General features: G+C 57.6%; 114 protein-coding genes, 6 tRNA genes and 3 rRNA genes (2 of these 123 running past the window's edge). 86 read left to right on the top strand and 37 right to left on the bottom strand.

Translation table 11 applies throughout. The annotated features are described in order from the left end of the window. The 6 genes from ACA043_RS26745 to ACA043_RS26720 form a co-directional block, all read right to left on the bottom strand. A protein-coding gene (locus ACA043_RS26745; RefSeq protein ID WP_497658204.1) for a symmetrical bis(5'-nucleosyl)-tetraphosphatase crosses the window boundary here: on the bottom strand, positions 1-427 show its beginning. It extends 455 nt beyond the left edge of the window; 427 of the gene's 882 nt are visible here — the first part of the coding sequence; its start codon is at positions 425-427; its stop codon lies off the left edge, out of view. Continuing rightward, positions 427-807 carry a Co2+/Mg2+ efflux facilitator ApaG/CorD gene (gene apaG, locus ACA043_RS26740; RefSeq protein WP_489879399.1) on the bottom strand — a complete coding sequence of 127 codons (381 nt, stop codon included), beginning with the start codon at positions 805-807 and terminating at the stop codon, positions 427-429. The genes ACA043_RS26745 and apaG overlap by 1 nt, the downstream gene beginning before the upstream one ends. A 113-nt stretch (positions 808-920) precedes the next feature. Beyond that, positions 921-1,739, bottom strand: coding sequence for a 16S rRNA (adenine(1518)-N(6)/adenine(1519)-N(6))-dimethyltransferase RsmA (gene rsmA / locus ACA043_RS26735; RefSeq protein WP_187680832.1), 819 nt, complete (start codon positions 1,737-1,739; stop codon positions 921-923). Further along, positions 1,736-2,725: a 4-hydroxythreonine-4-phosphate dehydrogenase PdxA gene (gene pdxA / locus ACA043_RS26730; RefSeq protein ID WP_497658203.1), complete on the bottom strand. Its 990-nt coding sequence runs from the start codon at positions 2,723-2,725 to the stop codon at positions 1,736-1,738. The genes rsmA and pdxA overlap by 4 nt, the downstream gene beginning before the upstream one ends. After that, entirely contained in the window at positions 2,722-4,038 is a 1,317-nt protein-coding gene (gene surA / locus ACA043_RS26725) for a peptidylprolyl isomerase SurA (RefSeq protein ID WP_410458020.1), read from the bottom strand. Before surA ends, pdxA begins: the two co-directional genes overlap by 4 nt. Further along, entirely contained in the window at positions 4,019-6,859 is a 2,841-nt protein-coding gene (locus tag ACA043_RS26720) for an LPS-assembly protein LptD (RefSeq protein ID WP_497658202.1), read from the bottom strand. Before ACA043_RS26720 ends, surA begins: the two co-directional genes overlap by 20 nt. A gap of 131 nt (positions 6,860-6,990) precedes the next feature. Here ACA043_RS26720 and ACA043_RS26715 point away from each other — a divergent pair, with 131 nt between their 5' ends. From ACA043_RS26715 to ACA043_RS26705, 3 genes are read left to right on the top strand one after another with little or no spacing between them, the layout of a single operon-like run. Next, on the top strand, positions 6,991-8,010 hold the full coding sequence (locus ACA043_RS26715) for an aminoglycoside phosphotransferase family protein (protein WP_497658201.1): 1,020 nt from the start codon (positions 6,991-6,993) through the stop codon (positions 8,008-8,010). Continuing rightward, a complete protein-coding gene (murU, locus tag ACA043_RS26710) occupies positions 8,007-8,678 on the top strand; it encodes an N-acetylmuramate alpha-1-phosphate uridylyltransferase MurU (RefSeq protein WP_401270095.1) in 672 nt (223 codons plus the stop codon). Before ACA043_RS26715 ends, murU begins: the two co-directional genes overlap by 4 nt. Position 8,679: 1 nt before the next feature. Beyond that, the gene (locus ACA043_RS26705) at positions 8,680-9,447 is read left to right on the top strand and encodes a TerB family tellurite resistance protein (protein ID WP_187680826.1); all 768 of its coding nucleotides are present in this window, start codon (positions 8,680-8,682) and stop codon (positions 9,445-9,447) included. A 66-nt stretch (positions 9,448-9,513) separates the two neighbouring features. Here the strand turns inward: ACA043_RS26705 and ACA043_RS26700 are convergent, their stop codons facing one another. Then, positions 9,514-10,503: an alpha/beta hydrolase family protein gene (locus ACA043_RS26700; RefSeq protein WP_497658200.1), complete on the bottom strand. Its 990-nt coding sequence runs from the start codon at positions 10,501-10,503 to the stop codon at positions 9,514-9,516. A gap of 73 nt (positions 10,504-10,576) precedes the next feature. On the opposite strand from ACA043_RS26700, the gene ACA043_RS26695 reads away from it, so the two are divergent. From ACA043_RS26695 to trpE, 10 genes are all read left to right on the top strand, one after another. Then, positions 10,577-12,973: a PAS domain-containing sensor histidine kinase gene (locus tag ACA043_RS26695; protein WP_497658199.1), complete on the top strand. Its 2,397-nt coding sequence runs from the start codon at positions 10,577-10,579 to the stop codon at positions 12,971-12,973. Between the two features lie 18 nt (positions 12,974-12,991). Next, positions 12,992-13,621 (top strand): response regulator, encoded by a 630-nt coding sequence (locus tag ACA043_RS26690; RefSeq protein WP_008085218.1) that lies wholly within the window; start codon positions 12,992-12,994, stop codon positions 13,619-13,621. 325 nt (positions 13,622-13,946) lie between these two features. Beyond that, positions 13,947-15,071: an ABC transporter ATP-binding protein gene (locus tag ACA043_RS26685; protein ID WP_187681115.1), complete on the top strand. Its 1,125-nt coding sequence runs from the start codon at positions 13,947-13,949 to the stop codon at positions 15,069-15,071. A 49-nt stretch (positions 15,072-15,120) separates the two neighbouring features. Beyond that, positions 15,121-16,164 carry an ABC transporter substrate-binding protein gene (locus tag ACA043_RS26680; RefSeq protein WP_027610727.1) on the top strand — a complete coding sequence of 348 codons (1,044 nt, stop codon included), beginning with the start codon at positions 15,121-15,123 and terminating at the stop codon, positions 16,162-16,164. A 277-nt stretch (positions 16,165-16,441) separates the two neighbouring features. After that, positions 16,442-17,689, top strand: coding sequence for an ABC transporter permease (locus ACA043_RS26675; protein WP_187681116.1), 1,248 nt, complete (start codon positions 16,442-16,444; stop codon positions 17,687-17,689). 12 nt (positions 17,690-17,701) lie between these two features. Further along, positions 17,702-18,526 (top strand): ABC transporter permease, encoded by an 825-nt coding sequence (locus tag ACA043_RS26670; protein ID WP_497658198.1) that lies wholly within the window; start codon positions 17,702-17,704, stop codon positions 18,524-18,526. 287 nt (positions 18,527-18,813) lie between these two features. Then, entirely contained in the window at positions 18,814-19,962 is a 1,149-nt protein-coding gene (locus tag ACA043_RS26665) for an iron-containing alcohol dehydrogenase (RefSeq protein ID WP_401270077.1), read from the top strand. A gap of 80 nt (positions 19,963-20,042) precedes the next feature. Continuing rightward, the gene (rpe, locus tag ACA043_RS26660; protein WP_003228808.1) at positions 20,043-20,717 is read left to right on the top strand and encodes a ribulose-phosphate 3-epimerase; all 675 of its coding nucleotides are present in this window, start codon (positions 20,043-20,045) and stop codon (positions 20,715-20,717) included. Continuing rightward, positions 20,714-21,532, top strand: coding sequence for a phosphoglycolate phosphatase (locus ACA043_RS26655; protein ID WP_497245467.1), 819 nt, complete (start codon positions 20,714-20,716; stop codon positions 21,530-21,532). The genes rpe and ACA043_RS26655 overlap by 4 nt, the downstream gene beginning before the upstream one ends. A gap of 71 nt (positions 21,533-21,603) precedes the next feature. Then, positions 21,604-23,085: an anthranilate synthase component I gene (gene trpE, locus ACA043_RS26650; RefSeq protein ID WP_401270068.1), complete on the top strand. Its 1,482-nt coding sequence runs from the start codon at positions 21,604-21,606 to the stop codon at positions 23,083-23,085. Positions 23,086-23,311: 226 nt separating this feature from the next. Here the strand turns inward: trpE and estP are convergent, their stop codons facing one another. Further along, positions 23,312-25,219 (bottom strand): esterase EstP, encoded by a 1,908-nt coding sequence (gene estP / locus ACA043_RS26645; RefSeq protein WP_497658197.1) that lies wholly within the window; start codon positions 25,217-25,219, stop codon positions 23,312-23,314. A gap of 408 nt (positions 25,220-25,627) precedes the next feature. Here estP and ACA043_RS26640 point away from each other — a divergent pair, with 408 nt between their 5' ends. The 4 genes from ACA043_RS26640 (at position 25,628) to ACA043_RS26625 (ending at position 28,912) form a co-directional block, all read left to right on the top strand. After that, on the top strand, positions 25,628-26,221 hold the full coding sequence (locus ACA043_RS26640; protein WP_187681121.1) for an aminodeoxychorismate/anthranilate synthase component II: 594 nt from the start codon (positions 25,628-25,630) through the stop codon (positions 26,219-26,221). A gap of 9 nt (positions 26,222-26,230) precedes the next feature. Then, positions 26,231-27,280: an anthranilate phosphoribosyltransferase gene (gene trpD / locus ACA043_RS26635; RefSeq protein WP_187681122.1), complete on the top strand. Its 1,050-nt coding sequence runs from the start codon at positions 26,231-26,233 to the stop codon at positions 27,278-27,280. Beyond that, complete coding sequence (gene trpC, locus ACA043_RS26630; protein WP_497658196.1) at positions 27,277-28,113, top strand: indole-3-glycerol phosphate synthase TrpC; 837 nt, start codon at positions 27,277-27,279, stop codon at positions 28,111-28,113. Before trpD ends, trpC begins: the two co-directional genes overlap by 4 nt. Positions 28,114-28,210: 97 nt before the next feature. After that, on the top strand, positions 28,211-28,912 hold the full coding sequence (locus tag ACA043_RS26625) for a lipoate--protein ligase family protein (protein ID WP_497658195.1): 702 nt from the start codon (positions 28,211-28,213) through the stop codon (positions 28,910-28,912). A 10-nt stretch (positions 28,913-28,922) separates the two neighbouring features. Here ACA043_RS26625 and crp read toward each other — a convergent pair whose 3' ends face one another. Further along, positions 28,923-29,567: a cAMP-activated global transcriptional regulator CRP gene (gene crp, locus ACA043_RS26620; RefSeq protein ID WP_123532372.1), complete on the bottom strand. Its 645-nt coding sequence runs from the start codon at positions 29,565-29,567 to the stop codon at positions 28,923-28,925. Positions 29,568-29,803: 236 nt separating this feature from the next. Between crp and ACA043_RS26615 the strand changes: the two genes are divergently transcribed. Both ACA043_RS26615 and speD read left to right on the top strand, forming a co-directional pair. Continuing rightward, entirely contained in the window at positions 29,804-30,226 is a 423-nt protein-coding gene (locus tag ACA043_RS26615; RefSeq protein WP_008061600.1) for an OsmC family protein, read from the top strand. Between the two features lie 238 nt (positions 30,227-30,464). Next, positions 30,465-31,259: an adenosylmethionine decarboxylase gene (speD, locus tag ACA043_RS26610; protein WP_497658194.1), complete on the top strand. Its 795-nt coding sequence runs from the start codon at positions 30,465-30,467 to the stop codon at positions 31,257-31,259. 118 nt (positions 31,260-31,377) lie between these two features. Here speD and coq7 read toward each other — a convergent pair whose 3' ends face one another. The 6 genes from coq7 to hemJ form a co-directional block, all read right to left on the bottom strand. Beyond that, positions 31,378-32,025: a 2-polyprenyl-3-methyl-6-methoxy-1,4-benzoquinone monooxygenase gene (gene coq7 / locus ACA043_RS26605; protein ID WP_497658193.1), complete on the bottom strand. Its 648-nt coding sequence runs from the start codon at positions 32,023-32,025 to the stop codon at positions 31,378-31,380. Between the two features lie 105 nt (positions 32,026-32,130). Beyond that, entirely contained in the window at positions 32,131-32,469 is a 339-nt protein-coding gene (locus ACA043_RS26600) for a histidine triad nucleotide-binding protein (RefSeq protein ID WP_053124353.1), read from the bottom strand. 80 nt (positions 32,470-32,549) lie between these two features. Next, positions 32,550-33,338, bottom strand: coding sequence for an SDR family NAD(P)-dependent oxidoreductase (locus ACA043_RS26595; protein ID WP_034155108.1), 789 nt, complete (start codon positions 33,336-33,338; stop codon positions 32,550-32,552). 61 nt (positions 33,339-33,399) lie between these two features. Next, positions 33,400-34,356 carry a DUF805 domain-containing protein gene (locus ACA043_RS26590; RefSeq protein ID WP_497659681.1) on the bottom strand — a complete coding sequence of 319 codons (957 nt, stop codon included), beginning with the start codon at positions 34,354-34,356 and terminating at the stop codon, positions 33,400-33,402. Positions 34,357-34,432: 76 nt separating this feature from the next. After that, positions 34,433-35,401, bottom strand: a complete 969-nt coding sequence (locus tag ACA043_RS26585; RefSeq protein ID WP_489879408.1) for an NAD(P)H-dependent flavin oxidoreductase — start codon at positions 35,399-35,401, stop codon at positions 34,433-34,435. Between the two features lie 33 nt (positions 35,402-35,434). Further along, positions 35,435-35,863 carry a protoporphyrinogen oxidase HemJ gene (hemJ, locus tag ACA043_RS26580; protein WP_187681128.1) on the bottom strand — a complete coding sequence of 143 codons (429 nt, stop codon included), beginning with the start codon at positions 35,861-35,863 and terminating at the stop codon, positions 35,435-35,437. Positions 35,864-35,998: 135 nt separating this feature from the next. Here hemJ and argC point away from each other — a divergent pair, with 135 nt between their 5' ends. Both argC and erpA read left to right on the top strand, forming a co-directional pair. Continuing rightward, entirely contained in the window at positions 35,999-37,036 is a 1,038-nt protein-coding gene (argC, locus tag ACA043_RS26575; RefSeq protein WP_401270052.1) for an N-acetyl-gamma-glutamyl-phosphate reductase, read from the top strand. Between the two features lie 168 nt (positions 37,037-37,204). After that, on the top strand, positions 37,205-37,555 hold the full coding sequence (erpA, locus tag ACA043_RS26570; protein WP_003228776.1) for an iron-sulfur cluster insertion protein ErpA: 351 nt from the start codon (positions 37,205-37,207) through the stop codon (positions 37,553-37,555). A 74-nt stretch (positions 37,556-37,629) separates the two neighbouring features. On the opposite strand, the gene ACA043_RS26565 is transcribed toward erpA, so the two are convergent. Both ACA043_RS26565 and ACA043_RS26560 read right to left on the bottom strand, forming a co-directional pair. Further along, complete coding sequence (locus tag ACA043_RS26565; RefSeq protein WP_497658192.1) at positions 37,630-38,721, bottom strand: anhydro-N-acetylmuramic acid kinase; 1,092 nt, start codon at positions 38,719-38,721, stop codon at positions 37,630-37,632. Between the two features lie 3 nt (positions 38,722-38,724). Beyond that, positions 38,725-40,149, bottom strand: a complete 1,425-nt coding sequence (locus tag ACA043_RS26560; protein WP_187681131.1) for a peptidoglycan DD-metalloendopeptidase family protein — start codon at positions 40,147-40,149, stop codon at positions 38,725-38,727. Positions 40,150-40,361: 212 nt separating this feature from the next. On the opposite strand from ACA043_RS26560, the gene tyrS reads away from it, so the two are divergent. The 56 genes from tyrS to bfr all read left to right on the top strand — a co-directional run bounded on the left by tyrS (position 40,362) and on the right by bfr (position 84,034). Further along, a complete protein-coding gene (gene tyrS, locus ACA043_RS26555; protein WP_187681133.1) occupies positions 40,362-41,561 on the top strand; it encodes a tyrosine--tRNA ligase in 1,200 nt (399 codons plus the stop codon). 553 nt (positions 41,562-42,114) lie between these two features. Further along, positions 42,115-43,651 (top strand): 16S ribosomal RNA (locus ACA043_RS26550). An 82-nt stretch (positions 43,652-43,733) separates the two neighbouring features. Continuing rightward, positions 43,734-43,810, top strand: a tRNA-Ile gene (locus ACA043_RS26545). A gap of 31 nt (positions 43,811-43,841) precedes the next feature. After that, positions 43,842-43,917, top strand: a tRNA-Ala gene (locus ACA043_RS26540). 250 nt (positions 43,918-44,167) lie between these two features. Next, positions 44,168-47,061: ribosomal RNA gene (locus ACA043_RS26535) — 23S ribosomal RNA — on the top strand. Between the two features lie 151 nt (positions 47,062-47,212). Then, positions 47,213-47,328, top strand: a 5S ribosomal RNA gene (gene rrf, locus ACA043_RS26530). Together the 16S, 23S and 5S rRNA genes with 2 tRNA genes alongside form the textbook arrangement of a ribosomal RNA operon. A 132-nt stretch (positions 47,329-47,460) precedes the next feature. Then, positions 47,461-48,414: a bifunctional biotin--[acetyl-CoA-carboxylase] ligase/biotin operon repressor BirA gene (gene birA / locus ACA043_RS26525; RefSeq protein WP_489881506.1), complete on the top strand. Its 954-nt coding sequence runs from the start codon at positions 47,461-47,463 to the stop codon at positions 48,412-48,414. After that, the gene (locus tag ACA043_RS26520) at positions 48,404-49,153 is read left to right on the top strand and encodes a pantothenate kinase (RefSeq protein ID WP_187679956.1); all 750 of its coding nucleotides are present in this window, start codon (positions 48,404-48,406) and stop codon (positions 49,151-49,153) included. The genes birA and ACA043_RS26520 overlap by 11 nt, the downstream gene beginning before the upstream one ends. A 7-nt stretch (positions 49,154-49,160) precedes the next feature. Further along, positions 49,161-49,598, top strand: coding sequence for a hypothetical protein (locus tag ACA043_RS26515; RefSeq protein WP_401272203.1), 438 nt, complete (start codon positions 49,161-49,163; stop codon positions 49,596-49,598). Between the two features lie 144 nt (positions 49,599-49,742). After that, positions 49,743-49,827, top strand: a tRNA-Tyr gene (locus ACA043_RS26510). Between the two features lie 25 nt (positions 49,828-49,852). Beyond that, a tRNA-Gly gene (locus tag ACA043_RS26505) sits at positions 49,853-49,926 on the top strand. Positions 49,927-49,952: 26 nt separating this feature from the next. Then, a tRNA-Thr gene (locus ACA043_RS26500) sits at positions 49,953-50,028 on the top strand. An 85-nt stretch (positions 50,029-50,113) separates the two neighbouring features. After that, complete coding sequence (gene tuf, locus ACA043_RS26495; RefSeq protein WP_497615453.1) at positions 50,114-51,307, top strand: elongation factor Tu; 1,194 nt, start codon at positions 50,114-50,116, stop codon at positions 51,305-51,307. Positions 51,308-51,360: 53 nt separating this feature from the next. After that, positions 51,361-51,436, top strand: a tRNA-Trp gene (locus ACA043_RS26490). A 45-nt stretch (positions 51,437-51,481) separates the two neighbouring features. After that, positions 51,482-51,850 (top strand): preprotein translocase subunit SecE, encoded by a 369-nt coding sequence (gene secE / locus ACA043_RS26485; RefSeq protein ID WP_401272204.1) that lies wholly within the window; start codon positions 51,482-51,484, stop codon positions 51,848-51,850. Positions 51,851-51,859: 9 nt separating this feature from the next. Continuing rightward, positions 51,860-52,393 carry a transcription termination/antitermination protein NusG gene (nusG, locus tag ACA043_RS26480; protein WP_007916492.1) on the top strand — a complete coding sequence of 178 codons (534 nt, stop codon included), beginning with the start codon at positions 51,860-51,862 and terminating at the stop codon, positions 52,391-52,393. 117 nt (positions 52,394-52,510) lie between these two features. Further along, positions 52,511-52,942, top strand: coding sequence for a 50S ribosomal protein L11 (gene rplK / locus ACA043_RS26475; protein ID WP_003228756.1), 432 nt, complete (start codon positions 52,511-52,513; stop codon positions 52,940-52,942). After that, positions 52,942-53,637 carry a 50S ribosomal protein L1 gene (gene rplA / locus ACA043_RS26470; protein WP_016984191.1) on the top strand — a complete coding sequence of 232 codons (696 nt, stop codon included), beginning with the start codon at positions 52,942-52,944 and terminating at the stop codon, positions 53,635-53,637. Before rplK ends, rplA begins: the two co-directional genes overlap by 1 nt. 198 nt (positions 53,638-53,835) lie before the next feature. Continuing rightward, a complete protein-coding gene (gene rplJ, locus ACA043_RS26465) occupies positions 53,836-54,336 on the top strand; it encodes a 50S ribosomal protein L10 (protein WP_489881490.1) in 501 nt (166 codons plus the stop codon). A 74-nt stretch (positions 54,337-54,410) separates the two neighbouring features. Then, positions 54,411-54,776 (top strand): 50S ribosomal protein L7/L12, encoded by a 366-nt coding sequence (gene rplL / locus ACA043_RS26460; protein WP_489881489.1) that lies wholly within the window; start codon positions 54,411-54,413, stop codon positions 54,774-54,776. A gap of 221 nt (positions 54,777-54,997) precedes the next feature. Then, positions 54,998-59,071: a DNA-directed RNA polymerase subunit beta gene (rpoB, locus tag ACA043_RS26455; protein WP_064392269.1), complete on the top strand. Its 4,074-nt coding sequence runs from the start codon at positions 54,998-55,000 to the stop codon at positions 59,069-59,071. A 64-nt stretch (positions 59,072-59,135) separates the two neighbouring features. Beyond that, the gene (gene rpoC, locus ACA043_RS26450; protein WP_016984189.1) at positions 59,136-63,335 is read left to right on the top strand and encodes a DNA-directed RNA polymerase subunit beta'; all 4,200 of its coding nucleotides are present in this window, start codon (positions 59,136-59,138) and stop codon (positions 63,333-63,335) included. Positions 63,336-63,551: 216 nt separating this feature from the next. Continuing rightward, positions 63,552-63,923 (top strand): 30S ribosomal protein S12, encoded by a 372-nt coding sequence (gene rpsL, locus ACA043_RS26445; RefSeq protein WP_003186084.1) that lies wholly within the window; start codon positions 63,552-63,554, stop codon positions 63,921-63,923. 107 nt (positions 63,924-64,030) lie between these two features. Then, positions 64,031-64,504 carry a 30S ribosomal protein S7 gene (gene rpsG, locus ACA043_RS26440; RefSeq protein WP_007916467.1) on the top strand — a complete coding sequence of 158 codons (474 nt, stop codon included), beginning with the start codon at positions 64,031-64,033 and terminating at the stop codon, positions 64,502-64,504. 30 nt (positions 64,505-64,534) lie between these two features. Continuing rightward, positions 64,535-66,640: an elongation factor G gene (fusA, locus tag ACA043_RS26435; protein ID WP_187679960.1), complete on the top strand. Its 2,106-nt coding sequence runs from the start codon at positions 64,535-64,537 to the stop codon at positions 66,638-66,640. 31 nt (positions 66,641-66,671) lie between these two features. After that, positions 66,672-67,865 carry an elongation factor Tu gene (tuf, locus tag ACA043_RS26430; RefSeq protein ID WP_003176426.1) on the top strand — a complete coding sequence of 398 codons (1,194 nt, stop codon included), beginning with the start codon at positions 66,672-66,674 and terminating at the stop codon, positions 67,863-67,865. Between the two features lie 157 nt (positions 67,866-68,022). Next, the gene (rpsJ, locus tag ACA043_RS26425; RefSeq protein ID WP_003186070.1) at positions 68,023-68,334 is read left to right on the top strand and encodes a 30S ribosomal protein S10; all 312 of its coding nucleotides are present in this window, start codon (positions 68,023-68,025) and stop codon (positions 68,332-68,334) included. Positions 68,335-68,414: 80 nt separating this feature from the next. Continuing rightward, the gene (rplC, locus tag ACA043_RS26420) at positions 68,415-69,050 is read left to right on the top strand and encodes a 50S ribosomal protein L3 (protein ID WP_007253310.1); all 636 of its coding nucleotides are present in this window, start codon (positions 68,415-68,417) and stop codon (positions 69,048-69,050) included. A 12-nt stretch (positions 69,051-69,062) separates the two neighbouring features. Further along, on the top strand, positions 69,063-69,665 hold the full coding sequence (rplD, locus tag ACA043_RS26415; RefSeq protein WP_150602056.1) for a 50S ribosomal protein L4: 603 nt from the start codon (positions 69,063-69,065) through the stop codon (positions 69,663-69,665). Continuing rightward, positions 69,662-69,961 (top strand): 50S ribosomal protein L23, encoded by a 300-nt coding sequence (rplW, locus tag ACA043_RS26410; protein ID WP_002555488.1) that lies wholly within the window; start codon positions 69,662-69,664, stop codon positions 69,959-69,961. The genes rplD and rplW overlap by 4 nt, the downstream gene beginning before the upstream one ends. A gap of 14 nt (positions 69,962-69,975) precedes the next feature. After that, positions 69,976-70,800 carry a 50S ribosomal protein L2 gene (gene rplB, locus ACA043_RS26405; protein WP_042561342.1) on the top strand — a complete coding sequence of 275 codons (825 nt, stop codon included), beginning with the start codon at positions 69,976-69,978 and terminating at the stop codon, positions 70,798-70,800. A 16-nt stretch (positions 70,801-70,816) separates the two neighbouring features. After that, on the top strand, positions 70,817-71,092 hold the full coding sequence (rpsS, locus tag ACA043_RS26400) for a 30S ribosomal protein S19 (RefSeq protein WP_003228731.1): 276 nt from the start codon (positions 70,817-70,819) through the stop codon (positions 71,090-71,092). Between the two features lie 11 nt (positions 71,093-71,103). After that, positions 71,104-71,436, top strand: a complete 333-nt coding sequence (gene rplV / locus ACA043_RS26395) for a 50S ribosomal protein L22 (RefSeq protein WP_003103908.1) — start codon at positions 71,104-71,106, stop codon at positions 71,434-71,436. Positions 71,437-71,449: 13 nt separating this feature from the next. After that, positions 71,450-72,136 carry a 30S ribosomal protein S3 gene (gene rpsC / locus ACA043_RS26390; protein WP_003176422.1) on the top strand — a complete coding sequence of 229 codons (687 nt, stop codon included), beginning with the start codon at positions 71,450-71,452 and terminating at the stop codon, positions 72,134-72,136. Positions 72,137-72,148: 12 nt separating this feature from the next. Continuing rightward, on the top strand, positions 72,149-72,562 hold the full coding sequence (gene rplP / locus ACA043_RS26385; RefSeq protein ID WP_003232424.1) for a 50S ribosomal protein L16: 414 nt from the start codon (positions 72,149-72,151) through the stop codon (positions 72,560-72,562). Beyond that, a complete protein-coding gene (gene rpmC, locus ACA043_RS26380) occupies positions 72,562-72,753 on the top strand; it encodes a 50S ribosomal protein L29 (protein ID WP_002555481.1) in 192 nt (63 codons plus the stop codon). Before rplP ends, rpmC begins: the two co-directional genes overlap by 1 nt. A gap of 2 nt (positions 72,754-72,755) precedes the next feature. Continuing rightward, on the top strand, positions 72,756-73,022 hold the full coding sequence (gene rpsQ, locus ACA043_RS26375; RefSeq protein ID WP_003194644.1) for a 30S ribosomal protein S17: 267 nt from the start codon (positions 72,756-72,758) through the stop codon (positions 73,020-73,022). Positions 73,023-73,045: 23 nt separating this feature from the next. After that, positions 73,046-73,414 carry a 50S ribosomal protein L14 gene (gene rplN / locus ACA043_RS26370; protein ID WP_002555479.1) on the top strand — a complete coding sequence of 123 codons (369 nt, stop codon included), beginning with the start codon at positions 73,046-73,048 and terminating at the stop codon, positions 73,412-73,414. An 11-nt stretch (positions 73,415-73,425) separates the two neighbouring features. Continuing rightward, positions 73,426-73,740: a 50S ribosomal protein L24 gene (gene rplX / locus ACA043_RS26365; protein WP_003186046.1), complete on the top strand. Its 315-nt coding sequence runs from the start codon at positions 73,426-73,428 to the stop codon at positions 73,738-73,740. Positions 73,741-73,760: 20 nt separating this feature from the next. After that, positions 73,761-74,300 (top strand): 50S ribosomal protein L5, encoded by a 540-nt coding sequence (rplE, locus tag ACA043_RS26360; RefSeq protein WP_003210069.1) that lies wholly within the window; start codon positions 73,761-73,763, stop codon positions 74,298-74,300. A 13-nt stretch (positions 74,301-74,313) separates the two neighbouring features. Then, complete coding sequence (gene rpsN / locus ACA043_RS26355) at positions 74,314-74,619, top strand: 30S ribosomal protein S14 (RefSeq protein WP_003228726.1); 306 nt, start codon at positions 74,314-74,316, stop codon at positions 74,617-74,619. 209 nt (positions 74,620-74,828) lie between these two features. Further along, positions 74,829-75,221 (top strand): 30S ribosomal protein S8, encoded by a 393-nt coding sequence (gene rpsH, locus ACA043_RS26350; RefSeq protein ID WP_007966178.1) that lies wholly within the window; start codon positions 74,829-74,831, stop codon positions 75,219-75,221. A gap of 12 nt (positions 75,222-75,233) precedes the next feature. Beyond that, positions 75,234-75,767 carry a 50S ribosomal protein L6 gene (rplF, locus tag ACA043_RS26345; protein ID WP_003228722.1) on the top strand — a complete coding sequence of 178 codons (534 nt, stop codon included), beginning with the start codon at positions 75,234-75,236 and terminating at the stop codon, positions 75,765-75,767. Between the two features lie 10 nt (positions 75,768-75,777). Then, positions 75,778-76,128, top strand: coding sequence for a 50S ribosomal protein L18 (gene rplR, locus ACA043_RS26340; protein ID WP_003186037.1), 351 nt, complete (start codon positions 75,778-75,780; stop codon positions 76,126-76,128). Positions 76,129-76,131: 3 nt separating this feature from the next. Beyond that, positions 76,132-76,632 carry a 30S ribosomal protein S5 gene (gene rpsE, locus ACA043_RS26335; protein ID WP_003176409.1) on the top strand — a complete coding sequence of 167 codons (501 nt, stop codon included), beginning with the start codon at positions 76,132-76,134 and terminating at the stop codon, positions 76,630-76,632. Between the two features lie 2 nt (positions 76,633-76,634). Beyond that, complete coding sequence (rpmD, locus tag ACA043_RS26330) at positions 76,635-76,811, top strand: 50S ribosomal protein L30 (RefSeq protein ID WP_003176408.1); 177 nt, start codon at positions 76,635-76,637, stop codon at positions 76,809-76,811. 3 nt (positions 76,812-76,814) lie between these two features. Further along, positions 76,815-77,252, top strand: coding sequence for a 50S ribosomal protein L15 (rplO, locus tag ACA043_RS26325; RefSeq protein WP_003228720.1), 438 nt, complete (start codon positions 76,815-76,817; stop codon positions 77,250-77,252). Further along, entirely contained in the window at positions 77,253-78,581 is a 1,329-nt protein-coding gene (secY, locus tag ACA043_RS26320) for a preprotein translocase subunit SecY (RefSeq protein WP_150595170.1), read from the top strand. 27 nt (positions 78,582-78,608) lie between these two features. Beyond that, entirely contained in the window at positions 78,609-78,725 is a 117-nt protein-coding gene (gene rpmJ, locus ACA043_RS26315) for a 50S ribosomal protein L36 (protein ID WP_002555468.1), read from the top strand. Between the two features lie 130 nt (positions 78,726-78,855). Further along, complete coding sequence (rpsM, locus tag ACA043_RS26310) at positions 78,856-79,212, top strand: 30S ribosomal protein S13 (RefSeq protein WP_003186020.1); 357 nt, start codon at positions 78,856-78,858, stop codon at positions 79,210-79,212. A 30-nt stretch (positions 79,213-79,242) separates the two neighbouring features. After that, positions 79,243-79,632: a 30S ribosomal protein S11 gene (rpsK, locus tag ACA043_RS26305; protein WP_002555466.1), complete on the top strand. Its 390-nt coding sequence runs from the start codon at positions 79,243-79,245 to the stop codon at positions 79,630-79,632. Between the two features lie 18 nt (positions 79,633-79,650). Then, positions 79,651-80,271 (top strand): 30S ribosomal protein S4, encoded by a 621-nt coding sequence (gene rpsD / locus ACA043_RS26300; RefSeq protein ID WP_003176404.1) that lies wholly within the window; start codon positions 79,651-79,653, stop codon positions 80,269-80,271. Between the two features lie 22 nt (positions 80,272-80,293). Next, on the top strand, positions 80,294-81,295 hold the full coding sequence (locus ACA043_RS26295; protein WP_003186012.1) for a DNA-directed RNA polymerase subunit alpha: 1,002 nt from the start codon (positions 80,294-80,296) through the stop codon (positions 81,293-81,295). Between the two features lie 42 nt (positions 81,296-81,337). After that, positions 81,338-81,724, top strand: coding sequence for a 50S ribosomal protein L17 (gene rplQ / locus ACA043_RS26290; RefSeq protein ID WP_003176402.1), 387 nt, complete (start codon positions 81,338-81,340; stop codon positions 81,722-81,724). A gap of 240 nt (positions 81,725-81,964) precedes the next feature. Next, positions 81,965-83,419 carry a catalase gene (locus ACA043_RS26285; protein WP_497658191.1) on the top strand — a complete coding sequence of 485 codons (1,455 nt, stop codon included), beginning with the start codon at positions 81,965-81,967 and terminating at the stop codon, positions 83,417-83,419. A gap of 150 nt (positions 83,420-83,569) precedes the next feature. Beyond that, complete coding sequence (bfr, locus tag ACA043_RS26280) at positions 83,570-84,034, top strand: bacterioferritin (protein ID WP_401270205.1); 465 nt, start codon at positions 83,570-83,572, stop codon at positions 84,032-84,034. Positions 84,035-84,098: 64 nt separating this feature from the next. Here the strand turns inward: bfr and uvrA are convergent, their stop codons facing one another. After that, positions 84,099-86,933, bottom strand: a complete 2,835-nt coding sequence (gene uvrA, locus ACA043_RS26275; RefSeq protein WP_489879882.1) for an excinuclease ABC subunit UvrA — start codon at positions 86,931-86,933, stop codon at positions 84,099-84,101. Positions 86,934-87,124: 191 nt separating this feature from the next. On the opposite strand from uvrA, the gene ACA043_RS26270 reads away from it, so the two are divergent. Continuing rightward, on the top strand, positions 87,125-88,522 hold the full coding sequence (locus ACA043_RS26270; RefSeq protein WP_187679966.1) for an MFS transporter: 1,398 nt from the start codon (positions 87,125-87,127) through the stop codon (positions 88,520-88,522). A gap of 9 nt (positions 88,523-88,531) precedes the next feature. Continuing rightward, the gene (locus ACA043_RS26265) at positions 88,532-89,056 is read left to right on the top strand and encodes a single-stranded DNA-binding protein (protein WP_008081898.1); all 525 of its coding nucleotides are present in this window, start codon (positions 88,532-88,534) and stop codon (positions 89,054-89,056) included. A 91-nt stretch (positions 89,057-89,147) separates the two neighbouring features. Here ACA043_RS26265 and ACA043_RS26260 read toward each other — a convergent pair whose 3' ends face one another. From ACA043_RS26260 to ACA043_RS26230, 7 genes are all read right to left on the bottom strand, one after another. After that, a complete protein-coding gene (locus tag ACA043_RS26260; protein ID WP_497658190.1) occupies positions 89,148-90,305 on the bottom strand; it encodes a glutathionylspermidine synthase family protein in 1,158 nt (385 codons plus the stop codon). Positions 90,306-90,307: 2 nt separating this feature from the next. Further along, the gene (locus ACA043_RS26255; protein ID WP_187679991.1) at positions 90,308-91,003 is read right to left on the bottom strand and encodes a DUF1190 domain-containing protein; all 696 of its coding nucleotides are present in this window, start codon (positions 91,001-91,003) and stop codon (positions 90,308-90,310) included. Positions 91,004-91,020: 17 nt separating this feature from the next. Continuing rightward, the gene (locus ACA043_RS26250) at positions 91,021-91,446 is read right to left on the bottom strand and encodes a DUF350 domain-containing protein (RefSeq protein ID WP_401270215.1); all 426 of its coding nucleotides are present in this window, start codon (positions 91,444-91,446) and stop codon (positions 91,021-91,023) included. Positions 91,447-91,461: 15 nt separating this feature from the next. Then, positions 91,462-92,112, bottom strand: a complete 651-nt coding sequence (locus ACA043_RS26245) for a DUF2491 family protein (RefSeq protein WP_497658189.1) — start codon at positions 92,110-92,112, stop codon at positions 91,462-91,464. A gap of 204 nt (positions 92,113-92,316) precedes the next feature. Next, the gene (locus ACA043_RS26240) at positions 92,317-93,015 is read right to left on the bottom strand and encodes a PspA/IM30 family protein (protein ID WP_401270218.1); all 699 of its coding nucleotides are present in this window, start codon (positions 93,013-93,015) and stop codon (positions 92,317-92,319) included. Between the two features lie 17 nt (positions 93,016-93,032). Further along, positions 93,033-93,701 carry a YjfI family protein gene (locus tag ACA043_RS26235; protein WP_187678756.1) on the bottom strand — a complete coding sequence of 223 codons (669 nt, stop codon included), beginning with the start codon at positions 93,699-93,701 and terminating at the stop codon, positions 93,033-93,035. 152 nt (positions 93,702-93,853) lie between these two features. Continuing rightward, positions 93,854-94,402, bottom strand: a complete 549-nt coding sequence (locus tag ACA043_RS26230; RefSeq protein ID WP_497658188.1) for a cysteine hydrolase family protein — start codon at positions 94,400-94,402, stop codon at positions 93,854-93,856. Positions 94,403-94,503: 101 nt separating this feature from the next. On the opposite strand from ACA043_RS26230, the gene ACA043_RS26225 reads away from it, so the two are divergent. The 3 genes from ACA043_RS26225 (at position 94,504) to ACA043_RS26215 (ending at position 97,556) form a co-directional block, all read left to right on the top strand. Continuing rightward, positions 94,504-95,484, top strand: a complete 981-nt coding sequence (locus ACA043_RS26225; protein WP_489879885.1) for a GlxA family transcriptional regulator — start codon at positions 94,504-94,506, stop codon at positions 95,482-95,484. Positions 95,485-95,698: 214 nt separating this feature from the next. Further along, a complete protein-coding gene (locus ACA043_RS26220; RefSeq protein ID WP_489879886.1) occupies positions 95,699-96,808 on the top strand; it encodes a DUF3182 family protein in 1,110 nt (369 codons plus the stop codon). Next, positions 96,798-97,556, top strand: coding sequence for an alpha/beta hydrolase family protein (locus ACA043_RS26215; protein WP_187678760.1), 759 nt, complete (start codon positions 96,798-96,800; stop codon positions 97,554-97,556). Before ACA043_RS26220 ends, ACA043_RS26215 begins: the two co-directional genes overlap by 11 nt. 111 nt (positions 97,557-97,667) lie before the next feature. Here the strand turns inward: ACA043_RS26215 and ACA043_RS26210 are convergent, their stop codons facing one another. From ACA043_RS26210 to ACA043_RS26195, 4 genes are all read right to left on the bottom strand, one after another. After that, positions 97,668-98,654: a lysylphosphatidylglycerol synthase domain-containing protein gene (locus tag ACA043_RS26210; protein WP_497658187.1), complete on the bottom strand. Its 987-nt coding sequence runs from the start codon at positions 98,652-98,654 to the stop codon at positions 97,668-97,670. Next, positions 98,651-99,925 carry a cardiolipin synthase ClsB gene (clsB, locus tag ACA043_RS26205; protein ID WP_497658186.1) on the bottom strand — a complete coding sequence of 425 codons (1,275 nt, stop codon included), beginning with the start codon at positions 99,923-99,925 and terminating at the stop codon, positions 98,651-98,653. The genes ACA043_RS26210 and clsB overlap by 4 nt, the downstream gene beginning before the upstream one ends. Beyond that, positions 99,922-100,719: an endonuclease/exonuclease/phosphatase family protein gene (locus tag ACA043_RS26200; RefSeq protein ID WP_497658185.1), complete on the bottom strand. Its 798-nt coding sequence runs from the start codon at positions 100,717-100,719 to the stop codon at positions 99,922-99,924. Before ACA043_RS26200 ends, clsB begins: the two co-directional genes overlap by 4 nt. A 255-nt stretch (positions 100,720-100,974) precedes the next feature. Then, entirely contained in the window at positions 100,975-102,177 is a 1,203-nt protein-coding gene (locus ACA043_RS26195; protein WP_497658184.1) for an MFS transporter, read from the bottom strand. 341 nt (positions 102,178-102,518) lie between these two features. Between ACA043_RS26195 and ACA043_RS26190 the strand changes: the two genes are divergently transcribed. The 3 genes from ACA043_RS26190 (at position 102,519) to pgnE (ending at position 106,613) form a co-directional block, all read left to right on the top strand. Continuing rightward, positions 102,519-104,624 (top strand): mechanosensitive ion channel family protein, encoded by a 2,106-nt coding sequence (locus ACA043_RS26190; protein WP_497658183.1) that lies wholly within the window; start codon positions 102,519-102,521, stop codon positions 104,622-104,624. Between the two features lie 182 nt (positions 104,625-104,806). Next, positions 104,807-105,691 (top strand): sugar nucleotide-binding protein, encoded by an 885-nt coding sequence (locus ACA043_RS26185; RefSeq protein ID WP_100847084.1) that lies wholly within the window; start codon positions 104,807-104,809, stop codon positions 105,689-105,691. After that, the gene (gene pgnE, locus ACA043_RS26180) at positions 105,684-106,613 is read left to right on the top strand and encodes a UDP-N-acetylglucosamine epimerase PgnE (protein WP_187678767.1); all 930 of its coding nucleotides are present in this window, start codon (positions 105,684-105,686) and stop codon (positions 106,611-106,613) included. The genes ACA043_RS26185 and pgnE overlap by 8 nt, the downstream gene beginning before the upstream one ends. 179 nt (positions 106,614-106,792) lie before the next feature. Here the strand turns inward: pgnE and ACA043_RS26175 are convergent, their stop codons facing one another. The 5 genes from ACA043_RS26175 to ACA043_RS26155 all read right to left on the bottom strand — a co-directional run bounded on the left by ACA043_RS26175 (position 106,793) and on the right by ACA043_RS26155 (position 110,876). Further along, positions 106,793-107,491, bottom strand: coding sequence for an OmpW/AlkL family protein (locus ACA043_RS26175; protein WP_497658182.1), 699 nt, complete (start codon positions 107,489-107,491; stop codon positions 106,793-106,795). 158 nt (positions 107,492-107,649) lie between these two features. Next, positions 107,650-108,168 carry a DUF3299 domain-containing protein gene (locus tag ACA043_RS26170; RefSeq protein WP_187678769.1) on the bottom strand — a complete coding sequence of 173 codons (519 nt, stop codon included), beginning with the start codon at positions 108,166-108,168 and terminating at the stop codon, positions 107,650-107,652. Between the two features lie 11 nt (positions 108,169-108,179). Continuing rightward, a complete protein-coding gene (locus ACA043_RS26165; protein ID WP_497658181.1) occupies positions 108,180-109,445 on the bottom strand; it encodes an ABC transporter permease in 1,266 nt (421 codons plus the stop codon). Position 109,446: 1 nt separating this feature from the next. Further along, the gene (locus ACA043_RS26160) at positions 109,447-110,157 is read right to left on the bottom strand and encodes an ABC transporter ATP-binding protein (RefSeq protein ID WP_497658180.1); all 711 of its coding nucleotides are present in this window, start codon (positions 110,155-110,157) and stop codon (positions 109,447-109,449) included. Positions 110,158-110,282: 125 nt separating this feature from the next. Continuing rightward, a complete protein-coding gene (locus ACA043_RS26155; RefSeq protein ID WP_497615443.1) occupies positions 110,283-110,876 on the bottom strand; it encodes a DUF2796 domain-containing protein in 594 nt (197 codons plus the stop codon). A gap of 135 nt (positions 110,877-111,011) precedes the next feature. Between ACA043_RS26155 and ACA043_RS26150 the strand changes: the two genes are divergently transcribed. Next, entirely contained in the window at positions 111,012-111,368 is a 357-nt protein-coding gene (locus ACA043_RS26150) for a hypothetical protein (protein ID WP_497658179.1), read from the top strand. A 4-nt stretch (positions 111,369-111,372) separates the two neighbouring features. On the opposite strand, the gene trxA is transcribed toward ACA043_RS26150, so the two are convergent. The 3 genes in view from trxA to ACA043_RS26135 are tightly spaced (at most 31 nt apart) and all read right to left on the bottom strand, a layout consistent with a single transcriptional unit that may run on beyond the window. Beyond that, entirely contained in the window at positions 111,373-112,245 is an 873-nt protein-coding gene (trxA, locus tag ACA043_RS26145; protein WP_489879894.1) for a thioredoxin, read from the bottom strand. Between the two features lie 31 nt (positions 112,246-112,276). Continuing rightward, positions 112,277-112,951: a class I SAM-dependent methyltransferase gene (locus ACA043_RS26140; protein ID WP_187678775.1), complete on the bottom strand. Its 675-nt coding sequence runs from the start codon at positions 112,949-112,951 to the stop codon at positions 112,277-112,279. Further along, positions 112,948-113,260, bottom strand: the 3' portion of a protein-coding gene (locus tag ACA043_RS26135) for a hypothetical protein (protein WP_497615441.1). 152 nt of this gene lie beyond the right edge of the window; only the last 313 of its 465 coding nucleotides appear in the window; the start codon falls outside the window, past its right edge; the stop codon is at positions 112,948-112,950. The genes ACA043_RS26140 and ACA043_RS26135 overlap by 4 nt, the downstream gene beginning before the upstream one ends.

Here is a 113,260-nt window from a genome sequence, read left to right as displayed (position 1 = left end):
AAGCAGTTTCAACTTCAGCGGCGCATTTCAAGGCGCGGCGCAGTGACCATTGCGGCGGGATGCCGGCGTGAACCATGGCGACATCGCGCATCTCGTCGTAGTGCATCAGCTTCTGCTGGCGCAGCCACTCCATCAGTACGGGGCCGTCAGGGGCTTCGATGATTTCGCGCAGGGTGTCGGACTTCTTCAAACGCTCGATATGTTTACTGGCCGCCAGCAGATGCAGATCATGGTTGCCGAGCACGCAGATCAGCGACTCACGCATGCCATAGAGCAAACGCAGGGTTTCCAGAGACTGCGGGCCGCGGTTGACCAGGTCGCCTACCAGCCAGAGCTTATCGAGCTTCGGATCGAAAGCGACTTGCTTGAGCAGGCACTTGAGCGGCTCGAGGCAACCTTGCAGGTCACCGACGGCATACGTCGCCATCAGTGCAAGGCTCCGGGGACGGCGAGGCGGAAGGGTTTGATGATGGCATCGAAATGCTTGCCGTCGTCGGCGACCATTTCGTAGGTGCCCTGCATGGTGCCGACCTTGGTGGTCATCACCGTGCCGCTGCTGTAGGTGTGCTCACCGCCAGATTTGATCAGCGGCTGCTGACCCACGACACCGGCGCCGCGCACTTCTTCGACATGCCCATCACCATCGGTGATCACCCAGTGCCGCGACATCAGCCGGGCAGGGAGCTCGCCATGGTTTTGCACGGTGATGGTGTAGGCGAACGCGAAGCGGTTGTGCTCGGGTTGCGATTGGTCTGCCAGATAGTGGGTAACGACGCGGACATCGACGTGGTAACGGGAATCGGACATGCAAAGGGCCTTAAACGAAGCGGAACGCGGGGCGTAGCTGATGGGGAATCAGTCTAGGCAAGTATCGGGCAGTAAACCAGAGTGGCGTCCTGCCCGATAGCGTTCATCGCCGGTCAGTCGGCGGCGGGAGTTTCCGGGACTTGTTCGCTGAGCTTGTCGGCCAGGCGCACGAAGGCAGCCAGATCCAGTTGCTCCGGGCGCAGACTGCCATCGACGCCGGCAGCTTCGATCTCGGCGTTGCTCATCAATTGCTTGAGCGTGTTGCGCAGGGTCTTGCGGCGCTGGTTGAACGCTTCACGCACAACGCGCTCGAGCAGGCGATGATCCTTGGCCGGGTGCGGCAGCACCGCGTGTGGCACCAGACGGACGATGGCCGAATCCACTTTCGGCGGTGGATTGAACGCGCCCGGGCCAACGTTGAACAGGTGCTCTACGCGGCAATGGTACTGAACCATGATCGATAGGCGACCCCAGTCACCACCGCCGGGGCCTGCGGCCAGGCGCTCGACCACTTCCTTCTGCAACATGAAGTGCATGTCGCGAATGATGCCGGCGTTGTTCAGCAGGTGAAAAATCAGCGGTGTGGAGATGTTGTACGGCAGGTTGCCGACGACGCGCAGGCTGTTCGGCGCGGCGTTGAGTGTGTTGAAGTCGAACTTCAGCGCATCGCCCTGATGCAGGTTGAAGTTGCTCTTGCCGGCAAATTGCTGGTTGAGGATCGGGATCAGGTCCTTGTCCAGTTCCACCACGTCGAGTTGCGCACCGGAGTTGAGCAGACCGGCGGTCAGTGCGCCCTGGCCCGGGCCGATTTCCAGCAGGCGGTCTTCGGACTTGGCGCTGATGGAGCGCAGGATGCGGTCGATAACGCCGGCATCGTGCAGGAAGTTCTGGCCAAAGCGTTTGCGCGCCTTGTGTTGGTATTGCTCGGTCATAAACGGGTCTCGGCCATCTGATAGGCGGTTTCCAGGGCGACTTGCAGGCTTCCGGTATCGATCTTGCCGCTGCCGGCCAGATCCAGGGCGGTGCCGTGGTCGACCGAAGTGCGGATGATCGGCAGGCCAAGGGTCACGTTGACGGCGGCGCCGAAGCCTTTGTACTTCAGCACGGGCAGGCCCTGGTCGTGGTACATCGCCAGCACTGCGTCGCAGTGCTCCAGATATTTGGGGGTAAACAGAGTGTCGGCAGGCAGCGGGCCACGAAGGTCCATGCCCTCGCCGCGCAGGCGCTCTAAGGTGGGTTCGATGATGTCGATTTCTTCATGGCCCAGGTGTCCGCCTTCACCGGCGTGCGGGTTGAGTCCGCACACCAGGATGCGTGGCCGGGCAATGCCGAATTTTTCTTGCAGGTCGGCGTGCAGAATGCGCGTGACCCGCTCCAGCCGCTCCGGTGTGATTGCATCGGCAATCTCGCGCAACGGCAGGTGGGTGGTGACCAGTGCAACGCGCAAACCGCGAGTGGCGAGCATCATCACCACTTGTGCGGTGTGGGTCAGATCAGCCAGGAATTCCGTGTGCCCGGAGAACGCGATGCCCGACTCGTTGATCACGCCTTTGTGTACTGGAGCGGTGATCATCCCGGCGAAGTCGCCGTTCAGACAACCGTTACCGGCGCGGGTCAGGGTTTCGAGGACGAACGCGGCATTGGCCTTGTCCAGTTGCCCGGCGACCACAGGGGCGCTGAGCGGTATGTCCCAGACGTAAAGACTGTTCGCGGGCGCCGGAGCGACCGGCCAGTGATCGGGCCCGACGTCGAGCAGATTGACAGCCAGCCCCAACTGCGCGGCCCGCTCAAGGAGCAGGTCGCGGCTGGTGATGGCAATCAGGGGATGAGGCTGGGCTTGCGAGGCGAGCAGCAGGCATAGGTCGGGGCCGATGCCGGCTGGTTCGCCGGGTGTCAGCGCGAAACGCTTGGGTTTCACTGCGCTGCCTGGTCTGCACCAGGGAGTTTGATCTCTACGTACGCTTCGTCACGGATCTGACGCAGCCAGGTTTGCAGCTCTTCGTCGTATTTGCGGTTACGCAGTACGGTCATGGCCTGCTGTTCGCGAGCCTGTTCGGTGCTGTCGGTGGCGCGACGGCCAAGGACTTCCAGAACATGCCAGCCGTATTGAGTCTGGAACGGCTTGGACAGCTGACCTTGTGGGGTCTTGGCCATCACTTCGCGGAATTCCGGCACCAATACGTTCGGGTCGATCCAGTTCAGGTCGCCGCCGTTAAGCGCGGAGCCCGGGTCTTCGGAGTAGCTTTTCGCCAGGGTGGCGAAATCTTCGCCTGCCACGATGCGCTCATACAACGACTGAACCAGGGCTTTGGTCTTGGCTTCGTCGCGGATCGGGCTCGGCTTGACCAGGATGTGGCGCACATGCACTTCATCACGGGTCTGGGCTTCGCCACCGCGCTTGGCCAACAGCTTCAGGATGATGAAACCGCCTGGAGTGCGTGCCGGCTGAGTCACGTCACCGACTGCCATGCTGCTCAACTCGCGATCGAACGGCGGTGGCAGTTGAGCAGCTTTACGCCAGCCCATGTCGCCGCCTTCCAGTGCGTTGTCGCTGGCGGATTTGGCCACGGCCAATTGACCGAAGTCGGCGCCTTGCTTGAGCTGCTGGTAAACCTCCATGGCCTGACGCGCAGCATTCTGAATCGCTTCAGAGTTGGCGCTTTCCGGGGTCGGGATCAGGATGTTGGCCAAGTGCAGTTCTTCGGACAGTTGCATCTTGCCCAGGTCGGAAGCGAGGAAGTTCTTCACTTCCTGCTCGGACACCTGAATGCGTTCGGCTACGCGGCGCTGACGCACACGGCTGATGATCATCTCGCGGCGGATCTGGTCACGGGCGTCGTCGTAAGACAGGCCATCGCGAGCCAGGGCGGCGCGGAACTGGTCAATAGTCATGTTGTTGCGCTGTGCGATGGTGCCGACAGCCTGGTTCAGTTCTTCATCGGTGATACGAATGCCGGAACGTTCGCCGATCTGCAATTGCAGGTTTTCGACGATCAGGCGTTCGAGCACCTGCTGATCCAGTACGCCTGGAGGTGGCGAGCCGCCGCCACGCTTGGCGATGGTCTGCTGAACTTCCTGGACGCGCTGGTCCAGTTGGCTCTGCATGACCACGTCGTTGTCGACGATCGCTACCACTTTATCGATGGACTGTACTGCGGCGTTGGCCGCAGTACCCAGGAACAGCGCGCCCAGCATCAGCGGGCGCAGACAATCAGAAAGCTTGGTCTTCACGTTCACGATAACCTTGAATGCCTTTGTCGAGGAAGCTCTCTACCTTGGCGCCAGTGAGGCCACCGAGTCCCTTCAGAACAATTTGGAGGAAGACGCCATGGTCGCCTTTTTCGTTTTGCGGAGCTTCCTGACTGAACTCGTCATAGGAAACCCAGTAACGGTTGATCAGGCGCAGTTTCCAGCAGCAGTTGTCGTACTCGAAACCACCGAAGGCTTCCAGGGTACGGTTACGGTTGTAGTCGTACTGCCAGCGGCTGATGGCGTTCCACTGTGGAACGATCGGCCAGATGACCGAGAAGTCATGCTGCTGGATCTTGTAGTAGTCCTTCACGTAGCCAGGCTGACCTGGAGTGCCGTAGTCACCGCCACCCACCGACCATTTACCGGTGTTCTGGTCGTAACGAACCTGGTCGTTGCGATAGCGATAGCCAGCGTTGATGACCTTGTTCGGGTTGTCTTCAGGCTGGTAGTGGAACATCGCACTGCCGGAACGCGGGCTGCGGCTGTCCGGATCCCAGTTGTAGTCGGCTGTGGTGCGCCAATCGCGGTTCCAGCGGTATTCGTATTCCAGTGCGTAAGGCGAAACGTTGGATTTCGCGTCGTCACGGGTTTTCGGGTCGATGCCCGGCAACTGAACTTCGCGATTCTTGAAGTAATACGCCTGACCAACACTGATGCGTTGGCGTTCGAAGCCGTTATCTTCGATCCAGCGGCTGGTCACACCCAGCGACAGTTTGTTCTCGTCGCCAACACGGTCGGAGCCGATGAAGCGATTGTCACGGAACAGCGACGAGTAGTTGAAGGTGGCCTCGCTGGTGTCGAAAACAGGAATGTCTTCCTGGTCGACTTCTGGTACGTAAAGGTAAAACAGGCGAGGTTCGAGGGTCTGCCGGTAGTTCTTGCCGAAATAGGATGTATCTCGGTCGAAGTACAGCCCACTGTCAATGCTTGCAATCGGAACGCCACGGCTCTGGCTGCTGCTGAAATCACCACCAATGTACTCGGTGCCAGTCTGTGCCGCGCCTGCTTTTTGATTGGCAATGCCTTGCTTGCCAATGCTATCCAGATCCAGTTGGTATTGCGTGTACTGATATTTGAGCGTTGGTTTGAAGAAACCATAAGTCCAGTTCAGCGGCAGACTGACAGCAGGCGCCAGATTCAACCGGTCGCCATTGGCACGCGCCAGACCTGTGACGTTTTCATCAAGGCGAGGGGAGCCGACAGGGACCCCGTTTGCATCAAATGGCCCGCCGTTCTTGTCGAATACCTGACCACTTCTCAAGTCGCGATCAAACCGCACAAGTTCGGTGTTGTATGAGAAGTCCAGACCGCCAGGATGATATGGCAGACCACCAAAGAAGGTGATCTGTGGCAGGCGGTCGTACGGAGTAATAGCCGCAACCGTCGCCAGTTGGTAGGACTGGGCGTTGACCGCCGCTGTGTAGGTATCTCCACGGTAAGTCACGGAACCTTGCTGGTTCACGTAATCCGAGGACTTGATGCCGATCTGCTCGGATTGCAGATCCTGGAAGTAAAACGGATCGCTGATCTTGGTGTAGTCGACTTGCGTGAGTACGCGGCTGTCCAGACCACCCTTGTGTTGCCAGTTATACATGTAGCGAGTTTTTGCAGAATCAGTCTGCTTGTCGCGATCTGTGTCTTCGTCGTTCAGGTACGCAGCGCCGAACTGGCCTTCGCTGGACTTGGTCAGGTAACGGAACTCGCCTTCCACCAACATGCCACGCTTGCTCATGTAACGCGGGTACAACGTGGCATCGTAGTTAGGCGCCAGGTTGAAGTAGTACGGTGTGACCAGCATGAAGCCGGTATCGGTGCCCGTGCCGATGGTCGGCGGCAGGAAGCCCGACTGGCGACGGTCATCGATCGGGAAGTAGATGTATGGCGTGTAAAGGATCGGAATGTCTTTTACGCGCAGCGTCACGTTAGTCGCGGTACCGAAGCCGGTGGCCGGGTTCAAGGTGATGTTGTTGCCCTTGAGCTGCCAGGCGTTGCTGTTCGGTTCGCACGTGGTGTACGTGCCGTCCTTGAGACGGATGATCGCGTTTTCCGCACGTTTGGCGTACAGCGCGTTACCGCGAATGCGCGACTTGTGCATCACGTATTCGGCGTTATCGACCTTGGCTTCACCGGTGTCGAGCTGCACATCGGCGTGGTCGCCGACGATCAGTGCGCCGTTGTCGCGGATACGTACATCGCCATTGAGTTCGGCGCGGCTCTCGGCCTGGTACAGGCTGGCCTCGTCGGACTCGACCTGCATGCTGCCCTGACGCAGGACGACATCACCGGCCAGCGTACCGACTTGATCATCGGTGTTATAGCGCGAAGCTTTTGCGCCGATAAAGGTCGGAGCATCGCTTTTATTCGTCTTGTCATTCATGCCAGGACGAATCGGTTCGATATAAGCACCAGAGCAGTAAGGACCCGTCTCGGCCAATTGGGCGGCGGTGAGCTTCTCGCGCGGAACCCAGTCGAGGTGACTGAAGTCTTCGCTACGGGATTTCAAACCACGGCCTTTGGCTTCGGTGACCAGCGCTGGCTTGGCGCCAGTGTCGGCAACCGAACCCTTGTCGCTCGGGGCTTCGCCGGTGGCGCTGACGGCACTGCCGTCATGCACTGGACGCGGTGGCAATGCAGCCGCCGGCGTCTTGGGCGCACAGTCCCAACCACCCGAAGCCGAGACGGAGCAGTCATACTGCTCGGCGGCAACAACGAATTGACTGGCCAGAGGTTGCATAGCCAGCAGACTGCCGGTTACCAACAACGGAAATTTTTTACGAAACGCGGGGGATTTCAATGCCATCTTATTAGTCCGGGCTTCCTGCGTGCCATCTGCCCGCGGTGGTGGGCCGCACGCCTCTCGATGGTCTGAAAAAGATGCTGGATAATAAAGCATGACCCGCTTGACGGCTAGCGCCGTCGGAGACCCTTGCAATGCCTGACCAAGATGTACGCTTGCAACACCTGAAAGTTTGGCTCGATGAACAGTTGGCAATCCTGTTTGCAGATCAGGGCTGGGGCGCCGTGCCCCCGGCCACGTTGACCGCGGCCAGTAGCGACGCGAGTTTCCGCCGTTACTTCCGTTGGGAAGGCGCGGGTCGCAGTTTCGTCGTAATGGACGCGCCGCCGCCCCAGGAAAACTGCAAACCGTTCGTGGATATCGCCTTTTTGCTGGCGAAATCCGGAATAAATGTGCCGAAAATTTATGCCGAAGACCTCGAACGCGGATTTCTTTTGCTCAATGACCTGGGCAACAAGACCTATCTGGACCTGATCGATGGCGAAAATGCCGACGCATTGTTCAGCGATGCCCTGCAAGCGCTGCTGGCTTTTCAGCAGTTGCCGATGGTCGCACCGTTACCGAGTTACGACGTTGCATTACTGCGTCGTGAGCTGGAACTGTTTCCCGAGTGGTACGTGAAGCGTGAATTGGGTATCGAATTCGATTCGACCCAACAGCAACAGTGGCAACACGTCAGCGACCTGCTGATCGACAGTGCCCTGGCCCAGCCGAAAGTGCTGGTGCACCGCGACTACATGCCGCGCAACCTGATGCTCAGCGAGCCGAACCCCGGCGTGCTGGATTTTCAGGATGCGGTCTACGGCCCGGTGACCTACGACGTGACTTGTCTGTTCAAGGACGCCTTCCTCAGTTGGCCTGAAGAGCGCGTCCGTGGCTGGCTGGAAACTTACTGGCAGCAAGCCTCGGCACTGAACATTCCCGTGCAGCCGGACTTCGAAGACTTCCTGCGCGCCAGCGACCTGATGGGCGTGCAGCGTCACCTGAAAGTCATCGGCATTTTCGCTCGCATCTGCCATCGCGATGGCAAACCGCGTTACCTCGCCGACGTACCGCGCTTCTTCTCCTATATAGAAGCAGTGATCGCCCGTCGTCCTGAGCTGGCCGAACTGCAAGCGCTGTTCACCAGCCTGCGTGGTGGAGCGACGGCATGAAAGCAATGATTCTGGCGGCAGGCAAAGGCGAGCGCATGCGCCCGCTGACCCTGACCACGCCGAAACCGCTGGTACGTGCCGGCGGCGTCCCGTTGATCGAATATCACCTGCGTGCCCTCGCGTCGGCGGGTTTCAGCGAGATCGTAATCAACCATGCCTGGCTCGGTCAGCAGATCGAGGATTACCTGGGCGACGGTTCGCAGTTTGGTCTGAGCATCCAGTACTCGCCGGAAGGCGAGCCGCTGGAAACCGGCGGCGGGATTTTCCGTGCGCTGCCGTTGCTCGGCGATGATGCGTTCCTGGTGGTGAACGGTGATATCTGGACCGATTACGATTTCAGCGTGCTGCACCAGCCGATCACCGGTCTGGCGCATCTGGTGCTGGCGGATAATCCGGCGCATCACCCGACAGGTGATTTTTCTTTGGTAGACGGTCAGGTCATCGACGGCCAGCCGACTGCAGCCACCCTGACCTACAGCGGCATCGCCGTCATCCATCCGCAACTGTTCGACGGCTGCGCCGACGGCGCTTTCAAACTGGCACCGCTGCTGCGCAAGGCCATGGCGGATGGGCAGGTGACGGGCGAGCGCCTGAAAGGTCATTGGGTGGATGTCGGCACGCATGAGCGTCTGGCCGAAGCTGAAACCTTGATAGAAGCGAGTCGCTGATATGTTGTGGCCAGGGACTCTGATTGGAGCCGGAGCGGGTTTTGCGATTGCCAGCATTCCGGGGGCCATGCTTGGGGCTTTGTTGGGGCAGGCGCTGGATCGGCGCCTGCATTTGCAGAGCTGGGGGCATCTGCGGGAGAAACTCGGTGGTCGGCCGATGCTGCGCAACGACGAATTGTTGTTCGTGTTGCTCGGGCGTCTGGCCAAGAGTGACGGACGGGTGACGGATGGACATATCCAGCAGGCGCGCAATGAGATGCGCGCGCTGGAGATGAGCGAGCCGGCGACGCGCCGGGCGATTGCGGCGTTCAATCGCGGCAAGTCCGGGGACGATAATCTTCGCGGTTATCTACGGCGTCTGAGTGCGCAGCCGCATGCGGCCGAAGGCGTGTTGCGCGCGTGTTGGCGGATGGTCTGGGCCGATGGTCGTGCCGGCGTCAGCGAGCGGGAATTGTTGGCGCAGTGGGGTAAATGGCTGGGCTGGACGACGCATCAGGTGCAGGCGTTGGCCAGTGATTACGAGCCCGGCAAACGGCCCATCGTCAGTGCGGCGGTAAGCTATCAGGAAGCGATGCGATTGCTCGGTGTGTCGGCGAGCAGCGAACCGGCGCAAATCAAACGAGCTTATCGACGTCTGCTCAGCCGTCATCATCCGGACAAGATTGCCGGCAGCGGTGCAACGCCGATGCAGGTGCGAGAGGCGACCGATAAGACCCGCGAGTTGCACAATGCCTACACGTTGATTCGTGAACGGCGGGATTTTCGTTAGGCGGTTTCAAGATCAAAAGATCGTCCGATCGCGGCCTGAGCCTTCGGACGATCTTTTGCTTTTGGGTCAGTCTGTGTTCTGTGGGCTCAACCAGCCACGCACCCGACGGAACAACTGTTCCTGCTCAGCCTTGTTATCCGGTAACGCCTTGAGCGCCACCTGGCTGAACGCCGACGTCTTCAAGCGCTTGCTCGCCTGCATGCGCTCCAGCGCCGCGTTGCGATCCAGCGCTTTGTCCATGTAGAAAATATCAGCCGTTGGCAGTTTCAGCGTTGGCGTCAGTTCCGCCAGGGGCGGTTTGGCCTTGGCCGGTGCTTGCGCGTCGACCATGACGAATTTCTCCACCTGCGCCGTTTGCCGCTCGCTCAAGAAACGCGCCGCCCAATACGCGCCGGTGCCATGACCGAGCACGACAATGCGCCGCGCACTTTGCTGTTCTGCGTAGGCAATGGCGGCGTCGATGCGCGCGAAGATGCGTTCGGCATCGACTTTGGACTGTTCTTCAGTCGTTTCGGCGATCACCTGGTCGGCGACTTCGGCCTCACCGCCTGCTGCTTGTTCGATCGGCTGCGCGGTGGTGGCGTCCTTGCTGCCTGTTTCGGGGGCTTTCGGCGCAGCAACGGCTTCAATTACGCGCGGAGCGATGGCATCGCTTTGCAGATCGGGCAGGGTGATACTCAGACTGCTCCATTCGGCGTCCGGCAATTTGCTCCGCAACGGGCCGATTGCTTGTGGCCAGTCAGCGGTTTCGCCGGCACCGGGGACGATAATCACCGCGCCTTTCGGTTCGGCGGTGTTGGCCGGTTTCCACAAGGCGAGGAAAGTGTCGCTGCCGGCTTGAAGCTGTTGCTGTTCTTGCGCCGGGACTTTACGTTCCAGTGCCGCGGCCTCTTCCTGACTACGCTCAAGCAGTGGTTGGCGCTCGGCCGGTTTTTCTTCGGCGGATTTTTCCGCAGGGGCGGCAGGGGCCGGGTCGGCCGCGTGGACAGAAAACGCACAAGGCAGGATCAGCGACAGGCACAATGCTGGCATTGCCAGGCGGTAGACAGAGGGCATCGGTTATTCCAGGCCAGAAAGTATCCCGGCAGCCTAATGGGTTGGTCAGAATTTGTCAGTGTATGAGACTTCAATGAAGCGATTTTGCTGCCTGTGGGTTATCGGCTGTTTGTGGCTTCCCTTGATGGGCTGGGCGGCGCCTGCGCCATCGGCACACGTTGCGCAGTTGTCAGCCAGCGAGCAGCAATGGCTCGCGCAACACAACGAATTGCGGGTCGGATTGGTGTTGCAGGCGCCGTACGCGCAATACGATCGGCGTTTGCAGCGACTGTCCGGGGCCAACGTCGAGCTGATGAAATGGCTGGCCAAGGCTCTCAATATCGAGCTGAGCTGGCGCAACTTTCAGGATCTGGCGCAATTGGAAACCGCATTGCGCGATGGCGAGATCGACATCGCCCCGGGCCTGACCCAGACACCGAGCGCGCTGCGCCTGTGGCAGTTTTCCGATCCGTACATGCGTGTGCCACAACTGGTGGTCAGCGACCAGAAGGCCGGGGGTGTGGTGGATCTGGAAAAACTCGATGGCCAGACCCGCGTCGCCGTGCGCATGCCGAGCACCACCGCCGACTATCTGCGCGGCAACTATCCACACCTGAATCTGCAAGGCGTGCCGCTGGAGCGTCAAGCGCTGCAATTGTTGCTGAGTCAGCAGGCGTCTTACGCGGTGGTCGATGAAGCGCAACTCGGGCGGTTGTCGGCAGAACCGGAGTTCGCTGAACTGGTAGTGGTCGGCGATATCGGCCTGCCGCAATTGTTGCGAGTCGCTTCGCGCCGGGACTGGCCTGAGCTGGCCGGCATCGTCCAGAGCGCGCTGCGCTCGATCCCGGCCAAGGATCTGGAGCGCCTGCACAATCAATGGCTGCAACCCAAATATCCACGGTTGTCGGAATCGCCGGGGTTCTGGCAGAACCTCAGTCTGTTGTTCGCGGTCATGCTGCTCAGTTGCGTGGCGATCGTGTTCTGGCAGCGGCGCCAGCAACACAGCCTCGAACAACGCCTGCTCGCCGCGCGTGAAGACATCGCCTTGCGCGCCGCCAGCGAAGAAGCGCTGCGCCTGACGCAGTTTTCCATCGATCAAAGCACTGTCGGCATTCTTTGGGTCAACTGGGACAGCCATGTGCGCTACGCCAACCGGGCGGCGGAAAACATGCTCGGCTACCCCTCGGGCGGGCTGATCGAGCGACCGCTGATTGATTTCGAACCGGGTCTGCATATGGACCGCTGGCTCAATCTGTGGAAACGCGCGCGTGCCAGTGAAGAAGGGCCGCTGAGTTTTGAGACAAGCTGTGTGCGTGCCGATGGAAGTATTTTGCCGGCGGATGTATCGCTGAGTTTCCTGCGTTTTCGCGACAGCGAGTATTTGGTGGTCTATCTCAACGACGTCACCGAGCGCCGTCGCGCACTCGCGGCGTTGCAGGAAAGTGAAGCGCGCCTTCAAGGCATCGCCGCCAATGTGCCGGGCCTGGTGTTCCGCCTGGAGCGGGCGCCGGTCACCGGGCAGATCGACTTTGCCTACATCAGTGAGGGCAGCGAAAGTCTGGTCGGCTACGCGCCGGCCGCTATTGCCCACCGCGACATGGGCCTGCGCAGTCTGGTGCATCCGGATGACAAGGCCAGTTATCACCGCACCCAGGATCAGGCGCTGGACACCGACAGCGACTGGTCGTGGCAGGGGCGAATTCTCACACGACAGGGCGAGCAGCGCTGGGCCGAGATCAAGGCGATCACCCGGCAGCTTGAAGATGGCGCTTATGTCTGGGACGGCATCGTCTGGGACATTACCGAGAGCAAGCGCATCGAGCTGGAGCTGGCGGCATCGCGTGAGCAACTGCGCGAGCTGTCGGCACACCTTGAGAGCGTGCGCGAAGAAGAGAAGGCGCGGATTGCCCGGGAAGTACACGATGAGCTGGGGCAGATGCTGACGGTGCTGAAACTGGAGACATCGATGTGCGAACTGGCCTACGCGCAACTCGACCCCGGTCTGCACGACAGGTTGAACAGCATGAAGCGCCTGATCGCCCAGTTGTTCCAGTTGGTGCGTGATGTAGCGACCGCATTGCGCCCGCCGATTCTCGATGCGGGGATTGCGTCAGCGATTGAGTGGCAGGCGCGCCGGTTCGAGGCGCGCACGCAGATTCCGTGTCTTGTGCAGGTGCCGGACAATCTGCCGCCGCTCAGCGATGCCAAGGCGATTGGCCTGTTCCGCATCCTGCAGGAGGCGCTGACCAACGTCATGCGTCATGCCCAGGCGCATACTGTGGAACTGACGCTGGCGCTGGAAGGCGATGAATTGTGTCTGACGGTCAGCGATGATGGCGTAGGATTTGTCGCCGCTGCCGGTCGACCGACTTCGTTTGGCTTGGTGGGCATGCGTGAACGGGTGCTGATCATGGGGGGGCGTCTGGTGCTTGAGAGTGAGCCGGGGGAGGGCACCAGTCTGAATGTCTGGGTGCCGGTGGATGAGGTTTGACTGAATCTGGAGAACAACGTGATCCGTGTACTGGTAGCCGAAGACCACACCATCGTCCGTGAAGGCATCAAGCAATTGATCGGCCTGGCCAAGGACCTGCAAGTCGTGGGAGAGGCGAGCAATGGTGAACAACTGCTCGAAACCCTGCGCCATGTGCCGTGCGAAGTGGTGCTGCTGGACATCTCCATGCCAGGCGTCAACGGCCTGGAAGCGATCCCGCGAATCCGTGCGCTGAACAATCCGCCGGCGATTCTGGTGTTGTCGATGCACGACGAGGCGCAAATGGCTGCTCGCGCCTTGAAGGTTGGCGCTGCGGGTTATGCGACCAAGGACAGCGATCCGGCGCTGTTGCTGACGGCCATCCGCAAAGTCGCGGCGGGTGGGCGCTACATCGACCCGGATCTGGCCGACCGCATGGTCTTCGAGGTCGGCCTGACCGATGCGCGGCCGTTGCATTCATTGTTGTCCGAGCGCGAGTTCTCGGTGTTCGAGCGCTTGGCCCAGGGCGCCAACGTCAACGACATCGCCCAGCAATTGGCCCTGAGCAGCAAGACCATCAGCACCCACAAGGCGCGGCTGATGCAGAAGCTCAACATCACCTCGCTGGCCGAGTTGGTCAAATACGCGATGGAACACAAACTCCTCTGAACAACGCCGCGCTCTGTGTAGGAGCTGCCGAAGGCTGCGATCTTTTGATCTTGCTGTTTACAAGGTCAAAAGATCGCAGCCTTCGGCAGCTCCTACACTAGACCGCGTTGGCATATCCATTCGCGACAAACGCTTTTGCCGTTACTGGCGGCTTGCAGCTTGACGCTCGTAGTCGGCGTGCCAATCCGCGCCATCCTTGTAGGGCAATCCCTACCCCCAACCTTCCATCCCGCTGAGGCGATTCTCTCCTGCGCCCCGATTTGCGTGCCTGCCGCCAGCCACTAGGCTTGGTACACAAGCAGTCATCAACAACAAAGGTGTGGGTATGAGCCAGGTCGATACAAACGCAGGGGCCAGTGATGTGCTGGTCAGCTTTCGTGGAGTGCAGAAGAGCTACGACGGCGAGAACCTGATCGTCAAAGACCTCAACCTGGACATTCGCAAAGGCGAATTCCTCACCCTGCTCGGGCCGTCCGGTTCCGGCAAGACCACCAGCCTGATGATGCTCGCCGGTTTCGAAACGCCGACCGCTGGCGAAATCCTCTTGGCCGGGCGCGCGATCAACAACGTGCCGCCGCATAAGCGCGACATCGGCATGGTGTTCCAGAACTACGCACTGTTCCCGCACATGACCGTCGCCGAAAACCTCGGGTTCCCGCTGACCGTGCGTGGCCTGAACAAGAGTGACGTCGCCGACAAGGTCAAGAAAGTCCTGAGCATGGTGCAGCTCGACGCGTTCGCTTCGCGCTACCCGGCGCAGTTGTCCGGCGGTCAGCAACAGCGTGTGGCCCTGGCCCGGGCGTTGGTGTTCGAGCCGCAACTGGTGCTGATGGACGAACCCCTCGGCGCCCTCGACAAACAACTGCGTGAACACATGCAGATGGAGATCAAGCATCTGCACCAGCGCCTCGGCGTGACCGTGGTCTACGTAACCCACGATCAGGGCGAAGCGCTGACCATGTCCGATCGCGTCGCCGTGTTCCACCAAGGCGAAATTCAGCAGATCGCGCCGCCGCGCACGCTTTACGAAGAGCCTAAAAACACCTTCGTCGCCAACTTCATCGGCGAGAACAATCGCCTCAACGGTCGTTTGCTCAGCCAGAGCGGTGAGCGTTGCGTCGTCGAGTTGGGCCGTGGCGAGAAGGTCGAGGCTCTGGCGGTCAACGTCGGCCAGACCGGCGAGCCAGTGACCCTGTCGATTCGCCCGGAGCGCGTCAGTCTCAACGGTTCCAGCGACCAATGCGTCAACCGCTTCTCAGGGAGGGTGGCGGAATTCATCTATCTGGGCGACCACGTCCGGGTGCGCCTGGAAGTCTGCGGCAAGACCGACTTCTTCGTGAAACAACCGATTGCCGAGCTCGATCCCGCGCTCGCGGTTGGTGACGTGGTTCCGCTTGGCTGGCAGGTCGAGCACGTTCGCGCGCTTGATCCGCTGTTAGAGGCGAACTGATCGCCCCCCGCAATACCAACACCAACCCTGCACGTGGAGAGAACAATAAATGTTGAGATCCCTGAAGTTCACCGCCCTGACCCTGGGCCTGATGGGTGCGGCCAGCGCAATGGCCGCTGGCCCGGATTTGACCGTGGTGTCGTTTGGCGGGGCGAACAAGGCGGCGCAAGTCAAAGCCTTCTATGCACCGTGGGAAGCGGCGGGCAACGGCAAAATCGTCGCCGGTGAGTACAACGGCGAAATGGCCAAGGTCAAAGCCATGGTCGACACCAAGAGCGTGTCGTGGGATCTGGTCGAAGTTGAATCGCCAGAGCTGTCCCGTGGCTGCGACGAAGACATGTTCGAGCAACTCGACCCGGCGCTGTTCGGCAAAACCGAAGACTACGTCAAAGGCGCGATTCAGCCGTGCGGCGTGGGTTTCTTCGTCTGGTCGACCGTGCTTGCGTACAACGCCGACAAGCTGAAAACCGCGCCAACCAGTTGGGCCGATTTCTGGGACACCAAGAAATTCCCGGGCAAACGTGGCCTGCGTAAAGGCGCCAAGTACACCCTCGAATTCGCTTTGATGGCTGATGGTGTGGCGCCTAAAGACGTCTACAAAGAGCTGGCGAGCAAGGGTGGTCAGGATCGCGCGTTCAAGAAACTCGACGAGCTGAAGCCAAGCATTCAGTGGTGGGAGGCCGGCGCACAACCGCCGCAATACCTCGCTTCCGGCGACGTGGTCATGAGCTCTGCCTACAACGGTCGCATCGCTGCCGTGCAGAAAGAGTCGAACCTGAAAGTGGTGTGGAACGGCGGTATCTACGACTTTGACGCGTGGGCCATCCCGAAAGGTCTGGACGCCAAGCGTGCTGAAGCGGCGAAGAAGTTCATCGCCTACTCGGTACAGCCGCAGCAGCAGAAGACCTACTCGGAAAACATCGCTTACGGCCCGGCCAACACCCAGGCTGTTCCGTTGCTGAGCAAGGATGTGCTGAAAGATATGCCGACTACCCCGGAAAACATCGCCAACCAGGTGCAGATCGACGTCAGCTTCTGGGCTGACAACGGCGAGCAACTGGAACAGCGCTTCAACTCCTGGGCGGCGAAGTAACCACTGTTTCACCTGCATGGGAGATGGCGATGGGTGCTTTTGTGGCGAGGGGATTTATCCCCGATCGGCTGCGCAGCAGTCGTAGAACCTGAGACTCCAACCTTCCTGACACACCGAGCTGCGTGGTTTTGGGGCTGCTTCGCAACCCATCGGGGATAAATCCCCTCGCCACAAGGTTCGATCTCTCAGGAAAGCTCGCGCCCACAGCTAGCTGTGTTCCAACACAACAGAGGTGGTTCGCCACCTCTGTAACGATCAAAGATTTGCGGAGTACGTCATGGCCATCGCCGTTCCCCTGAACGAGGGCGCCAGCCCCACCTTGAAGCAGAAGCTCAAGCGCGCCGAGCGGGTCAACCGCTGGAAAGCCCAGGCGTTGATTGCGCCGTTGGTGCTGTTTCTGTTGCTGGTGTTTCTGGTGCCGATTGTGGCGCTGCTCTACAAAAGCGTCGGCAACCCGGAAGTGGTCGGCGGCATGCCGCGCACCGTGGCGGCCATCGCCAGTTGGGACGGCCGTGGCCTGCCCGCTGAACCGGTGTACAAAGCGGCCGGCGAAGACCTCGCCGAAGCGCGCAAAAACCAGACGCTGGGCGATCTGTCCAAGCGCTTGAACATGGAGTTGGCCGGCTATCGCAGCCTGCTGACCAAAACTGCCCGGGCGCTTCCATTTGCCAGCGAGCCGGCCTCTTATAAAGAAGCACTGGAGGCACTCGACGAACGCTGGGGCGATCCGGCCTACTGGCAAGCGGTGAAACGCAACACCAGCAGCATTACGCCGTATTACTTGCTGGCATCGGTCGATCACCGCATCGACGACCTCGGTGAAATCGCCCCGGCGACCCCGGATCAGGCGATCTACCTGGACATCTTCGCCCGCACCTTCTGGATGGGTCTGGTCATCACCGTGATCTGCCTGCTGCTCGCCTATCCACTGGCATACCTGCTGGCCAACCTGCCATCGCGCCAGAGCAACCTGTTGATGATTCTGGTGCTGCTGCCGTTCTGGACGTCAATCCTGGTGCGGGTCGCGGCGTGGATCGTGCTGCTGCAATCGGGCGGTCTGATCAACAGCGCGCTGCTGGCCATGGGCATCATCGATAAACCGCTGGAACTGGTGTTCAACCGCACGGGCGTCTACATCTCGATGGTGCACATCCTGCTGCCGTTCATGATCCTGCCGATCTACAGCGTGATGAAAGGCATCTCGCCGACCTACATGCGTGCGGCGATCTCGTTGGGCTGCCATCCGTTCGCCAGTTTCTGGCGCGTGTATTTCCCGCAGACCTATGCCGGTGTCGGCGCCGGGTGCCTGTTGGTGTTCATCCTCGCTATCGGCTACTACATCACCCCGGCGCTGCTCGGCAGCCCGAACGATCAGATGGTCAGCTACTTCGTCGCGTTCTACACCAACACCAGCATCAACTGGGGCATGGCCACCGCGCTGGGCGGGCTGTTGCTGCTGGCGACCGTGGTGCTTTATCTGATTTACAGCTGGCTGGTGGGCGCCAGTCGCCTGCGCCTGAGCTAAGGGGAATTTGAAATGCTGAGTCCTTACATGTCGCCCATCGAACGGGTGTGGTTCTACAGCTTGCGGATCCTCTGCGGCTTGATTCTGCTGTTTTTGATTCTGCCGGTGCTGGTGATCGTGCCGTTGTCGTTCAACTCGGGCAGTTTTCTGGTGTACCCGCTGCAAGGCTTCTCGCTGCAGTGGTATCAAGACTTCTTCGCCTCGGCGGAATGGATGCGCGCGCTGAAGAACAGCATCATCGTCGCCCCGGCCGCGACGGTGCTGGCGATGATCTTCGGCACGCTGGCGGCGATCGGCCTGACCCGGGGCGACTTCCCCGGCAAAGCACTGGTGATGGCGCTGGTGATTTCGCCGATGGTGGTGCCGGTGGTGATTATTGGTGTGGCGAGTTACCTGTTCTTTGCACCGCTGGGGCTAGGTAATAGCTTCTTTTCATTGATCGTGGTGCACGCGGTGCTGGGTGTGCCGTTTGTGATCATCACGGTGTCGGCGACCTTGCAGGGCTTTAACCACAATCTGGTGCGGGCGGCGGCCAGCCTCGGGGCATCGCCACTGACCGCGTTCCGTCGGGTGACCCTGCCACTGATTGCGCCGGGGGTGATTTCCGGTGCGCTGTTTGCCTTCGCGACGTCGTTTGATGAGGTGGTGGTGACGCTGTTTCTTGCAGGTCCCGAGCAGGCGACGTTGCCTCGGCAGATGTTCAGCGGGATTCGTGAGAATTTGAGTCCGACGATTGCGGCGGCTGCTACGTTGCTGATCGCCTTTTCCGTCATCCTGCTGCTGACCCTGGAATGGCTACGCGGCCGTAGCGAAAAACTGCGTACCGCTCAGGTTTAAGGGCCAGATCAAAAGCTTACCCCCTCACCCCAGCCCTCTGCCCCAAGGGGGCGAGGGGGAAGGGAGCAGATCGTTGTGCTGTTCAAGGCCTGAGTTCGACTCGGTAATTCAGGTCGATGTACTTCGAGAGTACAACTCGGTCAGTCCCCTCTCCCTCCGGGAGAGGGCTAGGGTGAGGGGCTGTTGATCTTGCCCTTGATGGGTCATTCACGACCTGAATAGCAGACAACCCCAAATCTCCAGCTAATCTTGTGCCCAGCTCCCACATCTATAAGAGGCTGCGCACGATGAGTCTTTCCCAGTTCAAAATCGCTCACAAATTGATTACCGGCGCGGGGGCCATCGAGCAACTGGCGGCCGAACTCACCCGTCTCGATATCGACAATCCGCTGATCGTCACCGACGCCGCGCTGGTCAAGTCCGGCACCGTGGAGCTGGCGCTGGTGCAATTGGGGGGGCGCGAGTACGAGATTTTCGACCGCGTGCTGCCGGATCCGGAAATCGCCATCGTCGAAGACTGCATGCGTGTCTATCGCGAGGGTGGGCATGACGGCTTGATCGGTCTCGGTGGCGGCAGTGCCATCGACATCGCCAAGAGTGTCGCGGCCTATGCCGGTTATCACGGCGCGCTGGAAGATCTGTTCGGCGTCGAACAGGTGCCACGCAAAGGCCCGCCGCTGATCGCCATCCCGACCACCGCCGGCACCGGTTCGGAAGTGACCAACGTCGCCATCCTTTCCGACAAGGTTGCGCAACTGAAGAAAGGCATCGTCAGCGACTATCTATTGCCGGACGTGGCGCTGGTCAGCCCGCAAATGACCCTGACCTGTCCGCGCAGTGTCACCGCGGCCAGTGGCGTTGACGCGCTGGTGCACGCCATCGAATCCTATCTGTCGGTCAACGCTTCGCCGATCACTGATTCCCTGGCCATCGGCGCCATCAAGCTGATCGCCAACGCACTGCCCAAGGCCTACGCCAACGGCGCCAACCTGCAAGCCCGAGAAGACATGGCCACCGCCAGCCTGATGGCCGGCATGGCGTTCGGCAATGCCGGCGTCGGCGCGGTGCATGCGCTGGCTTATCCACTGGGCGGGCGTTTCAACATTGCCCATGGCGTCAGCAATGCCTTGCTACTGCCGTATGTCATGACCTGGAACAAGATGGCCTGCGTCGAGCGGATGCAGGATATCGCCGAGGCCATGGGCGTGAAGACCGCTCATCTGAGTGCCAGCGAAGCGGCGGACAAAGCCGTGCAGGCCATGACCGACCTCTGTGTGGCGGTGGAAATCCCCGTCGGCCTGCGCAGTTTCGGTGTGCCGGAAGACGCGATCCCGGCCATGGCCGTGGAGGCCGCGGGAATCGAGCGCTTGATGCGCAACAACCCGCGCAAGCTCAGCGCCATCGATATCGAGAAGATCTACCGCGCGGCCTACTGATCATCGCGGTCACGGTGCGCGCGCGGAAACTTGAGGTATACAATGCGCGCCATCGTGATTTAGCTCAGAAAAGGTGCGTCATGCAGCCCTTCGTAATTGCTCCGTCGATTCTCTCCGCCGACTTCGCCCGCCTCGGCGAAGAAGTGGACAACGTCCTCGCCGCTGGTGCCGACTTCGTCCACTTCGATGTCATGGACAACCACTATGTGCCCAATCTGACCATCGGTCCGATGGTTTGCGCGGCATTGCGCAAGTACGGCATCACCGCGCCAATCGACGCGCACCTGATGGTCAGTCCGGTGGATCGCATTGTTGGCGACTTCATCGAAGCCGGCGCGACTTACATCACATTCCACCCGGAAGCCACGCTGCACGTCGATCGCTCGCTGCAACTGATCCGCGAAGGCGGCTGCAAATCCGGTCTGGTGTTCAACCCGGCGACCCCGCTGGACGTGCTCAAGTACGTGATCGACAAAGTCGACATGGTCTTGCTGATGAGCGTCAACCCAGGCTTCGGCGGACAGAAGTTCATTCCCGGCACCCTCGACAAACTGCGCGAAGCGCGGGCAATCATTGATGCGTCGGGCCGTGACATTCGTCTGGAAATCGACGGCGGCGTCAACGTCAACAATATCCGTGAAATCGCTGCCGCTGGCGCCGACACCTTTGTTGCCGGCTCGGCGATCTTCAACGCGCCGAACTATCAGGAAGTCATCGACAAGATGCGTTCCGAACTGGCACTGGCACGCCCATGAGCGGTTTTGAGCAGCTGTTCCCGGGCAAACTGCCACGGTTGGTGATGTTCGATCTGGATGGCACGCTGATCGACTCGGTTCCCGACCTGGCGGCGGCGGTGGACAACATGCTGCTCAGCCTCGGCCGCCAGCCTGCGGGCATCGAGTCGGTGCGCGAGTGGGTCGGCAACGGCGCGCCAGTGTTGGTGCGTCGTGCGCTGGCCGGCGGTATTGATCACTCGGCTGTCGACGACGTCGAGGCCGAACATGCGCTGGAAGTGTTCATGGAAGCCTATGGCGCCAGCCATGAGCTGACCGTGGTCTATCCCGGCGTGCGCGACACCCTGAAATGGCTGCACAAGCAGGGCGTGGCGATGGCACTGATCACCAACAAACCGGAGCGTTTTGTCGCGCCGCTGCTGGATCAGATGAAAATCGGCCGCTACTTCAAGTGGATCATTGGCGGCGACACCCTGCCGCAGAAGAAGCCTGATCCAGCGGCGCTGTTCTTCGTGATGAAAATGGCCAACATCCCGGCCTCGCAATCGCTGTTCGTCGGCGACTCGCGCAGCGATGTGCTGGCGGCGAAAGCGGCGGGGGTCAAATGCGTGGCGCTGAGTTATGGCTATAACCATGGCCGACCAATCGCCGAAGAATCCCCGGCGCTGGTGATTGACGATCTGCGCAAGCTAATTCCCGGTTGCCTGGATCTGGCCGGTGGGATAACGTTGCCCGACGCTGTTCAACCCCCTGCCGGAAACGCCATCGTGGTGGTCACTCGCAAACTCTGGATGAAAGTCATCAAGGCCCTGGCCCGCTGGCGTTGGCGCGCCTGACTTGTTCCTGGCCGGCCCGCCGGTACGTTTGCCTACCTGACTGATTAGCACCTCACACCACGAGGCACCTCATGATCCGCGAAGAATTCCTGCGCTTGGCCGCTGATGGCTACAACCGCATTCCGTTGGCCTGCGAAACCCTGGCCGACTTCGACACGCCGCTGTCGATCTACCTGAAACTGGCTGACCAGCCCAACTCCTACCTGCTCGAATCGGTGCAGGGTGGCGAGAAATGGGGCCGTTACTCGATCATCGGTCTGCCGTGCCGCACCGTGCTACGGGTTCACGACCATCACGTCAGTATCACCGTCGATGGCGTCGAGACTGAAAGCCATGACGTCGAAGACCCGTTGGCCTTCGTCGAAACCTTCAAGGCTCGCTACAACGTGCCGACCATCGCCGGTCTGCCGCGTTTCAATGGCGGTCTGGTCGGTTACTTCGGCTATGACTGCGTGCGTTATGTGGAAAAGCGTCTGGGCAAATGCCCGAACCCTGATCCGCTGGGCGTGCCGGACATTCTGCTCATGGTTTCCGATGCGGTCGTGGTGTTCGACAACCTCGCCGGCAAGATGCACGCAATCGTACTGGCCGACCCTGCTCAGGCGGATGCCTACGAGCAAGGTCAGGCGCAATTGCAGGGCCTGCTGGAGAAACTGCGCCAACCGATCACCCCGCGTCGTGGCCTGGACTTCAGCAAGCAGCAATCGGCTGACCCGGTATTCCGCTCCAGTTTCACCCAGGACGATTACGAAAAAGCCGTCGACACCATCAAGGAATACATCCTTGCCGGTGACTGCATGCAGGTCGTGCCGTCGCAGCGCATGTCGATCGACTTCAAGGCTGCACCCATTGATCTCTATCGTGCACTGCGTTGCTTCAACCCGACGCCGTACATGTACTTCTTCAACTTCGGCGACTTCCACGTCGTCGGCAGTTCGCCGGAAGTGCTGGTGCGGGTCGAAGACAACCTGATCACCGTGCGCCCGATTGCCGGGACGCGACCGCGTGGTGCGACCGAAGAGGCGGATCTGGCGCTGGAAGAAGATCTGCTGTCGGACGACAAAGAGATCGCCGAGCACTTGATGCTGATCGACCTCGGTCGTAACGATACTGGTCGCGTTTCGGAAATCGGTTCGGTGAAGCTCACCGAGAAGATGGTCATCGAGCGTTATTCCAACGTGATGCACATCGTGTCCAATGTCACCGGCCAGTTGAAAGCCGGGCTGACGGCGATGGACGCGCTGCGGGCGATTCTGCCGGCGGGCACCTTGTCGGGCGCACCGAAGATTCGCGCGATGGAAATCATCGACGAACTGGAACCGGTCAAGCGTGGTGTGTATGGCGGCGCGGTCGGTTACTTCGCGTGGAACGGCAACATGGACACCGCAATTGCCATCCGTACCGCAGTGATCAAGAACGGCGAACTTCATGTGCAGGCCGGTGGCGGCATCGTTGCCGACTCGGTGCCGGCGCTGGAATGGGAAGAAACCCTGAACAAACGTCGGGCGATGTTCCGCGCTGTGGCCCTGGCCGAGCAAACCCCGGAAGCCTGAATCCGCGTAAAACCTGTGGGAGCGATCCTCTGTGGTGAGGGGATTTATCCCCGATGGGGCGCGGAGCGGCCCTGAAACCTGCAACAGAGATTTTTCAGGTATACCGTGAACAACGGTTTGCGACTGCTGCGCAGCCGATCGGGGATAAATCCCCTCGCCACAGAGGAATATGAATACGCATAAAAAAGCGGCGCCTGAGAGGGCGCCGCTTTTTTGTGCCTGCGCTTCAGAAGTCCAGCACGACGCCGACGTTAACCCCTTGCTGGGTAAAGTCATCATCCTTGCGGAATGTGTACCCACCACGCAGCGCCAGATCCGCCGTGAGTTTGTGGCTGACGCCCAGGCTCAAGCGGTTCAAATGACTCTGCGGCGTATAGCCCTCAAGTGTGAAGTCGTTGGCCGGCAGGGTGTTGAGCGCGATGTTGACCTTCTGCACATCATCTTCGTACTCACGCTCGTGGGCGTACTCGCCGAACACCTGAGTTTGCGGCGTGAAGTTGTACTTGCCCTGAATACCCACGCCCAAACGTTTCGAATCGCGCGCCTGATCATCGAAAGTCAGTGCGGTGGCGCGGTTGCTCTTCTCCGAGTAGCCGTCGACGTCGACACTGGCGTAGTCGGCGCTGACGAATGGCGACAGATGCCATTCACTGCCCGGCTGGGCGATGTCGTAGCCGACGCGGGTACTGAATGCCCACAGATGGCCGTCGGTATCACCTTTCTCCGCCCCCTCGCTGACACCCAGATCGAACTTGCGCTTGAGGTTGTCGTAGTCGAGCTTGCCACCAGTCAGCGCGGCATCAGCCCACCAGCGATTTTGCTGGAACTGGGCAAACGCTGTAGCCAGATAGCTGTTGAGTTTGTAGTCCGAATCGTTATGACCGGCCTCCAGATTCTGCCGGTAAAAACCCGCTGCCACGCCAACGCGCCAAGCCTCATTGAGGCGATAGCTGCCACCCACGTTGAGGTTGTAACCGCTGCCGTCGGCGCTGGCGCCGCTGCTTTGGCTGTCGACGTCCAGGTGCTGGCCGCCGGCGGAAACAATGGCGCGCCATTGGCCGACTGCCTGCCAGTTTTCCCAGTCCGCCTGCCATTGGCTGCGCAGTTCATCCTGATGCGCGCGCACGGTGGCGTGGGCCATTTCCGGGAGCAGCGTCAATTCCCACGGCGCGGCCAGCAGGGAATAGGCGTAATCGGAAATCAGTTTCTGCCCGGCTTCAGTCGGGTGCACGCCGTCGTTGTAGATCAGTTTGCTCGGATCCGGTGTCCCACTGTTGATGCCGTAACGGGCGTTTTCCGTGCAACTGCTGCCGCTGAAGCAGGTTGCGGTCAGGTTTTGGTCTGTGGCGAGGCCGAAACGTCCTGGATCGGCAAACACTTCGGACAGAAGCACCGGAATGTTCAACGGAATGATTTCGGCGTTGATGCCTTGCAGGCGGGTGGTCAACTGGCTGTTGAACTGGCTGGCGAGCGTACTGCTGAACGCCTGCAACGGCGTGCCGTTGATGGCCGGGGTCAAACCGACGTCAGGCAACAGCCAGACCATCACGTATTTGGCGCCGGCGGTTTGCAGGGTTTGCACGCTATCGGCCAGTCGATCTGCCGCCGCATTGGCTTGGGGCAGGCTGAGAATACGTCCTTGCAGGAAGTCGTTACCGCCACCGGAGATGTAATACAGCGCATTCGGATCGGCACGGAAACCGTTCGACGGCAGGTAGCCGGCGCGGGTGCGTTCACTGGTGGCTGATTGCGTGGTGATCGAATCGAGGATCTGATCCGTGCGGTAGCCGCCGACCGCCCAGTTATTACCGTCGGGCTGGCCATTGTCGGCGCGCACTGCCGAACTGGAAGAGGCCGTCTGATCCGCCGTAAAGCCCAGGCGTCCGCCCAGCAGTTGGGTGGAGTTCAGCGAATACAGCTCACCGCTGCCATCCAGATAAACCGGACCGGTACGGTTGGTATAGCGTTCAGTAGAACCCGCCGGGCCGCCGCTATCGGCGAAGGTCCCGGCGTCGTTGAGGCTGTCGCCGAAGACGATGAAATTCGAATAAGGATTGGGCGCCGCATTCGCCTGGGCACAGGCCATTGCGAGCAAGCAGCCGGCCAGCGGTACAAACAACGTCTGTTTGATCATGAGCAAGTCCGTTTTATTTATTGTTGTAGGTGAACGAAACGACAGTACCAAAAACTTCCGGCCTAGTGCCATCGGTCGCTAACCCTCACTTGGATTTCTCCCCCGAAGGCCCCGCCATATTGCACGCTCTGCCCAGCTAAGTTACTGTGCCGGAACGTATGAACGAGACCTTCCCCGTGTTGATCACCAGCAAACTTCTGGATCAAGTCATCAAGGCACACGCCCGTTGGCGTTGGCGCGCCTGAATCTTTTCTGCCGGCCCGGCCGGATCTGTATCGCTTTGCCTTCCTTGCCCGTTTGAAATGCCGCTTTGCCGACGCCACTTGCGTGTCCGACATCGTGCAGCGCCCTGCGGGCAAGTCATCTGAAGGCTGTCTTCAAGTCAGAATTCAAGAGGTTCGAAACGCCATGTTGCTGATGATCGACAACTACGACTCCTTTACTTACAACGTTGTGCAATACCTCGGCGAGCTGGGTGCCGAGGTCAAAGTCGTGCGCAACGATGAATTGACCATTGCTGAAATCGAAGCGCTCAAGCCCGAGCGTATCGTCGTGTCCCCTGGCCCTTGCACGCCGACCGAAGCCGGCATCTCTATCGACGCCATCAAGCACTTCGCCGGCAAACTGCCGATCCTCGGCGTCTGCCTCGGCCACCAGTCCATCGGCCAAGCCTTTGGTGGTGATGTGGTGCGTGCCCGCCAAGTGATGCACGGTAAGACTAGTCCGGTATTCCACGAGGACAAGGGCGTTTTCCAAGGCCTGAATCATCCACTGACCGTCACCCGCTACCACTCGTTGATCGTCAAGCACGAGACGTTGCCCGATTGCCTGGAACTGACCGCGTGGACGCAACACGATGATGGTTCGGTCGACGAAATCATGGGCCTGCGTCACAAGACCCTGAACATTGAGGGCGTACAGTTCCACCCCGAGTCGATCCTGACCGAACAGGGCCATGAACTGTTTGCCAACTTCCTCAAACAAACCGGCGGCACGCGCTAAGGACTTCCCATGAATATCAAGACAGCCCTGGGCCGTATCGTCGATCACCTCGACCTCAGCACCGATGAAATGCGCGATGTGATGCGCGAAATCATGACCGGCCAGTGCACCGAGGCACAGATCGGCGCGTTCATGATGGCCATGCGCATGAAGAGCGAGAGCATCGACGAAATCGTCGGCGCGGTATCGGTGATGCGTGAGCTGGCCGATCAGGTCGAACTCAAGACCCTCGACGGCGTGGTCGATGTGGTTGGCACCGGCGGTGACGGTGCGAATATTTTCAACGTATCCACCGCTTCTTCTTTTGTCGTTGCGGCGGCGGGTTGCACCGTGGCCAAGCACGGCAACCGCGCGGTCTCGGGCAAGAGTGGCAGTGCCGACTTACTGGAAGCCGCCGGCATCTACCTCAACCTGACGCCGGTGCAGGTCGCCCGTTGCATCGACAACGTCGGCATCGGTTTCATGTTCGCCCAGACACACCACAAAGCCATGAAGTACGCCGCCGGCCCGCGCCGCGATCTCGGCCTGCGTACGCTGTTCAACATGCTCGGCCCGCTTACGAATCCGGCCGGTGTTAAACATCAGGTGGTGGGTGTGTTCAATCAGGCGTTGTGCCGCCCGTTGGCTGAAGTCTTGCAGCGTCTGGGTAGCAAGCATGTGCTGGTGGTGCATTCGAAGGACGGTCTGGACGAATTCAGTCTGGCGGCGCCGACTTTTGTTGCCGAGCTGAAAAACAACGAGATCACCGAGTATTGGGTCGAGCCGGAAGATCTAGGCATGAAGAGCCAGAGCCTGCACGGCCTGTCGGTCGACGGCCCGGAAGCTTCGTTGGCGTTGATTCGCGATGCGCTGGGCAAGCGCAAGACTGAAAACGGCCAGAAAGCTGCCGAGATGATTGTGCTAAACGCCGGTGCAGCGCTGTACGCCGCCGACGTAGCCAGCAGTTTGAAACAGGGCGTGGAGCTTGCGCACGACGCCCTGCACACCGGCCTCGCTCGGGAAAAGCTCGAGGAGCTGGGTGCCTTTACCGCGGTATTCAAAGTGGAGAATGAGGGATGAGTGTACCGACGGTTCTGGAAAACATTCTGGCGCGCAAAGTTCAGGAAGTCGCCGAGCGTAGCGCTCGTGTGAGCCTGAGCGAGCTGGAAAGTCTGGCCAAGGCGGCCGATGCACCCCGTGGTTTCGCCCGGGCTTTGCTGGCGCAGGCGAAGAAAAAACAACCGGCGGTGATTGCCGAAATCAAAAAGGCTTCGCCAAGCAAAGGCGTGATCCGCGAGAACTTTGTTCCCGCCGACATCGCCAAAAGCTACGAGAAGGGCGGGGCAACCTGTCTCTCGGTGCTGACTGATATCGATTACTTCCAGGGCGCCGATGCCTACCTGCAGCAGGCCCGTGCCGCGTGCAAGCTGCCGGTGATCCGCAAGGACTTCATGATCGATCCATACCAGATCGTCGAAGCCCGTGCGCTGGGCGCCGACTGTGTGTTGTTGATCGTCTCCGCGCTGGACGACGTGAAAATGGCCGAGTTGGCTTCCGTGGCAAAAGGCGTTGGTCTCGATGTGCTGGTGGAAGTGCACGACGGCGATGAGCTGGAGCGCGCGTTGAAAACCCTCGACACGCCACTGGTCGGGGTCAACAACCGTAACCTGCATACCTTCGACGTCAGCCTGGAAACCACCCTCGATCTGCTGCCGCGTATTCCGCGTGATCGTCTGGTAATCACTGAGAGCGGCATCCTCAACCGTGCCGATGTCGAGCTGATGGAGATCAGCGACGTGTACGCGTTCCTTGTCGGTGAGGCGTTCATGCGCGCCGAAAGCCCGGGTACTGAGCTGCAACGATTGTTCTTCCCGGAGCGCGGTGTTTCGGTGAGTGGTTCGACCCTCGACTGATCACTCCTTCAAAGGCACCCGCGCCCCCTGTGGGAGCGGGCTGCCCGCGAAGAGGCCCGCCAGTTCCCTAAAGATTCCAGATCTGCCGGAGTCCGCTATGCCGCTGCCAACCTCCCTGACCATCGAAGCCGGCCTGCAAGCCGAACAGGACTTGCTGGCCTCGATCTGTGCCGGCGACGCCGAATTCGGCCTTCTATTCTGGCAGCCCAGCGACCGCGCTCTGGTCATGCCTCGCCGCTTGAACCGCCTACCCGGATTCGAACACGCCTGCGAAGTCTCCGCCGCCGCCGGCTGGCCGGTGCTGCTACGCGAAACCGGCGGGGAACCGGTCCCGCAATCGGCCGCGACCATCAATATCGCACTGGTTTACGCACCGCCTCGCAGCGAAGGCGATCTCAACCGCATCGAAACCGGCTACCGCCGTCTGTGCGATCCGATCTGCCAATTGCTGGATGAGTTGGGCGGCACTTCGTCATTGGGAGAAATCGAGGGCGCGTTTTGCGACGGTCGCTTCAACGTCAACCTCGACGGCCGCAAAATGGTCGGCACCGCCCAGCGCTGGCGCCAGAGTCAGGGCGGACAGCGTCCGGTGGGTTTGGTACACGGTGCGATGCTGATGGATAACGAGCGGGATTCGATGGTGGCAGCGGTCAATCGCTTCAACGAAGCCTGTGGTCTGGAGCAGCGGGTACGCGCGCAAAGCCACATTGCCCTGCATGAAAAATTCAACGCGCCACAGGCCTTGGCGCGTCTCGATGAGTTGTTTCGTTTAATGCTGGCGCAGATGTACAGCGTTTAAGCGTTCGCGTTTAACGTGTACCGAAGACCACCATGGTCTTGCCCTTCACATTGACCAGGTTGCGTTCCTCAAGATCCTTGAGAACGCGACCGACCATCTCCCGCGAACACCCGACAATCCGCCCGATTTCCTGACGGGTCACCTTGATCTGCATGCCGTCGGGGTGGGTCATCGCGTCCGGCTGTTTGCACAGTTCCAGCAGGCAACGAGCCACGCGACCGGTAACGTCGAAGAACGCCAGATCGCCGACCTTGCGCGTGGTATTGCGCAGGCGTTGTGCGATTTGTCCGCTGAGCACGTAAAGAATGTCCGGATCCTGCTGCGATAATTCGCGGAATTTCGCGTAGCTGATTTCCGCAGTCTCACACTCGACCTTGGCCCGCACCCAGGCGCTGCGCTGCTGCTCCTGACCCGCCTGCTCGAACAGTCCCAGTTCACCAAAGAAATCCCCGGCGTTGAGATACGCGATGATCATCTCGCGGCCGTCGTCATCCTCAATCAGGATCGTTACCGAGCCCTTGATGATGAAGTACAGCGTGTCCGAACGATCGCCAGCGCAAATGATGTTGCTCTTGGCCGCATGGCGGCGACGTTGGCAATGCATCAACAGCTTGTCGAGGTTCTTGATTTTGGGTGTGGGGGTAATAGCAACCATGGTTGTATCCCGAAAAGACTGCACGGTGATGTTTGATTTTTTTATGAGGCGCTGAAGGCGGTCGCTACACAGCTGGCATGGGGCGCCAGCGAATTGGCGCCAGCTTACCAGACACTTCGTCGAAAATTCGAGAAATTACCTACGCAGTTGGAGCATCCGTCCTAGGAACAGTCGCGCTGTCAGAGCAAAACCCTGTGCTAAGCTGGCGACCCTTTTTTTACAGTGGAGTCTGGGCGATGAAGGCACGCATCCAATGGGCTGGCGAAGCCATGTTCCTCGGCGAATCCGGCAGTGGCCATGTCGTGGTCATGGACGGTCCGCCGGACGCCGGTGGTCGTAATCTGGGTGTTCGCCCGATGGAAATGCTCCTGTTGGGCGTCGGCGGTTGCAGCAACTTCGACGTGGTCAGCATTCTGAAGAAATCGCGCCAGGCTGTTGAAAGCTGTGAAGCCTTCCTCGAAGCCGAGCGCGCAACCGAAGATCCGAAAGTGTTTACCAAGATCCACATGCATTTCGTGGTCAAGGGCCGTGGCCTGAAAGAAGCCCAGGTCAAGCGCGCCATCGAACTGTCCGCCGAGAAGTATTGCTCGGCCTCGATCATGCTCGGTGCGGCTGGCGTGGAGATCACCCACGATTACGAAATCATCGAACTCGGTTGAACCGACATTCAACTATCATAAAAGCAGTGCAGACTCTGGGGATCCCCCTCCTGACGTCTGCATAATGCGCGACTTTTTTCAGGGCGGTGATCGGTCAACCGACGTGTCATCCGCCTGAACAGATAACCAAAATCGCCATCGCGAAGAGGTGTTGACCGTCCTACGCAGGTGCGTTGTTCGCACTTGACGGGCATGCTTGATCACGCGGCCGAGCCGCATACACAGAGAGTTTTCAACGGTGAAAAGCAAACTCAAGCTCCACGGGTTCAATAACCTGACAAAGACCTTGAGCTTCAACATCTATGACATCTGCTACGCGGAAACCCCGCAAGACCAGCAGGCTTACGTCGAGTACATCAATCAAGAGTACAACGCGAAACGCCTGACGCAGATTCTCACCGAAGTTGTCGAAATCATTGGTGCCAACATCCTGAACATTGCCAGTCAGGACTATGAACCTCAGGGCGCCAGTGTCACGATTCTGATTTCTGAAGAGCCGGTAACCCCGACTGAAAGCCAGATTGAAGAGTCCCCGGGCCCGTTGCCTGAAATCATCCTGGCCCACCTCGACAAGAGTCACATCACGGTGCACACCTATCCGGAAATCCACCCGGACGACGGCATTGCCACCTTCCGTGTGGACATCGATGTGTCGACGTGTGGTGTCATTTCACCGCTTAAAGCGCTCAATTTCCTCATTCACCAGTTTGATTCGGACATTGTGACTGTGGATTACCGTGTACGTGGCTTCACCCGTGATGTTGAAGGCAACAAACACTTCATCGACCACGAGATCAATTCGATTCAGAACTACCTGTCCGAAGACACCCGCGACGCGTACCAGATGACCGACGTGAACGTGTACCAGGAAAATCTGTTCCACACCAAAATGCTGCTGAAGGACTTCGAACTGGACAACTACCTGTTCGGCGACGCCACCAGCAGCCTGTCTCCTGGGCAGCGCGCTCAAGTGACTGAGCGTGTGAAACACGAAATGCTCGAAATTTTCTACGCGCGCAACATGCCGACGTAAGAAATCCAAGCGCAAAAAAGGCGACTACTTAGCGGTAGTCGCCTTTTTTATCGCGCAAACACATAACCCTGTAGGAGTGAGCCTACTAGCGGTGAGGCCCTTTAAAGCCTCTAAAGCTTCAGATCCGATAAGTACTCTTGGTCATAACCTTCGCCAACAGACTCATCCCGAACTTCACCGGCGCCGGAAAACGGAAGCCGCCAGCATCCAGCGCGCTCTCCGCATGATGCTCCTCATCAATACGCATCTGCTCCAGAATCGCCCGGGACTTCTCGTCCTCGGCCGGAAGTTGTTCCAGATGCTGGTTCAAGTGTTTGCACACCTGATGCTCGGTCGCTGCGACAAACCCGAGGCTGACCTTGTCGCTGATCAGCCCGGCCACCGCGCCAATCCCGAACGACATGCCGTAGAACAGCGGATTGAGAACGCTGGTATGGCTGCCCAACTGGTGAAGGCGTTGTTCGCACCAGACCAGATGATCGATCTCTTCTTCGGCTGCGTGCTCCATGGCTTCGCGCACCTGCGGCAGCTTGGCGGTCAGGGCCTGCCCTTGATACAGCGCCTGGGCGCAGACTTCGCCGGTATGGTTGATACGCATCAGGCCGGCGACGTGGCGAGTGTCTTCGTCGCTCATCTGCGTGTCTGGCTGCAGAATCGCTGGCGACGGACGGTATGGCTGGCCGCTGAAGGGCAGCAAGGTACGCATCGCGGCATCGGCTTGCAGCAGAAGACGGTCAATCGGCGAGTAGTGACGTTGGGTAGTCATGCTGACCTCCGGGAAGAATCTCGGCGGCCAGTTTAACCGAATCGGCCGGGGAGCGTTTGCGCTGGGTCATGTGGGAGCAGGGCGCTCCCACAGATTTGCCGTGGATCAGCCCGGCGGCCAGTTCATCTGGCGCTGACCGAGTACGTGCATATGAATGTGGTAGACGGTCTGCCCACCTTTCTCATTGCAGTTCATCACCACCCGGAAGCCGTCTTCGCAGCCCAGCTCCAGCGCCAGACGCTGGGCTGTGAAAAGAATGTGCCCGGCCAATGCCTTGTCGTCTTCGGTCAGGTCATTGAGGGTGCGCACCGGTTTTTTCGGAATCACCAGAAAGTGCACTGGCGCCTGAGGTGCGATGTCGTGAAACGCCAGAACCTGGTCGTCCTCGTAGATGATCTTGGCCGGGATTTCCCGGTTGATGATCTTGGTGAACAGAGTATCCACTGCTGTTTTCTCCGTGGTGTGGGCTGGTCTGAGTGTACTCATGGGGAAAGAACCCGCCCAGTGTTTTGCCGTAGGACAGTTCAGCGCGGGCAGTAAGCCTTGTTGACCATGCCGACGATGGTGCGGTTGAGCCAGCGCGAACCCAGTCGCGGCAGAAACGCGAACCAGCGGTTGCGTCGTCCCGGAATAATGATTGCGCGGTTCTTGTCGAGCGCACGCACGGTGTACAGCGCGACCTCTTCGGGGCTCATCAGCAACTTGCTGTCTTTGAGTTTGTCGCTGTTCAACTGCGCGGTGCGGAAAAACGCCGTGCGGGTCGGGCCGGGGCAGAGCACTGAAACCTTCACCGCGCTCTGTTTGAGTTCAACTCGCAGTGCTTCGGAGAAGTGCAGCACATAGGCCTTGCTGGCGTAATAGGTGCTCATCCACGGGCCGGGGTTGAACGCCGCTACCGAGGCAACGTTGAGAATCTGCCCGCCGCCTTGCAACGCCATGCTGTTGCCGATCGCATGGCACAAACGGGTGAGGGCGAGGATGTTCACCTCGATCAAGTCCTGCTCGGTCATCCAGTCCTGAGCCAGGAATGGACCACAGGTGCCAATGCCAGCGCAGTTCACCAACAGATCGATCTGCCGGTCACCTTCTTCCAGTTCCAGCAAAAAGCCGGACAGGCGCAACGGCTCACCGAGGTCGCAGGCGCGAAACAGCACCTCGACGCCGAAGCGCTGGGTCAACTCGATCGCAATACTTTCCAGCTGATCACGCTGTCGTGCCACCAGAATCAGGCTGCGGCCGCGCCGGGCCAGCGCTTCGGCCATGGCCAGGCCGATACCGCTGGAGGCGCCAGTGATCAGAGCGTAACGGGTCATGCATTTCTCCATCGCAACAGCTCCGCGCCAGCGACGCAGGTGTCACGGCGGGGAGCGCTGTTCATTCTTTCGCAGAGTCTACAGGGGCCTGCGCCGCTTCGGCTGCATCGTCGGAGGAATTCGCTGCCGGTTCGACCTCGACGTCGATTTCATCGGTAGTTACCGAGCCGCTGTCGTAGCTGCTTTCGAGGCTGGTTTCGTATTCCTGCTGAATGGCGGAGATCCCGCCGAGCATTCCACCTACGAAAAACAGCCCGATGAATACGATCCACAGAGAGCACAGCACCTTGACTGCTGTGCTGTTGGGCGGAGGTGGTGGCCCGTAGCGGTTGGCACCGGTATTGCCCGGCACAATCATGATCACAAAAGGAAAGATGCTGCCCACCAACGGGACAAGATTCAGCAGCCAGAGCCAGCCGGACCAGCCGATATCGTGCAGGCGTTGAACGGTGAACAAAATGCTGATGATGATGAGCGCCAAACCCAGAATGGCCGCGATGAGGCCGCCGATGATCAGGCCGCTGGTGGAGTCGGAACTGACAAGGCCGACGGCGATCAGCGCAAAAATGCTGAGAATTGGCAGGCTTACCAGCGTCACGACCATCGTCCAGGCCAGAAAGCGCAGACGTCCGATCCGGCCTTCGACGCTTAACGGTTTGAGCATGGCGAATGCCGGAAGGTTTTCACCAACACTGGCGCGGGGTGGCGCATAAGGTGAGTTCGGTTCCGCGTAGGCGGGAGCGGGGGAGTGCTCGTGGACGTCCGACAGATTCAGCTCGATGGCCGTGTCAGATTCGATCCGTGCGTCAATCCCGGTTTTGCTCAATGCCTGCAGATAAGTCTGCGCATCGCTGTGCGACAGATCACGCTTAAGCGCCACGGTACTGCCATTGAACAGTCGCTCGATGGCTGCAACATCGCTTTTGAACAAATCCGCCAGATTGAGCTTGGCAGTGGTGATATCGACACCGGGCTGTAGAGCACCGTCGAAAACGATCTTGTAACGGGGTTCGCTCATGGCCGAGGCATCCTTGTCGCGAAGAGAATGAAAGGTCGTTAGTGTAAGGCCAGTCCATGAGCGACTGGCTTGATTTTTACCTTGGCCAGCGTTTCGGCAGCTGTGCTGCGCGTTCCTGTGCCTGACGATATTCAGCATCGAGTCGAGCGATCAACTGATCCACGCCTGGCAGATCGTCGATCTGCCCCACGCCTTGCCCGGCTGACCACACGGTCTTCCAGGCTTTGGCTTCATCGCTGATCGGTTTGAGCTTGTCGCCAAAATTCACTTCGCCTTTACCTTGTAGCGCTGCCATGTCGAAACCGGCCGCCTCCAGGCTTTGCCGCATGAAACTGGCCGGCACTCCCGACACCGCTGGAGTATGGATGATGTCGGCCGCTTTGGCTGTCAGCAGCATCTCCTTGTAGGCGTCAGGTGCATGACTTTCGGTGGTGCCGATAAAGCGCGTACCGAAGTAGGCCAAATCCGCGCCGAGCATCTGTGCGGCGAGAATCTCATGGCCGTGGTTAAGACATCCTGCAAGCAGCAGGGTTTTGTCGAAGAACTCGCGAATCTCGGCGATCAGCGCAAACGGACTCCAGGTGCCGGCATGGCCACCGGCCCCGGCCGCGACCGCAATCAGACCGTCGACACCAGCCTCGGCGGCCTTCTCGGCATGCCGACGGGTGGTGACATCGTGGAAGACCAGGCCGCCATAACTGTGCACTGCATCGACCAGTTCCTTCACCGCGCCAAGGCTGGTGATAACGATCGGCACCTTGTGCTCCACGCAAATGGCCAGATCCGCCTGCAAGCGTGGATTACTGTTGTGCACGATGAGGTTCACCGCGTACGGCGCGGGGTTGTCCAGCGCCGCGAGGCCCGCTTCGATCTGTTCCAGCCAAGCCTTGAACCCGCTGCTTTCGCGCTGGTTCAGCGCGGGAAAACTGCCGACCACGCCATTGCGGCAGCAGGCCAGCACCAGTTCAGGGTTGGAAATCAGGAACATCGGCGCCGCCACCACAGGCAGGCGCAGACGTTGTTCGAGCAAAGCGGGCAGCGACATTGGAAGTACCCCGAAGTGATTGACTTATTAAAGTTAGAACGGCTTGACCACGACCAGAATTACGATAGCCAGCAATATCAGAACCGGCACTTCATTGAACCAGCGATAAAAGACATGGCTGCGGGTGTTCTCGCCACGGGCGAAGCGTTTTACCTGCGCGCCGCACATATGGTGGTAACCGATCAGCAAGACGACCAGGGTCAGTTTGGCGTGAATCCAGCCGCCCATGCTGAAGATGCCCGGGTTGAGATAGATCAGCCAGCCGCCGAAGATCAGCGTGGCGATCATTGCCGGTCCCATGATGCCGCGATACAGCTTGCGCTCCATGACGCTGAAGCGTTCTTTGCTGACCGTGTCTTCACTTTGCGCGTGATAAACGAACAGTCGCGGCAGGTAAAACAGGCCTGCAAACCAGCAAACGACGCTGACGATGTGAAACGCTTTGATCCACAGATAGAGCATTTTTAGTTATTCCCTTATTCACGGTAAGCCGGATAGTAGAGGCTTGAGCGTCCGCGCGTCACCTTGACGGTTGTCGCAGGGCCGCGTGGCCCCTATTATCGACGGCTTTCCAGTGGGTTCGTTGAGGGCAGGTTTATGGTCAAGGTCGGTATCGTCGGCGGCACGGGTTACACCGGTGTCGAACTGCTGCGTCTGTTGGCACAGCATCCGCAGGCAGAAGTGGTGGTGATCACTTCCCGATCCGAGGCCGGTCTGGCCGTGGCTGACATGTACCCCAACCTGCGCGGCCACTACGACGGCCTGGCCTTCAGCGTGCCGGACATCAAGACCTTGGGCGCCTGTGACGTAGTGTTCTTCGCCACACCGCACGGTGTCGCTCACGCTTTGGCAGGTGAACTGCTGGCGGCGGGCACCAAGGTTATCGATCTGTCGGCGGACTTCCGTCTGCAAGACGCCGAGGAGTGGGCCAAATGGTACGGTCAGCCGCACGGTGCGCCGGAGCTGCTGGACGAAGCGGTTTACGGTTTGCCGGAAGTCAATCGTGAGCAGATCAAAAAGGCTCGCCTGATCGCGGTGCCAGGTTGCTATCCGACCGCTACTCAGTTGGGTTTCTTGCCGCTGCTTGAAGCGGGTCTGGCTGATGCTTCGCGTCTGATCGCCGACTGCAAATCCGGTGTCAGCGGTGCCGGTCGCGGTGCGGCTGTAGGCTCCCTGTACTCGGAGACGTCGGAAAGCATGAAGGCTTACGCGGTGAAAGGTCACCGTCACCTGCCGGAAATTCGCCAGGGGCTGCGTCGCGCAGCGGGCGGCAAGGATGTCGGTCTGACATTCGTCCCGCATCTGACGCCGATGATCCGTGGCATTCACTCCACGCTTTACGCGACCGTGGTTGATCGCTCGGTGGATCTGCAGGCGCTGTTTGAAAAGCGTTATGCCAACGAACCGTTCGTCGATGTAATGCCAGCCGGCAGCCATCCGGAAACCCGCAGCGTGCGTGGCGCCAACGTTTGCCGCATTGCGGTTCACCGTCCGCAGGATGGCGATCTGGTGGTGGTGTTGTCGGTGATCGACAATCTGGTCAAAGGCGCGTCGGGTCAGGCTGTGCAGAACATGAACATCCTGTTTGGTCTGGATGAGCGCTTGGGTCTGTCCCATGCCGGCATGCTGCCGTAACACTTAATCCGACACAGCAAAAAGGCCCGTCAAACGGGCCTTTTTGCATGCTGAACAGCTGGTCGGGTTTATTGATATACCGTAACAATAGTTGACCGATTTTCTCGGACAAGCGGATAATGCGCGTCATCACGCATTATGGCGGCGTAACGCCGGGAGATAGTCAGCATGAGCGTCGAATCCTTCACCCCCACGGCTTTGCAATTCACCCAAGGTGCTGCGCACAAGGTGAAGAGCCTGGTCGATGAAGAGGGGAATGATCGCTTGAAGCTGCGCGTATTCGTTACGGGCGGCGGTTGTTCAGGGTTTCAGTACGGTTTCACCTTCGATGAAGATGTGGCTGAGGATGACACCATCGTCGAGCGCGAAGGCGTGAGCCTAGTGGTTGATCCGATGAGTTTCCAGTACCTGGCCGGTGCAGAAGTGGACTACCAGGAAGGTCTGGAAGGTTCGCGCTTCGTGATCAAGAACCCGAACGCCACCACGACTTGTGGTTGCGGCTCTTCGTTCTCGATCTGATCGCACTTCGCTGCACACAATAAAACGCCGCAGAGCCTTGGGTTCTGCGGCGTTTTTTGTTGTCAGCGTTTTGTTTAGTTGGGGTAGATGGCGCCCAGTACGCGCAGCCCTTTGGCGCCAGTAACACTTGGCCGGTTGGCGGCGATACCTTCGAGGCAGCAATGGGCCAGCCAGGCGAACGCCATGGCTTCAACCCAGTCCGGATCAACACCGTGGGTGGCGGTGCTGGCGACTTTTGCGTTCGGCAGCAGATCAGCCAATCGCTTCATCAATGTGGCGTTGTGCGCGCCACCGCCACAGACCAGCAGCTCTTGAGTATCCGTTTGAGCGCTTTGCAGCGACTCGACGACGGTCAACGCTGTCAGCTCGAGCAGCGTGGCCTGTACGTTTTCAGCAGGGAAGGCTGGCAGACGTGAGAGGTGCTGCTCCAGCCAAGGCAGGTTGAACACTTCTCGGCCGGTACTTTTCGGGCCCTTGGTCATGAAGAACGGATCACTGAGCAATGCTTTCAGCAGCGTTGGCTCAACGGTACCGGTAGCGGCCCACTGGCCATTGCAATCGTAGTTTTCACCGCGTTGCTGGTGAATCCAGGCATCCATCAGCACATTCCCCGGACCGCAGTCGAAACCGGCTACAGCCTTGGTCGGCTCTATCAGACTGAGATTGCTGAAGCCGCCGACATTCAGGACAGCCTGGTTACCGGTACGCTCTTCGAACAAAGCTTCATGGAAGGCGGGCACCAGAGGGGCACCTTGACCACCGGCAGCGACATCGCGACTGCGGAAGTCGCTGACAACGGTGATGCCCGTCAGCTCGGTCAGCAGGGCAGGGTTGCCGATCTGTATGGTGAAACCTCGAGCCGGTTCATGGCGAATAGTCTGGCCGTGGCTGCCAATCGCGCGAATCGCCTCCGGTTTGAGCTGTTGCTGGTCGAGGAGGGTGTGAATGCCCTGTGCGGCAAGCTTCACCCAGTTCTGCTGGGCTATCGCCGAGCGGGCAATCTCGTCAGGGCCGCTGGCGCACAAGCCAAGCAGCTCGGCGCGCAGGGATTCAGGCATGGGAATGTAGTGCGTGGCGATCAGGTTGATCGCCGAGGTTTGTTCGATCAGGGCAATGTCCAGGCCGTCGAGGCTGGTTCCGGACATCACACCGATATAAAGGGCCATGGCTTAACGCTTGCTCGAAGCCAGCATGGTGGCCTTCTCTTGATCCATACGCGCCATCAACGGCTGGCTCTGAGCCATGAAGCGGGCACGTTCTGCTTTGGCAATCGGATCGGCCATTGGCAACTTCTGGCCCAGTGGATCGACATGAACGCCGTTGACCTGGAACTCATAGTGCAAGTGCGGTCCGGTGGACAGCCCTGTCGTGCCAATGAAACCGATTACTTGGCCTTGCTTGACCGTGCCGCCGGTTTTCACGCCTTTGGCGAAGCCTTGCATGTGGCCGTATAGCGTGCGGTAGGTGTTGCCGTGCTGGATGATCACAGTGTTGCCGTAACCGCCACGACGGCCGGCCAGCAGCACTTTGCCGTCACCGGCAGCCTTGATTGGCGTGCCGCGTGGCGCAGCGTAATCAACGCCTTTGTGCGCGCGGATCTTGTTGAGGATAGGGTGTTTGCGGCCCATGGAGAACTTCGAGCTGATGCGGGCAAAGTCCACCGGCGTTCGGATGAACGCCTTGCGCATGCTATTGCCGTCGGCCGTGTAATAGCTGCTGTTGCCTTGCTTGTTGGTGTAACGCACGGCGGTGTAGGTCTTGCCGCGGTTGGTGAAGCGGGCGGACAGGATCGGGCCATTGCCAACAGCTTTACCGTTGACCACTTTCTGTTCGTAGATCACATCGAATTCGTCACCCTGGCGGATGTCTTGTGCGAAGTCGACGTCATAGCCGAATACGCTGGCCATATCCATGGTCAGGCTGTGAGAGAGGCCTGCACGCGCAGCGGACTGTGACAACGAGCTGTTGATCACTCCGTGAACGTAAGCGGTACGTACGGTAGGTTTTGCGGTTACACGATTGAAGGCGTAACCCTTGTCATTCTTGGTCAGCGTGATGGTTTCAAGATCGCTGACCTTGCTGTGCAGGCTGGTGAGCTGGCCTTCCGGGTTCAGTTCAAATTCGAGCTTCTGGCCGCGTTTGAGCTGGCTGAACTGTTTGGCTTGCTTGTCGCTGGCCAGTATTTCATGCACGGCTGTGGCTGGAAGGCCGACTTTTTCGAACAGTGTCGAAAGCGTATCGCCCTTGGAAACGACGACTTCCCGGTGACCTGGCGCTTTCGGTTTTTCCGCGAGAGGTTCGGGCGCAGGTTTGGCTTCCGCGGTTTGCGGAGCGTTTTCTTCTGTGTTTTCGATTTGTGCAAACGGTGAGGCTACTGGCTCATTTGTGGCTTGAGCGGCGTCAGCAGCGTCTTGATCTTGTGTCAGTTGTTCAGCAGGACTTTCCAGTTCAAGGCTCAGGGTCGTCTTTTTGGCTTCAACATCACTGGAAGGAAATACCAGGAGCGCCAGGCTGAGAAGGGCGGCGATACCACTTGCGGCGAGCAGGTGGGTCTTCGGGTAAAGCGGTGGCGCTTTAGACGGTTCAGTGGTCATAAGTAATTTTGACTTTGAATAGTGATGAATTGGAAAAGATGAATGACATGATGAAGATGAAATAACTGTATAAAATATAACCAAATCATCTCTTAAGCAAGTCTACAGACATCACGTCTGTGGATTGGTGTCCGTGCGCCGGGCAAAACTTGTAATTGGTGCGCGATCTTGTATGGTTGGTTCCCTTTGAATCTGAGCCTTGCGGGTCTGTTATGAAGTCGGTTGAAGAGCAGCTAGCGCTGATTAAACGTGGTGCGGAAGAACTGTTGGTTGAGTCCGAGCTGATCGAGAAGCTCAAGCGTGGCCAACCGCTGCGTATCAAGGCTGGTTTCGATCCAACCGCTCCGGATCTGCACTTGGGCCACACCGTGCTTATTAATAAGCTGCGCCAGTTCCAGGATCTGGGGCATCAGGTGATCTTCCTTATAGGTGATTTCACCGGGATGATCGGTGATCCGAGCGGCAAAAGCGCAACTCGTCCTCCGCTGACGCGCGAGCAGGTTCTGGAAAACGCTGAAACCTACAAGACTCAGGTTTTCAAGATTCTTGATCCGGCGAAAACCGAAGTTGCTTTCAACTCCACCTGGATGGATCAGATGGGGCCGGCGGACTTCATTCGTCTGACTTCGCAATACACCGTCGCTCGTATGCTTGAGCGTGATGACTTCGACAAGCGCTACACCACCAATCAGCCGATCGCTATTCACGAGTTCCTCTATCCGCTGGTTCAGGGTTATGACTCGGTCGCTCTGCGTGCGGACGTCGAGTTGGGTGGTACCGATCAGAAGTTCAACTTGCTGATGGGGCGCGAGCTGCAACGTGGTTATGGTCAAGAGGCTCAGTGCATTCTGACCATGCCGCTGCTCGAGGGGCTGGATGGCGTCAAGAAGATGTCCAAATCGCTGGGCAACTATGTCGGCATTCAGGAAGCTCCGGGTGTCATGTACAGCAAGTTGGTTTCGATTCCGGATGCGTTGATGTGGCGCTACTTTGAATTGCTCAGCTTCCGCTCCATGGATGAGATCAATGCGTTCCGCGCCGATGTGGAGGCAGGTGCTAATCCGCGTGACATCAAGATCAAGCTGGCGGAAGAGATCGTTGCGCGCTTCCATGGTGAGGAGGCTGCGGCTAATGCTCATCGTGCAGCGGGTAACCGTATGAAGGATGGTGAGCTGCCGGATGATCTGCCGGAAATCGAATTGGCTTCTGCTGAGGATATGCCGATTGCTGCCGTCCTTAATAAAGCAGGGCTGGTGAAGAACTCTGCGGCGGCGCGCGATCTGCTCGCTTCCGGTGGTGTGCGTATAGATGGTGAGGTCGTTGATCGTTCCTTTATATACGTAGTGGGTGCGACCCACGTTTGCCAGGCTGGCAAGAAGGCGTTTGCGCGAATTACGCTGAAATCTGAATAAAGTTGAGATTGGGGGTTGACGGCGAATTCTAGGAGTCTATAATTCGCACCACTTCCGGCGCAGTCGAAACGGAAAACTCCTTGAGATTCAATGAGTTATACGGTTTTCGGCAGCGGGTTGCTTCAGTTCATCGAAGCCTGGAAGGAGTTGAAAGAGCGGTGATGTTTGGCTCTTTTAACGGTTCGATCTTCTCGGTCGAAAGCGGAGAAAAAGAGGTGTTGACAACAGCGAGTAACGCTGTAGAATTCGCCTCCCGCTAACGAGAGATCGGAAGCGCAAGTGGTTGAAGTTGTTGAAGAATTCTTCGAAAACTTCTGAAAATAATCACTTGACAGCAAATGAGGCTGCTGTAGAATGCGCGCCTCGGTTGAGACGAAAGATCTTAACCAACCGCTCTTTAACAACTGAATCAAGCAATTCGTGTGGGTGCTTGTGGAGTCAGACTGATAGTCAACAAGATTATCAGCATCACAAGTTACTCCGCGAGAAATCAAAGATGTAACCAACGATTGCTGAGCCAAGTTTAGGGTTTCTTAAAAACCCAAAGATGTTTGAACTGAAGAGTTTGATCATGGCTCAGATTGAACGCTGGCGGCAGGCCTAACACATGCAAGTCGAGCGGATGAGAGGAGCTTGCTCCTGGATTCAGCGGCGGACGGGTGAGTAATGCCTAGGAATCTGCCTGGTAGTGGGGGACAACGTTTCGAAAGGAACGCTAATACCGCATACGTCCTACGGGAGAAAGCAGGGGACCTTCGGGCCTTGCGCTATCAGATGAGCCTAGGTCGGATTAGCTAGTTGGTGAGGTAATGGCTCACCAAGGCGACGATCCGTAACTGGTCTGAGAGGATGATCAGTCACACTGGAACTGAGACACGGTCCAGACTCCTACGGGAGGCAGCAGTGGGGAATATTGGACAATGGGCGAAAGCCTGATCCAGCCATGCCGCGTGTGTGAAGAAGGTCTTCGGATTGTAAAGCACTTTAAGTTGGGAGGAAGGGCATTAACCTAATACGTTAGTGTTTTGACGTTACCGACAGAATAAGCACCGGCTAACTCTGTGCCAGCAGCCGCGGTAATACAGAGGGTGCAAGCGTTAATCGGAATTACTGGGCGTAAAGCGCGCGTAGGTGGTTTGTTAAGTTGGATGTGAAATCCCCGGGCTCAACCTGGGAACTGCATTCAAAACTGACAAGCTAGAGTATGGTAGAGGGTGGTGGAATTTCCTGTGTAGCGGTGAAATGCGTAGATATAGGAAGGAACACCAGTGGCGAAGGCGACCACCTGGACTGATACTGACACTGAGGTGCGAAAGCGTGGGGAGCAAACAGGATTAGATACCCTGGTAGTCCACGCCGTAAACGATGTCAACTAGCCGTTGGGAGCCTTGAGCTCTTAGTGGCGCAGCTAACGCATTAAGTTGACCGCCTGGGGAGTACGGCCGCAAGGTTAAAACTCAAATGAATTGACGGGGGCCCGCACAAGCGGTGGAGCATGTGGTTTAATTCGAAGCAACGCGAAGAACCTTACCAGGCCTTGACATCCAATGAACTTTCCAGAGATGGATTGGTGCCTTCGGGAACATTGAGACAGGTGCTGCATGGCTGTCGTCAGCTCGTGTCGTGAGATGTTGGGTTAAGTCCCGTAACGAGCGCAACCCTTGTCCTTAGTTACCAGCACGTAATGGTGGGCACTCTAAGGAGACTGCCGGTGACAAACCGGAGGAAGGTGGGGATGACGTCAAGTCATCATGGCCCTTACGGCCTGGGCTACACACGTGCTACAATGGTCGGTACAAAGGGTTGCCAAGCCGCGAGGTGGAGCTAATCCCATAAAACCGATCGTAGTCCGGATCGCAGTCTGCAACTCGACTGCGTGAAGTCGGAATCGCTAGTAATCGCGAATCAGAATGTCGCGGTGAATACGTTCCCGGGCCTTGTACACACCGCCCGTCACACCATGGGAGTGGGTTGCACCAGAAGTAGCTAGTCTAACCTTCGGGAGGACGGTTACCACGGTGTGATTCATGACTGGGGTGAAGTCGTAACAAGGTAGCCGTAGGGGAACCTGCGGCTGGATCACCTCCTTAATCGACGACATCAGCTGCTCCATAAGTTCCCACACGAATTGCTTGATTCATTGAAGAAGACGATAAGAAGCAGCCCGAAATTGGGTCTGTAGCTCAGTTGGTTAGAGCGCACCCCTGATAAGGGTGAGGTCGGCAGTTCGAATCTGCCCAGACCCACCAATTTTGTGTGGGAAACGCCTGTAGAGAATACGGGGCCATAGCTCAGCTGGGAGAGCGCCTGCCTTGCACGCAGGAGGTCAGCGGTTCGATCCCGCTTGGCTCCACCACTACTGCTTCTGAAGTTTTGAAAGCTTAGAAATGAGCATTCCATCAGTATGATGATGAATGTTGATTTCTAGTCTTTGATTAGATCGTTCTTTAAAAATTTGGGTATGTGATAGAAAGATAGACTGAACGTTACTTTCACTGGTAACGGATCAGGCTAAGGTAAAATTTGTGAGTTACTCTGAATTGAGTATTATCGAATTTTCGGCGAATGTCGTCTTCACAGTATAACCAGATTGCTTGGGGTTATATGGTCAAGTGAAGAAGCGCATACGGTGGATGCCTTGGCAGTCAGAGGCGATGAAAGACGTGGTAGCCTGCGAAAAGCTTCGGGGAGTCGGCAAACAGACTTTGATCCGGAGATGTCTGAATGGGGGAACCCAGCCATCATAAGATGGTTATCTTGTACTGAATACATAGGTGCAAGAGGCGAACCAGGGGAACTGAAACATCTAAGTACCCTGAGGAAAAGAAATCAACCGAGATTCCCTTAGTAGTGGCGAGCGAACGGGGACTAGCCCTTAAGTGGCTTTGAGATTAGCGGAACGCTCTGGAAAGTGCGGCCATAGTGGGTGATAGCCCTGTACGCGAAAATCTCTTAGTCATGAAATCGAGTAGGACGGAGCACGAGAAACTTTGTCTGAATATGGGGGGACCATCCTCCAAGGCTAAATACTACTGACTGACCGATAGTGAACTAGTACCGTGAGGGAAAGGCGAAAAGAACCCCGGAGAGGGGAGTGAAATAGATCCTGAAACCGTATGCGTACAAGCAGTGGGAGCCCACTTTGTTGGGTGACTGCGTACCTTTTGTATAATGGGTCAGCGACTTATTTTCAGTGGCGAGCTTAACCGAATAGGGGAGGCGTAGCGAAAGCGAGTCTTAATAGGGCGTCTAGTCGCTGGGAATAGACCCGAAACCGGGCGATCTATCCATGGGCAGGTTGAAGGTTGGGTAACACTAACTGGAGGACCGAACCGACTACCGTTGAAAAGTTAGCGGATGACCTGTGGATCGGAGTGAAAGGCTAATCAAGCTCGGAGATAGCTGGTTCTCCTCGAAAGCTATTTAGGTAGCGCCTCATGTATCACTGTAGGGGGTAGAGCACTGTTTCGGCTAGGGGGTCATCCCGACTTACCAAACCGATGCAAACTCCGAATACCTACAAGTGCCGAGCATGGGAGACACACGGCGGGTGCTAACGTCCGTCGTGAAAAGGGAAACAACCCAGACCGTCAGCTAAGGTCCCAAAGTTATGGTTAAGTGGGAAACGATGTGGGAAGGCTTAGACAGCTAGGAGGTTGGCTTAGAAGCAGCCACCCTTTAAAGAAAGCGTAATAGCTCACTAGTCGAGTCGGCCTGCGCGGAAGATGTAACGGGGCTCAAACCATACACCGAAGCTACGGGTATCATCTTAGGATGATGCGGTAGAGGAGCGTTCTGTAAGCCTGTGAAGGTGAGTTGAGAAGCTTGCTGGAGGTATCAGAAGTGCGAATGCTGACATGAGTAACGACAATGGGTGTGAAAAACACCCACGCCGAAAGACCAAGGTTTCCTGCGCAACGTTAATCGACGCAGGGTTAGTCGGTCCCTAAGGCGAGGCTGAAAAGCGTAGTCGATGGAAAACAGGTTAATATTCCTGTACTTCTGGTTATTGCGATGGAGGGACGGAGAAGGCTAGGCCAGCTTGGCGTTGGTTGTCCAAGTTTAAGGTGGTAGGCTGGAATCTTAGGTAAATCCGGGATTCTAAGGCCGAGAGCTGATGACGAGTCATCTTTTAGATGACGAAGTGGTTGATGCCATGCTTCCAAGAAAAGCTTCTAAGCTTCAGGTAACCAGGAACCGTACCCCAAACCGACACAGGTGGTTGGGTAGAGAATACCAAGGCGCTTGAGAGAACTCGGGTGAAGGAACTAGGCAAAATGGCACCGTAACTTCGGGAGAAGGTGCGCCGGTGAGGGTGAAGGACTTGCTCCGTAAGCTCATGCCGGTCGAAGATACCAGGCCGCTGCGACTGTTTATTAAAAACACAGCACTCTGCAAACACGAAAGTGGACGTATAGGGTGTGACGCCTGCCCGGTGCCGGAAGGTTAATTGATGGGGTTAGCTAACGCGAAGCTCTTGATCGAAGCCCCGGTAAACGGCGGCCGTAACTATAACGGTCCTAAGGTAGCGAAATTCCTTGTCGGGTAAGTTCCGACCTGCACGAATGGCGTAACGATGGCGGCGCTGTCTCCACCCGAGACTCAGTGAAATTGAAATCGCTGTGAAGATGCAGTGTATCCGCGGCTAGACGGAAAGACCCCGTGAACCTTTACTATAGCTTTGCACTGGACTTTGAATTTGCTTGTGTAGGATAGGTGGGAGGCTTTGAAGCGTGGACGCCAGTTCGCGTGGAGCCAACCTTGAAATACCACCCTGGCAACTTTGAGGTTCTAACTCAGGTCCGTTATCCGGATCGAGGACAGTGTATGGTGGGTAGTTTGACTGGGGCGGTCTCCTCCTAAAGAGTAACGGAGGAGTACGAAGGTGCGCTCAGACCGGTCGGAAATCGGTCGTAGAGTATAAAGGCAAAAGCGCGCTTGACTGCGAGACAGACACGTCGAGCAGGTACGAAAGTAGGTCTTAGTGATCCGGTGGTTCTGTATGGAAGGGCCATCGCTCAACGGATAAAAGGTACTCCGGGGATAACAGGCTGATACCGCCCAAGAGTTCATATCGACGGCGGTGTTTGGCACCTCGATGTCGGCTCATCACATCCTGGGGCTGAAGCCGGTCCCAAGGGTATGGCTGTTCGCCATTTAAAGTGGTACGCGAGCTGGGTTTAGAACGTCGTGAGACAGTTCGGTCCCTATCTGCCGTGGACGTTTGAGATTTGAGAGGGGCTGCTCCTAGTACGAGAGGACCGGAGTGGACGAACCTCTGGTGTTCCGGTTGTCACGCCAGTGGCATTGCCGGGTAGCTATGTTCGGGAAAGATAACCGCTGAAAGCATCTAAGCGGGAAACTTGCCTCAAGATGAGATCTCACTGGAACCTTGAGTTCCCTGAAGGGCCGTCGAAGACTACGACGTTGATAGGTTGGGTGTGTAAGCGCTGTGAGGCGTTGAGCTAACCAATACTAATTGCCCGTGAGGCTTGACCATATAACACCCAAGCAATTTGCGTCGAAAGGCCAGATTGCGGTGTGTGAAGACGAAACGAACCGAAAGTTCGATGTTCACAAAACACCGACAGCTGTCACATACCCAATTTGCTGAAGCGAGGCCAACCGGTCACGACTCAGTACCCGAATTTCTTGACGACCATAGAGCGTTGGAACCACCTGATCCCATCCCGAACTCAGCAGTGAAACGATGCATCGCCGATGGTAGTGTGGGGTTTCCCCATGTGAGAGTAGGTCATCGTCAAGATTAAATTCCGAAACCCCAATTGCGAAAGCAATTGGGGTTTTGTTTTGCCCGCAGGAAATGCGCCTGCTTGATTTCTATGCAACGGCCCGGGGCATGGCTATTATTCGGGCCTCATTGTGAGGCGAGATCTGCATGCTGACGTTGTTGAATCTTCTGAAGGATGGACGATTCCATTCTGGTCAAGACCTGGGTGCAGCCTTGGGAATTAGCCGAAGTGCGGTGTGGAAGCAGCTTCAGCATCTTGAGGTTGAGCTTGGGCTATCTATCCACAAAGTTCGAGGCCGTGGCTATCAGTTGGCTGCTCCATTGATGCTGCTCGATCCTCTTAAAATGGCGGGAATGAAAGTCGGCTGGCCAATAACTGTCTTTGATTCTATCGACTCCACCAACGCAGAGGCATTGCGCGCGATTGGCCAAGGCCAATCGGCGCCCTTCTTGGTGCTTGCCGAGCGGCAGGTCGCCGGGCGCGGACGTAGAGGGCGCAAGTGGGTAAGTCCGTTTGCCGAAAACCTTTATTACAGTCTTGTTCTGCGTATTGATGGTGGAATGCGCCAGCTTGAAGGCCTGAGTCTCGTTGTTGGATTGGCCGTTATGCAGACCCTGCGGAAGATGGGGGTGCCCGGTGCAGGTTTGAAGTGGCCCAACGATGTTCTGGCGGGCAATAAGAAAATTGCCGGCATTCTGCTGGAGCTGATTGGAGATCCGGCAGATGTGTGTCACGTGGTGCTAGGTATAGGCATTAACGTGAATATGCAGGTTGCAGAAGAGGTCGACCAACAATGGACGTCTATGCGGCTTGAGTCTGGCAAAAACTGTGATCGCAATGTCCTGGTCGCTGAATTGAGCGAGCAGTTGCAGGCATACATACAGCGGCAGCAAATGCATGGTTTTTCGGTTCTCCAGGCGGAATGGGAGGAAAATCATTTGTGGCAGAAGCGTTCCGTGTCGTTGATTGCTGGTGTCAACCAAATAGATGGTGTAGTGCTCGGTATTGATAGTCAGGGTGCGTTGCGATTACAGGTGAATGGCGTGGAAAAAGTCTTTAGTGGTGGCGAGCTCAGCCTGAGGTTGCGTGATGATTCTTGAGCTTGACTGCGGCAACAGCTTTATAAAATGGCGTGTGCTGAATGCTGAGGCTGTTACTTTGATCGCGGAGGGGGTGGTCGACTCAGATCAGGCGCTCAGTGAAGGTCTGTGGGCGCTGAGTGGGGTGTCGTTAAGCAAGTGCCGATTAGTGAGTGTTCGTTCCGCCGAGGAAACCGGTGCATTAATTCAGATGCTTAAGCAAGAGTTTGGAGTAACGGTCATATGCGCGGAGCCTGCTCGTGAGATGTCCGGTGTTGTAAACGGTTACGAAGAATACGAGCGTCTAGGGCTTGATCGTTGGCTGGCTATGCTCGGCGGGTTTCACTTGGCTAAAGGTGCGTGCCTGGTGCTTGATTTCGGCACGGCGGTTACCGCCGACTTCATTGCGCAAGATGGGGGGCATCTCGGTGGCTTCATCTGTCCGGGTATGCCGTTGATGCGCAGTCAGTTACGAACCCATACCCGAAAAATTCGTTATGGCGATCTTGCAGCAGAGCGTGCATTAACCAGTCAGGCGCCCGGTCGAAACACTGTAGAGGCGGTGGAGCGCGGCTGCTCCATGATGCTGAGGGGGTTCGTGCTCACCCAGCTCGAAATGGCGCGAGCATATTGGGGGGACGGCTTCACTGTTTTCATTACGGGTGGTGATGCTGGGTTGGTTGCAGATGTCGCGCCTGAGGCCAGGATTGTTCCTGATCTTGTATTCGTAGGTTTGGCTATGGCGTGTCCTTTGTCCTGAGGTATGTATGCGTTGGTTGTTCCTGCTGCTCCTTGTTCTCAATGTTTTCTATTACGTCTGGCATCAGCAGGAAGCACCCTTGCGGGCAAAAGACGTAACCCCTCTCAGTTTGTATAAAGGCTCGCAGCAGGATATTCGTCTGTTGAGCGAGAGTGTCGGTGCTTCTAAGGCAAGGCCTGGTGTGCCGCGGACTGAGGAGAGGTGCCTTTATTTGGGTGGATTTGCTCGTGAGGAGCAAGTTATGCCGCTGAGCCAGCGTTTGGCTGAGATGGATATCAAGGCTGAACTTTCAGCGAATGATGTTCCTGCGACAGGTTACTGGCTGCGTATTGCACCTGAAAGCCAGCGTTTGCTGGGGGATGCGCAACTGCAAAACCTTTCCAAGGAATTCAATGAGTTAAAACATAAAATAATGCTGTGCGAGGGGGTTGCACCTGCTGAATAGTTTGAATAGAATGGCGCCCGCTCCGCAGTGAAGACCTTTCAAAGGTTAACGAGGCGGGGTGGTGTCAATGCAGCTAACCTCAGGTTTTTAAATGAGAAAATGCTTGACAGGGGTTTGGCATAGTATAGAATGCCGGCCTGATTAGGAGGGGTTCCCGAGCGGCCAAAGGGATCAGACTGTAAATCTGACGTCTACGACTTCGAAGGTTCGAATCCTTCTCCCTCCACCAGATTTAAGCGTGAGCTGTAAGCTCTGCGGGTATAGTTTAGTGGTAGAACCTCAGCCTTCCAAGCTGATGATGCGGGTTCGATTCCCGCTACCCGCTCCAAGTTTGCAGGTTGTGCAAAGTGTTTTGCTCTTGTAGCTCAGTTGGTAGAGCACACCCTTGGTAAGGGTGAGGTCAGCGGTTCAAATCCGCTCAAGAGCTCCATATAACAAGGCAGATATGAAAATATCTGCCTTTGTTTTAATGGTTGATATTGTTTGTCTAATTCTTCTGTTTGAGGGTGATATCGATGGCTAAGGAAAAATTTGATCGTTCCCTGCCCCACGTCAACGTTGGGACCATTGGTCACGTTGACCACGGTAAAACCACTCTGACTGCTGCTCTGACTCGCGTTTGCTCCGAAGTTTACGGTTCCGCAATCGTTGACTTCGACAAGATCGACAGCGCACCAGAAGAAAAAGCTCGTGGTATCACCATCAACACCGCGCACGTTGAATACAACTCGCTGATCCGTCACTACGCTCACGTTGACTGCCCAGGTCACGCTGACTATGTGAAGAACATGATCACCGGTGCTGCCCAGATGGACGGCGCAATCCTGGTTTGCTCGGCCGCTGATGGTCCGATGCCGCAAACCCGTGAGCACATCCTGCTGTCCCGCCAGGTTGGCGTTCCGTACATCGTGGTTTACCTGAACAAGGCTGACCTGGTAGACGACGCTGAGCTGCTGGAACTGGTTGAGATGGAAGTGCGCGATCTGCTGAGCACTTACGACTTCCCAGGCGACGACACTCCGATCATCATCGGTTCTGCTCGTATGGCTCTGGAAGGCAAAGACGATAACGAAATGGGCACTACGTCCGTTCGTAAACTGGTTGAAACTCTGGACAGCTACATTCCGGATCCAGTTCGTGTTATCGACAAGCCGTTCCTGATGCCAATCGAAGACGTGTTCTCGATCTCGGGTCGCGGTACTGTTGTAACCGGTCGTATCGAGCGCGGTATCGTTAAGGTTCAAGATCCACTGGAAATCGTTGGTCTGCGTGACACTACCGTCACCACCTGCACCGGTGTTGAAATGTTCCGTAAGTTGCTCGACGAAGGTCGTGCTGGCGAGAACTGCGGCGTTCTGCTGCGCGGTACCAAGCGTGACGACGTTGAGCGTGGTCAGGTTCTGGTTAAGCCGGGTTCGGTTAAGCCGCACACCAAGTTCGAAGCTGAGGTGTACGTGCTGAGCAAGGAAGAAGGCGGTCGTCACACTCCGTTCTTCAAAGGCTACCGTCCACAGTTCTACTTCCGCACTACCGACGTAACTGGTAACTGCGAACTGCCGGAAGGCGTAGAAATGGTAATGCCGGGCGACAACATCAAAATGGTTGTTACCCTGATCAAAACCATCGCGATGGAAGATGGTCTGCGTTTCGCTATCCGTGAAGGCGGTCGTACCGTCGGCGCTGGTGTCGTAGCCAAAATCATCGAATAAGCGGTTGTAATGTATTTTTCAGGCCGGCATAATGGTCGGCCTGATTTTGTTTTAGGTCAGTAGCTCAATTGGCAGAGCGACGGTCTCCAAAACCGTAGGTTGGGGGTTCGATTCCCTCCTGACCTGCCAGATTCACTCGGTGTATCTGGCTTTCTTTTCACAGGATCTTCATAGATGACTCCTAAAGCTGAAGCTCAAAGCTCTCGCTTCGATCTACTCAAGTGGCTTGTAGTAGTTGCTTTGGTGGCTGTTGGCGTTGTTGGCAATCAGTACTACGCCGCTTCGCCGATCCTGTACCGCGTACTCGCTCTACTTGTGATTGCTGCTGTAGCTGCCTTTGTAGGCCTGCAGACTGCGAAGGGCAAGTCTTTCTTTGTACTGGTTAAGGAAGCTCGCACCGAGATTCGTAAAGTCGTTTGGCCAACTCGCCAAGAAACCACACAGACCACGCTGATTGTCGTGGCTGTTGTACTGGTTATGGCGTTGCTGTTGTGGGGGCTAGATTCCCTGCTCGGCTGGCTTGTTTCCTTGATTGTCGGCTAAGGGTGTCCCGTGGCTAAGCGTTGGTACGTTGTGCATGCTTACTCGGGTTACGAGAAGCATGTCATGCGCTCGCTCGTTGAGCGAGTAAAGCTGGCTGGCATGGAAGATGGCTTCGGCGAAATTCTGGTTCCCACTGAAGAAGTGGTTGAAATGCGTAATGGCCAGAAGCGCAAAAGCGAACGCAAGTTCTTCCCAGGTTATGTGCTGGTACAGATGGATATGAATGAGGGTACTTGGCACTTGGTCAAGGATACTCCTCGGGTGATGGGTTTCATCGGCGGTACTGCTGATAAACCGGCGCCGATCACTGATAAAGAGGCAGAGGCGATTCTGCGTCGTGTTGCTGATGGTAGCGACAAGCCTAAGCCGAAGACTCTCTTCGAACCAGGTGAAACGGTACGAGTCAATGACGGTCCATTTGCTGATTTCAATGGTGTCGTTGAAGAAGTTAACTACGAAAAGAGCCGCATCCAAGTGGCTGTGCTCATTTTCGGTCGCTCTACCCCGGTAGAGTTGGAGTTCAGTCAGGTCGAAAAGGTCTAACTGGACAAGCATCCCAACCCCGCAGCCATAGGCTGTGGGGTTTTGTCGTCACTGGGATAAACGCGCAAGTAACCGGGGAGCCTTTCGAGGCGTTCGAACCCGTAATTGGAGTGCCTCATGGCCAAGAAGATTACCGCTTACATCAAGCTGCAAGTGAAGGCCGCTCAGGCTAACCCAAGCCCACCTGTTGGTCCTGCTTTGGGTCAGCACGGCGTGAACATCATGGAATTCTGCAAGGCCTTCAACGCCCGTACTCAGGGTCTTGAAGCAGGTCTGCCGACTCCAGTGATCATCACTGTTTACAGCGACCGTAGCTTCACTTTCGAAACCAAATCCACCCCTGCTTCGGTTCTGCTGAAGAAGGCGGCCGGTCTGACCAGCGGTTCCGCTCGTCCGAACACCGTTAAGGTTGGCACTGTTACCCGTGCTCAGCTGGAAGAAATCGCGAAAACCAAAAACGCGGATCTGACTGCAGCTGATATGGATGCAGCCGTGCGTACTATCGCCGGTTCTGCTCGTAGCATGGGCCTTAACGTGGAGGGTGTGTAATGGCTAAGCTGACTAAGCGTCAAAAGGCTATCGCCGGCAAAATCGAAGCAGGCAAGGCCTACAACATTGTAGATGCCGCTGCTCTGCTGGCTGAGCTGTCGACTGTCAAGTTCAGCGAGTCGTTTGACATTGCTGTAAACCTGGGTGTAGACCCGCGTAAATCCGACCAGGTTGTTCGTAGCGCTACTGTGCTGCCACACGGCACTGGCAAGACTGTTCGCGTTGCTGTGTTCACTCAGGGTCCAGCTGCTGAAGCCGCTCTGGCTGCCGGCGCTGACCGCGTAGGTATGGACGACCTAGCTGCCGAAATGAAAGGCGGCGACCTGAACTATGACGTAGTGATTGCATCCCCGGATGCCATGCGCGTAGTAGGTCAACTGGGCCAGATCCTCGGTCCACGTGGTCTGATGCCTAACCCTAAAGTCGGCACCGTAACTCCAGACGTAGCCACCGCGGTTAAAAACGCCAAGGCTGGTCAGGTTCGTTATCGCACCGACAAAAACGGCATCATTCACACTTCCGTTGGCAAGATGGGCTTCGACGCCGTCAAGCTGAAGGAAAACGTTGAAGCCCTGATCGCTGATCTGAAGCGCATCAAGCCAGCTTCTTCGAAAGGTATTTACGTCAAGCGCGTTACCCTGAGCACCACTATGGGCCCAGGTCTGGTCATCGACCAGAGCTCGCTGGACGCGTAAGACAAAGGTTGGCGCGATTGATCGCGCCAATTGAAATATTGGGGTCCCTGCCTGGCGGGGGCTATCCAAGACCGTAGGCGGCGCAAGCCTTAAACCAAAAGCCTACGCAGATGGTGCTCCCGGTTCCTTACCGAATCAGACACCAAAACGACATTCGGTTTCGATCGAGTGAAACGGTAACAAGCAGGAGTTAAACCCGTGGCAATTAATCTCGAAGACAAGAAGGCCATCGTCGCTGATGTCAACGAGGCTGCCAAAGTCGCTCTGTCCGCTGTCGTGGTTGATGCCCGTGGCGTAACAGTAGGCGCAATGACCGGACTCCGTAAAGAGGCTCGTGAAGCTGGCGTATACGTACGTGTTGTACGTAACACCCTGCTCAAGCGCGCCGTTGCTGACACTCAATACAGTGTTCTCAACGACGTGTTCACCGGCCCGACCCTGATTGCATTCTCGAACGAACATCCGGGCGCTGCTGCCCGTATCTTCAAAGAGTTTGCCAAGGGTCAGGACAAGTTCGAGATCAAGGCAGCTGCGTTCGAGGGCAAGTTCCTCGCAGCTAATCAGATCGACGTACTGGCAACCCTGCCGACCCGTGACGAAGCAATTTCTCAGCTGATGAGCGTGATTCAAGGCGCTACCAGCAAATTGGCTCGTACTCTGGCGGCAATTCGCGACCAGAAAGAAGCTGCCGCAGCCTAAGGCTCGTCAACTTCTCGCGTTTTTTGTTTATTTCGATGGTCGCGTAGGCCGTCCCCCAATTCAGGAAATAAGTCATGTCTCTGACTAACGAACAAATCATCGACGCAATCGGCGAAAAATCCGTAATGGAAATCGTTGAGCTGATCAAGGCAATGGAAGAGAAGTTCGGCGTTACTGCTGCAGCTGCTTCCGCTGGCCCAGCTGCTGCTGCCGCTGTTGTTGAAGAGCAAACCGAGTTCAACGTTGTTCTGCTGGAAGCTGGCGAGAAGAAAGTAAACGCCATTAAAGCAGTTCGCGAGCTGACCGGTCTGGGCCTGAAAGAAGCCAAAGAGAAAGTAGACGGCGCTCCTCAGGTTGTTCTGGAAGGCGTTTCGAAAGACGCTGCTGAAGACGCCAAGAAGAAGCTGGAAGAAGCAGGCGCTAAAGTCGAGCTGAAGTAAGCTTCGACTTTGCTCCTCCAGCCCGAGCGTCAAGCGACAGGCTGATGGCTGGTGGCTCTTGCCACCGGCCTTTTTCCGTTATTGGCAGCCGACTGGGTCGGTGCTGATAAAGGTGCTGTAACCACCCGATGTGGTGGCGCAAACCATGGGGTTTGCACGATTTTCTGGCTGCTCCCGTCGGGAGGGGCCAAACAAGCAGGTGACCAAGCTGGGGAACGCTGATGGCTTACTCATATACTGAGAAAAAACGTATCCGCAAGGACTTTAGCAAGTTGCCGGACGTCATGGATGTGCCTTACCTCCTGGCCATCCAGCTGGATTCGTATCGTGAATTCTTGCAAGCGGGAGCGACTAAAGATCAGTTCCGCGACGTGGGCCTGCATGCGGCCTTCAAATCCGTTTTCCCGATCATCAGCTACTCCGGCAATGCTGCGCTGGAGTACGTCGGTTATCGCCTGGGCGAACCGGCATTTGATGTCAAAGAATGCGTATTGCGCGGTGTAACTTTCGCCGTACCTTTGCGGGTAAAAGTGCGCCTGATCATTTTCGACAAAGAGTCGTCGAACAAAGCGATCAAGGACATCAAAGAGCAAGAAGTCTACATGGGTGAAATTCCCCTGATGACTGAGAACGGTACCTTCGTAATCAATGGTACCGAACGTGTAATCGTTTCCCAGCTGCACCGTTCCCCGGGCGTGTTCTTCGACCACGACCGCGGCAAGACGCATAGCTCCGGCAAACTGCTTTACTCCGCGCGCATCATTCCTTACCGCGGTTCGTGGCTGGACTTCGAGTTCGACCCGAAAGACTGCGTATTCGTGCGTATCGACCGTCGTCGCAAGCTGCCAGCCTCGGTACTGCTGCGCGCGCTCGGCTATACCACCGAAGAAGTACTGGACGCGTTCTACACCACCAACGTATTCCACCTGAGCGGCGAAACCCTCAGCCTGGAACTGATTGCATCGCGTCTGCGTGGTGAAATTGCCGTTCTGGACATCCAGGATGAAAAAGGCAAGGTCATCGTTGAAGCGGGCCGCCGTATTACCGCGCGCCACATCAATCAGATCGAAAAAGCCGGGATCAAGACGCTGGAAGTGCCTCTGGACTACGTCCTGGGCCGCACTACCGCCAAGGTCATTGTGCATCCGGCTACCGGCGAAATCCTGGCAGAGTGCAACACCGAACTGAACACCGAAGTCCTGGCAAAAATTGCCAAGTCCGGCGTTGTGCGCATCGAAACTCTGTACACCAACGACATCGACTGTGGCCCGTTCGTCTCTGACACGCTGAAGATCGACTCCACCAGCAACCAATTGGAAGCGCTGGTCGAGATCTATCGCATGATGCGTCCAGGCGAGCCGCCAACCAAAGACGCTGCCGAAACCCTGTTCAACAACCTGTTCTTCAGCCCTGAGCGCTATGACCTGTCTGCGGTCGGCCGGATGAAGTTCAACCGTCGTATCGGTCGCACCGAGATCGAAGGTTCGGGCGTGCTGTGCAAGGAAGACATCGTCGCGGTACTGAAGACTCTGGTCGACATCCGTAACGGTAAAGGCATCGTCGATGACATCGACCACCTGGGTAACCGTCGTGTTCGCTGTGTAGGCGAAATGGCCGAGAACCAGTTCCGCGTTGGCCTGGTACGTGTTGAGCGTGCGGTCAAAGAGCGTCTGTCGATGGCTGAAAGCGAAGGCCTGATGCCGCAAGACCTGATCAACGCCAAGCCAGTGGCTGCGGCGGTGAAAGAGTTCTTCGGTTCCAGCCAGCTGTCTCAGTTCATGGACCAGAACAACCCGCTGTCCGAGATCACCCACAAGCGTCGTGTTTCTGCACTCGGCCCTGGCGGTCTGACTCGTGAGCGTGCTGGCTTTGAAGTTCGTGACGTACACCCGACTCACTACGGTCGTGTATGCCCGATTGAAACGCCGGAAGGTCCGAACATCGGTCTGATCAACTCCCTGGCCGCTTACGCGCGCACCAACCAGTACGGCTTCCTGGAAAGCCCGTACCGTGTGGTGAAAGAGGGTGTGGTCACCGACGAGATCGTGTTCCTGTCCGCCATTGAAGAAGCCGATCACGTGATCGCGCAGGCTTCGGCGACCATGAACGACCAGAAAGTCCTGATCGACGAGCTGGTAGCCGTACGTCACCTGAACGAATTCACCGTCAAGGCGCCTGAAGAAGTCACTTTGATGGACGTTTCGCCGAAGCAGGTAGTTTCGGTTGCAGCGTCGCTGATCCCGTTCCTCGAGCACGACGACGCCAACCGCGCGTTGATGGGTTCGAACATGCAGCGTCAAGCTGTACCAACCCTGCGCGCTGACAAGCCGCTGGTAGGTACCGGCATGGAGCGTAACGTAGCTCGTGACTCCGGCGTTTGCGTCGTGGCTCGTCGTGGCGGCGTGATCGACTCCGTTGATGCCAGTCGTATTGTGGTTCGTGTTGCTGATGACGAAGTTGAAACCGGCGAAGCTGGTGTCGACATCTACAACCTGACCAAATACACCCGCTCGAACCAGAACACCTGCATCAACCAGCGTCCGCTGGTGAGCAAGGGTGATCGCGTTCAGCGTAGCGACATCATGGCCGACGGCCCGTCCACCGATATGGGTGAACTGGCTCTGGGTCAGAACATGCGCATCGCGTTCATGGCATGGAACGGCTTCAACTTCGAAGACTCCATCTGCCTTTCCGAGCGTGTTGTTCAGGAAGACCGTTTCACCACGATCCACATTCAGGAACTGACCTGTGTGGCCCGTGACACCAAGCTTGGCCCAGAGGAAATCACTGCGGACATCCCGAACGTGGGTGAAGCTGCACTGAACAAGCTGGATGAAGCCGGTATCGTTTACGTAGGTGCTGAAGTAGGCGCAGGCGACATCCTGGTCGGTAAGGTCACTCCGAAAGGCGAGACTCAACTGACTCCGGAAGAAAAGCTGCTGCGTGCGATCTTCGGTGAAAAAGCCAGCGACGTTAAAGACACCTCCCTGCGCGTGCCAACCGGCACCAAAGGTACTGTCATCGACGTACAGGTCTTCACTCGTGACGGCGTTGAGCGTGATGCTCGTGCACTGTCGATCGAGAAGTCCCAACTGGACGAGATCCGCAAGGATCTGAACGAAGAGTTCCGTATCGTTGAAGGCGCGACTTTCGAACGTCTGCGTTCCGCTCTGGTAGGCCACAAGGCTGAAGGTGGCGCAGGTCTGAAGAAAGGTCAGGACATCACCGACGAAGTTCTCGACGGTCTTGAGCATGGTCAGTGGTTCAAACTGCGCATGGCTGAAGATGCTCTGAACGAGCAACTCGAGAAGGCTCAGGCCTACATCGTTGATCGCCGCCGTCTGCTGGACGACAAGTTCGAAGACAAGAAGCGCAAACTGCAGCAGGGCGATGACCTGGCTCCAGGCGTGCTGAAAATCGTCAAGGTTTACCTGGCAATCCGTCGTCGCATCCAGCCGGGCGACAAGATGGCCGGTCGTCACGGTAACAAAGGTGTGGTCTCCGTGATCATGCCGGTTGAAGACATGCCGCACGATGCCAATGGCACCCCGGTCGACGTCGTCCTCAACCCACTGGGCGTACCTTCGCGTATGAACGTTGGTCAGATCCTCGAAACCCACCTGGGCCTCGCGGCCAAAGGTCTGGGCGAGAAGATCAACCGGATGGTCGAAGAGCAGCGTAAAGTCGCTGAGCTGCGCACCTTCCTGGACGAGATCTACAACCAGATCGGCGGTCGTAACGAAGATCTGGACAGCTTCTCCGATCAGGAAATCCTGGATCTGGCGAAGAACTTGCGTGGCGGTGTTCCAATGGCCACCCCAGTATTCGACGGCGCCAAGGAAAGCGAAATCAAGGCCATGCTGAAACTGGCAGACCTGCCGGAAAGCGGCCAGATGCAGCTGACTGACGGCCGTACCGGCAACAAGTTCGAGCGTCCAGTTACCGTTGGCTACATGTACATGCTGAAGCTGAACCACTTGGTAGACGACAAGATGCACGCTCGTTCTACCGGTTCGTACAGCCTGGTTACCCAGCAGCCGCTGGGTGGTAAGGCGCAGTTCGGTGGTCAGCGTTTCGGGGAGATGGAGGTCTGGGCACTGGAAGCATACGGTGCTGCTTACACTCTGCAAGAAATGCTCACAGTGAAGTCGGACGATGTGAACGGCCGTACCAAGATGTACAAAAACATCGTGGATGGCGATCACCGTATGGAGCCGGGCATGCCCGAGTCCTTCAACGTGTTGATCAAGGAAATTCGTTCCCTCGGCATCGATATCGATCTGGAAACCGAATAACACGTGACGCGAATCGAGAGCGGGGCAGGATTGCCCGCTCTCTGCTCCGCCAGGAGGAAAGGCCTTGAAAGACCTACTGAATTTGCTGAAAAACCAGGGTCAAGTCGAAGAGTTCGACGCCATCCGTATTGGATTGGCCTCGCCTGAGATGATCCGTTCGTGGTCGTTCGGTGAAGTTAAAAAGCCGGAAACCATCAACTACCGTACGTTCAAACCTGAGCGTGACGGCCTGTTCTGCGCCAAGATCTTTGGCCCGGTAAAGGATTACGAGTGCCTGTGCGGTAAGTACAAGCGCTTGAAGCACCGTGGTGTGATCTGCGAGAAGTGCGGCGTTGAAGTTGCACTGGCCAAGGTTCGTCGTGAGCGCATGGCGCACATCGAACTGGCTTCGCCGGTTGCCCACATCTGGTTCCTGAAATCGCTGCCGTCCCGTATCGGCTTGCTGATGGACATGACCCTGCGTGATATCGAACGCGTTCTCTACTTCGAGAGCTATGTCGTTATCGATCCAGGCATGACCACACTTGAAAAAGGTCAGCTGCTGAACGACGAGCAGTACTTCGAAGCGCTGGAAGAGTTCGGTGACGACTTCGACGCCCGCATGGGTGCTGAGGCTGTCCGCGAACTGCTGCACGCTATCGACCTGGAGCACGAGATTGGCCGTCTGCGCGAAGAGATTCCGCAAACCAACTCCGAAACCAAAATCAAGAAGCTGTCCAAGCGTCTGAAGTTGATGGAAGCCTTCCAGGGTTCCGGCAACCTGCCAGAGTGGATGGTGCTGACCGTTCTGCCGGTTCTGCCGCCAGATCTGCGTCCACTGGTCCCGTTGGATGGCGGTCGTTTCGCGACTTCCGACCTCAACGATCTGTATCGTCGAGTGATCAACCGTAACAACCGTTTGAAGCGCCTGCTGGATCTGTCCGCTCCGGACATCATCGTGCGCAACGAAAAGCGTATGTTGCAGGAAGCTGTCGATGCACTGCTCGACAACGGTCGTCGTGGCCGCGCTATCACCGGTTCGAACAAGCGTCCTCTGAAATCCCTGGCTGACATGATCAAGGGTAAGCAAGGTCGTTTCCGTCAGAACTTGCTTGGTAAGCGTGTTGACTACTCCGGTCGTTCGGTAATTACCGTAGGTCCGACCCTGCGTCTGCACCAGTGCGGTCTGCCGAAGAAGATGGCTCTCGAGCTGTTCAAACCGTTCATTTTCGGCAAGCTGGAAATGCGTGGTCTCGCGACCACCATCAAAGCGGCCAAGAAAATGGTCGAGCGCGAACTGCCAGAGGTTTGGGACGTTCTCGCTGAAGTGATTCGCGAACACCCGGTTCTTCTCAACCGTGCACCGACTCTTCACCGTCTGGGTATCCAGGCGTTTGAACCGGTACTGATCGAAGGTAAGGCTATCCAGCTGCACCCGCTGGTCTGCGCCGCGTACAACGCCGACTTCGACGGCGACCAAATGGCCGTGCACGTACCGCTGACGCTGGAAGCCCAGCTCGAAGCGCGTGCGTTGATGATGTCGACCAACAACATTCTGTCGCCAGCTAACGGTGAGCCAATCATCGTTCCGTCGCAGGACGTTGTATTGGGTCTGTACTACATGACTCGTGAAGCGATCAACGCCAAGGGCGAAGGTCGTGTATTCGCGGATCTGCAGGAAGTTGACCGTGTGTTCCGTGCCGGCGAAGCCGCACTGCACGCCAAGGTTAAAGTTCGTATCAACGAAACCGTCAACGACCGTGACGGCAACAGCGTGAGCGGTACCCGTATCGTCGACACTACTGTCGGCCGTGCGCTGCTGTTCCAGGTTGTGCCAAAAGGTCTGTCGTACGACGTCGTCAACTTGCCGATGAAGAAAAAGGCGATATCGAAACTGATCAACCAGTGCTACCGCGTGGTTGGTCTGAAAGAGACCGTGATCTTCGCTGACCAGTTGATGTACACCGGTTTCGCTTACTCGACCATTTCCGGCGTTTCCATCGGTGTTAACGACTTCGTTATCCCGGATGAAAAAGCCCGCATCATCGGTGCTGCCACCGACGAAGTGAAAGAGATCGAGAGCCAGTACGCCTCCGGCCTGGTAACCCAGGGCGAGAAGTACAACAAAGTGATCGACCTTTGGTCGAAAGCGAACGACGAAGTTTCCAAGGCGATGATGGCCAACCTCTCGAAAGAGAAAGTCATCGACCGTCATGGTGTTGAAGTCGATCAAGAGTCTTTCAACTCGATGTACATGATGGCCGACTCGGGTGCGCGGGGTTCCGCAGCACAGATTCGTCAGCTGGCCGGTATGCGTGGTCTGATGGCCAAGCCGGACGGTTCCATCATTGAAACGCCGATTACTGCGAACTTCCGTGAAGGTTTGAGCGTACTTCAGTACTTCATCTCGACTCACGGTGCTCGTAAAGGTCTGGCGGATACCGCGTTGAAAACTGCGAACTCCGGTTACCTGACTCGTCGTCTGGTAGACGTGGCGCAGGATCTGGTTGTAACCGAGATCGATTGCGGCACCGAACACGGTCTGCTGATGACTCCGCACATTGAAGGCGGTGACGTTGTAGAACCGTTGGGTGAGCGCGTATTGGGTCGTGTTATCGCCCGTGACGTATTCAAGCCAGGTACCGAGGACGTTATCGTTCCTGCCGGCACTCTGGTTGACGAGAAGTGGGTCGAGTTCATCGAGCTGAACAGCATCGACGAAGTGATCGTGCGTTCGCCGATCAGCTGCGAAACCCGCTACGGCATCTGCGCCAAGTGCTACGGCCGTGATCTGGCTCGTGGTCACCAGGTGAACATCGGTGAAGCGGTCGGCGTTATCGCTGCCCAGTCCATCGGTGAGCCGGGTACCCAGCTGACGATGCGTACGTTCCACATCGGTGGTGCGGCAAGCCGTACTTCCGCAGCCGACAGCGTTCAGGTGAAGAATGGCGGTACCGTCCGTCTGCACAACCTGAAGCACGTTGAGCGAGTGGATGGTCACTTGGTAGCTGTGTCCCGTTCCGGTGAGCTGGCAATCGCTGATGACTTCGGTCGTGAGCGTGAGCGTTACAAGCTGCCATACGGTGCCGTGATTTCGGTTAAAGAAGGTGACAAGGTCGACGCTGGCGCAATCGTGGCCAAGTGGGATCCGCACACTCACCCAATCGTTACCGAAATGAAAGGTACCGTGACCTACGTGGGCATGGAAGAAGGCATCACGATCAAGCGTCAGACTGACGAATTGACCGGTATGACCAACATTGAAGTACTCGACGCGAAAGATCGTCCAGCTGCCGGTAAGGAAATCCGTCCTGCAGTGAAGATGGTCGACGACAACGGCAAGGATCTGTTGCTGCCAGGCACTGACGTTATCGCTCAGTACTTCCTGCCAGCCAACGCCCTGGTCGGTGTTGCGGACGGTGCGAAGATTGCGATCGGTGATGTTATCGCTCGTATCCCGCAAGAAACTTCGAAAACCCGTGACATCACCGGTGGTCTGCCGCGTGTTGCCGACTTGTTCGAAGCTCGTCGTCCGAAAGAAGCGTCGATTCTGGCTGAAGTCAGCGGCACCATCGCGTTCGGTAAAGAGACCAAAGGCAAGCGCCGTCTGGTTATTACCCCGAACGATGGTAGCGATCCGTATGAAGAGCTGATTCCGAAGTGGCGTCACCTGAACGTGTTCGAAGGCGAACAGGTAAACCGCGGCGAAGTTATCTCCGACGGCCCAAGCGATCCGCACGACATCCTGCGTCTGCTGGGTGTGAGCGCGCTGGCCAAGTACATCGTTAACGAGATCCAGGACGTTTACCGTCTGCAAGGCGTGAAGATCAACGATAAGCACATCGAGACCATCCTGCGTCAGATGCTGCGTAAAGTTGAGATCGCTGAATCCGGCGATTCCAGTTTCATCAAGGGCGACCAGATGGAACTCACTCACGTACTGGTAGAGAACGAGCGTCTGGGCGGCGAAGACAAGTTCGTGTCCAAGTACACTCGCGTACTACTGGGTATTACCAAGGCGTCGTTGTCGACCGAATCGTTCATCTCGGCGGCTTCCTTCCAGGAAACCACTCGCGTACTGACCGAAGCGGCCGTAACCGGCAAGCGCGATTACCTGCGCGGCCTGAAAGAAAACGTGGTTGTGGGTCGTCTGATCCCGGCCGGTACCGGTCTGGCTTATCACAGCGAGCGCAAGCGTCGTCGTGAAGCTGACAAACCGTTGCGCGTAAGCGCCAGTGAAGTGGAAGCTGCACTGACCGAAGCGCTGAACTCGAGCGGTAACTGAGTTCTGCGATAAATGAGCGTAAGGCCCTGATCGCTCCGTTCATCGAATCGAGACAATTTGTCGAGGTTCGAGGGGCGGGGAGGTCGGGGCCTTGCCTTGACTGGGGGCAAGATCCTCTTTAGACTCTTGATCCCCTAAATTTGGCGGGAATTCGTTCCTGCCATTTTGCTTTTCTTGCAAGACAATAGCGTCGCAAGACAACAGTGGAGCTAGTAGATGGCAACTATCAACCAGCTGGTACGTCAGCCGCGTAAGCGTATCGTCGAGAAATCCGACGTACCTGCGCTGCAGAACTGCCCGCAACGTCGTGGCGTGTGCACCCGTGTGTACACCACTACGCCGAAAAAACCTAACTCGGCACTGCGTAAAGTATGCCGTGTGCGTCTGACCAACGGTTTCGAGGTTTCCTCGTACATCGGTGGTGAAGGCCACAACCTGCAAGAGCACAGCGTGGTACTGATCCGCGGCGGTCGTGTAAAAGACTTGCCAGGTGTTCGTTACCACACCGTTCGCGGCTCCCTGGATACTTCCGGCGTTAAAGGTCGTAACCAAGGTCGTTCGAAGTACGGTACCAAGCGTCCGAAGTAATCGGCCGTTTTGCAGATTTTCATTTTATTGAGTCGATAAGAGTAAGGTCGGGCACGCATCCATTGGATCTGTCCCGAGCTAACCTGAAGACCGCTTGAGGGCTTATCATGCCAAGACGTCGCGTAGCAGCAAAGCGTGAGATTCTGGACGATCCGAAATACGGAAGCCAGATCCTCGCCAAATTCATGAACCACGTTATGGAAAGCGGCAAGAAAGCCGTTGCCGAGCGTATCGTTTATGGTGCCCTGGAAACCGTTGCGACCCGTAAGGCTGGCACCGATCCCCTGGAACTCTTCGAAAAAGCACTCGACGCCATCGCTCCGCTGGTCGAAGTGAAGTCGCGCCGCGTAGGTGGTGCTACTTACCAGGTTCCGGTCGAGGTTCGTCCTTCCCGTCGTAACGCTCTGGCAATGCGCTGGTTGGTAGACTTCGCACGTAAGCGTGGCGAGAAGTCTATGGCTCTGCGTTTGGCTGGCGAACTGCTGGATGCTGCTGAAGGTAAAGGTGCTGCTGTTAAGAAGCGTGAAGACGTGCACCGTATGGCCGAAGCCAACAAAGCTTTCTCGCACTACCGCTTCTAATTTTAGCTTCACTAATTTTGCGAGGGCTTTATGGCTCGTACTACTCCGATTAGTCGCTACCGTAACATCGGTATCGTCGCTCACGTGGATGCTGGTAAAACCACCACCACCGAGCGCGTCCTTTTTTACACCGGCAAAAGTCACAAAATGGGCGAGGTGCATGATGGCGCCGCGACCACAGACTGGATGGTGCAGGAGCAGGAGCGTGGTATTACCATTACTTCTGCTGCCATCACCGCCTTCTGGAAGGGTTCCGAGAAGCAGTACAAAGACGAGCATCGCTTCAACGTAATCGATACCCCGGGCCACGTAGACTTCACTATTGAAGTTGAGCGTTCCCTGCGCGTACTCGACGGCGCTGTCGTTGTGTTCTGCGGTACTTCGGGTGTTGAGCCTCAGTCGGAAACCGTATGGCGTCAAGCCAACAAGTACGGCGTTCCACGTCTTGTTTACGTAAACAAGATGGACCGTGCTGGCGCCAACTTCCTGCGCGTGATCGGTCAGATCAAGCAGCGTCTGGGTCACACTCCGGTGCCGATTCAGTTGGCCATCGGTTCTGAAGATAACTTCCAGGGTCAGATTGATCTGATCAACATGCAAGCTATCTACTGGAACGACTCTGACAAAGGTATGGTCCCTGTTCGCAAGGACATTCCTGCCGAGCTGCAAGAGCTGGCTGAAGAGTGGCGCAACAACATGGTTGAAGCTGCTGCTGAAGCCAACGAAGAGCTGATGAACAAGTACCTGGAAGGCGAAGAGCTGACGATCGAAGAGATCAAAGCTGCTTTGCGTCAGCGTACTATCGCCGGCGAAATCGTTCTGGCTGTCTGCGGTTCTTCCTTCAAGAACAAGGGTGTTCCCCTGGTTCTCGACGCCGTTATCGACTTCCTGCCTGCACCAACTGACATTCCTGCTATCAAGGGTACTGACCCGGATAACGAAGAAGTCGAGCTGGAGCGTCATGCAGACGATGCGGAGCCGTTCTCGGCTCTGGCGTTCAAGATCGCTACCGACCCATTCGTGGGTACTTTGACCTTCGTCCGCGTTTACTCGGGCGTGTTGAACTCCGGCGACGGCGTGATCAACTCGGTTAAAGGCAAGAAAGAGCGCGTGGGTCGTATGGTGCAAATGCACGCAAACGCCCGTGAAGAGATCAAGGAAGTACGCGCTGGCGACATCGCGGCCCTGATCGGCATGAAGGACGTCACCACTGGTGAAACCCTCTGCAACGCTGACAAGCCAATCATCCTGGTTCGTATGGACTTCCCGGAGCCGGTTATTTCGGTTGCCGTAGAGCCTAAGACCAAGGATGACCAGGAAAAAATGGGTATCGCTCTGGGCAAACTTGCTCAGGAAGACCCGTCTTTCCGCGTTAAAACTGATGAAGAGACTGGTCAAACGATCATCTCCGGCATGGGCGAGCTGCACCTGGACATCCTGGTTGACCGGATGCGCCGTGAGTTCAACGTCGAAGCCAACATCGGCAAGCCTCAGGTTTCCTATCGTGAGCGCATCACGAAGAACTGCGAAATCGAAGGCAAGTTCGTTCGTCAGTCCGGCGGTCGTGGCCAGTTCGGTCACTGCTGGATCCGTTTTGCTCCTGCTGACGAAGGTCAGGAAGGTCTGCAATTCGTGAACGAAGTAGTAGGTGGTGTGGTTCCTAAGGAATACATCCCGGCTATCCAGAAGGGTATCGAAGAGCAGATGAAGAACGGCGTCGTTGCCGGCTATCCGCTGATCGGCCTGAAGGCTACCGTGTTCGATGGTTCTTACCACGACGTCGACTCCAACGAGATGGCGTTTAAAGTGGCTGCTTCCATGGCGACCAAGCAACTGGCCCAGAAGGGTGGTGGTGAGTTGCTCGAGCCGATCATGGCGGTAGAGGTTGTTACGCCTGAAGACTATATGGGTGATGTGATGGGCGACCTTAACCGTCGTCGCGGCATGATCCAGGGTATGGAAGACACGGTGTCCGGCAAGGTAATTCGTGCCGAAGTGCCACTGGGTGAGATGTTCGGTTATGCGACCGACGTTCGTTCCATGTCCCAGGGTCGCGCAAGCTACTCTATGGAATTCAAAAAATACGATACAGCCCCGGCGCACATCGTCGAGACTGTTACCAAAAAACAAGGCTGATTCAGCCCCTTTAGGCTAGGAGTTAATTGTCGTGGCTAAAGAAAAATTTGATCGTTCCCTACCGCACGTCAACGTTGGCACCATCGGTCACGTTGACCACGGTAAAACCACTCTGACTGCTGCTCTGACTCGCGTTTGCTCCGAAGTTTTCGGTTCCGCAATCGTTGACTTCGACAAGATCGACAGCGCACCAGAAGAAAAAGCTCGTGGTATCACCATCAACACCGCGCACGTTGAATACAACTCGCTGATCCGTCACTACGCTCACGTTGACTGCCCGGGTCACGCTGACTATGTGAAGAACATGATCACCGGTGCTGCCCAGATGGACGGCGCAATCCTGGTTTGCTCGGCCGCTGATGGTCCGATGCCGCAAACCCGTGAGCACATCCTGCTGTCCCGCCAGGTTGGCGTTCCGTACATCGTGGTTTACCTGAACAAGGCTGACCTGGTAGACGACGCTGAGCTGCTGGAACTGGTTGAGATGGAAGTGCGCGATCTGCTGAGCACTTACGACTTCCCAGGCGACGACACTCCGATCATCATCGGTTCTGCTCGTATGGCTCTGGAAGGCAAAGACGATAACGAAATGGGCACTACGTCCGTTCGTAAACTGGTTGAAACTCTGGATAGCTACATTCCGGATCCAGTTCGTGTTATCGACAAGCCGTTCCTGATGCCAATCGAAGACGTGTTCTCGATCTCGGGTCGCGGTACTGTTGTAACCGGTCGTATCGAGCGCGGTATCGTTAAGGTTCAAGATCCACTGGAAATCGTTGGTCTGCGTGACACTACCGTCACCACCTGCACCGGTGTTGAAATGTTCCGTAAGTTGCTCGACGAAGGTCGTGCTGGCGAGAACTGCGGCGTTCTGCTGCGCGGCACCAAGCGTGACGACGTTGAGCGTGGTCAGGTTCTGGTTAAGCCGGGTTCGGTTAAGCCGCACACCAAGTTCGAAGCTGAGGTGTACGTGCTGAGCAAGGAAGAAGGCGGTCGTCACACTCCGTTCTTCAAAGGCTACCGTCCACAGTTCTACTTCCGCACTACCGACGTAACTGGTAACTGCGAACTGCCGGAAGGCGTAGAAATGGTAATGCCGGGCGACAACATCAAAATGGTTGTTACCCTGATCAAAACCATCGCGATGGAAGATGGTCTGCGTTTCGCTATCCGTGAAGGCGGTCGTACCGTCGGCGCTGGCGTCGTAGCCAAAATCATCGAGTAATCTCTTTTATAGAGTTAGCTTGGTGAATTGAAAAAGCCCCCGCTCAGCGGGGGCTTTTTTATTGGGTTGACACCTATCTGGGGCGTCTATAGAATTGCGCCTCCTTTTAACGGGCGTATTGCGCTCGGTGGGAATAGCAGCCGGAGTCTGAAATCCAATGCAAAATCAGCAAATCCGTATCAGGTTGAAGGCTTTTGACCATCGCCTGATCGACCAATCAACCCAGGAAATCGTGGAAACCGCGAAACGTACTGGTGCTCAAGTGCGTGGTCCAATTCCACTGCCTACCCGTAAAGAGCGGTTCACCGTTCTGGTTTCCCCGCACGTCAACAAAGACGCGCGTGACCAGTACGAAATCCGCACTCATAAGCGCGTTCTGGACATCGTCCAGCCAACGGATAAAACCGTTGATGCTCTTATGAAGCTTGATCTTGCGGCCGGTGTGGAAGTGCAGATCAGCCTCGGCTAAGACTCGGTCTTAGTCGTGTAACGCTCTGAAATGGGCGGCCATAGCGGGTGAAAGCCCCGTACACTCATGAGGTTTACAACATGACTATTGGTGTAGTCGGTCGTAAATGCGGTATGACCCGTATTTTCACCGAAGAAGGTGTCTCCATTCCGGTCACGGTCATTGAGATCGAACCGAATCGCGTCACCCAGTTCAAAACTGAAGAGACCGATGGCTATCGTGCAGTGCAAGTCACTGTAGGCGAGCGTCGTGCTTCGCGTGTTACAGCTGCTCAAGCTGGCCACTTCGCTAAGGCGAACGTTGCCGCTGGTCGCACTGTCATGGAGTTCCGTCTTGAAGAAGGCGACTACCAGGCTGGCGATCTGATCAACGCTGAAATCTTCGCTGCTGGTCAACTGGTTGATGTAACCGGTCAGTCCAAAGGTAAAGGCTTCCAGGGTACGATCAAGCGTTGGAATTTCCGCGGGCAAGATAACACCCACGGTAACTCCGTATCCCACCGCGTCCCAGGCTCTATCGGCCAGTGCCAGACTCCTGGTCGTGTATTCAAGGGCAAAAAAATGTCCGGTCATATGGGCGCTGAGCGCGTGACCGTGCAGTCCCTGGAAGTAGTGCGCGTGGACGCTGAACGCAATCTGTTGTTGGTCAAGGGTGCTGTTCCTGGCGCTACTGGCGGCAACCTGGTTGTACGTCCAGCAGCCAAGGCTCGCGGTTAAGGGGAAGCTGACATGCAATTAAATGTAAATGACGCTCAAGCGATCGAAGTTTCCGAACTGACATTTGGCGGCGAGTTCAACGAGACGCTGGTTCACCAAGCAGTCGTGGCCTATATGGCCGGCGGCCGTCAGGGTAGCAAGCAGCAAAAGACCCGTTCCGACGTTCGTGGTGGCGGTAAGCGCCCATGGCGTCAGAAAGGTACTGGCCGTGCTCGTGCCGGTACTATCCGTAGCCCTATCTGGCGTGGCGGCGGTACCACTTTCGCAGCTCGTCCACAGGATCACTCCCAGAAGCTGAACAAGAAGATGTATCGCGCAGCAATGCGTTCCATCCTTGCTGAGCTGGTGCGTACTGATCGTCTGATCGTGGTTCAGGATTTCGCTGTTGAAACTCCAAAAACCAAAGATCTGCTGGGCAAGCTGAACAACATGAGCCTGACCGATGTTCTCATCGTGTCGGACGCTGTTGATCAGAACCTGTACCTGGCTGCTCGTAACCTGCCGCACGTCGATGTACGTGACGTTCAAGGTTCCGATCCAGTTAGTCTGATCGCATACGACAAGGTGTTGATCACCGTGTCGGCCGTGAAGAAATTCGAGGAGCTGCTGGGATGAACCAGGAACGCGTATTTAAAGTTCTGCTTGGCCCGCACGTTTCCGAGAAGGCTACGGTTCTGGCTGACAAGAAAGGCCAGTTCGTTTTCAAGGTTGCAACTGACGCAACCAAGCTGGAAATCAAGAAGGCCGTCGAAAGCCTGTTCAGCGTGAAAGTTGAGCGTGTTACTACCCTGAACGTTCTGGGTAAGAGCAAGCGCACGGCTCGCGGTCTGGGCAAGCGCAATGACTGGAAGAAGGCAGTTATCTCCCTTCAGCCAGGCCAAGATCTCGATTTCAGCAGCAGTGCTGAGTAAGGAAGGGGTGCATCATGGCAATCGTTAAATGCAAACCGACTTCCCCTGGCCGCCGTTTTGTGGTCAAGGTGGTCAACCAGGAGCTGCATAAAGGCGCTCCTCACGCACCGCTGCTCGAGAAAAAATCGAAGACTGGTGGTCGTAACAACAATGGCCGTATTACCACGCGTCACATCGGTGGTGGTCATAAGCAGCATTATCGTATGGTCGACTTCCGTCGCAACGACAAAGATGGCATTCCAGCCACTGTCGAGCGTATCGAATACGATCCAAACCGTACTGCTCACATTGCTCTTATGTTGTACGCAGACGGCGAGCGCCGTTACATCATCGCCCCTAAAGGCGTGAGCGCTGGCGACCAGCTGATTTCGGGTGCTTTGGCTCCGATCAAGCCGGGTAACCAGCTGCAACTGCGCAGCATTCCAGTTGGTAGCACCGTACACGGCATCGAATTGAAGCCAGGTAAAGGCGCACAGATCGCTCGTTCCGCTGGTGCTTCGGCTCAGCTGATCGCTCGTGAAGGTGTGTACGTTACCCTGCGTCTTCGCTCCGGTGAAATGCGTAAAGTCCTGGCTGAATGCCGTGCGACGCTGGGCGAAGTCTCGAACTCCGAGCACAGCCTGCGTTCGCTGGGTAAAGCTGGTGCCAAACGCTGGCGTGGCGTTCGCCCAACCGTTCGTGGTGTTGCCATGAACCCGGTTGACCACCCACATGGTGGTGGTGAAGGTCGTACCTCTGGTGGTCGTCATCCGGTATCGCCATGGGGCTTCCCGACTAAGGGCGCGAAGACTCGTGGTAATAAGCGTACCGACAAAATGATCGTCCGTCGTCGCAAGTAAATAGAGGGATACGACAGTGCCACGTTCTCTGAAAAAAGGTCCTTTTATTGATCTTCACCTACTGAAGAAGATCGAAGTGGCGGCGGAAAAGAACGATCGCAAACCAATTAAGACTTGGTCGCGTCGTTCCATGATCCTGCCACAAATGGTCGGTCTGACCATCGCAGTACACAACGGTCGTCAACACGTCCCAGTTCTCGTTAACGAAGACATGGTCGGCCACAAACTGGGCGAGTTTGCCGGTACCCGCACTTATCGTGGGCACGTGGCAGACAAGAAAGCCAAGCGTTAAGGGGTTAGGAAATGGAAGTAGCCGCTAAGTTGTCGGGCGCTCGAATCTCCGCCCAGAAAGCCCGCTTGGTCGCCGACCAGATTCGCGGGAAGAAGGTGGGCGAAGCGCTCAACTTGTTGGCTTTCAGCAGTAAGAAAGCCGCCGAGATCATGAAGAAAGTGCTGGAGTCGGCCGTAGCCAACGCCGAGCATAACGAAGGCGCAGACGTTGATGACCTGAAGGTCAGCACCGTTTTCGTCAACGAAGGGCGTTCGCTGAAGCGCATCATGCCACGTGCCAAAGGCCGTGCTGATCGCATCGTCAAGCGGTCTTGCCATATCACTGTCAAGGTTGCTGACAAGTAACGGAGTCGAAGAGATGGGTCAGAAAGTACATCCCATTGGCATTCGCCTGGGAATCGTCAAGGAGCACACCTCCGTCTGGTACGCAGACGGTCGGACTTATGCGGACTATTTGTTCGCTGATCTGAAGGTGCGCGAGTATCTCCAAGACAAACTAAAAAGCGCGTCCGTAAGCCGTATCGATATCCATCGTCCGGCGCAAACTGCACGTATCACCATTCACACCGCTCGTCCAGGTATCGTTATCGGGAAGAAAGGTGAAGATGTTGAGAAACTGCGTCAGGACCTGACCAAGCAAATGGGTGTGCCTGTGCACATCAATATCGAAGAGATCCGCAAGCCGGAGCTCGACGGTATGCTGGTTGCGCAGAGCGTAGCTCAGCAGCTGGAGCGTCGCGTAATGTTCCGTCGCGCTATGAAGCGCGCTGTACAGAACGCCATGCGCATTGGTGCCAAAGGCATCAAAATCCAAGTGAGCGGTCGTCTCGGCGGTGCTGAAATCGCACGTACTGAATGGTATCGCGAAGGTCGTGTGCCATTGCACACCCTGCGTGCCGACATCGACTATGCCAACTACGAAGCTCACACCACTTACGGTGTGATCGGTGTAAAGGTTTGGATCTTCAAAGGCGAAGTAATTGGTGGTCGCCAAGAAGAACTGAAACCACAAGCACCAGCGCCTCGTAAAAAAGCTGCTAAGTAAGGGGTACGCCAAATGTTGCAACCTAAGCGTACGAAGTTCCGCAAGCAGATGACAGGCCACAACCGTGGTCTGGCTCAGCGCGGTAGCAAAGTCAGCTTCGGCGAGTTCGCGCTGAAGTCTGTAGCTCGTGGTCGTCTCACCGCTCGTCAGATCGAGTCAGCGCGTCGTGCTCTGACCCGTCACGTTAAACGTGGCGGCAAGATCTGGATCCGTGTATTCCCGGACAAGCCGATCTCCAAAAAGCCCCTCGAAGTTCGTATGGGTAAAGGTAAGGGTAACGTGGAATACTGGGTTGCCCAGATTCAGCCAGGCAAAGTCCTGTATGAAATCGAGGGTGTAACTGAAGAGCTGGCGCGTGAGGCTTTTGCCCTGGCTGCTGCAAAGCTGCCGCTCGCCACCGCCTTTGTTAAACGGACGGTGATGTGATGAAAGCGAATGAACTTCGTGAAAAATCCGCACAGCAGCTGAACGAGCAACTGCTCGGCTTGCTGCGCGACCAGTTCAATCTGCGTATGCAGAAAGCAACTGGCCAGTTGGGGCAGTCTCATCTGCTCTCGCAAGTTAAGCGTGACATCGCTCGCGTGAAGACTGTGCTTAACCAGCAGGCAGGTAAGTGATCATGGCTGAAGCCGAAAAAACTGTCCGTACGCTGACTGGCCGTGTTGTCAGCGACAAGATGGACAAAACCATCACCGTTCTGATCGAGCGTCGCGTTAAGCACCCGATCTACGGTAAATACGTTAAGCGTTCGACTAAGCTGCACGCGCACGACGAAACCAATCAGTGCCACATCGGCGACAAAGTCACTATTCGTGAAACTCGTCCGATGGCCAAGACCAAGTCTTGGGCGCTGGTTGATGTTCTCGAACGCGCTGTGGAAGTCTAAGGACTAGGGGTCGGAGAAATTATATGATTCAGACTCAATCCATGCTCGATGTGGCCGATAACAGCGGCGCTCGCCGTGTTATGTGCATCAAGGTGCTGGGTGGCTCCCATCGTCGTTACGCTGGTATCGGTGACATCATCAAAGTTACCGTGAAGGAAGCAATTCCTCGCGGTAAAGTGAAAAAAGGCCAAGTGATGACTGCTGTTGTAGTCCGCACTCGTCACGGCGTACGTCGTGCTGATGGCTCCATTATCCGCTTTGATGGCAACGCTGCTGTTCTTCTGAACAACAAGCAAGAGCCGATCGGCACCCGTATCTTTGGGCCAGTGACCCGTGAACTTCGTACTGAGAAGTTCATGAAGATCGTCTCGCTCGCCCCAGAAGTGCTGTAAGGAGATCCGACATGCAAAAGATTCGTCGTGACGACGAGATCATCGTGATCGCCGGCAAAGACAAAGGTAAGCGCGGTAAGGTGCTGAAGGTTCTTGCTGACAACCGTCTGGTTGTTGGTGGTCTGAACCTGGTCAAGCGTCATACCAAGCCTAACCCGATGTCGGGCGTACAAGGCGGTATCGTCGAGAAAGAAGCGCCACTGCACGCTTCTAACGTAGCCATCTTCAATGGCGAAACCAACAAGGCTGACCGCGTTGGTTTCAAAGTAGAAGACGGTAAAAAAATTCGTGTCTTCAAGTCGACCCAAAAAGCGGTTGATGCTTGAACACTGCTAGGTAGAAGACCATGGCACGACTAAAAGAGATTTACCGGAAGGAAATCGCTCCGAAACTTAAGGAAGAACTTAAGCTTTCGAACGTGATGGAAGTTCCGCGCGTTACAAAGATCACCCTGAACATGGGTCTGGGCGAAGCGATCGGCGACAAAAAAGTCATCGAGCACGCTGTTGCTGACCTGGAAAAGATCACCGGCCAGAAAGTCGTTGTGACCTACGCTCGTAAATCCATCGCTGGCTTCAAAGTCCGCGAAGGATGGCCGATCGGCGTCAAGGTGACTCTGCGCCGTGAGCGTATGTACGAGTTCCTGGATCGTCTGCTGTCGATCTCCCTGCCTCGGGTTCGCGACTTCCGCGGCCTGAATGCCAAGTCCTTCGATGGTCGTGGTAACTACAGCATGGGCGTGAAAGAGCAGATCATTTTCCCGGAAATCGACTACGACAAGATCGATGCTCTCCGCGGTCTGGACATTACCCTGACCACCACTGCCAAGAACGATGATGAAGGCCGCGCTCTGCTGCGTGCTTTCAAATTCCCGTTCCGCAACTGATTGGAGTAGGAAAATGGCCAAGAAGAGCATGAAAAACCGTGAGCTGAAGCGTCAGCTCACCGTTGCCAAGTACGCCACCAAGCGTGCAGCGCTGAAAGCTATCATCGTTGATCTGAACGCAAGTCCAGAAGCGCGCTGGGAAGCTACCGTAGCTCTGCAGAAGCAACCACGTGACGCAAGCGCTTCGCGCATGCGTAACCGTTGCCGCCTGACTGGTCGTCCGCACGGCGTTTACCGCAAGTTCGGCCTTGGCCGTAACAAGCTGCGTGAAGCTGCAATGCGTGGTGACGTTCCAGGTCTGGTTAAAGCCAGCTGGTAATCGTTGTCAAAGCCTTGATGGTCGGGTTTGCAAGAACCTGACCATCGGTGGCCTTGAATGTGAATCAAGCCCCTTTTGGGGCTTGATTCATTTCTGGGGTGTGTCTAGAATGACCGGCTCGCCTGAGCCCGTGTTGTTCATGCCCGGAAGTTCTCGGCGACAAGTAGTAGCCGCAAGGCTAATTTTTCTGTTTTAGGAGCGTCTAGCCCATGAGTATGCAGGACCCGTTAGCGGACATGCTAACTCGAATCCGTAATGCCCAGATGGCTGAAAAGTCTGTCGTAAGCATGCCGTCTTCCACGCTGAAGGTGGCTGTAGCAAAAGTCCTGAAGGACGAAGGTTACATCGCGGATTTTCAGATCACCACCGACGCTAAGCCGTCGTTGTCCATCTCGCTGAAGTACTTCGAAGGCCGTCCGGTTATCGAAGAAGTGAAGCGCGTTAGTCGTCCAGGCCTGCGTCAGTACAAGTCCGTTGAAGATCTGCCGAAAGTTCGTGGCGGTCTTGGCGTGTCTATCGTCTCCACCAACAAAGGTGTGATGACGGATCGTGCTGCGCGCGCTGCCGGTGTCGGCGGCGAAGTTCTTTGCACTGTGTTCTAAGGGGGGATAAGCATGTCTCGCGTCGCTAAGAACCCCGTTAAGCTGCCAGCCGGTGTCGAAGTAAAATTCGCAGGCCAACAGCTTTCGGTGAAGGGTGCCAAGGGCACTCTTGAACTGAACATCCATTCGTCCGTTGAGATCGTTGAAGAAGCTGGTGAGCTGCGTTTTGCTGCTCGCAATGGCGATCAACAGACTCGCGCAATGGCCGGTACCACGCGTGCGTTGGTAAACAACATGGTCCAAGGCGTAAGCCAAGGCTTCGAGCGCAAGCTCCAGCTGGTCGGTGTTGGTTACAAAGCGCAAGCAAAAGGTCAGGTTTTGAACCTGGCTCTTGGCTTCTCGCACCCAGTGGATTACGAACTGCCGGAAGGCATCACCGCTGAGACTCCTAGCCAGACCGATATCCTGATCAAGGGCATCGACAAGCAGCTGGTAGGTCAAGTGGCCGCCGAGATCCGCGACTTCCGTCCACCAGAGCCGTACAAAGGCAAAGGTGTGCGCTACGCGGACGAAGTCGTCCGTCGTAAAGAAGCCAAGAAGAAGTAGGGCATAGCAAATGACCGACAAAAAAGTTACTCGACTGCGTCGCGCTCGCAAAGCACGCCTGAAAATGCACGAACTCGAAGTCGTGCGTCTCTGCGTGTTCCGCTCTTCGCAGCACATCTACGCCCAGGTCATCTCGGCCGACGGCAACAAAGTCCTGGCAAGCGCCTCGACTTTGGATAAAGAACTGCGTGATGGTGCCACTGGCAACATCGACGCGGCCACAAAGGTTGGCCAGCTGGTCGCTACGCGTGCTAAGGCCGCTGGCGTCTCGCAAGTGGCTTTCGACCGCTCTGGCTTCAAGTACCACGGCCGCGTTAAAGCGCTGGCTGATGCTGCTCGTGAAGCTGGGCTGGAGTTCTAAGTTATGTCAAATAACGACCAAAAGCGCGACGAAGGCTACATTGAGAAGCTGGTTCAAGTTAACCGCGTAGCCAAAACCGTTAAAGGCGGCCGTATCTTCACTTTCACCGCGTTGACCGTGGTTGGTGATGGTAAAGGGCGTGTTGGCTTCGGCCGTGGCAAGTCGCGTGAAGTGCCTGCTGCGATCCAGAAGGCAATGGAAGCTGCTCGCCGCAACATGATTCAAGTTGACCTGAATGGCACAACTCTGCAGTACGCAATGAAGTCTGCTCACGGCGCTTCGAAGGTGTACATGCAGCCTGCTTCTGAAGGTACCGGTATCATCGCTGGCGGCGCTATGCGTGCTGTCCTCGAAGTTGCTGGCGTTCAGAACGTTCTGGCCAAGTGCTACGGCTCGACTAACCCGGTAAACGTGGTTCACGCCACTTTCAAGGGTCTGAAAGCCATGCAATCTCCTGAGTCCATCGCTGCAAAGCGTGGTCTGACTGTCAAGGAGATCTTCTGATCATGGCTACCGTTAAAGTAACGCTGATCAAAAGCATGACCGGCCGCATCCCTAACCACAAATTGTGCGTTAAGGGTCTGGGTCTGCGTCGCATCGGTCACACTGTAGAAGTCCAGGATACTCCCGAGAATCGCGGGATGATCAACAAGGCTTACTACATGCTGCGTGTCGAGGGTTAATCGATGAAACTCAATGATCTGAGTCCAGCGCCGGGTTCCCGTCGCGAAAAGCATCGTCCGGGCCGTGGTATCGGTAGCGGTTTGGGTAAGACTGGTGGCCGTGGCCACAAAGGTCAGACCTCCCGCTCCGGTGGCACCATCGCTCCAGGCTTTGAAGGCGGTCAACAGCCGCTGCATCGTCGCCTGCCGAAGTTCGGTTTCGTTTCCCTGAAAGCCATGGACCGCGCAGAAGTGCGTTTGTCCGAGCTGGCTAAAGTGGAAGGCGACATCGTCACCGTGCAGTCCCTGAAAGATGCCAACGTGATCAACGTCAACGTACAGCGTGTGAAAATCATGCTGTCCGGTGAAGTGACTCGCGCTGTCACTATCGGCAAGGGAATCGGCGCCACCAAAGGTGCGCGTGCGGCTATCGAAGCAGCTGGCGGCAAGTTCGAGGAATAAATGGCTAAGCAAGGTGCTCTCTCTGCGCTCGGCAAAGGCGGTATGTCTGAACTCTGGGCTCGTCTGCGTTTTCTGTTCCTGGCGATTATCGTCTACCGAATAGGCGCACACATCCCGGTTCCAGGTATCAACCCGGACCGACTCGCAGAACTGTTTCGACAGAATGAGGGGACCATTCTTAGCTTGTTCAACATGTTCTCCGGCGGCGCGCTGGAACGGATGAGCATCTTTGCACTGGGGATCATGCCGTACATTTCGGCATCGATCATCATGCAACTGATGACAGCCGTCAGCCCGCAGCTGGAACAGTTGAAGAAGGAAGGTGAAGCTGGGCGTCGCAAGATTGCTCAGTACACCCGCTACGGCACTGTCGTTCTCGCTCTCGTTCAGGCAATTGGCATGTCCATTGGTCTGGCGGGGCAGGGCGTATCGTTCACTGGTGACTTTGGCTTCCATTTCGTCGCGGTATCCACTTTTGTGGCTGGTGCGATGTTTATGATGTGGCTGGGTGAGCAGATTACTGAGCGTGGTGTTGGCAACGGTATCTCGATGTTGATTTTCGCAGGTATCGTCGCCGGTCTTCCGAGAGCGATCGGGCAGTCTTTCGAGTCTGCGCGTCAGGGTGATATCAACATTTTTGCCCTGGTTGCGATCGGTTTGCTGGCAGTAGCGATTATCGGTTTTGTGGTGTTCATTGAGCGTGGTCAGCGTCGTATTGCTGTTCACTACGCCAAGCGTCAGCAGGGCCGCAAGGTCTTTGCTGCGCAGACTAGCCACTTGCCGCTGAAGGTGAACATGGCCGGTGTTATTCCGGCTATTTTCGCGAGCAGCATTTTGCTGTTCCCGGCTTCGTTGGGTACCTGGTTCGGTCAGTCTGAAGGTATGGGCTGGTTGCAGGACATCTCGCAGTCGATCGCTCCTGGTCAGCCGTTGAATATTCTGCTGTTTAGTGCAGGGATTATTTTCTTCTGCTTCTTCTATACGGCGTTGATGTTCAATCCGAAAGACGTAGCGGAAAACCTGAAGAAGTCCGGTGCCTTTATTCCGGGCATCCGTCCAGGCGAGCAGTCGGCGCGCTACATTGATGGCGTTCTGACCCGTTTGACCCTGTTCGGTGCTCTATATATGACGGCCGTATGTCTGTTGCCCCAGTTCCTGGTGGTTGCGGCAAACGTTCCGTTCTACCTTGGCGGGACCTCGTTGCTGATCGTGGTCGTGGTTGTGATGGACTTCATGTCCCAAGTACAATCGCACCTCGTTTCGCACCAGTACGAATCCCTGATGAAGAAAGCCAACCTGAAGGGTTACGGCAGCGGCATGTTGCGCTGAGTACCCATAAGGTTCGAGGAGTTGGTGATGAAAGTTCGTGCATCGGTGAAAAAGCTGTGCCGTAACTGCAAGATTATTCGCCGCGAAGGTGTTGTTCGAGTAATTTGCAGCGCGGAACCGCGTCACAAACAGCGCCAAGGCTGAGTGTGATTGTGCTTCAAGCCCGGTAGCTAGTGCGCTACCGGGTTGATTATTTGTTATTACAGCGATATTATCTCGCGCCCTATTTCTTGGCTTCCGGGGCGTAGGTAGCTGTCAATTGGAGTCCCACTGAATGGCCCGTATTGCAGGCGTTAACATTCCAGATAACAAGCATACTGTTATCTCGCTGACCTACATCTATGGTGTTGGTCGCACTACTGCGCAGAAGATCTGTGCAGTGACTGGGGTAAACCCAGCAGCAAAGATCAAAGATCTGAGCGACGAGCAAATTGAACAGCTGCGTGGCGAAGTGGCGAAGTTCACCACTGAAGGTGACCTGCGTCGCGAAATCAACATGAAAATCAAGCGCTTGATGGACCTCGGTTGCTATCGCGGTCTGCGTCATCGTCGCGGTCTTCCAGTGCGCGGTCAGCGTACCAAGACCAACGCGCGTACCCGTAAAGGTCCGCGTAAGCCGATCCGCAAGTAATCGCCCCAGCGAATCGACAGGAATTTAATCATGGCAAAACCTGCTGCTCGTCCTCGTAAAAAAGTTAAAAAGACAGTGGTTGATGGCATCGCCCACATCCATGCATCTTTTAACAACACCATCGTGACCATTACCGACCGTCAAGGTAACGCTCTTTCCTGGGCTACCTCCGGTGGTTCGGGTTTCCGCGGTTCCCGCAAGTCCACCCCGTTTGCTGCTCAAGTAGCTGCTGAACGTGCTGGTCAAGCTGCGCTGGAATATGGCCTGAAAAACCTCGACGTTAATGTCAAAGGTCCAGGTCCAGGTCGTGAATCCGCAGTCCGCGCTTTGAACGGCTGTGGCTACAAGATCGCCAGCATCACCGACGTGACGCCAATCCCGCACAACGGGTGCCGTCCGCCGAAGAAGCGCCGCGTGTAATCCAGGAGATTGTAAAGAATGGCTCGTTACATTGGTCCAAAATGCAAACTCGCTCGTCGCGAAGGCACCGATCTCTTTCTGAAGAGCGGCGTGCGCGCGATCGAATCGAAGTGCAACATTGAAGCAGCACCTGGTATCCACGGCCAACGCCGCGGTCGCCAGTCCGACTACGGCACCCAACTGCGTGAAAAGCAGAAGGTCCGTCGTATCTACGGCGTTCTCGAGCGTCAGTTCAGCGGCTACTACAAAGAAGCTGCTGGCAAGAAAGGTGCAACCGGTGAAAACCTGCTGCAACTGCTCGAATGCCGTCTGGACAACGTTGTATACCGTATGGGCTTTGGTTCGACTCGTGCCGAATCCCGCCAGCTGGTATCGCACAAGTCGATCAGCGTTAACGGTCAGACCGTAAACGTTCCGTCGTATCAGGTTCGTGCTGGTGACGTGGTTGCAGTTCGCGAGAAAGCAAAAAACCAACTTCGCATTGTCCAAGCTCTCGATCTGTGTGCCCAACGTGGCCGCGTAGAATGGGTAGAAGTAGACACTGAGAAGAAGTCGGGCGTTTTCAAGAACGTTCCTGCTCGCAGTGATCTGTCCGCCGACATCAACGAAAGCCTGATTGTCGAGCTCTACTCCAAGTAAGGGCTAGAAAATAGGTGCATCCATGCAGATTTCGGTAAATGAGTTCCTGACACCCCGCCATATTGATGTGCAGGTTGTCAGTCCAACCCGCGCCAAGATCACTCTCGAGCCTCTCGAGCGTGGTTTTGGCCACACCCTGGGCAACGCGCTGCGACGCATCCTGTTGTCCTCAATGCCCGGCTGCGCAGTAGTCGAGGCCGAGATTGACGGTGTGCTCCACGAGTACAGCGCCATCGAAGGTGTACAGGAAGACGTAATTGAAATCCTGTTGAACCTTAAAGGTCTGGCCATCAAGCTGCACGGTCGTGACGAAGTTACGCTGACCTTGTCGAAGAAGGGTTCGGGGGTGGTTACCGCTGCCGATATTCAGCTGGATCATGATGTCGAGATCGTTAATCCCGATCACGTAATCGCTAACCTGGCGTCTAACGGCGCCCTGAACATGAAGCTCACCGTAGCTCGTGGTCGTGGTTATGAACCAGCCGACTCGCGTCAGAGCGATGAAGACGAAAGCCGCAGCATCGGTCGCTTGCAGCTTGACTCTTCGTTCAGCCCGGTTCGCCGTATTGCATACGTGGTGGAAAACGCCCGTGTCGAGCAGCGTACCAACCTGGACAAGCTGGTTATTGATCTGGAAACCAACGGTACTCTGGATCCTGAAGAGGCTATCCGCCGCGCTGCAACCATTCTGCAACAGCAGTTGGCTGCGTTCGTCGACCTCAAGGGTGACAGTGAGCCAGTGGTTGTCGAGCAGGAAGACGAGATCGATCCGATCCTGCTTCGCCCGGTTGACGATCTGGAACTGACTGTACGTTCGGCTAACTGCCTTAAGGCGGAAAACATCTACTACATCGGCGACCTGATTCAGCGTACCGAAGTAGAGCTGTTGAAGACTCCGAACCTGGGCAAGAAATCCTTGACTGAAATCAAGGACGTTCTGGCCTCCCGCGGTCTGTCCCTCGGCATGCGCCTCGACAACTGGCCGCCTGCAAGTCTTAAGAAGGACGACAAGGCGACTGCCTGATCGTCGTAATCACCGAACGTAGTGTTTGGTAAGGAATGAACCATGCGTCATCGTAAAAGTGGTCGTCACCTGAGCCGCACCAGCTCGCACCGCAAGGCCATGTTCCAAAACATGGCGGTGTCGCTGTTCGAGCACGAGCTGATCAAAACTACTCTGCCAAAAGCCAAAGAACTGCGTCGCGTTGCTGAGCCGCTGATCACTCTGGCCAAGACAGACAGCCTGGCTAACCGCCGTCTGGCTTTCGACCGTACTCGTTCGAAAGCTATCGTTGGTAAGCTCTTCAACGACCTGGGCAAGCGTTACGCTACCCGTGAGGGTGGCTACCTGCGCATCCTCAAGTGCGGTTTCCGCGCTGGCGACAACGCGCCTATGGCGTACGTCGAGTTGGTTGATCGTGCTACTGCCGGCGAAGCTGTATCCGCCGAGTAAGACGTCAGTCTGAAACGAAGAACCGGGCCTAGTGCCCGGTTTTTTGTGTCCGCATGAAAATGCGCTGTTCGTACAAGCTTCCGACACAGTTCTGTTGGCACTATGTGCTGGTAAACATAATTAGTAATTATCTATCGATGTCTGCAAGTTAATGAATTTGTAGGTGTCACATTGATGATCAATAATTCACACCAAGCCGATTAGCCGGCAGTTCCAAGACTGACAGAGGAAGAAGTCCGTATGAGCCAGATCAAAACGCTTACGACCGCCAGTGGCGCACCTGTCGCTGACAACCAGAATTCTCGCTCTGCCGGCCCGCGTGGTCCGCTGCTGCTCGACGATTTTCACCTGATCGAGAAGCTTGCCCATTTCAACCGTGAAAACATTCCTGAGCGTCGCGTACACGCCAAAGGTTCGGGTGCCTACGGTACATTCACGGTCACTCGCGACATCACTGAGTACACCAGCGCCAAGCTGTTCGAATCTATCGGCAAGCAGACCCCAACCTTCCTGCGCTTCTCCACCGTGGGTGGCGAGCGTGGTTCGGCTGATACCGAGCGCGATCCGCGTGGCTTCGCGCTGAAGTTCTACACCGAGGAAGGTAACTGGGACATCGTCGGTAACAACACGCCTGTGTTTTTCATTCGCGATCCACTGAAGTTCCCAGACTTCATCCACACGCAAAAGCGCCTGCCGCAAAGCAACCTGAAAAGTGCGCAGATGATGTGGGATTTCTGGTCGCATTCCCCGGAAGCTTTGCATCAGGTCACCATCCTGTTCTCTGACCGCGGCATTCCTGACGGCTACCGCCACATGCATGGCTTCGGTAGCCACACCTACAGCCTGATCAGCGCCAAAGGCGAGCGTCACTGGGTGAAATGGCACTACAAGACTAAACAAGGGATCAAGAACCTTGCACCGGCAGATGCCGCGCGTTTGGCGGGCACCGACCCGGACTACGCCCAGCGCGATCTGTTCGAAGCGATCGAGCGCGGTGACTTTCCGAAGTGGCGCGTGTGCATTCAGATCATGACCGAATCCCAGGCTGCGACGCATTACGAGAACCCTTTCGACGTGACCAAGACCTGGTCGCAGAAAGAGTTTCCACTGATTGAAGTCGGTGAGCTGGAACTGAACCGTAACCCGCTGAACTACTTCGCCGAAGTTGAACAAGCTGCATTCGGCCCGAGCAACATGGTGCCAGGCGTCGGTCTGTCGCCAGACCGCATGCTGCAAGGTCGCGTGTTCGCTTATGCCGATGCCCACCGCTACCGTGTTGGCACCAATCACCAGCAATTGCCGGTGAATGCCCCGCGCAGCCCGGTAAACACTTACCAGCGCGACGGCTCGATGGCTTTCGGCAGCAACGGTGGAGCGGCGCCGAATTACGAGCCAAACAGCTACATCGAATCGCCGAAACAAGCTCCGCACTACGCTGAGCCTGCCTTGGCCCTGAGCGGCGCAGCTGATCGGTACGATCACCGCGAAGACACCGATTACTACAGCCACGCCGGTGCGCTGTTCCGCTTGATGAGCGATGACCAGAAAGCATTGTTGGTCAGCAACATTGCCGGTGCAATGGGTGGAGTTTCTCCTGACGTCGTCGACCGTCAGTTGCAGCACTTCTACAAGGCCGATCCAGCGTATGGAGAAGCAATCGCAAAGCTGCTCAGCGTACAGCTTAACGAAGTCTAAACGAGAAGCAGAACCGCCCGCATTAAGGGCGGTTTTTGCGTTATTTAGGCTGCTTTTCTCAGAATATCTTCGCTTTTATTGCGCGAAGTGGGTGACCTTGCAGTCAGCTTGGTTCAAACTACAGACTTTCAAGCAGGGAGATGTAGGGCGATGCAAGGCCACCCAGACGTTATCGATTACCTCAACACGTTGCTGACCGGCGAACTGGCCGCGCGTGACCAATATTTTGTTCATTCGCGGATGTATGAGGACTGGGGGTTTACCAAGCTCTACGAGCGAATCAACCACGAAATGGAAGAAGAAGCCGGTCACGCTGATGCGTTGATGCGCCGGATTCTGATGCTTGAAGGTACGCCGCGCATGCGTCCGGATGATCTGGATGTCGGCACCACCGTGCCTTCGATGCTCGAAGCAGATCTGCGTCTTGAGTACAAAGTTCGCGCCGCGCTGTGCAAAGGCATCGAGTTGTGCGAGCAGCACGGTGACTACGTCAGTCGCGAGATCCTGCGGGTCCAGCTCAACGACACTGAAGAAGATCACACCTACTGGCTGGAAAAGCAGTTGGGCCTGATCAAGCTGATCGGTCTCGAGAACTACCTGCAATCTCACACCTGATTGCACTGATACAAAAAAGCCCCTGTCACTGATGAAGTGACAGGGGCTTTTTCATGCCTGGAGTTTAAGCCCGGTCGCGGATCAACAACGGCTTGAGGTAATGGCCGGTGTGAGATTGCTTCATCTCGGCCACTTGTTCCGGCGTGCCGGTTGCAATGATCTGCCCACCTTTGGAACCGCCTTCCGGTCCGAGATCAACCAGCCAGTCGGCCGTCTTGATCACGTCGAGGTTGTGTTCGATCACCACGACAGTGTTTCCGTGGTCGCGCAGGCGATGCAACACATCGAGCAGTTGCTGGATATCCGCGAAGTGCAGGCCGGTGGTCGGCTCATCGAGGATGTACAGCGTCTTGCCGGTATCGCGCTTGGACAGTTCACGAGACAGTTTGACCCGCTGCGCTTCACCGCCGGACAGGGTCGTCGCCGACTGTCCCAGCTTGATGTACGAAAGCCCCACATCCATCAACGTCTGCAGCTTGCGCGCCAGCGCCGGCACAGCGTCGAAGAACACCCGGGCTTCCTCGATGGTCATCTCGAGGGTTTCGTGGATGCTCTTGCCCTTATATTTGATCTCAAGGGTTTCGCGGTTGTAGCGCTTGCTCTTGCACACGTCGCACGGCACGTAGATATCCGGCAAGAAGTGCATTTCCACCTTGATCAGGCCGTCGCCCTGACAGGCTTCGCAGCGACCACCCTTGACGTTGAAGGAGAAACGCCCCGGGCCGTAACCACGGGATCGCGATTCGGGCACGCCGGCGAACAGTTCGCGGATCGGAGTGAACAGTCCGGTGTAGGTCGCCGGGTTGGAGCGCGGCGTGCGGCCGATCGGGCTCTGGTCGATATCGACGACTTTGTCGAGATGCTCCAGGCCTTTGATACTGTCATGGGCCGCTGCTTCCAGCGTCGTGGCGCCGTTGAGTGCGGTGGCACTCAATGGGAACAGCGTGTTGTTGATCAGCGTCGACTTGCCCGAGCCGGACACGCCGGTTACGCACGTCAGCAAGCCGATCGGGATTTCCAGGTCGACGTTGCGCAGGTTGTTGCCCCGCGCGCCCTTGAGCGACAGGGTCAGCTTCTTGTTGCGCGGCGTACGCTTGGCTGGCACTTCGATCTTGACCCGCCCCGACAGGTATTTGCCGGTCAGAGAATCAGGGTGTGCCATGACTTCGGCTGGCGTACCTTCGGCAACGATCCGCCCGCCATGTACACCGGCGCCCGGGCCGATATCCACCACGTAGTCGGCCAGACGGATAGCGTCCTCGTCGTGCTCGACCACGATTACCGTGTTGCCGATGTCACGCAAATGCTTGAGCGTGCCAAGCAGCCGGTCGTTATCGCGCTGATGCAGACCAATTGACGGTTCATCGAGGATGTAGAGGACGCCAACCAGGCCGGCACCGATCTGACTCGCCAGGCGAATCCGCTGCGCCTCGCCTCCGGACAGGGTGTCGGCACTGCGATCCAGCGACAGATAATCGAGACCGACGTTAACCAGAAATTGCAGACGCTCGCGGATTTCCTTGAGGATCTTGTCGGCAATCTCGCCACGGCGACCGGTCATCTTCAGTTCACCGAAGTACACGCAGGCATCGCCGATCGGCAGGTTGGTCACCGCCGGTAATGTCTTTTCACCGACCCACACGTGCCGCGCTTCGCGACGCAGGCGGGTGCCACGGCAATCCGGGCACGACTGCGTGCTGAGGAATTTTGCCAGCTCTTCACGCACGCTCGCCGATTCGGTTTCGCGGTAACGGCGCTCCAGGTTCGGCACGATGCCTTCGAACGGGTGCGAACGTTTGACGATGTCGCCGCGGTCGTTGAGGTATTTGAAGTCGACGTTCTGCGAACCGCTGCCGTGCAGGATGAATTTCTGCTGATCGGCCGGCAGTTCGTTGAACGGCACTTCCAGACTGAAGCCGTAGTGCGAGGCCAGTGAGCCGAGCATCTGGAAATAATAGACGTTGCGCCTGTCCCAGCCGCGAATGGCACCTTCGGCCAAGGTCAGGTCGCCATTGACCAACCGCTTGATGTCGAAGAACTGCTTCACTCCCAGACCGTCGCAGGTCGGGCAGGCGCCGGCAGGGTTGTTAAAGGAAAACAGCTTCGGCTCCAGCTCGCTGATCGCATGGCCGCAGATCGGGCAGGCGAAGCGCGCGGAGAAGATCATTTCTTCGCCCGGCTCGTCGTCCATCGGCGCCACGAGGGCGATGCCATCGGCCAGTTTCAGCGCGGTCTCGAAGGATTCGGCCAGACGTTGCTGCAAATCGGCGCGAACCTTGAAGCGGTCGACGATCACATCAATCGAATGCTTCTTCTGTTTATCCAGTTTCGGCAGCTCGTCGAGTTCACAAATGCGGCCGTTGACCCGGGCGCGGACGAAGCCTTGAGCGCGCAGTTCTTCAAAAACAGAAAGGTGTTCGCCTTTACGCTCGCGGATCACCGGTGCCAGCAGCATCAGTTTGCTGCCTTCCGGCTGGGCCAGCACCAGGTCGACCATCTGGCTGACGGTCTGCGCCTCCAGTGGAATGTCGTGATCCGGGCAGCGCGGCGTGCCGACGCGTGCATACAACAGACGCAGGTAGTCGTAGATTTCGGTGATGGTGCCGACCGTGGATCGCGGGTTGTGCGAGGTCGACTTCTGTTCGATGGAGATCGCCGGCGACAGGCCTTCGATGGTGTCGACGTCGGGTTTTTCCATCATCGACAGGAACTGCCGGGCGTAGGCCGACAGGGATTCGACATAGCGGCGCTGACCTTCGGCGTACAGTGTGTCGAAAGCCAGGGACGACTTGCCGGATCCGGACAGGCCGGTGATGACGATCAGTTTGTCCCGTGGCAGGGTCAGGTCGATGTTCTTCAGGTTGTGGGTACGGGCCCCACGTATCAGGATCTTGTCCAAAGTGGCCTCGCTCGGCGGGCGTCGAAAACGTAGGAGTATACGGGCAAATACTGGATGGATGCACACTATCAAGCGAAGCGTTTTTTACCCTGCATGAAGAGTGTTTCATCTATACGCGTCATAGCGTCGCGATATACCCCGTCTTCCGATGGGACTGGTAGAATCGCCGCCGGTTCACACGAGGTTTTTCCATGCACGATCTCCACAGCGAACGCATGAGTGGCAGCGAGACCCGCGCGGCGAGCGGTCTGGCCCTGGTGTTCGCCTTCCGTATGCTTGGCATGTTCATGGTGTTGCCGGTACTGGCGACCTACGGCATGGATCTGGCGGGAGCGACTCCGGCCCTGATCGGTCTGGCAATCGGCGCTTACGGCCTGACTCAGGCGATTTTTCAGATTCCGTTCGGGGTCATTTCCGACCGCATTGGCCGTCGTCCGGTGATTTACCTGGGGCTGATCGTCTTTGCCCTCGGCAGCGTTTTGGCATCTCAAGCCGATTCGATCTGGGGTGTGATTGCCGGTCGGATCCTGCAGGGCGCCGGGGCGATTTCCGCTGCGGTCATGGCGTTGCTCTCCGACCTGACCCGCGAACAGCACCGTACCAAAGCCATGGCCATGATTGGCATGACCATCGGCCTTTCGTTCGCCGTGGCCATGGTGGTCGGGCCTTTGTTGACCAGCGCTTTCGGCTTGTCCGGACTGTTCCTCGCCACAGGCGCGATGGCGCTGGTAGGCATCCTGATCATCATGTTCATGGTGCCGAAATCCACCGGGCCGTTGCAGCATCGTGAATCGGGCGTGGCGCGTCAGGCCTTGATGCCGACACTCAAGCATCCTGATCTGCTGCGACTCGATCTGGGCATCTTTGTGTTGCATGCGATGCTGATGTCGAGCTTCGTTGCTTTGCCCTTGGCGCTGGTGGAAAAAGCCGGGTTGCCCAAGGAGCAGCATTGGTGGGTCTACCTGACCGCGCTGCTGATTTCGTTCTTCGCCATGATCCCGTTCATCATCTACGGCGAGAAGAAACGCAAAATGAAACGAATTTTGCTCGGCGCCGTCATGACGCTGATGCTCACTGAGCTATTCTTCTGGCAGTTCGGTGACAGCTTGCGGGCTCTGGTGATCGGCACGGTGGTGTTCTTCACCGCGTTCAATCTGCTGGAGGCTTCATTGCCGTCGCTGATCAGCAAGGTTTCACCGGCGGGCGGGAAGGGCACGGCCATGGGCGTGTACTCCACCAGTCAGTTCCTCGGCTCTGCACTCGGCGGGATACTCGGCGGCTGGTTGTTTCAGCATGGCGGTCTGTCGGTTGTGTTCCTCGGATGTGCCGGTCTGGCTGCCATCTGGCTGGCCTTTGCTGTTACCATGCGCGAACCTCCCTACGTGACGAGCCTACGCTTGCCGTTGTCGCCCGAGGCGATCCGCGAAGCGGGTCTGGTCGAGCGCCTCAAGGCCCTCGTGGGGGTAACAGATGCAGTGATAGTTGCTGATGAAGCGGCTGTTTACATCAAACTGGACAAAGAATTAGTGGATCGCGACACCCTCGAACGCCTGGTGAACAACCCGGCCGGGGCTGCTTGCGAAGCCTAGGAGAACGTTATGGCCCGTGGGGTTAACAAAGTCATATTGGTCGGCACTTGCGGCCAGGATCCCGAAGTTCGCTACCTGCCTAACGGTAACGCCGTGACCAACCTGAGTCTGGCAACCAGCGAACAGTGGACCGACAAGCAAACCGGTCAGAAGGTCGAGAAGACCGAATGGCACCGTGTGTCGATGTTCGGCAAGGTTGCCGAGATCGCTGGCGAATACCTGCGTAAGGGTTCGCAGGTCTACATCGAAGGCAAGCTGCAGACCCGTGAGTGGGAAAAAGACGGTATCAAGCGTTACACCACCGAGATCGTGGTCGACATGCAAGGCACCATGCAACTGCTCGGCGGCCGTCCACAACAGGGCGACCAACAAGGCGGCGGCAACAACTACCAGCAGTCCGCTCCAGCTCCACGTCAGCAGGCTCCGCGCCCGCAGCAATCGGCTCCACAGCAGCGTTCGGCCCCGGCTCCACAGCAGGCCGCACCGCAACCGGCTCCGGATTTCGACAGCTTCGATGACGATATTCCGTTCTAAGCTGTATTAAAGAAGAGTGATGCTGCATCCGCTCTGAACAAAAAAGGCCCGTCGTTCAACACGACGGGCCTTTTTTGTGGGCGATGGATCTTCAGTCCAGGATCAAGTGCGGCAGAAAACGGCTCGAATCCTTGGTGATCAAACTGTTGTCCTCACGCACACCAATTCCCGCCGCCTGATCGCCGATTACCCAAGAACCGATCAGCGTGTAGCTGTCATCGAACTTCGGCAATGGCGCAAACTCCTGCAGGATGAATGGCGCATCGGTGTAGGGCCCGTCTTCTTTGACGATCAGACCTTCCGCCGTTTGCAGTTCGATGTTGGCACCTTCCCGGGAAAAATACGGTTTGCGCACCCAGCCTTTGGGCACGGCGCTGTCCGGATTCGGGTCGAGATGCGCCGCGAGCAGATTCGGATGGCCCTTGTGCAGTTCCCACAGCAACGGCAACGCGCCTTTGTTCGACAGGATCGCCTTCCACGCCGGCTCGAAAAACTGCGTGTCGCATTCGGCAATCGCCGCGCCGAACGGTTCGTGGAAGATGAACTCCCAGGCGTGCAGCTTGAACAGGTGCGGGATCCAGCGATCCTGCAGATCGACGAAGCGTCCATCGGCGGTCAAACCAATGTCTTCAATGTCGATGTGGCGTGATTCGATGCCGACTTTTTCCGCTATCAGTCTCAGGTAGTCCGTGGTGCCCTTGTCTTCGACCGAGTCTTTCATCGAGGCGAAGTAGAACGGACGCTTGAGTTGCAACTCGGCGAAAGCCTGATGCAGCTTGGTGTCGATGCTGTTGAACTGGTCGGCATGGCGCGGCAGCGTGCCGCGCTCAATGCATTGCTCCAGCCAGCCCCACTGGAACGCCGCCGCTTCGTAGAGGCTGGTCGGCGTGTCGTAGTTGAGCTCCAGCAGTTTCGCCGGGCCGTTGCCGCTGTAGGAAAAGTCCATGCGCCCATACAGATGCGGATGACCTTCCAGCCAGGACGTGCGGATCATGTCGTAGTACGCAGCAGGAATGCTCAGGCGATCCAGCAGTTCTTCGCTGTGCACCACGCGGTCGACCAGGTCCATGCACATCTCGTGCAGTTCGGTGGTCGGGTCCTCGAGATCGTTTTCGATCTGCGCGAGTGTGAACTGGTAGTAAGCGCTTTCGTCCCAGTACGGCTCGTCGTCGATGGTGTGGAACATGAAGCCGAGGCTCTCGGCCGTGTGTTTCCAGTCGGGGCGCTCGGCGCAGAGGATCTTTTTCATCGTCAGCTGCTCGAGCGACCGGAACTGCTGCCCCAGCCACCCCAACCACTGCGGGCGCTGGACTGGCTGCCGAAGCCGCCACGGGAAGTCGACGAGGCGACGTTGACCGGTTTGCTTTTGCTGCTCTCGTAGTCGGGTTGGCTGCGAGGCGCCGATTCGATTTTGCGGTACTGCGTGGAGGTGTTGTAGGTCTGGCGCGTATCACGGTCGCGGTAAACCGTGCGGTTCTGGTTGTTGCTCATCGCATTGCCGATCAGCCATCCGGTCAACATGCCATTGCCGCCGCCCCCACCACCGGAGTAGTGCGAAGTGCTTTGGGCCGCGTTGCTGGATGTTGTGTCACCCGCTGGCATCTGCGCGTCGGCGATGGCATCGAGATTTTGCGCGGCTTCACCGGGCTGCGGCACTTTGAAGCCACCGAGTTTCGGCACGAAGCGGCCGTCGGAATTCTTCTGGCACCAATCAGCGGCGAAATCCGCGTCGCACTTGGCCTTGTCGTCATACGCCGGGGCGATGCGCCGGTGTTCGGTCAAGGCCGCCACGTAGGCATTCGAGCAAACATCAGCGGCGACTTCGGCATCGACGCACTGTTCCACGCTCTGGAAGTTGCGCGGCTGATCCACTGCCGCCGCTTCACCGGAAATGGCCATGGCCACCGACGCTGCGAGGGACAACTGAACGTATTTACTTCGTTTCATCTAAGGCTTCCTGCCGATCAGTTGGACGGCGTCATGCACGCAGCGTTGAGCATGCCGACGCTAATCGCTACGGCGGCGACGTAGATGCCAGCAGCGATTTCACCATTGGCGATGCGCTGCGAAGTACCTTTAAGCACCAGGGTCGTGCCAAGGAACGCCAGCAGTTGCACCACTGCGGCGATCACCGCCCAAACCACGAAGTCGACAACGTTGACCGAAAAGGCAATCACGTTACTGGCGGGAATGGCGAAACCGATGATTGCACCAGCCAGTGCAATGGCGGCGGCGGTGTTGCCGGCACGGATTAGCTCGAATTCCTTGTGCGGGGTGATGCGGGTGTAGACGAACTGAAACAGCATGAACAGCAGCACGGCGCCGATCAGGTAGACGACGAAACCGGTCAACGCGGTTTTGTTCAGGGAAACGGCCAGAACTTCCAGCATGAAAAACTTCCTTATTTAAATGGTGCTCAGGTCAGTCGTGTACAGCGAGATGCCCAGTGAGGTGCTCAGGCTGACGGTGCCTTCTTCGTCCTGCTCGACGGAAAACAGCAGCAGTTCGCGGCGATCGGTCAGGCCGGTTTCGCGTGCATAGAGCATCGAATGGTGTGCGATGGTGTAGCTCTCGTCCGGATTGACCACTTGTTCGGTCATTGGAACCAGCTCGGTCTGGCCCTGTTCGGTGCCCCATTCGCGGGTGTATTCGACACCTTCGTGGGTGTAGGTCGGCAAACCGATCTGACTGCTCGGGCCAGCGAGGCGCTGAAGTTCGGCGTCGCTGTTGACCGTCACGTAACCGATATAGTTGAACAGCGTGACCGATTCGACCTGGTCGTCGCCGGTGACGTGGATCTGTACCCAGAAATCCTCGTCGTTCATGTAATAGCGGTGCAGCTTGTTGGACTGGCCGAGGTCGACCCAGCCGGCGCTCCAGATCGCCTGATCGAAGGGCACACGCACCGAGGTCGAGCCATCAAGCAGCAGCGCCAGAGTCGTATCGAACCTGACACCTTTGCCTTGCGCCATCCCGAGTGGGCCGCTGGCAACGGTCGGCGTTGGCGCAGCGTTCTGCCAGTTGCTGGTGCCCAGCAAATCTTTAAACCATCCCATGGGTACGTTCCTTGAAGCGGGTGGAGGTGTTCGTCGGCAAAAAAACGTCGCTAGTGTACCGGGCTGCGCGGTGAACGAGCAGGCAAAATGCAAATGTTGTGGGTGCTGAAAACCATGTAGGAGCTGCCGAAGGCTGCGATCTTTTGATCTTGAATCCAGATCAAAAGATCGCAGCCTTCGGCAGCTCCTACACGGGGAACGGTGTTACTGAGTCGACTTCTGCTTCAGACGCTCAAGAATCGCATTGGCGCTGCCTTCGTTCGGCGTGATCCCGGCGTCTCGCAGTTTGCGGTCCAGGTCGTTGCCGGTCGAAGCATCGGCCAGTTCGTCCGCGGCGCTCAGCTCGGCAGCTCGTTGCTGCTGTTTGGCTTGCAGACGATTCAGGGTGCCGACGGCGGTTTCCAGTTTGCCGTTGGCGCCGCCGCTGGCGATGGACGCGCTGACCTGGGCCTTCTGCACGCTGTCACGGGCCTTGGCCATGTCCACTTGCTGGCGCAGGCTCTTGATCCGGGCTTCGGCCTTGTTGATGTCTTTGCGCATGTTGTCGGCGTAGGTGCCGAATTCGTCGCTCAGCTTTTTCTCGGCGGTCAGGTCGTTGGTCAGTGTCGAAATCGCTTCGGCCACTTCCATCGCCAAGTCTTCACGGCCGGCATTCAGGGCCGAAACAGCTTTGGCTTCCAGGTCTTTGATCTTGGCGTCGTACTCGCTCACGCGGTCGGCGGCCAGTTTGTGCTTGGCCATGATGGTGACCAGTTCACGACGGGCGTTCGACAGGGCGGTGTCGGCGTCGCGGATTTCCTGGTCGAGGATGCGCAGGGCCTGTTGGTCGACGATGCTTTCGCCGACTTCATTGGCGCCGCCGCGCAGTGCGGTGAACAACTTGCTCCAGATGGACTGAGTCATTGGATATTCCCTGTTGATTACTTGAAGAAGTGTTCGAAGGCTTCGCTCGCGCGCTGCACGTTGTCGACCAGGGTTTTCACCTCGGTGACGACGTTGGTCAGGCTCGAGTCGGCGCTGAGGGCGCCAAACATGTTGTAAACGGTCTGCCCGTTCGGCATCGACTCGATACCGATCGACGACAGCGGGAACATTTCACGGCTGCGCAGCACGGCATCGTTGAAGGCGTGCACGTCGGTGATCGAATCGATGTCCACCAGCACGGTGTCGACGATGATCTGCTGACCGGCCAGGGCGATGTGAATCGGCAGACCGCCGAATTCGTTCATTTCCAGCTTGATGCTGGGTTCGGAGCTCTGGATCAGAGACAGTGTGATCTCTTGCGAAGCCACCTCGTCCAGTGCCTTGAGGGCGTTGAAGAGGCTATCGATGTTCCAGTTGTTGCCTGCGCTCATGTAATTCTCCGACATGAATGAGCCAGCCAGAATCGGTTGGCGTAGCTGTTGCTCCATTTGCTTGAGCAAGCTTCGGTTTTCCGGAAGCACCCAAGTTTCGTGTTTCACATAACCGGCAGCGGCCAGGCCCGCGCGCATCTGCTTCATATAAAAGCTCGACGGTTTTTTTGCGGACGGTTTCGAGCGCTCTCCCTTTGGACTTGCTGACGCTGAAGCAGGGGAGTGGCTTTTCATGGCAGTGACTCCGTTATGAACATCTCACGCGTGGGCCACACTACAACCAATTCAAAGTGCCATCAATGGCTCACGCGTGAGATTTTTTCGGCGCATGCAAAAACGCCCGCAACGGGGCGGGCGCAGGTTTTTGCAAAGTGTTTCGCGGTGGCTCAGCGTTGAAGGAACTCGTCGGTTGAGATCACGCTGGCGTAGGCAAAACCCAGTGCCGACATGAAAGCTGCATGGACGTGCGCCGCCGGCACTTTGAGGCCGTTGAACTCCAGATCGCGGCTGGCGCAGGCATCATGAATCACCGTCACTGCATAACCCAGATCCGCGCCTGCACGGGTGATGCCGTCGACGCACATGTGGCTCATGCTGCCGACCACCACCAGTTCCTTGATGCCTTGTTCGTCGAGGATTGATTGCAACTCGGTTTCGCGGAACGAGTTGACAAAATGCTTGAGCACCACGGGTTCGTCGGCGCGGTTGAGCACTTTCGGATGCAGCTTGGCGCCGTCGGAACCCGGAGTGAAAAACGGTGCATCGGGTGAGGTGAATTCGTGGCGGATATGCACCACCGAATCGCCGGCTTCGCGGAAGGCTGCGATCAGTCGTGCGGCGTTGTCGGCGGCGGCGTCGGCACCGGCCAGCGGCCACTTGCCTTGGGGGAAGTAGTCGTTCTGGATATCGACTACGATGAGCGCTTGCTTGGCCATGGGTGTGTCCTCGATGGATTGGCTGGAAGTGGCTTCAGTATTGGCGCTTACCAGCGATTCGAGGATTGGCCGCACCGACAATAGACAGGGGAAAACTGACAATGGGCGCAGAAAGGGCTGCCATCGCCGAACTGGGCGTGCTGATTTATCCCGGTGCGCAAATGGCGGCGGTGCATGGCCTGACCGACCTGTTCGCGGTGGCCAACCGGATTGCTGCGGAGCATCAGTCTGCGCAGTTGCCGTTGCTTCGGGTCAGTCATTGGCACGTCGACGGCGATCAGGCACCGGCGCGGGTTTTCGAGAGTTGTCCGGGTGTCGACAGTGGTTTGCTGGCGGTGCTGATTCCGCCGTCCATCGCCGGGTTTTCCTCGGCGCAAATGCCAGCCAGCCTGGCGCAATGGCTGCGCGAACAGCATGCAGGCGGCGCGACGTTGGGCGGTGTCTGTGTCGGTTCGTGGCTGCTGGCCGAAAGCGGTCTGCTCGACGGCCGCAGCGCCACCACGCACTGGACGTCGGCCAAGGACTTCGCTGAACGTTATCCGAAGATCAAGCTCAAGGCCGACACACCGATTGTCGATGACGGCGACCTGATCACCACCGCCGGACTGATGGCCTGGTCTGAGTTGGGGTTGCGTCTGGTCGATCGTCTGCTCGGGCCGAGCATCGCCACTGGCACTGCGCGGTTTCTGGTGGTTGAACACAGCGACAGCGCCAGTGCCTGCGGGAGTAATTTTGCACCGATCCTCAGTCACGGCGATGCAGCCATTCTCAAGGTTCAACATTGGTTGCAAGGCACTGGCGCTACGGACGTTTCATTGGCTGCGATGGCTGAGCGCGCGGGGCTGGAGGAGCGCACATTCCTGCGCCGATTCCGCGCGGCGACCGGGTTGAAACCGACCGAATATTGTCAGCATCTGCGAGTGGGTAAGGCGCGGGAAATGCTCGAGTTCACCAATGGCACGATTGATCACATTGCGTGGACGGTGGGCTATCAGGACCCGGGGGCGTTCCGGGCGATCTTCAAGAAGATTACCGGGTTGGCGCCGAGTGATTATCGGGGGCGGTTTGGTTTAACCCGGTAGTCCCGGCAATGCATAAGCCTGTGGGAGCGGCGTGATGCCGGGGATCGTGCAAATTGCCGGGGTTTTGCGCCCGGTCGTGCAGATTGAAACAGGCTTGATGCCAGCACGATTTCGGCAAACGACTGATTAACCGAACATTTTCCCGATCCTGCCGTTGGCCTGATCTCTGCACCTTTCCCTTCTACATTCACCGCGCTGCTGAAAGGGGGAACGCATGACCCCGACACCCCGCAAGAAAACCGTCGTCGCTCACTCCGTGCGCAACGACGCGCCGCAGCACGAAGTGCAAACCAACAAAGCCCTGGCCCGCTGGCTGGCGCAGATTCTCGGGTTCAAGTTCGGTGGCAGCTATAACCCCGAGAAACATCGCGACCGTGACCTCTATCTGTTACCGACGCAAACCATTGTCGGCGCCGCTCATGCTCACGAATTGGGCATCAAAGGCCCGGATGATTTGTGGGGTGGCTATGTCGAGCATGATTTCATCTGCACCAAAGCCATCAGCCACGGCTTGCGTAGCCATCAGGCCCACGCGCCACAGGGCTGGTCGCCGCTGTTTTCCGAGCGCGTGCGCAATGTTGTGCTTGACGGTTTGAGCGTGTTTGCCCTCGACGATGCGCGGCCCGCCGCCGAGCATTTGCTGTATAGCGGGCCGATCCGCTTGAAGCCGATTCACGCCTGCGCCGGTCGTGGTCAGGAAGTGATCAAGAGTCTCGACGCCTTCGACGAAATCCTTGCCCGCCCCGAAGCTGAAAAGCTGTTCCGCGAAGGCGTAGTGCTTGAGCAGGATTTAAGCGACGTCATCACCCACAGCGTCGGCCAGTCATTCATCGGCGATAAAGTGCTGAGCTACTGCGGTGATCAATACTTGACCGAGGATGCTCACGGCGAAGACGTCTACGGCGGGTCGAATCTGTTGGTGGTGCAGGGCGGTTATGAAGATCTGCTGGCGCTGGATCTGCCAGACGATGTGCGTTTGGCTATCGAGCAGGCGCAGGTTTTCGATAACGCTGCCAATGAAGCCTATCCACGCTTTTATGCCTCGCGCCGCAACTACGACATTGCCCAAGGGCTGGACAGCAACGGCAAAACCCGCAGCGGCGTACTCGAACAATCCTGGCGCATGGGCGGCGCCAGCAGCGCGGAAGTGGCGGCGCTGCAAAGCTTCGTCAACGACCCGACGATGCCCGCGATTCGCGTGTCTTCGGTGGAAACCTATATCGATCAGCCGCTGCCGGCGGATGCCATCGAGGTGTATCGCGGCCCGGCCGAGAACAGCGAATTTCTCCTTAAATACGTAACGGTCAAATCCTATGACGGCTAGAAGCGAAAGCATTCAAATCGACATTGATGATGAACAGATGAGCGGGACTTTTCTCAGTCCCAAATCGAAGGTGCCGGGGGTGTTGTTTGTTCACGGTTGGGGCGGTAGCCAGGAGCGGGATCTGGAGCGAGCCAAAGGCATCGCCGGTCTCGGCTGTGTGTGTCTGACCTTCGACTTGCGCGGCCACACGGGCGGCACCGGGATTCCGCTGACTCGGGTCAGCCGCGAAGATAATCTGCGTGATCTGCTGGCGGCTTACGATCGCCTGCTCTCACACCCGGCACTCGACACGTCAGCGATTGCCGTGGTCGGCACCAGTTATGGCGGTTATCTGGCTTCCATCCTCACGTCTTTACGCCCGGTGCGCTGGCTGGCGTTGCGGGTGCCGGCGCTGTACCGCGACGAACAATGGCACACGCCCAAGCGTGAACTGGACAAGGCTGACCTGCGCGATTATCGCGGCACGCTGATACGCGCCGACAGCAATCGGGCGCTGCATGCGTGTTCACAGTTCACCGGAGATGTGTTGCTGGTGGAATCGGAGACCGACGACTTCGTGCCCCACGCGACGATCATGAGTTACCGCGCGGCGTGTCAGCAGACGCACTCGCTGACCCACCGGATAATCGACGGGGCGGACCATGCGTTGAGCGAGCCGGTTTCGCAGCAGGCGTATACGTCGATATTGGTCGACTGGATTACCGAGATGGTGGTGGGCGAGCGGTTGAGCATTATCCAGTCTTCATAGGCTGTGGTGTTCTCTCGTACGCCTTCGCGAGCAGGCTCGCTCCCACAGGGGGCGCATTTCAAATGTGGGAGCGAGCCTGCTCGCGAAGAGGCCGGCAACTGCAAAACAGAATCAGGACGGTGTTTTCTTGATCCGCAATGACTTGGCCTTCGCTTCCACCAGCAGATACATCACCACCGTAATCAACAGCGGCAACAGAAAATAAATCGCCCGATACGCCAGCAGTCCAGCCACCAGACTGCCCCGCGACGCCTCATGTTGCAGCAGCGCGACGAACACCGCTTCGAGCACGCCAAGCCCCGCCGGAATATGCGTGATCACCCCGGCAATCGCGCTGATCAGCAGCACCCCGAGCACCAGCGGATAGTCGAGTTTGCTCGGCAGTAACGTGAAAATCACCGCCGCCATCAGCGACCAGTTCAACGCGCCAAGCAACAGTTGCAACACCGCCATGCGCAGCGACGGCAAATTGATCTCCACACCGCGAATCGACCACTCGCGCCGTTTCGAGAATTGGCACGCGGCGAGATACCCGGCGCTGATCAACAGCAACAACACACCGATACCTTGCAACGCCGTGGTGCTGACTTTCCAGCCCGGCGGCATGCTCACCAGGCCACTGCTGAATACCACGCCGGCGATGGTCATGTAGCCAAACCAGTTGGTCGCCAGGCTCAGGCCGAGAATTTTGGCGATGTTGCCTTTGCTCACACCCAGGCGCGAGTACAGCCGATAACGCATGGCGATGCCGCCGACCCAGGCGCTGAGATTGAGGTTGAACGCGTAGCTGATGATCCCCACCGGCAGGATCTGCTTCCAGGTCAGGTCCTGGCGAATATAGGTGCGGCCGATCAGGTCGAAACTGGCGTAGGTCAGAAAACTCAGCAAGGTCACGCTGGCGGCAATGATCAGCGTGCGCACCTTGAAGTCGGCGAGGGTTTGCAGCACCTCGGCCCATTCGATACGACGGGCGAACATCGTCAGCAGCACGATCAGTGCGAGGAAAAACAGCGCCGTCAGCGGACGTTTCCATTTGCTCCAGCGTGAGTGCGTCGCTGGCGCGGCATGATGGGTTGCCGGGGCTTCGGAATGGCTCATGAGTGATCACCTCGAAATGGCTTGAGCCGTGGTTTGTGCGCAGGCAGCCAGCCGGCCATCGCCGGAAAATGCCGCAGAAAGTGAAACACCAGAAAACCCACCGTCATGTGCCAGATACGTCCGCGGGGCGACTTGCCGGCGTCCATGGCTTTGCAGTGGTTTTGGCTGAGGTCTTCGAGGCGCCGGAACAGTTCCTGATTGAACGCGCGGTCGCGGATCAGCACGTTGGCTTCCAGGTTCAGCGACAGGCTCAGCGGGTCGAGATTGCTCGAGCCGACGGTGCTCCACTCGTCGTCCACCAGCGCGACTTTGCCGTGCAGTGGGCGCTGGCAGTATTCGTGGATCTGCACGCCGGCCTTGAGCAAATAGTCATAGGTCATGCGCGCGGCCAGTTTGGCCACCAGCATGTCCGGCTGGCCTTGCAGGATCAGCCGCACATCAACACCGCGCCGGGCGGCGTTGCGGATCTCGCGCAACAAACGATAGCCGGGGAAAAAATAAGCGTTGGCAATCACCACCCGCCGTTTGGCGCGGCGCAGCACCTGCAAGTACACGTCTTCGATATCGGTGTTGTGCTGATCGTTGTCGCGAAACACCAGGCGCACCTGGCCGTCGTGATCGGTGACAGCCATTTCGGCGCGACGCTGGCGCCGGCGTTGCCACCAGAACCGTGCCCGACCGGGGCGACCACTTTGCAGCAGGGCGAAATGGTGGATATCGGCCACCGCCGGGCCTTGAACCTCCACCGAGTAGTCCTGTTTGGCTTCCGGTCCGAAATCCAACAAATGGTCGCCGGAAAAATTGATCCCGCCAATGAACGCGATCATGCCGTCGACCACCACGATCTTGCGATGCAAGCGGCGGAACCAGTTGGTGCGAATGCCCAAATGTTTGGGGGCGGGATCAAACATCTGCAGATGTACGCCGGCTTCGCTCAGGGCGGCGAGATAACCGGTGGTCAGCTCGCCACAACCGAAGCCATCGAGGCTGACGGTGGTGCGCACGCCGCGACGGGCGGCGTCGATCAGGATCTCCTGCAACTCCTGGCCGACCTTGTCTTCGAAAACGATAAAGGTCTCCAGCAGAATCTCGCTTTTCGCCGCCCGCATTGCAGCGAACACTCGCGGGAAATACTCCTCGCCGTTTTCCAGCAGATCCACCCGGTTGTTGCCCTGCCAGCCATATTCGACAGCAACGTGGCCGGGCTCGCGTATCGGCGGGTTGACGGTCATCGGTTCTACGGCGGACTTCTCCAGCGGTGCGCTGCTCATAGTTCGATCTCCACCGATAACGGTGCGTGGTCGGAAAGGTGGGACCAAGGCCGGTTGGACAGGACTTTCGGCTGGCTGGCCTTGAGGTTGCGCACGTAGATGCGGTCGAGTCGCAGCGCGGGCAGCCGGGCCGGAAAGCTGCGCGCCGGTTTGCCGTGATGTTCGGCGAACACTTCGCGCAAGCCGCAGGGTTTGAGCAGCGCGTCGGCGCGCTGGCGCCAGTCGTTGAAGTCTCCGGCGACGATCACCGGTGCGTCATCGGGCAGCTCGGCGAGGCGTTGGCCGAGCAGTTTCAACTGAGCGTTGCGGTGGCTTTCGCGCAGGCCCAGATGCACACAAATCGCATGCACCTCAACGCCGTCGCCTGGCAGGCGCAGCACGCAGTGGAGGAGGCCACGGTTTTCATGGCCGCTGATCGAAACGTCGAGGTTGTCGTGGCGAATGATCTGGAATTTCGACAGCAGGGCATTGCCGTGATCGCCGTCCGGGTACACGGCGTTGCGCCCATAGGCGAACTGCGGCCAGAGGCTGTCGGCAAGAAACTCGTACTGCGGCATCGTCGGCCAATTGGTGTAGCGCTTGGGATGGTGTTCATGGGTGCCGTGGACTTCCTGAAGGAACACCACGTCAGCAGCCACGCTACGCACCGCTTCACGCAACTCCGGCAGGATGAAACGCCGGTTGAGTGCGGTGAAGCCCTTGTGGGTGTTGACCGTCAGCACAGTGAAAGTACGCACAGATGGCGCTACGACGGAGCCTTCGTCGGTGAAGCCGACCGGTTCTGAAATGCTCATGCCTGCGCTCTTTCGCCAGCGGATTCGCCGTGCGGATTGTCGTGTTCATGGGCGTAGCGCCAGTCGAAAGTACCGATATGAATCGTTGCCATGCCGCCCTCCCGTCGAAAGTCCCCGTACAGCCTCTGTCTGTTGATGACTGCGGGCGGTTCGGGAAAGTTTCGATGGCGTTACGGACGGTACATATTCAAGAAACCACCACAAAACCAACAGTCGGAGCGAGCAGGCTCGCCCCCACAAGGGATTGGTGTTGAATCAGTGGCCAGTGACGATGCGCTCGGAGCTTTCGGCATAGGTCGGGCCGAGGCGGTCGAGGCGACCGCTCCACGCGGTGAGGGCCAGCGCCACCGACACTACCAGACCACCAATCCACGCGGTATGAATCAGGCCAATGTGCTCGACGATCAAGCCACCCCCCCACGCACCGCCGGCAATCCCCAGATTGAACGCAGCAATATTCAGCCCCGACGCCACATCCACCGCATGCGGGGTGTGATGTTCAGCTTGACGCACCACATACACCTGCAAGCCCGGCACGTTGCCGAACGCCACTGCGCCCCAGACCAGCACTGTCGCCAACGCCAACCAAGGATTGCCGGCAGTGAAGGTGAGCACGAACAACACCGCCGCGAGCAGGGCGAAGATGATTTTCAGCGCACTGATCGGCCCACGTTTGTCAGCCAGTTTGCCGCCCCAGATGTTGCCGACCGCCACTGACACGCCGTAGACCAGCAGCACCAGACTGACGGTGCTGGCGCTGAAGCCGGAAATGTCCTGAAGGATCGGCGCCAGAAACGTGAAGGCGATGAACGAGCCGCCGTAACCGATGGCCGTCATGGCGTACACCAGCAGTAGGCGAGGTTGTTTCAGCACTTGCAGCTGCTGCAGCAGAGACGCCGGTTTGCTGTGGGCAATGTTGTTCGGCACGTAGAGCAGGCTGCCAATGAACGCGATCACGCCCAGCGTCGAGACGGCGAGGAAGGTTTCACGCCAGCCGAAATGCTGGCCGATGAACGTGCCCAGTGGGACGCCAGTGACCAGCGCCACGGTCAGGCCAGTGAACATGATCGCAATCGCGCTGGCAGCTTTTTCCTTCGGCACCAGGCTGGTGGCGATGGTCGAGCCAATGGAGAAGAACACGCCGTGGGCAAGCCCCGTGACGATCCGCGCCAACACCAGCGATTCATAACTTGGCGCCATCCAGGCCAGCAGGTTGCCGAGGGTGAACAGCACCATCAGCGACAGCAGCAACAGTTTGCGCGGGACTTTGCCGGTGAGCGCGGTCAGCACCGGCGCACCGATGGCGACGCCCAGTGCGTAGAGGCTGACCAGCAGGCCAGCGGAGGGAAGACTGACGCCGAGATCGGCACCGATGGTAGGTAGCAGGCCAACGATGACGAACTCGGTCGTCCCGATGGCGAATGCGCTGAGGGTCAGCGCGAGCAAGGCAATGGGCATGACGGCACTCCGGTAGGTTTGGATGGAGCGCAGTGTCGGAGTTTGCGGTGGGCGGAAAAATACCGGGGAGGGCATTTGATATTTGCCTTGGGCGCAAAGATCAAAGGCCTACCCCCTCACCCCAACCCTCTCCCCCAGAGGGGGCGAGGGGGAAGGGAGCTGATCTTCATTGTTTTCGGAACTTGAGTTCGACGTTGGAAGCTCAGGTCGATGTACCTCGTGAGAACAACTCGGTCGGCTCCCTCTTCCTCCGGGAGAGGGCTGGGGTGAGGGCGATCTTGAACTTGCCAGGCAAATGCCGATCAGTTCCTTACAGGTTCAGCCAACGGGAGATCGGAGTTTTGATCAAGTTCAGGATCGCCATTCTGCTGGGAGCATTGTTGTTTCTCGGTGCCAACGAGCTCGAAGCCGCCGCGCTGCCGGGTCTTCCTGCCGCCACAGAGGAGGCGGCCAAACCCGAGCCGATTGTCCAGGGCGGACTGCTCGGTGCCATCAGTTCGAGCATCGATGACGTACAAGACAAACTCGACCTCAACGAACATCTGGTCGACGCCTGGCGCCTGCGTGCTGACCGCGCCGCCGATGAAGTCGACAAACTGGTCAATCAACCGTCGAACCGTTCGGGCTGGAGCGTTGCCGGGGATTTCCTGATGTTGTCCGGTGTCTGGCTCGGAAGCTTCGCTCTGCTGACCGTGCTCGGCAGCCTGTTGGCCAAACGTCTGCGCGAGGGCCGCTGGTTTCGTACGCGCCAGCGCAGTCAGGATCTGCTCGGCTACCTGCTGCCCTATACCGTGCCGGCGCTGATCTGTTTGCCACTGACGTTGTACGTCAGCCACTTTCTGCAAGCCTCGGTGGGGCGAGCGCTGGCGTTGTGTTTTGCCTACGCGACCAGCAGCGGCATCTTTTCCACGTCGATGCTGCTGTGCGTGGTGGTGATGTTCAATGTCGGCCACAAACGCCCGGCCGCGCGGATCATTCGCCGTTATTGCCCGCGACCGCTGTTCCTGATCGGTTTCCTCGCCGCCCTCAGCGATGCGCTGACAAGCCCGCAGATCGCCCGGCAATTGGGTGGGAACATCACCAGCAGCGTTGCGGTGTTCACCGGGCTGATTGCCTCGGTCATCTTTGGCCTGGTGGTGATTCGCCTACGCCGTCCGGTGGCGCACCTGATCCGCAATCGTTCGCTGAGCCAGCGTCTGAAACAGCCGTCATTGCAGGAGTCACTGCGGATTTTTTCCGGGCTGTGGTATTGGCCCATCGTGCTGATGGTGCTGGTGTCGGCGGTGAGTCTGATCGGCATTGGCGAAGATAATCAAAAGGCCCTGCGTTGCGCGTTGTTCACCACGGTTCTGCTGATCGGCACGGTATTTCTCAGCACCATCCTCCAGCACCTGTTCAAGTCGCATAAAGCCGCAGCGATCCAGCGCAGCAGCGCTTACAAGGAGCGTTTTCTCAGCCTGTTGCACGCGTTGCTGCGGATCGTCATCGCGATTGCCTTCATCGATATCCTCGGGCGGATCTGGGGCGTGTCGCTACTCGATTTCGCCCAGAGCAGCACCGTTGGCCGGGCGATCAGCAATGCCCTGAGCAGTATCGGCCTGATCTTCCTGGTGACGTGGCTGCTGTGGGTGGTGCTCGACACGGCGATTCAGGAAGCGCTGAAACCACCGGTCAGCAAACGCGCGGCGCGCCAGCCCAGCACGCGGGTGAAAACCATTCTGCCGCTGCTGCGCAACGCGATCAAAATCATCCTCGTGGTGATCTGCGCGATCACCACCATGGCCAACCTGGGGATCAATGTGGCGCCGCTGCTGGCAGGTGCCGGGGTGGTCGGTCTGGCCATCGGTTTCGGTTCGCAACAGCTGGTTCAGGATGTGATCACCGGTTTGTTCATCATCATCGAAGACACCCTGTCGATCGGCGATTGGGTGGTGCTCGATTCCGGGCATGCCGGCACGGTCGAAGGGCTGACCATCCGCACGCTGCGTCTGCGTGACGGCAAGGGCTTTGTCCACTCGGTGCCGTTTGGCCAGATAAAGGCTGTCACCAACCAATCGCGGCAGTTCGCCTATGCGTTCTTCTCGGTGCAATTCACCTACGACACGGATGTGGAAAAGGCGATCGAGTTGATCCGCGAGACTGGCGATTCGATCCGCGAAGACCCGTTCCTCAAGTACAACCTGCAAGGGCCGCTGGATGTGTTTGGCGTGGACAAGATGGATCTCAACGGCGTGGTGCTGACGGCGCAGTTCCGCACGGTGTCGGGCGGGCAATACGCGGTGAGCCGGGCCTTCAACCAGCGTTTGAAAAAGCTTGTGGATAACAGCCCTTGGGTGCATTTCGCGCAGACTTATCCACAGCAGGTTTTGTTGCCCAAACGCGAGCCGGCGGATGATGTGGTGCCGGAGCATCCCTCAGTGGTGTTGCCACAGCAATCGCCCACTTGACTGCAGGATGGTGTGGTGGGAGTGCAGGCCCCTTCGCGAGCAAATCCCGGCCATCGACACTTTACGGGTGACGGTTGCGCACTAAACCCGCAAAATGCAACGATTCCGGCAATGATCGACGACGGCGCCACAAGCATCGTCGCCAAAGCCATCGTTCCAATCAGACTGGGCCTGCTGACTCTATGCGAATGCGCCTTATGTTACTGGGCGGCGGAAATGCCCTTGGGCAGGCGCTGATTCGCCTCGGTGCGGAAGAAGACATCGGTTTCCTCGCCCCCCGCCCCCCCGAAGACGGCTGGGATGCCGCGAGCCTGACGCAACTGCTCGACGACACCCGTCCCGATGCGTTGATCAACCTTGCCTACTATTTCGACTGGTTCCAGGCCGAGACTGTCAGCGAAAGCCGCATGGCCGGGCAGGAACGCGCGATCGAGCGGCTGGCCGAACTGTGCCAGCATCACAACATCGTCCTTGTGCAACCCTCCAGTTATCGGGTGTTCGACGGCTCGCGTGCCACCGCCTACAGCGAAAAAGACGAACCGGTGCCGCTGGGCCTGCGCGGTCAAGCGTTGTGGCGCATCGAACAAAGTGTTCGCGCGACGTGCCCGCAACACGTGTTGCTGCGTTTCGGCTGGCTGCTTGATGACAGCCCCGACGGCACCCTCGGACGTTTCCTTGCCCGCGCCGAGCAACCGGAAGAATTGCTCATGGCGGATGATCGCCGGGGTAATCCAACACCGGTCGACGACGCCGCCCGGGTGATCATTTCGGTGCTCAAGCAACTCGATTGCGCAGCGCCGCTGTGGGGCACTTATCACTACGCCGGCCACGAGGCGACCACACCGCTGGCGCTCGGTCAGGCGATTCTGACCGAGGCCCGCAGCCTGCACGCACTGGCCATCGAAGCGCCGACCGCCCAGGCCCACGCCGCGCGACCGGACGCCGCCGAAGAACCGCAACACGCGGTGCTCGCCTGCAAGAAAATTCTGCACACTTTCGGGATCAAACCGCGCGCCTGGCGTGCCGCGCTCCCGGGCTTACTGGATAGGTTCTACCGTCATGGCTGAAGGTACTGTTTTAATCACCGGCGGAGCCGGTTTCATCGGCTCGCATCTGACCGACGCCTTGCTCGCCAAAGGGCATTCGGTTCGGGTGCTGGACGATCTGTCGACCGGCAAGCGCAGCAACCTGCCGCTGCACAATCCCAAGGTTGAATTGATCGTTGGCGATGTCGCCGACGCTGCGCTCGTTGCCCAGGCGATGCAAGGCTGCAGCGCAGTCGCCCACCTGGCGGCGGTGGCTTCGGTGCAGGCGTCGGTGGATGATCCGGTGAAGACTCACCAGAGCAACTTCATCGGCACCCTGAATGTCTGCGAAGCCATGCGTCTGGCCGGGGTCAAGCGTGTGTTGTACGCCTCCAGTGCAGCGGTGTACGGCAACAATGGCGAGGGCGAGTCGATCGATGAAGACACGCCAAAGGCTCCGCTGACGCCCTACGCGTCGGACAAACTGGCCGGCGAGCATTACTTCGATTTCTACCGTCGCCAGCATGGTCTGGAGCCGGCGATTTTCCGCTTCTTCAACATCTTCGGCCCGCGTCAGGATCCGTCCTCGCCGTACTCCGGTGTGATCAGCATTTTCAGCGAACGCGCGCAGAATGGCTTACCGATCACCGTGTTCGGCGATGGCGAACAGACGCGTGATTTCCTGTATGTCGAGGATCTGGTCGATATTCTGGTGCAGGCGATCGAAAAGCCTGATGTGGACGTGGGACCTGTGAATGTTGGCTGGAACGAGGCGATGAGCCTCAAGCAGATGCTTGTAGCCCTGCAATCAGTGGTCGGCGAGTTGCCACCGGTCAGCTACGGCCCGGCACGCTCCGGCGACATCCGCCACTCGCGGGCGAACAACCGGCGGTTGCTTGAGCGGTTCAAACTGCCACAGCAGACGCCGATGAGCGTGGGGCTGGCGCGGTTGCTCGGAAAATAGCATTACTGCAGACATGAAAAAGGCGCCTTTTGACAGGCGCCTTTTTCACGGCCGGAATTTATCTCAATCCCTGTGGCGAGGGGATTTATCCCCGATCGACTGCGCAGCAGTCGCCTTCAGTTCAAGCTGCTCACCACCAAGCCTCATTCACCACCACGTGAACGTTCTGTAAACCGGGCTTAGAACTTATAGCCCAAACCCACCATGTAGATGAACGGATCCACATCCACGTTCACCCGTGCGCGAGTGCCCGGCGCCACAGCGTTGTTCTCCACAGTCGCGCGAGTATCGATATCGATGTAGCGCACCTGGGCGTTGAGCATGATGTTGTCGGTCAGCATGTAGTCCGCGCCGACCTGCCAGGCCAGACCCCAGGAGTTTTTCGCCTTGAAGTTGCTGAAACCATTAGCGCTGGCTTCGCTGCCGACGTGCTCGTCGTAAATCCAGGTGTAGTTGATGCCGCCGCCGACATACGGTTGGAACGCCGACTTCGAATCCAGCGGGTAGTAAACGACGCTGAGGGTCGGTGGCAGGTGTTTCAGGGTGCCGAGTTTGCCGTTGGCTGCTGGCAGGGCGGTGCCTTTGAGCTTCACATCATGTTCGAACGGCGTGGCGGCGAGCAGCTCGATACCGACGTGGTTGGTGAGCATGTAAGCGAAGTTCAGGCCCAGTTGAGTGTCGCTGCTCATGGTCGCCTTGCCGCCCAGATTGGTGCCGCTCAGCGGACCCTGATCGACCTTGACGCTGGAGCTGTCGGCCTTCGGGTTGACGGTGATTGCACCGGCACGAATCAGGATGTCGCCGGCTTCGTGAGCGTGGGCGAGCGGGGCTGCGAGCGCGAGGGCAAACAGCGAGGCGCTGAGCAAGGACTTGTTCATGGGGGCTCCAAAAGGACGTTAAAAGTTTCTGATGTCCTATGGTACGAAGCCAACTGATACGGTCTTTTGACTCAGCTCAATGAAACAGTGAAGGAGCCTGCTTTTGTGGAACCTTTGCCAGCAATGAGGCCTTTACAAACAACACAGAACTATCGGATTCACTCCGGCAGCTCATACACATAAATCTTGTCCGCCTCCATCTGATACCCGGCATCCGCCAGTTCGCTGCTCGACGCTTTAACCTGCATCGGCCCTTCGACCCAATACGGCTGATACAACTCATCGAGCTTCACGCCCAACTCGCTTTTCACATGCACGATCTGGTTCGACGGCGGTGGCGGCACATGGATGCAGGCGCCGAAATACGGCACCAGCAAGAAGTCCGTGGTGCGTCCTTCTTCATTGACCTCCAGCGGCACGATGTAGCCCGGCAGACGAATGTTCTGACCATCGAGTGATTGCACAACCGGAGCATTCGGCATGTCCTGTTTCGCCGCTGGCGCGGCTTCGGCAGACAGCGCATCGCTCATCTTCGACAGATCGTGCAGCGGGGTCATGTTCGGCACTTCCGGCGCCGCGTCCGGCGGGATCATTTCCGACCAGGTCAAATCTTTCGGCGCCGCCGCCCACACGGGCAGGGCGACCAGCAACAATAGCGCGAGCACGGCGCGGGGCATGGAAAACATCCTCATAAACGAATCGACAGGCCATCGGCCAAGGATTGGCGATACGCGCGCCAGGCCGGCACGCTGCCCATCAGCAGCGCGGCCGCCAGAATGCCACCGAGCAGCGTCCATTCATACTCGCTCGGCCACGCCAGCGGCAGGAACAACCCGTAATTGGCCTGCACATAACCCTGCGCAGCAGCGATGCCGATATACAGCAACGCCAGCCCGGCGATCACCCCGGTCAACGCCAAGGCAAAGGCTTCCAGCACCAGCAGACTCGCGATGTGCCACGGCCGCGCACCGACCGAACGCAGAATCGCCATCTCGCGGCGACGCTCGTTAAGGCTGGTGAGAATCGCCGTGAGCATGCCGATCAAACCGGTCAGCACCACGAACAGCGAGACTACGAACAGCGCTTTCTCGGCGGTGCTCATCAGGCTCCACAACTCCTGCAAGGCCACACCCGGCAGGATCGCCAGCATTGGCTCACCACGGAATTCATTGATCTCGCGTTGCAGCGCGAAAGTGGAAATCTTGCTGTTGAGGCCAAGCATGAACGCGGTGATCGCTTGCGGCGCCAGGTCCATGTTGCGTGCCTGATCGGCCGTGATCCGCCCGTTGCCCCGCGCCGGCACGCCGTCGTGCCAGTCGATGTGAATCGCCTCCATGCCGCCGAGGCTGATGTGCAACGTGCGATCCACCGGGGTGCCGGTGCGCTTCAGAATGCCGACCACGGTGAACGGTTTGTCATCGTGTTTGACCAGACTGATCGCCGCTACGCCATGGGCCAGGACCAGTTTGTCGCCAAGCTTGTAATGCAGCGCGTCGGCGACTTCGGCGCCGAGCACCACTTCAAACGGATCGGTGGCAAACGCGCGGCCATCGGCCAGTTGCAGGTGCTGCTGGCGGCCGTACCGGTAATGCTCGAAATACGCTTCGGTGGTGCCCATCACCCGGTAGCCACGATGGGAATCGCCGAGGGACATCGGGATCGCCCACTTCACTTTCGGGTTGTTGGCGAAGTGTTCGAAGCTGTCCCAGCGGATGTTGTTGGTGGCGTTCCCGATGCGAAACACCGAGTACAGCAGCAGATTCACCGAGCCGGAACGGGCGCCGACGATCAAGTCAGTGCCGCTGATGGTGCTGGCGAAACTGGCTTTGGCCTCGGTGCGCACCCGCTCGACGGCGAGCAGCAAGCAGACCGACAGGGCGATGGCGAATGCGGTGAGCAACGCGGTGAAGCGGCGGTTGGCCAGGCTGGCCATGGCCAGACGAAACAGATACATCTCAGACCTCGGCAGACGTGGCGGCGCGATTGAGTTCGGCCAGGGACAGGTGACGGTCGAACAGCGGCGCCAGACTTTGGTCGTGGCTGACGAACAACAGACTCGAACCGGCCTCGCGGCATTCGGCGAACAACAGGCGAATGAAGTTTTCCCGAGCGTCGTAATCCAGCGCCGAGGTCGGTTCGTCTGCGATCACCAGTTCCGGCTGTCCGATCAAGGCACGGGCGGCGGCGACCCTTTGTTGCTGGCCGATCGACAACGAGTCGGCGCGGCGACTGAGGATGCTTTCGTCCTTCAAACCCAAGTGAGCAAGCAGGGTGGCGGCGGCTTGATCGACGCTGCCGTGACGCTGCTTCGCCCGTTCGGCCCGCAGCCTGGAGAAGTGGCAGGGCAGTTCGACGTTCTCACGCACCGAGAGAAACGGCAGCAGGTTGAACTGCTGGAAGATATAGCCGGTGTGATCGACGCGGAAGGTGTCGCGGGCGCCGGCGGACAGTGCGGTCAGTTCCTGGCCGAGCAGACGAATGCTGCCACGATCGGGTTTCTGCACACCGCCGAGCAGGCCGAGCAGGGTGGTCTTGCCGCTGCCGCTGGGGCCTTTGAGGAATAGGGTTTCACCCGGCTCCAGACGAAACGCCGGGATGTCCAGCAGCGGCGGGTGGCTGGGCCAACTGAAGCCCAGGTCTGACAGTTCGATGAGTGCTTGGGTCATGGCGCCAGTTTCAAAAGTTTTCATAGTCCCTGTAGGAGCTGCCGCAGGCTGCGATCTTTTGATTTTTTGACGCAAGATCAAAAGATCGCAGCCTTCGGCAGCTCCTGCACAGGGCAGCGTTGGAATCAGAACTTCAGCGCAGCAGCCTTGGCCGTCACTTCGGTGCCTTGCTGACCGCTGGCACTGATCAGTTGTACCTGAATTTTCTGCGTCGCCGGGAAGGTGCTGAAAATGTTCGCCAGATCCAGCGTCTTCAAGGCGCCCGGAGCTGCGCACTTGAACTGATAGTGCGCGTGGATTTCACTGTGGTCGTGATGATGCTCGTGGCCGTCCTTGCCCGCTTCACCGTCGTCGTGATCATCGGCATCCGGCTTGTCACCGAACAACGGACTTTCCAGTTCCTGACTCACCACTTTGCAACCGGCAGCGGCTGGCAGCTTGAACAGCGTCAGAGGCTTTTCCAGTTGGGCGCGGGCGGCGGCGACTTTGGCCTTGTCGGCATCCGTGGTGGCGGCGTGTTCGAAACCGACCAGGTTCATCGCCGGGCTTTCCAGCTCCAGTTCCAGAGTCTGACCATCCAGCGCGGCGTTCAAACGACCGACGCCATGTTCGTGCGCGCCAAGGCTGCCGTGTTCATGATCGTGGTCATGCTCATCGGCAGCATGGGCGATGGCCAGCGGCAACAGGGCAAACGGCAAAGCGAGCATCAGACGACGCATGGCGGTCTCCGGGAAGTAAAGTGAAGAGTTTGTTATGTAATCTTATAACGAAAGTGCGCAGAGTTTGCCCGTGCGCTTGGCGTTACACAAGTCCCGTGGGAGCATGCAGGTCAGAAATATGTGGGAGCGAACTCAATGTTGCGGATACGTGGAACCGTCGGCGACGTGCTGGTGGATTTGACGGTGGAACTGGATGACAGCGACTGGGCGAAGCTCGGCTCAGCCCTTGGCGCTCAGCCGCATATCGCTCAAGCGGTGGCCGCTTCGGCGCCAGCGGCGAAACCGCTGAATCAGGACGATGCGTTGTGGCAGGCTGCCCGGGATCTGCTGCGCAAGGCCGGGCAACTCAGCGGGCCGGATCTGCTCGAACAACTGGAAGGCCTGACCGGCAGCGCAGGGGCAGGCAAACGCTTGCTGGTGCGGCTGCGGCACAGTTCGGATGTGAAAGTGGTGAGCGGCGGGGATACGCCGCTCTACAGCTGGATCGAGTAAACGCTTAGTACAGCGCGGCAAACAACTTGCGACGGTAGGCGGTCACCAGAGGGTGATCGTTGCCCAACAACTCGAACACCTGCAACAACGTCTTGTGCGGCAAACCTTCGCCGTAGCTGCGATTACGGATGAACAGCTTGAGCAAGGCATCCAGAGCCGCTTCGTATTGCTGACGAGCCAGTTGCTGAATCGCCAGTTGATACACCGCTTCATCGTCCTGCGGGTTTTGCGCCAGACGGGTTTTCAGGTCGGCAGCGTCCGGGAGGTCGCGGGCAAGGCCCAGGAATTTGATCTGCGCCTTCGCCCCGGCGAGCGCGGCTTTGTGCTCATCGCTCTTGACCGCGTCGAGCACGGTTTGCGCTTCGTCCAGTTCACCGCGCTCGGTCAGGCAGCGGGCGTACAGGATCAATGCCTTGGCGTTGGTGTTGTCTTCGTTGAGCATGATCACCAGCGCGGCTTCGGCATCGGCGTAACGACCGTCATCGAACAAGGCCTGAGCCTGTTCGAACGGATCGGCAGCAGTCGGCGCCGGCATCTGCACATGGGGTTCGAGCAAGGCACGTACGGCGGATTCCGGTTGCGCGCCGGCAAAACCGTCGACCGGTTGACCGTCCTTGAACAGCACCACAGTCGGCAGGCTGCGAATGCCAAAGCGGGCCACGATGTCCTGCTCGATGTCACAGTTGACCTTGGCCAGCAGCAACTCGCCCTGATAGCTCTCGGCAATGCCTTGCAGCATCGGCATCAGCGCCTTGCACGGCGCACACCATTCGGCCCAGAAATCCACCAGCACGGGTTTATTGAAGGAAGCCTCGATCACCGACTGGTCGAAATCGGCAGTCGTGGCGTCGAAGATGTACGGCGTTTGTTGACTCATGGGGGATCTCTTTTAAGCGTCAATGAACGCACTATAAGGGGTGGCGCAAAAGATCGCGACGCGCGTGGTAAAGGCTCACATGCCGAAACTCTTCCGGCTCCGCCAGATCCGGCAAGGTCATCGCCTCAAGCATTTCAATGCGCTCATACAACGGATGGCGAAAATCCCGAACCCGCGAATCGGCCACCAGCGCTTCACGGCCACGGCTGAGAAACGCATCGAGCAACGGCAGATTCGCCCGGTCATACAACACATCAGCCACCAGAATCAGGTCAAAGCGATCCGCTTCGGCGAAGAAATCCGTCGAATAACTCATCTGTACATCGTTGAGTTCGGCATTCGCCCGACACGCCGCGATCGCCAGGGGATCGAGATCGCAGGCCACCACTTCCAACGCCCCGGCCTTCACCGCCGCAATCCCGGCGATGCCGGAACCGGCGCCAAAATCCAGGACGCGTTTGCCGCGCACCCACTCGGGAAACTCGGCCAGATAACGGGCCACTGCCAGACCACTGGCCCAGCAAAAGCTCCAGTAGGGCGGCTCGTGCAGAATTCGTTGGGTTTCTTCCTGGCTGAATTCGCGCGCCATGTTGTCGCCGTCAATCAGCCACAACTGCAAATCGGTGTCCGGCAACGCACAGGCTTTCAGTCTGGCGTCGCCGAGCAGTTCACCCAACGCCTGTTGCAGGTCGAGCGGTGCATTCATGGTGCTTTGACGAATTGCAGTTGGCCCAATGCCTGAGTGGTCGGCTGGGTAATGGTTTGCGACGGCAGATGCAGGATCAACTGGCCAGACTGGCTGGCGCGGCCACGCAGTTCAACCCGCGCCCCGGCCGGGAAGGCCTCGGGGTTGAAGCGCACATGGAACGGCAGAATCTGGTTGTTGCCGATCAGGCTGGAACTGGCGAGCAATTGCTGCGGACGATCCTTTGCATCGATCACCAGTAGCGCCAGTTCGACTTCGGCACCGGCCGGCACACCTTGCAGGGTGCCACTCAGTTCGCGCTGATACGCC

The sequence above is a fragment of the Pseudomonas sp. LBUM1648 genome (assembly GCF_059716145.1).
Note: the sequence above shows the minus strand (reverse complement) of the source record. Positions and strands in the feature narration are given on the sequence as shown.

Coding starts and splice junctions, on each gene's coding strand:
- rplQ (WP_003176402.1), top strand. CDS start 81,338: ATGCGTCATCGTAAAAGTGGTCGTCACCTGAGCCGCACCAGCTCGCAC.
- erpA (WP_003228776.1), top strand. CDS start 37,205: ATGAGCGTCGAATCCTTCACCCCCACGGCTTTGCAATTCACCCAAGGT.
- ACA043_RS26640 (WP_187681121.1), top strand. CDS start 25,628: ATGTTGCTGATGATCGACAACTACGACTCCTTTACTTACAACGTTGTG.
- ACA043_RS26230 (WP_497658188.1), bottom strand. CDS start 94,402: ATGGCCAAGCAAGCGCTCATCGTAGTCGATATCCAGAACGACTACTTC.
- rplD (WP_150602056.1), top strand. CDS start 69,063: ATGCAATTAAATGTAAATGACGCTCAAGCGATCGAAGTTTCCGAACTG.
- ACA043_RS26240 (WP_401270218.1), bottom strand. CDS start 93,015: ATGACTCAGTCCATCTGGAGCAAGTTGTTCACCGCACTGCGCGGCGGC.
- ACA043_RS26260 (WP_497658190.1), bottom strand. CDS start 90,305: ATGAAAAAGATCCTCTGCGCCGAGCGCCCCGACTGGAAACACACGGCC.
- ACA043_RS26170 (WP_187678769.1), bottom strand. CDS start 108,168: ATGCCCCGCGCCGTGCTCGCGCTATTGTTGCTGGTCGCCCTGCCCGTG.
- ACA043_RS26615 (WP_008061600.1), top strand. CDS start 29,804: ATGAAGGCACGCATCCAATGGGCTGGCGAAGCCATGTTCCTCGGCGAA.
- trpC (WP_497658196.1), top strand. CDS start 27,277: ATGAGTGTACCGACGGTTCTGGAAAACATTCTGGCGCGCAAAGTTCAG.
- ACA043_RS26200 (WP_497658185.1), bottom strand. CDS start 100,719: ATGAGCATTTCAGAACCGGTCGGCTTCACCGACGAAGGCTCCGTCGTA.
- rplR (WP_003186037.1), top strand. CDS start 75,778: ATGACCGACAAAAAAGTTACTCGACTGCGTCGCGCTCGCAAAGCACGC.
- ACA043_RS26220 (WP_489879886.1), top strand. CDS start 95,699: ATGACCCCGACACCCCGCAAGAAAACCGTCGTCGCTCACTCCGTGCGC.
- rpoB (WP_064392269.1), top strand. CDS start 54,998: ATGGCTTACTCATATACTGAGAAAAAACGTATCCGCAAGGACTTTAGC.
- ACA043_RS26165 (WP_497658181.1), bottom strand. CDS start 109,445: ATGTATCTGTTTCGTCTGGCCATGGCCAGCCTGGCCAACCGCCGCTTC.
- ACA043_RS26705 (WP_187680826.1), top strand. CDS start 8,680: ATGTTGTGGCCAGGGACTCTGATTGGAGCCGGAGCGGGTTTTGCGATT.
- rplB (WP_042561342.1), top strand. CDS start 69,976: ATGGCAATCGTTAAATGCAAACCGACTTCCCCTGGCCGCCGTTTTGTG.
- rplE (WP_003210069.1), top strand. CDS start 73,761: ATGGCACGACTAAAAGAGATTTACCGGAAGGAAATCGCTCCGAAACTT.
- ACA043_RS26195 (WP_497658184.1), bottom strand. CDS start 102,177: ATGCCCATTGCCTTGCTCGCGCTGACCCTCAGCGCATTCGCCATCGGG.
- secY (WP_150595170.1), top strand. CDS start 77,253: ATGGCTAAGCAAGGTGCTCTCTCTGCGCTCGGCAAAGGCGGTATGTCT.
- ACA043_RS26235 (WP_187678756.1), bottom strand. CDS start 93,701: ATGAAAAGCCACTCCCCTGCTTCAGCGTCAGCAAGTCCAAAGGGAGAG.
- hemJ (WP_187681128.1), bottom strand. CDS start 35,863: ATGCTCTATCTGTGGATCAAAGCGTTTCACATCGTCAGCGTCGTTTGC.
- rpe (WP_003228808.1), top strand. CDS start 20,043: ATGCAGCCCTTCGTAATTGCTCCGTCGATTCTCTCCGCCGACTTCGCC.
- rplP (WP_003232424.1), top strand. CDS start 72,149: ATGTTGCAACCTAAGCGTACGAAGTTCCGCAAGCAGATGACAGGCCAC.
- ACA043_RS26685 (WP_187681115.1), top strand. CDS start 13,947: ATGAGCCAGGTCGATACAAACGCAGGGGCCAGTGATGTGCTGGTCAGC.
- rpmJ (WP_002555468.1), top strand. CDS start 78,609: ATGAAAGTTCGTGCATCGGTGAAAAAGCTGTGCCGTAACTGCAAGATT.
- ACA043_RS26160 (WP_497658180.1), bottom strand. CDS start 110,157: ATGACCCAAGCACTCATCGAACTGTCAGACCTGGGCTTCAGTTGGCCC.
- ACA043_RS26155 (WP_497615443.1), bottom strand. CDS start 110,876: ATGCGTCGTCTGATGCTCGCTTTGCCGTTTGCCCTGTTGCCGCTGGCC.
- crp (WP_123532372.1), bottom strand. CDS start 29,567: ATGGTTGCTATTACCCCCACACCCAAAATCAAGAACCTCGACAAGCTG.
- rplC (WP_007253310.1), top strand. CDS start 68,415: ATGACTATTGGTGTAGTCGGTCGTAAATGCGGTATGACCCGTATTTTC.
- pgnE (WP_187678767.1), top strand. CDS start 105,684: ATGGCTGAAGGTACTGTTTTAATCACCGGCGGAGCCGGTTTCATCGGC.
- bfr (WP_401270205.1), top strand. CDS start 83,570: ATGCAAGGCCACCCAGACGTTATCGATTACCTCAACACGTTGCTGACC.
- trxA (WP_489879894.1), bottom strand. CDS start 112,245: ATGAGTCAACAAACGCCGTACATCTTCGACGCCACGACTGCCGATTTC.
- rplL (WP_489881489.1), top strand. CDS start 54,411: ATGTCTCTGACTAACGAACAAATCATCGACGCAATCGGCGAAAAATCC.
- ACA043_RS26150 (WP_497658179.1), top strand. CDS start 111,012: ATGTTGCGGATACGTGGAACCGTCGGCGACGTGCTGGTGGATTTGACG.
- ACA043_RS26695 (WP_497658199.1), top strand. CDS start 10,577: ATGAAGCGATTTTGCTGCCTGTGGGTTATCGGCTGTTTGTGGCTTCCC.
- rplW (WP_002555488.1), top strand. CDS start 69,662: ATGAACCAGGAACGCGTATTTAAAGTTCTGCTTGGCCCGCACGTTTCC.
- tyrS (WP_187681133.1), top strand. CDS start 40,362: ATGAAGTCGGTTGAAGAGCAGCTAGCGCTGATTAAACGTGGTGCGGAA.
- clsB (WP_497658186.1), bottom strand. CDS start 99,925: ATGAGCAGCGCACCGCTGGAGAAGTCCGCCGTAGAACCGATGACCGTC.
- ACA043_RS26270 (WP_187679966.1), top strand. CDS start 87,125: ATGCACGATCTCCACAGCGAACGCATGAGTGGCAGCGAGACCCGCGCG.
- ACA043_RS26625 (WP_497658195.1), top strand. CDS start 28,211: ATGCCGCTGCCAACCTCCCTGACCATCGAAGCCGGCCTGCAAGCCGAA.
- ACA043_RS26225 (WP_489879885.1), top strand. CDS start 94,504: ATGGGCGCAGAAAGGGCTGCCATCGCCGAACTGGGCGTGCTGATTTAT.
- ACA043_RS26255 (WP_187679991.1), bottom strand. CDS start 91,003: ATGAAACGAAGTAAATACGTTCAGTTGTCCCTCGCAGCGTCGGTGGCC.
- ACA043_RS26520 (WP_187679956.1), top strand. CDS start 48,404: ATGATTCTTGAGCTTGACTGCGGCAACAGCTTTATAAAATGGCGTGTG.
- ACA043_RS26560 (WP_187681131.1), bottom strand. CDS start 40,149: ATGACCACTGAACCGTCTAAAGCGCCACCGCTTTACCCGAAGACCCAC.
- ACA043_RS26515 (WP_401272203.1), top strand. CDS start 49,161: ATGCGTTGGTTGTTCCTGCTGCTCCTTGTTCTCAATGTTTTCTATTAC.
- ACA043_RS26295 (WP_003186012.1), top strand. CDS start 80,294: ATGCAGATTTCGGTAAATGAGTTCCTGACACCCCGCCATATTGATGTG.
- rpsC (WP_003176422.1), top strand. CDS start 71,450: ATGGGTCAGAAAGTACATCCCATTGGCATTCGCCTGGGAATCGTCAAG.
- rplN (WP_002555479.1), top strand. CDS start 73,046: ATGATTCAGACTCAATCCATGCTCGATGTGGCCGATAACAGCGGCGCT.
- apaG (WP_489879399.1), bottom strand. CDS start 807: ATGTCCGATTCCCGTTACCACGTCGATGTCCGCGTCGTTACCCACTAT.
- rpsK (WP_002555466.1), top strand. CDS start 79,243: ATGGCAAAACCTGCTGCTCGTCCTCGTAAAAAAGTTAAAAAGACAGTG.
- rpsJ (WP_003186070.1), top strand. CDS start 68,023: ATGCAAAATCAGCAAATCCGTATCAGGTTGAAGGCTTTTGACCATCGC.
- rplA (WP_016984191.1), top strand. CDS start 52,942: ATGGCTAAGCTGACTAAGCGTCAAAAGGCTATCGCCGGCAAAATCGAA.
- ACA043_RS26670 (WP_497658198.1), top strand. CDS start 17,702: ATGCTGAGTCCTTACATGTCGCCCATCGAACGGGTGTGGTTCTACAGC.
- ACA043_RS26655 (WP_497245467.1), top strand. CDS start 20,714: ATGAGCGGTTTTGAGCAGCTGTTCCCGGGCAAACTGCCACGGTTGGTG.
- fusA (WP_187679960.1), top strand. CDS start 64,535: ATGGCTCGTACTACTCCGATTAGTCGCTACCGTAACATCGGTATCGTC.
- rplO (WP_003228720.1), top strand. CDS start 76,815: ATGAAACTCAATGATCTGAGTCCAGCGCCGGGTTCCCGTCGCGAAAAG.
- trpD (WP_187681122.1), top strand. CDS start 26,231: ATGAATATCAAGACAGCCCTGGGCCGTATCGTCGATCACCTCGACCTC.
- trpE (WP_401270068.1), top strand. CDS start 21,604: ATGATCCGCGAAGAATTCCTGCGCTTGGCCGCTGATGGCTACAACCGC.
- ACA043_RS26175 (WP_497658182.1), bottom strand. CDS start 107,491: ATGAACAAGTCCTTGCTCAGCGCCTCGCTGTTTGCCCTCGCGCTCGCA.
- rsmA (WP_187680832.1), bottom strand. CDS start 1,739: ATGACCGAGCAATACCAACACAAGGCGCGCAAACGCTTTGGCCAGAAC.
- estP (WP_497658197.1), bottom strand. CDS start 25,219: ATGATCAAACAGACGTTGTTTGTACCGCTGGCCGGCTGCTTGCTCGCA.
- ACA043_RS26720 (WP_497658202.1), bottom strand. CDS start 6,859: ATGGCATTGAAATCCCCCGCGTTTCGTAAAAAATTTCCGTTGTTGGTA.
- ACA043_RS26680 (WP_027610727.1), top strand. CDS start 15,121: ATGTTGAGATCCCTGAAGTTCACCGCCCTGACCCTGGGCCTGATGGGT.
- ACA043_RS26140 (WP_187678775.1), bottom strand. CDS start 112,951: ATGAATGCACCGCTCGACCTGCAACAGGCGTTGGGTGAACTGCTCGGC.
- rpsE (WP_003176409.1), top strand. CDS start 76,132: ATGTCAAATAACGACCAAAAGCGCGACGAAGGCTACATTGAGAAGCTG.
- argC (WP_401270052.1), top strand. CDS start 35,999: ATGGTCAAGGTCGGTATCGTCGGCGGCACGGGTTACACCGGTGTCGAA.
- rpsN (WP_003228726.1), top strand. CDS start 74,314: ATGGCCAAGAAGAGCATGAAAAACCGTGAGCTGAAGCGTCAGCTCACC.
- ACA043_RS26595 (WP_034155108.1), bottom strand. CDS start 33,338: ATGACCCGTTACGCTCTGATCACTGGCGCCTCCAGCGGTATCGGCCTG.
- ACA043_RS26215 (WP_187678760.1), top strand. CDS start 96,798: ATGACGGCTAGAAGCGAAAGCATTCAAATCGACATTGATGATGAACAG.
- ACA043_RS26585 (WP_489879408.1), bottom strand. CDS start 35,401: ATGTCGCTGCCCGCTTTGCTCGAACAACGTCTGCGCCTGCCTGTGGTG.
- rpsQ (WP_003194644.1), top strand. CDS start 72,756: ATGGCTGAAGCCGAAAAAACTGTCCGTACGCTGACTGGCCGTGTTGTC.
- rpsL (WP_003186084.1), top strand. CDS start 63,552: ATGGCAACTATCAACCAGCTGGTACGTCAGCCGCGTAAGCGTATCGTC.
- ACA043_RS26675 (WP_187681116.1), top strand. CDS start 16,442: ATGGCCATCGCCGTTCCCCTGAACGAGGGCGCCAGCCCCACCTTGAAG.
- rpsD (WP_003176404.1), top strand. CDS start 79,651: ATGGCTCGTTACATTGGTCCAAAATGCAAACTCGCTCGTCGCGAAGGC.
- ACA043_RS26565 (WP_497658192.1), bottom strand. CDS start 38,721: ATGGCCCTTTATATCGGTGTGATGTCCGGAACCAGCCTCGACGGCCTG.
- rplV (WP_003103908.1), top strand. CDS start 71,104: ATGGAAGTAGCCGCTAAGTTGTCGGGCGCTCGAATCTCCGCCCAGAAA.
- ACA043_RS26700 (WP_497658200.1), bottom strand. CDS start 10,503: ATGCCCTCTGTCTACCGCCTGGCAATGCCAGCATTGTGCCTGTCGCTG.
- ACA043_RS26590 (WP_497659681.1), bottom strand. CDS start 34,356: ATGAGCGAACCCCGTTACAAGATCGTTTTCGACGGTGCTCTACAGCCC.
- ACA043_RS26210 (WP_497658187.1), bottom strand. CDS start 98,654: ATGAGCCATTCCGAAGCCCCGGCAACCCATCATGCCGCGCCAGCGACG.
- coq7 (WP_497658193.1), bottom strand. CDS start 32,025: ATGACTACCCAACGTCACTACTCGCCGATTGACCGTCTTCTGCTGCAA.
- ACA043_RS26665 (WP_401270077.1), top strand. CDS start 18,814: ATGAGTCTTTCCCAGTTCAAAATCGCTCACAAATTGATTACCGGCGCG.
- ACA043_RS26265 (WP_008081898.1), top strand. CDS start 88,532: ATGGCCCGTGGGGTTAACAAAGTCATATTGGTCGGCACTTGCGGCCAG.
- rpsH (WP_007966178.1), top strand. CDS start 74,829: ATGAGTATGCAGGACCCGTTAGCGGACATGCTAACTCGAATCCGTAAT.
- tuf (WP_497615453.1), top strand. CDS start 50,114: ATGGCTAAGGAAAAATTTGATCGTTCCCTGCCCCACGTCAACGTTGGG.
- rpsM (WP_003186020.1), top strand. CDS start 78,856: ATGGCCCGTATTGCAGGCGTTAACATTCCAGATAACAAGCATACTGTT.
- rplX (WP_003186046.1), top strand. CDS start 73,426: ATGCAAAAGATTCGTCGTGACGACGAGATCATCGTGATCGCCGGCAAA.
- birA (WP_489881506.1), top strand. CDS start 47,461: ATGCTGACGTTGTTGAATCTTCTGAAGGATGGACGATTCCATTCTGGT.
- rpsG (WP_007916467.1), top strand. CDS start 64,031: ATGCCAAGACGTCGCGTAGCAGCAAAGCGTGAGATTCTGGACGATCCG.
- ACA043_RS26285 (WP_497658191.1), top strand. CDS start 81,965: ATGAGCCAGATCAAAACGCTTACGACCGCCAGTGGCGCACCTGTCGCT.
- rpmC (WP_002555481.1), top strand. CDS start 72,562: ATGAAAGCGAATGAACTTCGTGAAAAATCCGCACAGCAGCTGAACGAG.
- murU (WP_401270095.1), top strand. CDS start 8,007: ATGAAAGCAATGATTCTGGCGGCAGGCAAAGGCGAGCGCATGCGCCCG.
- rplF (WP_003228722.1), top strand. CDS start 75,234: ATGTCTCGCGTCGCTAAGAACCCCGTTAAGCTGCCAGCCGGTGTCGAA.
- secE (WP_401272204.1), top strand. CDS start 51,482: ATGACTCCTAAAGCTGAAGCTCAAAGCTCTCGCTTCGATCTACTCAAG.
- ACA043_RS26715 (WP_497658201.1), top strand. CDS start 6,991: ATGCCTGACCAAGATGTACGCTTGCAACACCTGAAAGTTTGGCTCGAT.
- ACA043_RS26185 (WP_100847084.1), top strand. CDS start 104,807: ATGCGAATGCGCCTTATGTTACTGGGCGGCGGAAATGCCCTTGGGCAG.
- ACA043_RS26250 (WP_401270215.1), bottom strand. CDS start 91,446: ATGCTGGAAGTTCTGGCCGTTTCCCTGAACAAAACCGCGTTGACCGGT.
- ACA043_RS26245 (WP_497658189.1), bottom strand. CDS start 92,112: ATGGGATGGTTTAAAGATTTGCTGGGCACCAGCAACTGGCAGAACGCT.
- rplK (WP_003228756.1), top strand. CDS start 52,511: ATGGCCAAGAAGATTACCGCTTACATCAAGCTGCAAGTGAAGGCCGCT.
- rpmD (WP_003176408.1), top strand. CDS start 76,635: ATGGCTACCGTTAAAGTAACGCTGATCAAAAGCATGACCGGCCGCATC.